Here is a 115,343-nt window from a genome sequence, read left to right as displayed (position 1 = left end):
CAAATTTAGATTGGGTAATAGCCAATTTAAAAGCTAAACTCCCGAATGACGTTCAAATTATTTCTAAACAGGAGTTCATGGCTAGGGAAAAAAGCTTTTGGAATACTAGTACACCTGTAGGATTTACCTTTACATTAGGTGCAATCATTGGCTTTATGGTTGGCGCGGTAATTGTGTATCAAATTCTCTATAGTGATGTTTCTGATCATTTACCAGAATATGCAACTTTGAAAGCAATAGGTTTTAAAAATAGCTATTTACTTGGTGTGGTATTTCAAGAAGCATTAATTCTAGCAGCTATTGGCTTTATTCCTGGAATTACTATTGCTCAATGTTTATATATGATTACTAAACAGGCAACTCTGTTACCAATCATGATGACTTTACAAAGAGCAGTTTTGATATTTATTCTGACGACATTGATGTGTTCTATTTCTGCATTGATAGCCATGCAAAAATTACAATCTGCTGATCCTGCTGATATTTTTTAGAAATAAAGACTTCGATTAATACTGTAATTTATTGAATTATCGCCACTCACCTTGTAACATAAATGCAGCCCAATAAAATGGGGAATTCCATTTTTGTTCTTGCCACATTTCAATTTGTGATTGACGTAATGCCGAAGCAGGTTTTAAATTTTCTTTTAACATCTTTTGGTAAAATTTCTGCATTAATATGGAAGTTCCTTCATCATCTACACTCCATAAACTCATGATTACGCGGGGACTACCTGCATACATAAATGCTGTTGTTAATCCCACTAATCCTTCTCCGCGAATATTTTCACCCCAGCCTGTTTGACAAGCACTGAGTACAACTAATTCCACGGGTAGATAGAGGTTATAAAAATCAAGTAGTCGCAAAAAGCCATTTTGGGGTTTACCTTGTTCGTCAAACAGTGATAAGACTACCCCAGATAATTCTGGCCTTTGATTATTGATGATTCCGTGAGTTGCAAAATGAACAATTTGATATTGACTGAGTTGGTTACTGGTAACGAAATCACGGTTAGCAGCAAAACCTAAAACTTGCAACCGCTGATCTTCAGGTACTAATTCTAAAATCTTGTCTGCTTCCTTGCGGGTAAAGCGCAGACGATCAAATTTAACACTATAATTATTGACGGATCTGTTTAAAGCTAGGGTATTTATATTATTAGTTGGTGATAGTTGGGAAAGTGGAGTTTTTTTAACTGTGAGGCGTTCGTCAGATTGACTAAATACGGGATCTGCAATTACAGCTAGTTTTTTGGGAGGTAATTTACGTCCTTGGTGTTCACGTCGAATGATGGCTAGTGTGGAAGCTGAGGGGAGAGAGATAATTTCGTGTTTGAGTAGTAATGGTTCATAGTTGCTGCTTGTGGTTAGCGCCCCAAATGGTAGATACTGTAATGCACCATCGCTAACGATGACTAAGCGTTTGTGTTGTGATATTGTCGCAGCCGGGGGTAGAAGCATTTGCGTTAATGGTGTTGCTGCTTTCGCTATTTGGACAAAGTTATTTCTCTGACTGGGTGCGGTTAAAGCTACGGAAAATTTTTGGGCTGCGGCTTCAATTTGAGTACGGTTGGGTAGTTCATAACTGGAGATATTGGTTTTGCTAATTACCCAAAGATAACTGCGTTTTTCTCCTAGAAAGTATTGCAATAGCAAAGTATCTTTGTCTAATACTTGCTGCTGAATTTCTGTGAGTTTCAGGGGTTGGGGCTGAGTTAAGGCGGCATAACGCGGACTGCTAGTGCGGATTTTTGCTTTCAGTTCTCTGTATTGATCTATAAGTGCAGCAATTTCTGTTTCTATGAGTTGGATTTGTTTTTGGGTGTGTTGACTATTGAGTAAATCTAGCCGCTGTTGTTCGACAGCATCAAATTTTTTTCGTAGGTTGCTTTCTGCTGCGAGTAAGTTTGGATCTACGCCTTGGCGGATATCGACTTTGGCTTCTGCCAGCAATTCTAATAGACTGCGGGCGCGGGTGCTTTCACTGGCTTGGAGTGCGATCGCATCATAACCCTTTGCTGGTTGCTGTTTGTGCAGTTGCATCAATAAGTCAATATAGAAGGCATAAACCTTGTGCTGTGTGGCAAAGTAGAAAGCACGTAAAAGTTTACTGGCGATGTTGGTACGTAAATCTTCAATAATTTGGATTGCGGCTTCAATTTGGATCAGTGCTGCTTGCAAGTTCCCGCGATCGCGTTCTAAATCTGCAATATTAAAAAGAGTATTAGCCTCACCCTCTTTATCTCCTACTGCTTGTCTCAAGGGTAGCGCCTGTTGATAGTACGCCATTGCCTTGTTGTCATCTCCTAAATTGGCGTAAACTTTACCCATGCCAGTCAAGGTGATCGCTTTGCCACTGATATCGCTTACTGCCTCTCTTAAGAACAATGCCTGCTGATAGTATTCTAGTGCTTTGCTGTTATTTCCTAAATTTGAGTAAGTTAAGGCAATATTATTCAGAGTAGCGGCTTCGCTGCCTCTGTTACCTGTTTGTTTGGTGAGAGGTAATGCTTTTTCAAAAAAAGCTAATGCCTTCTGTTTTTCTCCTAAATAACTGTAAACCCTACCAATGTAATTGAGAGTAGCAGCTTCACCATCTTGATTATTTGTCTGCTGCATAAGAGGTAATGCCTGGTGATAGTATTCCAGTGCTTTCTTTTTCTCTCCCAAGTAAGAATAAACTAAACCAATATTATTAATAGTTATGGCTTCGCCTCTTTTATCACCCGCAGCCCTTCTGAGAGGTAATGCCTGATGGTAGTATTCTAATGCTTTTTGTTTATCTCCTAAATGAGAGTAGATTTTACCAATATTATTGAGGGCAGTGGCTTCATCTTTTTTATTATTTATTTTCTGGATGAGAATTAGTGCTTGATTTAAAAATGTCAGTGCCTCATATTCTTCTCCTAATAAATTGTAAACTCTGCCAATTTGACTGAAGATTCTAGCTTCACCTTCTTTATTACCTACCTTTTGCATCAGAGGTAGCGCCTGTTTTAACAATTCAAGTGCTTTGTGCTTTTCTCCTAAATCAGAATAAACTAAGCCGATATTGTAGAGGGTTTTAGCTTCGTTGTTAGTGTCACCTATTTGTTGCCATAACTTTAAGACTGTTTGCCATTTATCAATTGCCTGTCGCCGTGATTCTGCTGTGCCTTGCCGTTCAAGTTGCAACCCTTCCTGATCAGCTTTTTTAGCCGCAGCACGTTTTGCATCTAGGGATAGTGTTTCTGCTATGGGCTGATATCCAGCAATTGCTAATCCAGGGTAGGAAAAGAAAAGTATGCCCATTAAGAATGCGAGAGTGCAATGATCGCTAAAAAATGAGAGAACTAGTTTTGGCATTGAATTATACTAAATCTCTAATAATTTTGCATACTCAATCTTTCAGCTTCTTGGGGTGATTTTCCAGATTACAAATTATGACGTAAGGAGTCAGGAGTCAGGAGTCAGGAGAAAGAAGGAAGAATATTTTTCTCTTCTGTTAAGAGTTCCCTACTATCTCAAAAATTCTGTATCCTGAATCCTTACATCAATCATGACTATTATTACCTCCATTCACCCTGTAAGGTAAAAGCTGCCCAATAATCAGGTTTAGAAAAACGTTCATCCTGCAACATCTCAATCTGCGCTTGTCTCAATGCCGCAGGGGGTTTCAAGCCATCTTTGAGCATTTTTTGATAAAATTTCCGCATTAGTAATGCTGTGGCTTGATCATCGACATTCCACAAACTGACTACAACTCTAGGACTACCTGCATACATAAATCCCCTTGTTAATCCTACCAATCCTTCTCCTTTGATTTGCTGTCCTAAACCTGTTTGACAAGCACTCAAAACTACCAAATCTGCTGATAGGTTCAGGTTGAATATATCATGAAGGCGTAAAAAACCATTTTGCGGTTTTCCTTGATCATCAAATAGAGATAAAACTATTCCTGATAATTCTGGTTGTTCGCTGTTAAGAATCCCGTGAGTTGCAAAGTGTAAAATCCGATATTGGCTTAGTTGTGTATTGGTAACAAATTCTCGATTAGCCGCAAAATCATAAGCTTGTAATTTTTGATTTTCTGGAACTAATTCTAAAATTTCTTGGGCTTCTTGGCGGGTAAAAGGTAATCTTTGAAATTTAATAGCTGTATTGAGTGTGGCTCTTTTTAATGCTAGGGTATTTAAGTTGTTATTTTCCTGGCTTTTGGGTAATTGTCTATCAATATTGAGCCTTTCATCATCTTTTGTAAATACTGGATCGGCTAAGAGTGCTAAGGTTTTGGTTGCAGTTTTCTTTGTTTGTTGTTCCCGTCTCAGTAGTGCAACTGTAGAAGCTGATGGTAAAGTGATAATTTCGTGATTAAGAATTAATGGTTGGTATGTTTGGGTATTTGGGATTGTTAAAGCTGCGAACGGGACATATTGCAATGCACCATCACCAACTATAACTAAGCGTTTTTTTCCTAATTGTTGGGCTATGGGTGTTAACAATATTTGGGTTAAAGATGCAGCTGCTTTAGTTATTGTTTTTTTATTTGATGTAGGTTTGACAATTTCGTTACGGAAGTTTTTAATTAGGGTTTCTATTTCTGCACTTTCAGGAAGTTCATAACTAGAAATACTTGTTTTTGTAATTGCCCAAAGATAACTGCGTTCTTCACCAAGGGAGTATTCTAAAAGCAAGGTGTTTTCATCTAATACTTGCTGTTGAATTTCTTTGAGTGTTAATGGCTGGGGTTGGGTGAGGGCTGCGTAACGAGGGCTGATGGCGCGAATTTTTGCTTGGATTTGGCGATATTGTTCTAATAGATTGGTTGTTTCTTGTTGGAATGCTTGTTCTTGTTTGGTGCTGTCAGGTTTGCTGGATATTTCAATGCGGCGTTTTTCTAAAGCATCAAGTTGTTGTTGGAGGTTGCGTTCTTGGCTGAAGAGTTGAGGATCTACACCTTGGCGGATGTCTGCATTGGCTTCGTTGAGGATTTCTAATAAACTCCGGGCGCGGGCGCGTTCGCTGGCTTGGAGTGCGATCGCATTATAACCTTTTGCTGGTTGTTGTTTGTGCAGTTGCATCAACAGGTCGATGTAGAATTGGTAATATTTCTGGACTGTGGCAAAGTAGGATGTGCGTAAGTCTTGGCTGGTGACTTTGGTGCGGATGCTTTCGACTATTTGAATGGTTTTTTCAATGGGGGTAATAGCAGCTGCTAAATTGCCTCGATTGCGCTCTGTGAGGGCGATATAGTAAAGTGTATCAGCTTCTCCGGTGCGATCGCCTAATTTTTGCCTGAGTTGCAATTCCTGATGATAAGTCTCAATCGCTGGTTGATACTGTTTTAATGAATTGTATGTTTTAGCGATATTACCAAATATATTAGCTGCTGCCGCAGGATAACCCAATTTTTCAAATCCAGATAAAGCCTGACGCGAAGCTTCTAGGGCTTTTTGTTCATCTCCTGACGCTAAATAAATTCTTCCTAAATAAGCTAAGGCTGTGGCTTCACTAAAGCTATTTTTGCGTTGACGTGACGCAATTAAGATTTTGTTAGCAGCATCTAAGGCTTGGGGATAATTTTTTAATTCTTCATATACTCTAATTATCCCTGTTGTTATCGCTAATTCTTGGTTAATATCTTCCAATTTTCGGGATATTTCTAATCCTTGATTATAATACTTCAGCGCTGAATCATAATCTTTTGATTCTTTATAAACATCTCCAATACTATTCATTGTTTGAGCTAAACCACTAAAATCTTCCATTTTTTGAAACTTCGTCAATGCTTGATTTAAAGTTTCAATACTCAATTGATAATTGCCTAAATATTGATATATTTTAGCAAGATATCTCAGAGTTTTTGCTTCTTCTATAAAATTTTGCGTTTGTCGCTGAATTGTCAATGATTGGTTATAAAAATCTATTGCTTTTTGATATTCACCCGTTGATTGATAAACATCTGCAAGAGATGTCAGAGTTCCGGCTTCTTCAGGATTTTTATTTTTACGTTGTAGTTCTAATGCTTGATTTAGTACATCAAGTGCTTTTTGTTTTTGACCAGTTTGTCGGTAAATCAGACTAATATTATATAAAATTTTGGCTTCAAAAGATTCTGGTTGTAAAATAGGGTTGGTAATTTGTTTAAGTAGAGAACGTGCATTTTCAAACGCATTTAAAGATTTGCTGTATTCATAAAAAGTTAGATAAGTTCCAGCTACACTAGAAAGAATAGTTGATTGTTGTAATAAATTCAATTGTAAATCTAGCCCAGAAAGGTTTTTCTGTGTCGTTTTCTGTATTTCTAAAGCTTGATTTAAGGAATTAACACTTAGTTCTGTTTGACCAGCATAACCATATAATAAACCCAACATTCCCAGATTTTTGGCTTGTCCAGATAAGTCTTTTAGTTGACGACGAATTTCTAAAGACTGATTTAAATAGTTAATGCTTTGTTTGATTTTTCCTAAATTTGCATAGTCCGTAGCAATACTTTCTAATGTATCTGCTTCTCCAGATTGATCATTATTAGCCCGCTGAATCTCTAATTGTTGATTATAATAATCTAAGGCTTTATTTGTGTCTCCAATACTTGCATAAGTTTTAGCAATAGCATCAAGTACAAAAATAATATAGTCTTGATTTTTCTCAGTTTTCAGAATAGATAGAGATTGCTGATAAAATTCAATAGCTTTTTGTTTTTCACCTAATTTAACGTAGGCATTACCAATAAACAAAAGAATAGTTGATTGTCCTTTTGTATCTTGTATATTTCGTCTAATAGCTAATGCTTGGGTATAATATTCTAAGGATTTAGGAATTTGGTTTAAATCAAGATAAATTCCACCTAGTCCTACAAGTGTAGCTGCTTCAGAAGAACTGACTCCCAATTTGCGCCAAATTTTGAGTGCGGCTTCATATTTGGTGATTGCTTGCTGAAATGATTCTGCGGTTCCTTGTTGTTGCAGTTTTCCAGCTTCTGCAAATAATTGTTTTGCTTCAGCAATTGCTTCTTCTTGTGCTGGAGTGAAAGTTTGCTGCTGGGCTATTAATGGTGCAGGATTAATTTTGAGATTTTTGACAGATGCAATCGCTGTCAGAGGATGAGATAATAAGAGAGCGATCGCTAAAACTTGACCACATTTTCTCCCCTGCACCATTACACCACCTTTGTTCGGTAATATCGGCCGTCAGTGGTCAATGCTAAATGGAGTCAAGCTTTTTGTCAATATCCTCTAAGAGGTTGTTTGAATACTTTTTCGTGTGGGATCTAACACCCGCAGATCCCCCTAAATCCCCCTTACAAATGGGGACTTTGAAGAATTTAGCCCCTTAAAAAGGGGGGATCTCGATCAATTCTGATACTTTTCAAACATCCTCTAAGATACTCCCACCAATTGTCTAACTTGCAATTTCACAGTTTCCACAATGGCATCGGCATCAATTTTAGCGGCATGGAGTAGTTCTTCTGGTGTACCGGAAGTGGGCATATCTCGAACTGCGAGTTTAATAATTTGCAGTTGCGAACCTTTGTAAGGATGAGTACTACTATTACCGGCAAAGGCATCCAACACAGCATCACCTAAACCACCTTCTAGCCAATGGTCTTCCACAACTATTAAGTTACCGTTAGTATCTTTTGCAGCTTGACGTAATGTTTGTACATCAATGGGTTTAACGGAATAGGCATCAATAACGCGGACTTTGATCCCCTCATTTTTCAATCTTTCGTAGGCTTTGAGGGCTTCGTGGAGGGTAATACCTGCACCAATAACGGTGGCTTGATCTTCATGGGAACGGTGGAGAGTTTTGCTACCACCAATGGGAAATATTTCTTCACTGCTATAAATTACAGGCGTGCTTTCTCTGGTGGTGCGAAGATAAACTATGCCAGTGCGATCGCTTTGCTTGCCGTAGGCATCGCTCATCTGTGCTACTAGTTTAGCAGTTTGATTAGCATCACTAGGATACAACACAGTGCTATTCCACACAGCGCGAAAAGCCGCTAAATCTTCTAATCCCATTTGGGAAGCACCATCTTGACCAATAGAGACACCAGCATGAGAACCAACTAACTTAATGTTGGCACGAGATACAGCCGCCATGCGAACAAAATCATAAGCACGAGTTAAAAACGCTGCGAAGGTGGAAGCAAAAGGCTTGTATTTTCTTACCTGCAAGCCTACCGCTGCTGCTATCATTTGCTGTTCAGCAATGTACATTTCAAAGTAGCGTTCAGGAAAGGCTTCGGCGAAATCTTCAGCATATGTAGAATTACTCACCTCAGCATCAAGGACAATTACATCAGGTTGTGATGTTCCCAAAGCTAATAAAGCATCACCGTAAGCGCGACGGGTAGCAACTTTCTGATCTTTTTTATATGTGGGCAGTTGTAGGGGTTGAGGTACTCCTAGTACAGCAGGTTGGCTTTGTGATTCTGGTTTATCAACTGCGATCGTAATGTGACGTTCTCCACCCAATTCGGCAATAGCTTGTTGTTCCTGTTCTGCTTTCAAAGCTTTACCATGCCAACCACCTATATCTTCTAAAGTCTTTACTCCTTTACCTTTTTTTGTCTTAGCAATAATCACTGTGGGTCGGTCATTTACAGCCACAGCAGCACTAAACGCTTGATCAATTTCTGTTAAATTATGACCATCAATTTCTATAGCTTGCCAGCCAAAAGCCTTGGCACGATTAGCATAAGCTTGTGTATTCCAGCCTAATTCAGTTTGACCACGTTGACCGAGGCGATTGACATCAATAATGGCAATTAAATTATCTAAACTATAGTGAGAGGCATGATCAAAAGCTTCCCAAATTGAACCTTCAGCCGTTTCACTATCCCCCAATAATACCCAAATGTTGTATGGTAATTGGTCTAAATATTTACCTGCTAAAGCCACTCCCACACCAATGGGTAAGCCTTGTCCTAGAGAACCTGTAGCTACATCTACCCAAGGGAAAACAGGTGTAGGATGACCTTCTAAGCGACTACCAAGCTGGCGTAGAGATAGTAATTCTTGGTCAGAAATCACGCCTGCTGCTTTATACATCGAATACAGCAACGGTGCAGCGTGTCCTTTAGAGAGAATAAAGCGATCGTTATTAGGATTATCTGGATGATCGAAATCGTAGTGGAGATATTTAGATAATAAAACTGCCATTAAATCAGCAGAAGACATAGAAGAAGTAGGATGACCAGAACCGGCGACAGTCGTAGCGCGAATACTATCAATACGCAACTGTTGAGCTAATTCCTGCCATTGATTTAGCTGTTCTTGGGTGGTCATAATAGTAGTTTCCTAAATAGAAATTGAAGTTATAGCCTTTCCCACTCTAGTTAGATACAAAATTACCTCTCCCCAACCCTCCCCTTGGTAAGGGGAGGGTGCGCGACAGCGCGGGTGGGGTGTATTTCATGAGCTTGGTAATTGCTATATTGACAATGATTAAACAGTAATTTTGTAGATAAAATATAGAAAAAGATAAATTCTATATTTATTATTTGTTTGGATTTACTATATATATTTAAGCTTACAAAAGCTTCTTGCTAATGGAATAAACAATTGCTATGTCTTTAGTAAGATGACAATTAATTTATACAAAATTTTACATATTATGATGTTTTCTATTAGAGTGTTCCCAGAAAGAAAATACCCAGTCATGTTGTATCTCACTCAACTGATAACCGCTATATTTTATTTCTCAATTGAATGATTCAATAGTTTTTTCCATCACAAAATTAATAAATAACTGTCCTCGACATTCTACTTCTTGTTCTTTGACTACAATAAAGTTTTTACTAATAAAAAAAGGCTTGGCTGTGATACTAGCTTCTGTAAATAACTTGGTTATTCCTAAAAATTTAGCCTGTAACTCGATACTATCTAAGATTTTTGTGCCAACTCCTTGCCTTTGAAAAGCATGATGACAATAGAAACAATCAATATGTCCATTTTTTTCTAAATTACTAAACCCAATAATTTGGTTATTTTCTTCTGCAACATAAGTAAAACTATTACTCAAACGATTAATCCACATTTCGATATCTAACTTAGCTGAAGCCCAAGCCTCTACTTGTTCTTTGCTATAATCACGAACATTTATATTATGAATAGTGTCATTAAACAAATTTATAATTTCTGGTGTATCTTCTATTCGATAACTTCTCAATTTCATAAAATATCTCCATCAAAAGGTAATTAATTATGACAAAAAGTAATAATAAAAATATTCAAGAACTACCCTCTGAACAAACACCAGGTCAAGACTTATTAATAGCGAGAGGTTTGCAAAAAGAGCAATATATAGGTATTACAATTCTTTTTATAGCAATTCCCAATCTCATGAAATACACCCCACCTGCGCTGTCGCGCACCCTCCCTTTACCAAGGGGAGGGTTGGGGAGGGGTAATTTTGTATCTAACTAGAGTGGGAAAGGCTATATATGCTTAATTTCCCTAGTTGGATTTTTTAGTCGTAGAGTTGAATATGCTTTAATCTTTGCTTTGACTCTGAGCATCATTTTAATTGTTTTCTTCCTCAGTGTTTAAAATTTTAGTACAGCATAGAGAAAATAAACGAACCGCAGAGACGCAGAGGACGCAGAGGCAGACAAAAAAGGGGTGTTCACATCTTATTTTAGGATCGCTATAGATACTCAATAGGCATAGGAGTGAAAAAGATTGTAGATCCGATAATCCCTACCCAGGTCACTTCTCTACAAGGGTTTCAAGTCACGCACATTTAATTCTCGAAGATGTCTATTGAATTTTAATAAATTTTAATTTTCTCATCTTCTTCAGATTAACTCTAGGTGCTGCCATTCCAGAAATATATTTTTGTAAAGCTTTCAGTAAATTTAACTTGTCTTTAATACTACTTTCATATATTATACAGGTTTGTTTGTGAAAATAACTCCTCATCAGGCAAAAATTCATTTGCAAATTGCCTGTATGTCTAAATCTGTTTTTTTAGTCAGGTGAAAAAATGTTGTTGTTCTTAAAGCTGATTGATTATCTATTAGCAGCTGTTTTTATTAGTGCGGCAATTATTCTTTATTTCGATTCTAGCAATCAACAATATGTCATAGTTGGAGCCGGAGCTTTAGCTGTTGCAATTTTTCTGTTTCTACTCAACAGAAACTCTGTAAACAATGCTCGTAAGGAAGCGCAAAAGACTGAACTGGAAAAAAAAGCTGAAATTTACACCTCTTTATTAACTCATGGTAATTCCTTGGAAAACAATACAATTATTCCCGCTAGAGCTAAAGCTTTGGAGTATTGTCAAGACTTGATTAATGATTACAGAGGCACTAGAAATTGGGCAAGAAATCTTTACTATATCTTGCAAATATCTACTGTTATTTTGTCTGGTGTCACACCAATTCTAGTTTTGGTAGATAAATTAGAAGCTGGACAATCTTGGCTGAAGTGGCTACCAGTAATTTGTCCGGCTCTTGCTTCTATTGTTGCTAGTATTGTCACCTCTTTTCCTTTCCAAAAGAATGCGGTTGCTGCTAACACAATTGTTGAGTTATTAGAAGCAGAACAAGAGAAATTTATCTTGGGAATTACCCCAGCTTATCGTTGTTATGATGTCACTGATGAAGCTGAACAACAACAACGGATTAGTCAATCTGTAGAGCAATTTATTACCCAAGTAAATAACATTCACCTACAACAAGTACAACAAACTGAACAGCAGGATAAAAAGAAAGAGGCAACTACAACTGAAGTTTCTAATTCTGAACCAACTAGAAACGAACAGCCTGCTTAAACCGAGTCTGATTTGGGTAATATCATAATTGTAAGCATATTGCCGTTAGGCTTATGCTTACCAAAATAAAATAGAGTTATTATATACAGCAGAAGTCAGGAGTCAGGAGTCAGAAAGAAGGAAGAAAAATATTTTTCTCTTATGTTAAGAGTTTCTTGCTATATCAAACATTCTCAGAACTTACGCAAAACATCACGAAAGTAGGGGTAATTCATGAATTACCCCTACGAAAGAATCAGGTTTTTGATTACTTCGTGCGTAAGTCCTAATTCTTTATCCTGAATCCTTACATAGATAAAATTAGGACTTATGCAAAAACTCTCCTTTTCTTTGTTTCTGACTCCTGACTCCTGAAGTCTTAGGATTCAATTATTAGCAGATCCAGTTTCTGCTATTCTAAAAATTATCTCTTCCAGTGTTCTCAATAAATCTTGTTCATTATAAGGTTTAGAAAAATAAGCTCGCGCTCCTAATTGCATTGCTAATTGGCGATGTTTGTTACTACTACGAGAAGTTAACATGGCCACAGGAAGACTTTTTAAATCATCATGAGATTTGACTCGTTCTAGAAAGCTATAACCATCTAAACGTGGCATTTCAATATCACAAATTACAGCTTGTACTTTTAAACCACTTTCTAATTTTTCCCAAGCGTCTTGACCATCTTTAGCTTGTTCGACTTGATACCCTCCTTTTTCTAAAGTTAGAGCTAAATAACGACGGACATTAATTGAATCATCAACAATTAAAATCATGCCCTTTTGGTGGCTAGGTCTGACTAGAGGTTGATTTTTTTGTGGTTTGAGAAAAGCTGTTTTTAATTTAGTGGTAGGTAATTTATTACTTCTATGAGGACGTTGATTGCTAGTAATCCAAGATACTAATTCACTTGTATTTACTAGTGGCACTACCCGACCATCACCGAGAATTGTACAGTTACTAAAACCATCTGGTAAAGGTATGTTGCCTTCAACTTGGCGAATTGCGACTTCTTGTTCACCCCAGCAACGATCTATTTGTACGGCTACTGGTTGATGATCATTTTTAATGATTAACACGCTACTGGCATTGATTCCCGTGGGACTTTCTATTTCTAAATTATTGTAATGGGAACAATTAAACTCAAAGTAATTACCAAGACGCATTAAGGGTAGCATGGTATCTTGCCATTTGAGAAATTCTCTACCATCCATTGAAAAAACTTGATCATTTTCTAATAAAAATATTTCTGCAACCACATCTGTAGGAAATGCCAAAACCATCCGGTGGTTGATACCGCTACCTGTATCACTCTCTACTAATAAAACTCGTGCTACAGACAGTGTAAATGGTACTGATAATGTAAAAGTTGTACCAATTCCTGGCTGTGTATCCACTGTAATATCACCCCGCACAAGTTTGAGGTTATTTTGAACTATATCCATGCCCACACCACGGCCAGATAAAGCTGTGACTTGATCAGAAGTGGTAAAACCTGGCTCAAAAATCAGTGTTAGTAGTTCTTCTTCACTGGCAGTAGCTATTAATGCTGTATCTAAGCCCATAGCTAGAGCGCGCTGGCGAATTTTTTCTAGAGAAATGCCTCTACCATCATCGCTCATGGTAATGATTGTGCGATCGCTCCGATGATATCCTTTAATCTCTATCAATCCTTGTTCTGGCTTCCCTTGAGCGTGACGGGTAGCCGGATCTTCAATCCCATGATCGAATGCATTACGTAACAAGTGCATTAGCGGCTCATTCAAAGCCTCTAAAATGGTGCGTTCAATTAAGGTTTTACCACCTTCAATTTTTAACTGCACATTTTTACCATATTCAATATTTAAATCACGAATTGCTCTCGGAAAACGCTCTACTAAATCAGATAAAGGACGCATTCGCACTTGCGTTAATTTTCTCTGCGCTTGCTTAGATGTTTTATTCAACTTCCGGGCAATTTGATCTGTATCATCAACACTGAGTTGAATATCACTCGTGACTTCTGCTACCTGAACAATTGTTTCCATCACATCCTGAGATAGCAGGTTTAATTTTTGATAGCGATCTATTTCTAAACCTTTTACCCCAGAATCTTGTACCTCTTCCCCTGAAGTTAATACTCCAGAAGAGACACTTTGGGCAATAATTTTCTCATATGCCGAACGCACTTCTTGATGTTCTTGATCAAGAATTTGCACTCGTTGGCTCAGTCCTAATACCAGTTTGCGTAATCTTTCTAATTGGGAATTTAATCCATTCCGCTGAATAATTATTTCTCCAAATAAATCATTAATTTCTTCTAATTGTTTACTCGGAACTCGGACTGTATTCTCATGAATTTCCTTATCTTTAGAAATACCAATTATTTCGCTTTTGCGTTCGAGATGTTTATAATCTATAGAGGCAATTTCTTGAGTAAATGCTATATTAGGTTCAGGAAACTCAACAGCGTTAATTTCTGGTGGTAATTCTACTTTTAAAGATGTTAAATCAGGAATTAACGCCTCTGTAATCAGATAATTTTCGTGTATTGTTACTTGTACGGGCGCAATAATCTGTTCTTGAATATCGCTAACAACTACTTCATTTAACTTAATTTCTGTTGGTAAGCTATGGCGTTGGTTTGTCAGCACTAAAGCTTGGGATCTTCTCCATGCTTGCAATGCTAATTGAGCAATTTCTACAAAACGCTGAGGCTGAGTTTCTAAATAATTGGTAACTGACTCACAAAGTTGAGTAAAGGCAGGTAACTGAAGCATTTCTCCCAACCCACCCAATTCAGCAGCCATCACTCCTACTTCTGACTGTAAATTAGTTGTTGAACTATTTGCCAATAAAGATTCTAAATTCTGCAAACACTCTTCGACTTCGGTTTCAAACAGTAGCGGAATAATTTCTTGTCCATCTTCTGGTGATAGCATAGTGGTGATATCTTCTGGAGAAGGATCACCTAAACGTTCATGCAGTTCATCAAAAATTGGATAACAAAAAGTTCTTAACCATTTATCCTCTGGAGCTTTTTTTTCTGACAACAACTCCACAATCTGCCGTAGCCAGTCAACTCCAGATAATAACAAACTTTGCAAATGAGTATCAATTTCTAGAGATTTCTTGCGAGTTTTGAGAACCTTGAAAGAATCTTCTAATCGGTGCGCTAAATTACTCAACAATCTAAACCCCATCATCGCTGCACCACCTTTAATAGAATGGGCAGCCCGCATGGCAGCATTAATTTTATCTAAATCAATATGTTTACTAGTGTCAATTTCCAGCAAAATACTTTCTAATGTATTTAAATAATCAGTTGCTTCCTCTAAAAATTGCATCTGAATTTCAAGCTCTTTATCATTAGTCATAAATCATTAGTCCTTAGTCGTTGGTTATTAATTATTAGCCAAGAACAAATTACTTAATCAATTGAGTTTAAAATTCTCAATATTCTTTTGTAAATGCTGAAAAATTTCTATATTTCTTTGCAAGGATTCACCAATTTGCTGGGTATAATCACCCCTAAGTTGTGAAGTTTCAGCGATATCTTGCATTAATTGTCTCACAATTTGCGATGTCTCTAACTGCAAACCAGAAGCCATAGAAATTGATTTTACTAAAATATCCACTTGTTGGGAAACATCTAAAATCTCACTCAAACTTTGCTTGGCATCCGCGACAATTTGTGTACTCTCAATTACTTGATTATTTCCTACCTCCATGGCTTGCATAACTTCATTGGTATCTCGTTTAATTTTCTCGACAATTTGCTCAATTTCTTGGGTTGCAGCCGCACTGCGAGCTGCTAATTCTCCTACTTCTTCAGCTACAACAGCAAAACCTTGACCTTCTTCTCCAGCACGCGCAGCTTCAATTCCTGCATTAATTGCTAATAAGTTAGTTTGCATGGCAATTTGATTAATTAAAGAAACCACGCGGGAAATTTGTTGAGAAGATTCTCCCAAATGCCGGACTTTTTTAGCAGTTTCACCTACTGTTTCTTGTAAAGACAGAATATTTTGTACTGTCGAATCCATTGCTTTTCCACTTTTGGTAGCGGTGTGGTGAGCATGATTGGCAATATTAGTAACTTCTTGAGCGCCATCTACTAAAGCTTGCATAGAACTGGTCATTTGGTCAACAGCTACTAAGGTGCGGTTGATATCATCAGCTTGTGTAATTGCTGCTTGTGTTAAGTCCCGAATAGCATTTTGATTTGAGCCAAGGGAAGTATCTACTTGACTAGCTGCCTGTTGTACTTGGGTAACAATATCGCGGAGGTTTTCTAAAATCAAATTGAAAACATTGGCAATAGTCCCAACTTCTCCAGTTATTACATCAGCTTGTGCTGTCAAATCTCCTTTAGCGGCACTTTCCACTTGGCTGAGTAAATTGAGAAGTTGCAAATGTAGTGTGTCTTGTTGTTGCCATTCCTGCTCATTTGTAGATTCTTCACTCACATTGATATCTTGTTCTTTCGTTGGAGCTGCTAATTCATTATTTTGTTGATTTGCCAACCCAATTTTGATTTCATTTTCATTTTCAATTACAGTTTCTACTCCTGCTGATGCTTGGGAATTTGGCTTTGTTATACTCTGAGCTAACCAAACTGCAAGCAATGCGAACAATAATGCTACTAGTGCAGTTCTCTGAGCAACAAGCATCAAAAATTGTCTTTGCGGCTCGAAAGCGATCGCAGCATTTTGAGCCAAAATTAACTGCCAATTCAGATTAGGTAAACCTGCTAGTTTTTTTAATGGCACATAACTGACTAGTTCTGGCTGTTGTTTAATAGTCTGAATTCCTGTAAAACTATCAACATTTTGGATATCCAGGGGGTTGGCTAAACCAGGATATATTACTGTAGCTGCTTGACCTAATAAATCCGGCTTGAGACTTAGAAAAAACTTGCCTGTCGCATCGACTAAATAATAGTCATCACTATCAGCTACATAGTTTTTGATTGTTTCTACTAATAATTTTATGGGTATACGTGTGCGGACTACAGCAATAGTTTTTCGTGTTGCTAGATCTTGAATCGGTGCAGCAACATAAATAACCACTTCTTTATTTTTTAATGTTTCTGGTTGACTAATAACAGGAGAATTATTTTGGATAACCTCTTGAAAATATTGCAAATTTTTTTCCTGAGTACTAGTTCCACCTTTAGATTGAATAATCACTTTTCCATTCAGGTCAAAAACCGCTAGATGGTCATAGGCTTTATAAGCTGTAATAAAGCGGTTTAGTACTGCTTGCTGTTCAGGAATACTCGTACTTTTACTAACTTGAGCGTTGGTTAAAAATGGTAGAGTTGAGAGAACTTGAATATCTCCATATTTTGCCAACATAAAACGGTTAATTGTGTCACTTAATCTCAGGGCTTGAGCTTCCTGATTGCTGACAATTTGCTTACTAATGGATTTACTACCGAAATTATAAGCCATCATGCCCAGTCCGAATACTGGTAATGTGCCGAGTGCGATCGCTAAAATTACCGCTTTCGTTCTTAATGTCAGTCGCTGTAAATACCTCACTGCATGGTTTCCAGGGTAATTTCTGGTCGTGTTGACATGAGACTGGCTAACCATTTCTATTCTATGATCAGTAACTTTCGATGATGCTCTCAGAGATGCTTTTTTTTGAGTATCACCACTCTGAGCAGTATCAGTTTTATTAAACATAAAATTAATTTCCCTAAATTTATGTAACAATATCAGCAAAGACTGATTTTTATTACCTTATTCAATTAATCACTCCGAGCATTAGCATAATTTACAATATTCTGTGCATCTAAGACCAGCAATATTTCTTCTTTTTGCTCGACGCAGCCACACAAATAAGGCACTAAACTAGTGGCCACTTGTCCCACAGGAGAGTGAATATCATCAGCCCTGAATTTAGCTGTACCTTTTATTTCTTGGACAACTAAACCCAAAAGCATTGATTCTACCTTAACGACAATAATATTGTACTGTCGAAGATGATAATCTATTCCTTCTAAATTAAACATTTTTGGCAGATCAATTACCCAAATAATCCGACTACGCCAATTCATTAATCCTAAGATAAATGTAGGCATATTAGGCATAGAAGTCACAGACTCTACAGGGATAATAATCGCTTCTTGGGTATGATCAATTGATAAAACAGCAGTAGTTTGTTGATTGAGTTGAAATTTAAGATAGCTATCTGCTAAAGAATTTTTACCAGGTTGATAATAAAGGGTTAATTTGGAATTTGTCATTGATTTAATTCAACAAAAATTATCATTTTTTTCTGCGGTGGTAATTGCTAAATTAACCGATATGTTTAGATACCATTTTCAACAAATCTTCTCTAGTAAAAGGCTTGGTTAAGTAGCCTGATGCTCTGACAATTTTAGCCTTTGCTTTATCAACAAACCCTGTTCTCCCAGTCACCATAATAATGGGGGTATTTTTAAAATTTGAATGTCTCCTTAATAATGAACATAGTTCGTAACCATCTAAATTTGGCATTTCTACATCTAGCAAAATCAAGTCTGGTTTACTTCTAATAATTTGCATTAAAGCTTTAATCGGATCATTAATCATTACTACGGAAAATCTCTGTTCATCTAAAAAATGTTGAATAGAATTTAACACCGTTTGACTATCATCAATACAAGCAATTGTATATAACTTCTCCTGAGAATTTAATTGTAAATCATTGTTTAATTTATCTTCATGCAGAGGTGATTTTGCAAATTTTTCTCCTAGTTGTTTTTTCTGTTTAATTTTAGTCCCAGAAATGCTAACAGATGAAATTGTGTTGGGAGTATTTTGGCGATATTTTAAAGGTTTTTGACAGTGTTCAACTATTAATTGCAAATCCAAGTGACAGAACTTTGGTAATTCATTTAAGTAATTATCGGCATTCAGTTGATAGTTACCTTCTTTTAAGCCAAGAAATGATTCCAGCACTTCTTTAGCCAATTCTTCAATCAATATTCCTGCTTGTGCAGAGGTAATATAGTTCTGTTCTACTAACCAGCAAATAGCATGATAATCAGCGTTTGCTATCAATTTATTTTTGCTCTTGGGTGTTGACATCAATCCCATCTGTTCATAAGTTACACTGTTAAAACTAGGAATTTGCTGATTTAAGTGTTGTAAATGAATCTCAAGGCGCTCAAATAATTGATCCGAATAAGTAGCATAAGTTAGTTTACCTCCTTCTAAGTATATTGACCAGGACACTATATCCGTGAATACACTTAAGCATCCCGTTACTTTTCTAGTACTTAATTGTGCTAACAGGGACAAGGGATGTAATTTCTGAAACAACCTGTAACTACCTAGAGGTGCTGTCATCATTTTGCTTTTACTTCAGCTAAATTCAATACTTGTGATTTTAATTTGCATCATACATCACAATTAAAATCAAGTATAAAACATCAAATAGTTTGTAGTCCTCAATACAAGGTCTGATATCCTGGTTTGTAGTAAAACTCAACAATAACAGTGTTAATTTAAAGATGACAAAATTTTCAATAAGTTATAAGTTGTCATTAATTTACTTACTAATACTGTGATTATCCGGTATTTTTGAGTAATTACGCAAAAAGTGTCAATACTATATTATATGAAGTTCGTTTAAATACTTATTTTTGTCCCAAATTTATAGATGGGAAAGCTGTTGATTAAGTCTTCTGTTCTAGCTTAGGACTAAAGCTGCGTTTCACACTAAAAATCTGTTTTAGGGTGCGTCAGGTATCAACAATCTGTTTATTTACAGGATTTATGCAGTCTGACGCACCCTACCAATGTGCCGGTTGTGTAAGTTTTTTAAATAATCAAACTTTTAAATGGTGCTTGGTTGTAATTCGTTAAAACGTAAATAGGGCTTGCTGTTCGCGGAGTGTGCCGTTAGGCATATAAACTTAAAAACAATAACAGATAAGGGTTTGCTGGGTTTTGGATGCTCATACAAGCACCCTATGAATAAGCGGGTAGTCTATGATGATATTAGTTAAACTCCTCACACCATATCGAAAGCCGTGAAACCATTGGGTACACGGTTTTTTTATTTTTCGTCGAGGAATGTGAGCAATTTATCCCCCGCTTTATCAATTTCCTGATTAATTCAACCCTAACTACCCAATTAAGCTAAAGTTGCAAAAGACGTGCATTTTTAACCAGGAGAAAAGCTGTGAAAGCAGTCTTAATGACAGCAGCAGGAAACCCCGAAGTTCTACAACTGCAAGATATACCCAAACCCACACCGGGAAATAGAGAACTTTTAGTCCGCTTAGTAGCAGCAGGTGTTAATCCCTTAGATACGAAACTGCGAAAACGAGGCACATTTTATCCTGAACAAATGCCTGCTACACTGGGATGCGATGGTGCAGGTATTGTTGAAGCTGTCGGTACAGAAGTCCAGAAATTTGTCCCTGGAGATGAAGTCTATTTTTGCTATGGTGGTTTAGGTGCAAAGCAGGGTAATTACGCAGAATATACCACCGTTGATGAGCGATTTGTAGCGAATAAACCCAAATCTGCATCCTTCGCAGCAGCAGCAGCAGCACCTCTAGTATTAATCACCGCTTGGGAAGCTTTATATGAACGAGGAAGACTACAACCAGGAGACAAAGTTTTAATTCATGGGGGTGCAGGTGGTGTTGGTCATGTAGCAATTCAACTAGCTAAACTCAAAGGTGCAGATGTCGTCACTACCGTTAGTTCTCCAGAAAAGGCGAATTTAGTTACCCAATTTGGTGCTGATAAAGTAATTTTTTACAAACAAACCGACTTTGTTCAAGCTACCTTAGATTGGACAAACGGTGAAGGTGTAGACTTAGCTTTTGATACTATTGGTGGTGAAATTTTTGATCAAACTTTTCCCGCTGTGCGAATTTATGGTGATATCGTCACCATTCTCGAACCTAACTCCAACACAGTTTGGAAAGTGGCCAGAAATAGAAATCTTCGCATTAGCTTAGAATTAATGTTAACACCAATGATCTTAGGCAATGTCGAAAGTCTGCAACATCATGGTGAAATTCTTCAACAATGTGCTAATTGGATAGATGAAAATAAGTTAAAAATTGAAGTTACCCATCAATTTCCCTTAGAAGAAGCAGCAAAAGCTCATCAATTATTAGAAAATGGCGCTATAACAGGTAAAATTGTCTTACTAATTAGCGATAACTAGAAAACTTGCATAATTCGTTTTTTAAACGCAGCATCTCACAAATATTAAACGCAGGAATCCAGAAATTTTCTCTGTGTTACTCTGCGCTTACCTTAGCGTTACTCTGCGTTTTACTCCTTTTCCCTTTCCCAACCTTCGCAGCACAACCAGAACGCACCCCTTTAACTCTAGAACTATTACAAGAACGACTGAAGACACCAACACTCCACGAAGGTAATTTAACAGTAGATTTACGGGAAATGGTAATTGATTTACGACCAGAAAATGCTATCTTCCGGGATAATTTTTATAAATTGGTGCGAAAAGAACTACAAAAGACTGGTACAAAACCGCTGGGTTTAGATTTAAGTTATTCTTTAGTACAAGGGGATTTTATCGGTAGCGATTTAGGTTTAAGAACACCTCTCTACGCACAAGCCATAGCACCAATTTTTACAGCAATAGAACAAGAACAATTAGAACGTCTCCGTTTGGTATGTTTGCAATCGTTATCAATAGCTTTCCCTAATTCTAAGGACTGTAAGTCGCTTTTAGGCACTCTATCAGCTACTTCCAGCGAAATTACCGTTTTTCGTGGTGCTTTGACTTTGGTAGAAACTCGCTTCAATGGTGAAGTACAATTTCCTCATACATTTTTTCTTCAGTCTATAAATGCTGGAGGTGCAACTTTTTTCAAAGCCACCAACTGGAATGAAACTAGATTTAGCCGTCCTGTGAGTTTTGATGCTGCTGCTTTTATTCAACCTAGTAGTTTTCAAGGTAGTATTTTTTTTGATAAAGCTAATTTCAGGAAAGCTAAATTTCAGGAATCTGTAGATTTTCAAGGTGAGTTTTTTGTTAAAAATGCTAATTTTAACCAAGCAAAGTTTAAACAATTAGTGAAATTTAATAATAGTTTATGGCAAGAAGATGCTGATTTTTCTGGTGTTAGTTTCGTAAATTCAGCACAATTTAATCAAGCCGATTTTAATCAGGTTGTAATTTTTACAGAGGCGAATTTTGAAAAAAATATTATTTTTAGAGAAGCCCAATTTAACAAATCTGTTAATTTTAATGGTGCCAGCATTCTTAATCAAGCTGATTTTAGTGATGCGAGGTTTGGTAAAGGAGCATTTTTAAATATACCTGGCTTAAATTTCAATTCTAATCAAGCAAAAATTTTAGGAAATCCTGGTGAAATTGGTAATAAATTTGCTGTTCCGACGTTGCAAGGTAATCAAAATATTTTGCGAAATTTGGGGCAAAATTTCCGTCAACAGCAACAAGTTGCTGATGCCAATCAGTTAGAATATTTAAAACAACGACTAAAATTAATAGAATTAACTCATGTTTTAGTAGCTACAAATATTAATAATGCTTCTGTGTCTAGTTTAATTAACTTGGGTTTTTCCCCCACTCAAGCACAAGCAATTAGAGAACAACGGCAGATAAAACCGTTTCGCAATAGTAGTGAATTATTAACTTTAGCAGATATTGATTTGGAAAGCTATGATAAACTAAGAGATCGCTTGGTTGCCAGTGAACCACTCTCCCTGAGTATGTGGTTAATTCAAGCTTTTAACTGGTTGTTATTGAGTGTACTGTTATTGCTGAGTGGCTATGGGACAAACTTTTGGCTGGTATTTGGTGTGGGAGGAGTTGCGATCGCATATTTTGGTTTACTATTTTGGTTAATAGACCGTTACCGTCGGCTGCGTCCTGTACCCATTATTCCTTCATATTACGAAACTATTTCCATACTGACTAGTTTTAGCTGTTTAATGTCCTTAAGCTTATTAGCAGTCTTTCGTAATACCCAACAACCTTGGCTGACATTAGGATGTCTTTTGATGATTATTGTTCCTGTTCCATTAACTTTAATATGGCGACTTTATCAACAGGGGCGTTATCACGATTTAATGAATTTTTCCTATTTTACAGAAGATGGAACTTTACGACAGTTAAGATTATTAATTGGACGATTACCAGTCATACCAAGAAATCCGACATTTCGAGAAAGATATATGCCTTTATTATGGAATCGGCGTTGGAATTGGCTTAACTACTATGACTTTAGTCTGAATAATCTAGTGCGATTAGGATTTAACGACATTCGCCTCAGAGATGAACACCTTCCGGGAATTATTGCCTCACTAGCTTGGTATCAATGGAGTTTAGGTTTACTTTACATTACCTTAGTTTTGTGGACTCTCTCCCGCACAATTCCGGGATTAAATTTGCTAATTTATTTAAAATAATTTCTCAAATAATTTCTGCAACAAGACGCAAAGACATAAAAACCTTTACGCCTTTGCGTGAGGCTTATTGTCGCATTGACAGCTAAACCTTTGCTTCCAAAGATTTAAGCAATTCAGTATTGACACCCGATTCACGAGGTAGAGAAATTTTACCAGTACGGGCTATTTCTCTCAGACCAAATTTTTGCAACACTTGGACGATCGCTACCATCTTACCAGGATCTCCCACAACTTCCAAAGTCAGAGAATCTTCTGCCACATCCACAACCCTAGCTCGGAAAATCTGAGATATTTCAATTACTTCGGCGCGAATGCTGCTAGTGGCATTCACTTTCAAAAGCATCAATTCTCTTTCTACACAAGGAGTTTCGGTAATATCCTGTACTTTGAGGACATTAACTAACTTGTATAATTGTTTGGTGAGTTGCTCAATTACGCGATCGTCTCCAGGTACAACCATTGTAATTCGGGAAACACCTCCCTGTTCAGCAGGGCCAACAGCAAGGCTTTCAATATTAAAGCCACGACGAGCAAATAAACTGGAAATACGGGAGAGAACACCCGCTTCATCTTCTACAAGAACGGAAAGAGTATGTTTCATTTCGCCAACACAGGCTAGGGGAGCATAAGATTAACGCAGACCTGAACTCATGGCTGCGCTAGACTTACTACCACACTGAATTTTCGGTCTAATCTCCGATTGTAACGTATTTTTTGCATCCTGAGATAAAAGTTAGGCAGAAATCATACTCTTAACTCAAAATTGTCTTGAGTACATATCTTATCAACGGTAGATGCAATTTTTTTCTTAAACTTCTATACTCTGCTAATATAAAACCCTCAACAAAATAGGAGAAAAGTGTTTATGAGTTGGTTAAAAAGACTTTTTGGCATGGAAAAGCCGGAAAATGCACAAGTAAATCCCACTCCGCAACCAGTACCACAAGCTGCGGCTACTGCAACTCAAACCATCCCTCCAGAACGTTTAGGATTAAGCGGAGAATACGACCAAAGCGGTTTAGCCAAAAGGGTAGCATTGGCTTTTGATCAAGATCCCCAACTTGATGACGTTGATACCCTTTGGGTGGCTCAGACAGGAAGTAATGTGGTACTAAAAGGCAAAGTTCCCGATCAAAATATCCTGAATAAGATGACGGCTGTGGCTAATTCTGTAAATGGCGCTACATCTGTAGATACTACTCAAGTAGAAGTCGGCTAGTTCAAAAAGCTAAACAAGACGGGTGAAAGCTGAGGTTTTTGCCAACACTCCAAACTCAGCACTCAATCCAGCTTCGCCCAATCCAATCCAAAATTAATTGGTTCACTTGTTCTGGAGATTCATCTTGTGGACAGTGACCTACATTTTCTAGATGTAACAGTTCTAATTTCTCGTTATAGCGAGCAAATTCACCAGCCAGTACCGGGGGAACAAATAGATCTTTTTTTCCCCAAATCAATAACATCGGAATTGTCAAGTTTGGTAATATTTTCTTGACACTAGTACTGAAATTCACACCAATTGAAGCTTTGAAGAGGGCGATAAAAGCACGGGTAGAACCCCTGTCTTGAGGAGGCCCCGCCAAAATATCTATAAGTTCGTCCGTAATAGCTTCTGGATTAGCATAAGCAAGACCAGCCCAGCGCCGCAGCACACTTGGCCGCCGTATCAAGTTAAAAAGAGGTTTGAGGAATAGAGGAGAAGCAATAATACTTTTAATTCCTCTCACAACTGGGTGTAAAAAAACGGGAAGGAGTTCTAATTCCAAAGTTGGATCTGGCAAACTCATCATCACTACACCCTTTACCATATCAGGATGGGCTGCCGCTGCAAATAAGGCAATTAGCGAACCGATCGAATTGCCTATTAATATTACTGGTTGGCGGATAAATGATTTCCAAAAATCATAAACCTGTTCTACCCAAAGTTCGACGCTGTAATTAACAGGGGCTTTTTCTGAAGCGCCAAAACCCAGCATATCTAAAGCGTAAACGGTATGATATGCTCCCAAAACTTCTAAATTATGTCGCCAATGACCAATGGAAGCTCCAAAGCCGTGTAACAAAATTAGAGGTGTGATTTGATGGTTTTGACTAAGAATATGGTTTGTTGCAGATAAGCCTTCTTTCTCTTTAACTGCCTGACCGAAACTAGATTGAGCGCGTATGTAAGTATAGCGGATTTGCCAACCTCGCCAAACCCAATCCCTTTGATTACCAACTCGTTGCTGCCAAGATGCTGTAGTCGTCACATATACCTCCAAGTTATTTTTATGTGTTACATTAGTTAGAACTACTTGTATATTTAATTTACCTGTGACAAATATGTGTTAATCGCTTCAAATGTCAAGACATTGACGAATGATTGTAATAATAGTTAATATTAGCCAAAATTGTGTAATTTAGATTAACTATTGTAGGGAATTTATATCAAAGTGAGTAGAATAACAAATACAACAGAATATGCAACTATTGTATGGATTAGCTACCATAAATATAGAGACTCATTTTTTCAGTTTTGAGTCATTCCCGAACCTTACCTATTTGGGCATACTAAATAAAACTAAGTAAATCAAGACCAATCCAAATCCTTAACTAAAGAGCTCCCAAAAATCATAATGCCTGTGATTGAGAAAAAAAGAACTCGCGATCTGCCCCAAATTAACGAACGGATTCGCTTCCCGAAAATTCGGGTCATTGACACCGATGGAGCCCAACTGGGTATTATGCCACCGCAGGAAGCGCTGCAACTAGCAGAAGACAAAGAGCTAGATTTGGTGCTACTCAGTGACAAAGCTGATCCGCCTGTATGTCGAATCATGGACTATGGGAAATATAAATTTGAGCAGGAAAAAAAGGCGCGAGAAGCCCGGAAGAAGCAGCACACGGCTGACGTGAAGGAAGTGAAGATGCGCTACAAGATAGAAGAACACGACTATCTGGTGCGCGTCAAGCAAGCAGAACGCTTTCTCAAAGATGGTGATAAAGTCAAAGCCACTGTGATGTTCCGGGGTCGAGAAATTCAACACAGTGACTTAGCGGAGACTTTACTTAAGCGTATGGCAACTGACCTGGATGCCTTGGGTGAAGTACAGCAAGCGCCAAAAAAAGAAGGGCGAAATATGATGATGCTGATCTCACCCAAGAAATAAGCTCAAGATTGGATAGAGGGAATGGGGGTTCTAATAGATACCAAGATGGGGGAAGATAGGGTAAGTTGAACCAGTCCCCAATCCCCCAGTCCCCAATTCCCGCCCTGTAAATTTATATAGAAACGATAGTCCTGGCAGCTGAGTGGGAAAGATAATACTCAGATGTTCAGGACTTTTGCTATTCAGTAACTGTTATCCTGATTACTTGGCTCTTGCGCTGTGATTACCCCAGAAATTAAAACTGCATGGAAGTTAAAAATCATTGGTTGACTACCAATAAAGGCGCTCTGGCAAGATTGCTGAAGTGGGTAAATCTCCGACCTGAGGAAGTTGAACGCACTTGGATGATGTTTGCCTTCTACACCATTGTATCTGTAGGATTGCGATGGGCTGAAGATAGCACTGTGGCAATGTTTTTAGATAAATATGGTGCGGGAAAACTCCCATGGATTTATATCGCTAGTGCAGTCACAGGGGCTGGCCTGGTGGTTTTATATTCTTGGTTACAAAAGGTTTTCCCATTGCGGGCGGTGATTGTGGCGATCGCACCGGGCATGGTCGTGCCTTTATTCTTACTAGTCATCCTGTATTGGGGCATACATATTCCTTACTTGGCAGTAATTATTATCTTTTTGCTCAGGTTATGGGTAGATGCCTGTTACGTAGTCAATGACCTCAACACCTCTATTGTTGCTAATCAACTATTCAACATTCGGGAAATTAAGCGGACTTACCCATTAGTTAGTAGTGGCATACTAGTGGCCGATGTGATTAGTGGCTTTAGTTTACCTTGGTTACTCAAATTCGCCGATCTCAATACAGTGATTCTCATCGCTTGTATTGTCATTCTCTTAGGCTCAGGAATTTTATTTTATTTAACTTATAAATATCCCACCTCTTTCCCCTATACCCCACAACGGCATATCACCGAAGAACAAGCCTCTCGACACCGCCGCCTAGAAACTCCTCTGAAACGCTATGTTTGGCAGTTATTTGCCTTTTTTGCACTGTTGCAAGTCATTGGCTTGTTAATAGATTTTCAGTATCTGCGCGAACTCAATTCTAGTTTAAGTCAACAAGAACTTGCTGGCTTCTTGGGTGTGTTTGGTGGCATTGTGGGACTATGTGAATTAGTCACCCAATGGTTTATTTCTAGCCGATTGATTGAAAAAGTGGGTGTGTTTTTCACAGCTGCACTCTTACCAATTACCGTTGGCTTTTTATTACCAGGGATCATCTCTCTGCTGAATTTATTTCCGGCTATTGAACAGCCTGGATTTTTCTGGGGTTTAATTAGTCTCAAATTCTGTGATGAACTGCTGCGTTATACCTTTGTAATTAGTAGCGGACCAGCACTTTACCAACCGATTCCTGAGCGGATTCGGAGCCGAATGCAGGCCTTATCAAGTGGCACAGCTGAAGCGATCGCATCTGGTGCCACAGGATTAGTAATTTTTGGAACCATCTTTATCTCGCAAAAATATATCCCTGAACCACTACAAAAGTGGGTATTAATCGGCGAAACAGTGATTGTCGCTGCCACCTGTTTAAAAGTAGTCTGGGAATTGCGATCGCGCTATGTTGACGTATTAGTCTTAAGCGCAGAACGAGGCGGACTAAGTGCCTCAACCGTGGGCTTGCGAGCTTTCAAACAAGGAATAGTCAAAGCTTTAGTCGAAACAGGTAGTACAGCCGATAAAACTTCTTGTTTGGAACTTTTAACCCAAATTGATCTGCCAGGATCAGGAGAAGTTCTAGCACCCTTACTAATTAAGTTACCCCCAGATTTACAAGCCCAAAGTCTAGAAATCATGCTTCTTGCAGGTGCAAATCCTCTTTATGTCCCTGATGTCCGTTTCTTGTTAGACCAACCCCAAGCAACAGTTGATCCTGAAGTGTTCGCTCTAGCAATGCGTTACGTTTGGCTAGCTGGAGTCAATCCCGATTTAACCCTATTAGAAGATTACCTGCAACCAAAACACCACCCACTTATCCGCGCCACAGCCGCAGCTTTGCTATTGCGTCAAGGAAACCCTATGCAAAAGCTGGCAGCTACCAAAACTATGCGCCTGATGTTGACCCATAAAGAAGAAAGAGAGCGGGTGAATGGAGTTCGAGCGCTCAGAGAAGCCATCTATTTACAGGCTCTGCGAATTCATATTCCCAATTTATTGCAGGATGATTCATTACGGGTACGCTGTGCAGTATTAGAAATGATTACTGCTACTCGTTTAGAAGAGTACTATCCCACACTCTTAGCAGCACTTTACTACAAATCAACTCGGACTACTGCCATGCAGTGCTTAGTGAGCATGGAAAATGAAGCTATCCCGATGTTGTTGAAACTAGCTACCAATATTTACAAACCGGAAGTAGTGCGAATGTACGCTTGGCGTACCATTGCTCAAATCGGCACCCTCGAAGCAATAGAAACTTTATGGTTACATTTGGAAACATCCTGGGGTACTAATAGGGATTATATCCTCCGCAGCTTACTGAAAATTCACCAACAACCAGGAAAAATCAGTGCCATAGATCAGTTCTATGAAAGTCGCGTCGAAGCTTTAGTTGAGCAAGAAATACGATTGCTTGGGGATATCTATGCCGCTTATCTAGACTTCCAAACACTAGACTCTCTAGAAAATTATCAAGGAAATGAACGGCTATTGACTATCGGTAAGTTGTTGCAACGCGCACTTTTAGAATTAGAATTAGATGTCAAAGATAGATTATTGCTGTTATTAAAGCTGCTTTACCCCGCAGAAAAGATGCAAGCCGCAGCTTTCAACCTCCAATCTCAGTCATTGGTCAATTTAGCACGGGGTTTAGAAATCTTAGATCACACTATCAATTTGCCTTGTAAGTCATTGTTGTTGAACATTTTAGATCGACGACCAGAAGCAGAAAAGCTGAAGTATCTTGTTGATGCGGGATTTTGGCAATATGAAAATATTTCAGTCTCTGAACGTCTTTGTAAGCTGTTAACCAATGCTCATTTGCTCTCTGACTGGTGTTTAGCTTGCTGTTTTCATTTTTCCCAAGCGGCTTATATCCGACTCACAACTACGGTAATTTTGGCAAATTTGCGCCATCCTACAGGCTTTGTCAGAGAAGCGGTAATTTCATACTTGAGCGTAGTTTCCCGACGTGTTCTTCAAGAAATTCTCCCCCACTTGCAAACAGATCCGCACCCACTTGTGATGACTCAAGTGAAAGAGTTGATAGCAAAATATCAAGATGGAGTTCAGGAGTAGGCAGGAGTCAGTGCAGAACTTTACCATATTTTTTTATGATGATTGAATCAGAAATCGGTGAGCAGATTATTGCAACCAATCTCAAGCAATTTCTTTTGGTACTTTCAGTTTCATTAAGTGTGGCGACTTTACCGCAGATATTTAGTTGGTTTCGCCAAATACCTTATACATTACTATTGGTAATTGTTGGGTTGGGTTTAGCGATCGCTGATGTCCGTCTTGTCACCCTTTCCCCCGGCTTGATTTTGTTCATTTTCTTACCACCACTTTTATTTGAAGCCGCTTGGAATTTGCACTGGAAGGAACTAAAGGAAGATTTTTTCCCAATTTGTTTATATGCAGTCTTCGGAGTAGTAATTTCTATTCTTGGTGTAGCTATCGGCCTCAATCAACTCGCCGGACTTTCCCTCACCACAGCTTTGCTAATCGGTGCTAGTTTATCAGCTACTGATCCAGTATCTGTAACTGCATTATTTCGAGAACTAGGTGTAGGTAAGCGTCTTGTCACCCTTATGGAAGGGGAAAGCCTATTTAATGATGGCATGGCTGTAGTCGCTTTTGGTTTTTTGGTAGCCCTGCCACTAGGAAAAGTCCAATTGGGATTGCAACCGATTTTAATCGAGTTGCTTACAGTCGTCGGTATTGGTGTCGCAGTTGGTAGTTTAATTGGCTTTGGTATCTCCTACCTTACCCAACGCTTCGATTTACCAATGGTGGAACAGTCGTTAACATTAGTTTCCGCTTATGGAACTTACTTAATTATTGAAGATTTAGGTGGTTCTGGGGTAATTGGAGTTGTTACCACAGGTTTAATTTTAGGTAACTTTGGTTCTCGTATCGGCATGAATCCCCGGACTCGGATTATTGTTTCCGAATTTTGGGAATTTTTGGCTTTCTTTGTCAACTCAATTGTCTTTTTATTGATTGGTGATCAAATTCGCTTTGCTAGTTTGGGAGAAAACTTAGGCATCATTTTTGTCACCGTCATAGCCATGATTGTCATGCGAGCATTAGCGATTTATATTCTGAGCTTTGTTAGCACTAATATTACTAAATCAGAAATTTCCTTACCTGAGCAAACAATCCTTTGGTGGGGTGGTTTACGTGGTTCTGTTTCCATTGCCCTGGCTTTGAGTGTACCGACAATCCTGCCAGAACGAGATAAAATTATCGCTACTGTATTTGGCGTAGTTTTGTTTACTTTACTAGTACAGGGATTAACCATCAAACCTTTATTAGAAAAGTTGAATTTATTGGGTGATGCTGGCTTACGTGAGCAATATTTAGAGTTATCCGCTCGGAATGTAGCCTTAGAGCGAGTTTTGCAACACCTCCAAGCAGATCAACGTCTGGGAATTGACCATGAATTTTACCGTTATCAAGAAGCACTAATCAAAGGCGAAATTCATGATTTACAAAGGCAAATAGATCAGTTACAAAATGAATATCCTCATCTCAAGGAATTCTCTACTGAACAATTTCGGGGAGAATTACTGGCGATAGAGGCAGATACTTATGCAGAATTTGTACGATCTGGACGGTTAAACAAAGAACTTGCACCTATGCTACAAAACCTTTTACAGTCCGGGAACCAGAAGGAAGTCTAAACCCATAAACAATATTATTTGTAAACTTGGTATAATTTGGACAGGAAAATAATAACCAATCGGACTTACGCATTAACAGAACACAGCAAATAAAAAGTATGGTTTCAGTCTCTTGTAGGGTGAGTCAGACTCGATAATTATTTGGCACAATTAACAGATTTTCTACATCTGACTCACCTTGCTAATATGCTGTCTCAAAATTCTACAATCGCCAATTCTTGTTGATTTATATCATGTCTAATTTGTATAGCACGTAAATACTAACTAAATTAGCCAAAGAATTTATTGGTAGGAAACTTACCTTTTTTAGGGCAGTATTCAGAACAATTTATTGCCTCTTCCGTAAGAACGATATCAGGCTTTACAGCACATTTAAGATAATGGTTATTGGCGAAAAACTTACAATTTTTACAAGGGACTTGATGTACAGTATTAACACTAAAAGCTATTTTGTTATCTAAATTAGAGCGAATTTTCTGTAAAATAAACAAAAAAATAGCCCAAACAAAAACAAAACTCAGGGGAGTTAAAGCTATTGCTAAATCGGATATATTTAGAGGTTGCTGTTGTGTGTATTCCTGTTTACTTTCACTGCGTGTTAACTGATGTAAGATTCTTCTATCCGCAACTTTTTGTTGTAATATTGGTTCAACATACATATTACTTACCTTCTCTATAATATGTTTTTCTCAGTAATTTGTGAAAATTAAACTATTTGCTAGATTTCAATTATAGGTTTAACAAAACAAAAGTTCAGCCATCTCTGTCGATAGTTTTGCTTGCCATGATTTGAATGTATATCTAAAGGAATAAATTTAATCAATAAATGCCGGATTAATGAACTTCAGAGATCCAGAGTGTTAAAATTGCTCTAAAGATAGATGAATAATTTCAAAACTTGTTTATTAAGAAGTGGATAAATATAGCCTTTCCCACTCTAGTTAGATACAAAATTACCCCTCCCCAAGCCTCCCCTTGGTAAGGGGAGGATGCGCGACAGCGCGGGTGGGGTGTATTTCATGAAATGGGGAATTGCTATAACATTAATTTTTATCAATTAAATGTGTTAATTGCAAGACTATCAGAGGTCTGGGAAATATGAATACAGTATTTTTCCACAAAATTCCTGTCAAGGCGCTGGTATTACTTTGGTTAGCTTACAATTTCTTGGGTTGGTATCTTGCTGCTCACCAAATTGCTTGGTTAGTGGGAGCTTTTGTCGCAGTACTTGCAATAGCTATAGTCAGAAAAAGTAACTCTTGGTTAGAAAGTCTATTAGTCTTTGGCTCTCAAACATTAATTGTAGTCTTATTTCTAAGCGCATCCATCGCTTTAATCGCAATTTGGTCAATCTTGTTTAGTATATTTCTTATACCTCTGGCAACTACGCTGTTGGCTGATTTAGAAATGCGTTTTTCTGGGTTTAACAAAACAGATTCATTTTGGATACTAACAGTCATTGCTGGCTTAGGTTTAGCTGTTGGTGAGATGATAGATATCTGGATTTTTCCGAGCATTAAATACTAATTTAACTGTGCTTAATCTGACTTTTTACGAAGAGGTTGTTTTAAAAATCTTTTTATTAATATCAAAACCTCTCTCCCTATGACAAGCCACTCCGCATTGAGATATGAACAATTTGTATGGCAACACTTGTGTCTTGCTATACAAGTAGCACTTGTTATTTCGCCTATATTGTAATATTTATTTTATCCAATTAAGTAGTGAGGATGATAATCTTGGGTTTCATCCCACCAAGCTTATCACTAATAAATAGCAAATTTAATTTCAGTAATCTAGATAGCAAAATAAATTTATTCTCTAGCAATATAAATATAATCCTTGTTAATAAAGGCTTTCAGCTATTTCTAGCCTATGCTTTACAAAAATTCATCATTATTAGATGATAAATTATCTCAATAATCCTGGTAGTATATCCTCAGAACTTATTGAATATAACTCTCAATAAGTAAAATAAGCCTCGCAACTATTTATAACAATTCACTCACAGGAAATTACACCATGACAAGCATGGCTGTGCAAAACCCGGAGTCCATACCTTGGTGGTCAGGGAACGCCCGTTTAACAAACCTTTCAGGACGACTTTTAGGCGCTCATGTTGCCCATGCAGGATTAATCGTGTTCTGGACTGGTGCAACAACCTTATTTGAACTTGCTCATTTCCAGCCCTCACAACCAATGTATGAGCAAGGCTTAATTCTCTTACCCCACCTAGCAACCTTGGGTTGGGGTGTAGGTAATGGTGGTCAAATTGTAGATACCTATCCCTACTTCGTCATTGGAGCATTGCACCTAATTAGCTCTGCTTTTCTAGGACTGGGAGGAATATTCCATGCTTTATGGGGTCCAGCTATCCTAGAAGAAAAATTTTCCTTCTTTGGCTATCGTTGGCAAGATGCCAATCAAATGACAAATATTCTCGGTATTCATCTAGTTTTACTGGGTTTAGGGGCGGGTTTACTCGTTGCCAAAGCTATCTTCTTCGGAGGTTTGTACGACTCCAACCTTGGAGAAGTACGAGTCATTAATCACCCCACCTGGAACTTTACGGTTATCTTCAGCTACCTAATAGGCAGTCATAAATACTGGATTGCCGGAGTGAACAACCTAGAAGACTTGGTTGGTGGTCATATCTGGGTCAGTATTATCTGCATAGCGGGGGGTATCTGGCACATTACCACTGAGCCTTCTGCCTTTGTAAAACGGCTGTTTGTTTGGTCAGGAGAAGCATACCTGTCCTACAGCTTAGGAGCTTTAAGCTTAATGAGTTTTATAGCTGCCTATTTCGTCTCCGTGAACACACTAGCTTACCCTGTAGAATTTTACGGTACATCTTTGAGCATTGGCTTTGACCGTTTCCCCTATTTCCACAATGGAGATTTATTATCTTCTCGTGTGTGGTTGGCTAATAGTCATTTTTGGCTAGGCTTTTTCTTTCTCCAAGGACATCTTTGGCACGCCTTACGGGCTGCGGGTTCTCGATTTTCGCACCGGTGAAGTTTTACGTCCAACTCGTGGTGAGGTAATGTAACTATGACTACTGCAACTATTAACCCACCTGAATATGGATGGTGGGCAGGTAATGCTCGGTTTATTAACCAATCTGGTCGAATTTTAGGCGCTCATGTTGCCCATGCTGGGTTAATTGTACTTTGGGCTGGGGCAATGACCCTATTTGAAATCAGTAAATACGACCCTTCCCGACCAATATATGAACAAGGGTTAATTTTACTACCTCATTTGGCAACCTTAGGATTTGGGATTGGTGATGGTGGCAAAATTATTGATATCTATCCCTATTTTGTTATTGGTGTACTGCATTTGGTCAGTTCGGCTGTACTTGGTGCTGGGGGGATTTATCACGCTCTTTTAGGACCCAAGGTATTAGCAGAAAACAAAAATTTTCCTGGTTCCTTTGGCTACAACTGGGAAGATGAAGACAAAATGACCACCATTATTGGTATTCATCTGGTTTTGTTGGGTTTAGGAGCATTTTTACTAGTGCTAAAAGCCACAATTTGGGGAGGAATTTATGACCCTAGTGTGGCATCTGTGAGAATAATTACCTCACCCAATCTCAATCCTGTGCGGATATTTGGTTATTTGTTTGGTGGTCAAGGTATGGCTGCTGTCAATAATTTAGAAGATGTTATTGGTGGTCATGTCTGGGTAGGACTCCTCTGTATTGGTGGCGGAATTTGGCACATTTTCACTACTCCTTTTACCTGGGCAAAAAAGATATTGTTTTGGTCTGGTGAGGCTTATTTATCTTACAGTCTTGCTGCTTTGGCATACATGGGTTTATTAGCAGCATATTTTGTGACTGTTAATGATACCGTTTATCCGACTGAGTTCTATGGACCTTTGGGATTTAGCAGTACATCAGAAGTAATTTCGGTTCGTACTTGGTTAGCAACTAGCCATTTTGCCTTAGCTGTTGTCTTTTTATTGGGTCATATTTGGCACGCTTTAAGAGTGCGTGTAATTGCGGCTGGGTTAGATTTTCAGGAAGGGGTTGTCAATTATTTGGATTCTCCAGAATTAGGCAATTTACAAACTCCTGTCAATGCTTCTGATTTAACACTGAAGTTTTTAGGCAATCTTCCTATTTACCGTCCGGGGTTGCCTCCTTTTTATCGCGGTTTAGAAATTGGCATGGCTCATGGTTATTTTCTGCTTGGCCCTTTTGTAAAATTGGGTCCGTTGCGGAATACGGAGTTAGCAAATCAAGCTGGGTTAGTAGCTACTATTGGGTTGCTGTTGATTTTATCAATTTGTTTGTGGCTGTATGGTAAGGCAACTTTCCAAAAACGTAAATCTCCTCAAGGAGAACTACCGGATAATTTAACCACAACTAAGTCTTGGGGTCAGTTTAATATTGGTTGGATGGTTGGTGGTTCTGGGGGAGCTTTGTTTGCTTTCTTGCTGTTAACTAATAGCAGTTTATTTTCCTAAGTTGATTTTTATTAAAGGGGTTTGAAAATGTCAAAGAAAGTTGGTTTGTTCTACGGTACTCAAACTGGTAAAACTGAATCTGCTGCGGAAATGATTCGGGATGAGTTTGGTGATGGTGTGGTGATGCTCCAGGATATTTCCCAAGCTGATGCTACTGATTTAGAGGAGTATCAGTGTCTGATTATCGGCTGTCCTACATGGAATATTGGTGAACTCCAAAGTGATTGGGAAGGCTTTTTCCCGGAGTTGGATACTATCAATTTTTCCGGTAAATTAGTTGCCTATTTTGGTACTGGGGATCAGCTTGGTTATGGGGATAATTTTCAAGATGCTATGGGCATTTTAGAAGAAAAAATTTCCGAGCGTGGTGGTAAAACTGTGGGTTATTGGCCAAAGGATGGTTATGATTTTAATGAATCTAAGGCATTCAAAAATGGTAAGTTTGTCGGTTTGGCACTTGATGACGATAATCAATCTGATTTAACTGATCAACGTATTAAGGCTTGGGTGGCTCAGTTAAAGACAGAATTTGGTTTGTAAAAATTCTGTTTTTGCCATTATTTAGTAGTCATTTGTCAGTTATCAAGGTGTGGATAATTTGATTAACTACACCTTTCTTAGCATCCTCTATTCTATTTTGTGAGAATATCTATGTCTGATATTTTTGATGTTTTGTGGTTAAGTTCTAGCCCTGTTTTAGGAAGGTTTGATCAACCGTTACTCAAATATTTGTGTAAGTATATGAAGGTTGCCCAGTGGGAGTACCATCAAGGAAAGGATGAAGGTAGTTCTATAGATGAAGCGGTGGATTTAGTCTATGAGTTTTTGACCCCTTGTGCTAATTCTATACATTTAGCTGGCCATGGTGCTGGTGGTGCGATCGCTTTAAATTTTGCTCGTCGCTATCCTGAAAAGGTGCGATCGCTCACTTTATTAGCTGTGGCTTCTCAACCTGCCCATACCTGGCACACTCACTATTATGTTCAAAGAGAACTCTTTACAGTTAGTCGTGAACAAGTCCTAGCGAATAACGTCCGCAATCTCTTTGGCAAACAACCTGCTCACACTACTAAAAAGTTAATGGCAGCTTTAGACCAAGATTTGGATCAAACTCCATTATTACACTCTCTCTTCAAGTTGGTTGATTTGCCTAAAGGTGGAGTTTCTATGCCGATGATGGTATGTGGTAGCAAAAATGATCCCATTGCTGCTCCACCTGCATTAAAGGATTGGTTAAAATTTTTTAAACCTGAAGACCATCTCTGGGAATGCCCCCAAGGATATCATTTTTTTCATTACTTTTATCCTCAAGATGTTGGGGAGCAAATATTGAGTTTTTGGCGACTTTATCATCTACAACCAATGCTAATATCTCAACTAATTTCTCAAAATTTAACAAATTAGCAAGTATTTAATAGGGGCATATTATCACCCCTATTAATAATTTATTTTAACCTTTGACAGCGATAAAATCACCTATTATCGCTCATTTTGCGTTGCTGAATTAAACTTAATTGATAATTGTTAAGCTTTATTACAGACTCAACTAAATAGGAATTTTTATCAATAAACTATATTTGTAATCACCGAATCAGCAATTAACTTCAAGGATTTAAATGACTTTAGTCATGTTATCAACTTTTATCCGTTGAGGTTAAACAGCTTATTACTTGAGTATTTCTAGCAACAAGTCATAAATTAGTAAGCAATGCAGACATACGATAATCCCAAGGTCAAATTTGATTGGTGGGTTGGTAATGCCCGCTTCGCCAACCTCTCTGGCTTATTTATTGGCGCTCACGTAGCACAAGCAGCACTAACAACCCTTTGGGCTGGGGCATTTACATGGTTTGAAATCTCTCGCTATAACCCGAATATCCCTATGGGTGAACAGGGATTAATTTTACTGCCCCATTTAGCTACTTTAGGTTTTGGTGTGGGTGCAGGTGGTCAAGTTGTAGATACTTATCCCTACTTCGTCATTGGAGCTTTGCATTTAATCTCCTCTGCCGTTTTGGGAGCAGGTGCGCTCTTTCATACCTTTAAAGCACCACGAAATTTAAAAGAAAGCACTGGTTTTGCTCGGAAATTTCACTTTGAATGGAATGATCACAAACAACTAGGATTGATTTTGGGTCATCACCTCCTATTTTTAGGCATAGCAGCCTTATTATTGGTGGGAAAAGCGATGTTTTGGGGAGGAATATATGACTCAACAATTCATGATGTCAGAGTTGTCACAAATCCCACTCTCAATCCCTTTATTATCTATGGCTATCAAACTCATTTCGCCACTGTTAACAATTTAGAAGATTTAATTGGTGGTCATATTTATGTAGGTCTAACCCTCATTGGTGGAGGTATTTGGCACATTCTGATAGAGCCATTACCTTGGGCAAAAAAGCTGTTGATTTTTTCTGGTGAAGCTATTCTTTCCTATTCATTAGGTGGTATTGCTTTAGCTGGATTTGTTGCCGCTTATTTTTGTTCAGTCAATACTCTTGCTTACCCAGTAGAATTTTATGGTTCTATATTGGAACTAAAACTGGGTGTGAGTCCCTATTTTGCCGATACCATCAAGTTAGCAAATGGTGGATATAGTGCCAGAGCATGGTTAGCCAATGCCCATTTTTTCTTAGCATTCTTCTTTTTGCAAGGTCATTTGTGGCACGCACTCAGAGCAATTGGTGTTGATTTCAAACAGATTGAAAAATCATTAAATGCCATTAGCAGCGAGTCATAAATTATCATTAGTGCCGAGTTAATTAAGGACTTGGCACTTTCCTCAAAGATAGCCTTTTTACAGCAGGAGTCAGGAGTCAGAAGTCAGAATTAAAAATGGCTTGGTGTATAGGTTTCAATCTAGATTCTGTACCTCATTGATCTGCAATTTGCTGTATTTGGCTTAATCAATCTAAAATCCACAATACACAATCTAAAATCCCAAATTGTATGACTGTGACAACTTCTACTGATAGAACCTTTGCAGCCAATACAAAATTACCTTGGTTGATTGGTAATGCCCGTTTAACAGATTTATCAGGGCAATTATTAGGCGCTCATATTGCCCATGCTGGTTTGATTATATTTTGGGTAGGAACTACTACTATTTCCGAAGTGCTTCGCTATGTTCCTAACGTCCCAATGTATAAACAGGGGTTGATTTTATTACCTCATTTAGCAACTTTAGGTTGGGGTGTGGGTACTGGTGGTCAAATTGTAGATACTTATCCCTATTTTGTCATTGGCACTTTACACTTAATTGCCTCTGCTGTCTTGGGTGCTGGTGGATTATTTCATGTGTTTCGTAGTCCAGCAATTTTATATACTGTTGGTGGGAGAGTAGCGAGATTTCACTATGAATGGAATGATCCCAAACAATTAGGTTTAATTTTGGGACACCACTTGATTATTTTAGGTTTAGGTGCATTTTTGTTAGTGCTAAAAGCCATGTTTTTGGGTGGAATTTATGATACCCATTTACAAGATGTGCGCCTTATTTCTCACCCTACTCTGAATCCAGAAATAATTTTTAGCTACTTAGTCGGGATGAAAAATGGTAGCTGGAATATTTTAGGACTTGCCAGTGTAGACAATTTAGAGGATGTCATTGGTGGTCATATTTGGATTGGTTGCATTTTGATTATTGGTGGTATTTGGCATATTGTCGTCACACCTTTTAGTTGGGTCAGGAAAATTTTACCCATAGAAAATGGGGAAGAAATACTCTCTTATAGTTTGCTTGGTTTGGCTTTAATGTCTTGGATTTCTGCCACTTTTGTAGGTTACAACAGTACAGTTTTTCCACCAGAATTTTACGGTTCAGAACGTTTAGGTATGGCAAATACTCAATTTTTTTTGGGAATAGTAGCTTTCTTAGGTTATGTTTGGCACGCTTGGCGTTCCCGTAGTATTTCCTCATAACGTCAAGTTTGCTCAACATCAGCTAGTCACAATTTCAGCCTGTGGTTAATAGCAGTTGACTGTGGGCTATTTCTTACAATTTTTTTGGGAGTAATAAATATATGGCTATGATTTTTTGCGCCTTATGTGCTTGGATAATGACGATTTTACTGCTTTGCAGTGTTTGGTTAACGGTAAAGAAAGGAGTCAACTATTTATACAAATTACATCAAATTCCTTGTCATAATTGTGAATATTTTACTAATGATTATCGTCTTAAATGTACTGTACATCCTCAGAAAGCTTGTTGTGAACACGCCATTGGCTGTGTTGATTTTGAGCCAAAAACTGCTGCTTGCAATGCTTGTCAAAAGGGTAGAACATGGAAAATAGGAAAAGGTGATTTACAATATGATTGAAATTAACAGATGTAATATAGCAATTCCCAAGCTCATGAAATACACCCCACCCGCGCTGTCGCGCACCCTCCCCTTAGCAAGGGGAGGGTTGGGGAGGGGTAATTTTGTATCTAACTAGAGTGGGAAAGGCTATAACTAAATACAGTTATTGCCTCTGATCAGATTTTCTTAACCATCAATATTCATCTTGAATAAGTACTTAAACTTATGAATACAAGCTCTGATTTTTTATCTGAATTATCTGATTTTCTTTATCCTCGTAGTCCATATAATGGAGAATTAAAAACGGAGTATTTAAAATTTAATTTACATCTGCAAGAATTTTCTCAACGAGTAAATTATATTTGTAGTTTACAAACTGGCGGTAAAATTGCTCCAGAGGAAGCTTACAAACAAATTCAACTTCTCTGGAGACAATTAAAGTCTGTCAAAAAAACACTATAAGTTAGCTAACTGATCTGCAATCAACGAATTTTCAAGTCAGGTTATTATACTAAAAACGGTTTAAAAATGTCATTCTGAACGAAGTGAAGAATCTCCGAGATACTTCCCTGCACTACGTTACGTATGGCTAACGCTCCCGTCAGGGATACAGTATGACATAAGTTCAGATTTCACCCGTTTGCAGTATATATTTTTGTCTACTTTTCTTTTTTCTCTAACCTAGCTTTGATATCTACTGCAAAGTCTTCATATCTTCTCAAAGGAGTTACTTCTACTTGCACATTTTGACCAATTTTTTTCATTATAGGTAAATCCAAGAGAATTTGATCAAGAGTGTCAGGTGTGGGAACATCTACAATTGCAATTACTCGACGAGTTCCTACACATTTCCACAAATCTACAACAATTCCTGCTTGTTTTGCTTGCAATGCTGCATCAGCTTCTTCATTCCAAATTGTAAATAGTTCTTGCTGTGTCATGTTGTCGGGGTATTCGACATGAAAATCTAAGTGATATAGCATGGGTAATTTTCCTAAGAGTGTTTTGTTAATTACAAATAATAAAATACTACAGATGAATGTTTCGCGCAAAGTATGATGATAATTTCAATTCACAGAAGTTCTAAAAGATTCTAAATAATCTACTAGACAATCTGGTGTGTCCGCATATTGGGACAAATCAGAAATTAGTGTTGTTTCTCTCAAATTTAAAGTAACTTTTATTTTTTTAGTAAAATACTTGGGATTTCCTTTATTTGCTTCTTCAATTAGTTTTTGAATAAATTTACACAAAAAAACAATCTCAAATTTACCTCGAAAACTTTTTTGACGCTCTTGTAAACATAGATCACTTTGCTTTAAGTCTATTTCTTCTTGAGTAACAGTAATTGCTTTGGGAAATTGAGTATGTAGCTCATTAATTGTGTAGTTGCTGGTGATATTATCTAAATCTATCTGTACTAACTTTGAGATATCAAAGCCAGATAACTTTAAATCTGCTCTTTTTTCTCTTTGACAAGCTATCCAAATATTTAACAGTTCAACTGCATCATGAAATTCTTTCTGGAGGTTTATATAAAGGTTTTTACAGTTATTAAAATCAATATCTAATTCAGCAAGTTTAAATTCAGTTCTGAGAATTTCACAAAAACTATTAATAGCTGTATATAAATTTTCAATTGAGTAACAAGGAGTTTCATATATTCCTGTGATTTCTGTATTTTTTATTGATACATCAAAATCTCTGTCTATAAAGTATGCTGCTCTAACTTGAGAGTAACTTTTGCGATTAGTAATAATTCTATGAATGTCTAAAACTCCTTTTTTTCCGTCACAACTAAAGTAAGAATATTTTATTGGTCTAGCTATATTTCTGATTCTAATTCCATAATACTTCTTATCATCTTCACCTTCAAAGAAGCAGTATAGAGCAGATTCATCTTGTTTATATTGTCGGGAAAATTCGGTAAATGCAACTGCTGGTCTATTACGAAATTCTCTAAGTGTAGCTACTGACATCTATTTTTCGGTGATAAAATCATCTAAGTCTATTGCATTTGTATCTAATTCATTATCAAAAATGAATGGTGAATGAGTCACAGCTAAAAGTAGTTTACACTTACCAGATTTCAAAATATCAGGAAGTAAGAATCTTTGCCATTCTAGAGAAAGAGAAAGCTCTGGTTCATCAAACAAAATTATGTATTCATCATCTGAGTCAAGATAAATTTTAGAAAACAAGGAGATAATCTGTTTTTCGCCAGAAGATAAATTTCTAATATCTATCGGTTGATTATTTCTTTCTTGCACTATAGAAATTTTTACACTTGTTTCATCATAGACAATACGCTTTTTATGTAAATATTTATTACAAACTTCAGCAAACTTTTTGATAGAATTATCTTTTTCTTTTTGTGGTTCATATAAGCCAAGCAGTTTAGATAGATAATAAACGAGTTGATCATATTGAGGAGATTTTATTTTTCCTGAATTCACAAGTTCTTCTATTTTGTTTTTATCATTTTCAGGGATATTATTTCCTATTCTGCTTAATACTATATTTAAGGTTTCAGGTTGAATACTATTCCTCATTTCTTGAGTTGGTGTCGTAACTTCAACAAACTGAGTTAACATTTCACCATTCACTTTTGGTAATAATTCTAAAGTTGCATCTTTTATATTTTTTTGAATCTCATCAAATTTTGCAATTACATCGTCCATTCCAAACTGAATTAATTGATCATCAGTTTTACCCCTTTTACGAAAATGTAATTCTTTATGACCTAAATTTTTTAGCTCTTCTTCAATCCTTCTGTAAGTTGGAAAATACAATACTGACGCATTTATATTATTGTTAATAGTGCTTGTCATTTCTTGATCTTCGTCTTCATCAAATACAGCACTGCTCGAATCATTTTCATTTATCCAATGTAACAATATTCTATGCTTATCTTCATCTTCTTTTTTGATTGAAGCTTTGTTACTTCTAAATTTAATTAAATCACTTTTTTTAATTTCAACACTTACTTCAGATACGAATTCAAGAACTATTGATTCAAAATCTATACTTATTAATCTACTAAATTTACAAGAAATTGCATAGTAAAGTGCATTCAAAATGGTAGTTTTACCAGAGCCATTTTCTGCAATAAGAATAACGGCTTCTTTATCAAAAGGAATTTTTACATCTTTGTATCCGAATAAGCCGTTGATAGAAAATGATTTTAAATTACTAGAATTAAGATGTTCACTTAACAACATATTTATTAATTTTGACAATTGATAACTGTGACGTTTAGACTAACTCTCGTTTAATCTCCATATTAACTCATCTCAAGCATATTCAATCTATTCAACGATAAATACTCTCTCGACTAATCGCTGCATCTGAAAGTGGGGGTGCTAAAGTAAAAGCAGGACTATTTATCAAATCTGTCAGTGCTGCTTCCCAGTCTTCCTGACTAGCCAAACTGTTTTCAATTAAAGATTCAAGATAAACTTCTACTGATACACCTTTTGCAGCAGCTTCAGCAAAAAGACGAGCTTCGATTTCTGGTTTTAATTGTAGTTGTATGGTCATTTTTATTTTCCAATTTTGAATTACGAATTATTCCGATGGTATTCCTTCCTCTTCCAGAGGACGAATAATTGGCGGTGCTGGTGTTTCTTCTGGTTGAAAAATTCCCTGCAAGGCTTGTTCTAAAGTTTGTGCCATGACAATGCGATTTTCATAAGCAACAACTACCCTGACTAAAGTTGGTAAACTATTCTGTGTTGCTTCTAAATAAATTGGTTCAACGTACAATAAAGATTGTTCAATGGGAATAATTAAAAGATTACCTTGAATTGCTCTTGAACCTTGACGATTCCATAGAGAAATTTGTTGAGAAATAACGGGATCTTGGTTAATTCTGGCTTCGATTTGTTCTGTCCCATAAATTAAACGTTCTTTAGGAAAGTTATAAAGCAGTAATTTACCGTAATTTTCACCATCTGAACGTGCTGCTAACCAAGCAATTAAATTTGTTCTTTCTTTGGGTGTGTAGGGAAGCAGTAAAATAAATTCTTCAAAGGGAACACCAGGAAGACTGGTAATTAAATAGTAAGGTTCAACTTGACGGGTTTCAGCACCGTAGATTTCATTAGGGATTTGCCATTGGTCCTCCCTGTTATAAAATACTTGAGGGTTAGTGATATGATAGGTCATTAACCTCTCAGATTGAATTTTGAAAAAGTCTACTGGATAGCGAATATGACTGCGGAGATTAACAGGCATATTTGCCAACGGTTGGAACATTTGGGGGAAGATTTTTGACCAGGCATTAATTAGAGGATCTTTTGGTTCAGCAATGTAAAATCTGACTGTGCCGTTGTAAGCATCAATTACGACTTTAACGGAGTTACGAATATAGTTAATACCTTCATCATTTTGATCTGAGTAGGGATAACGATCGCTTGTTGTATAAGCATCCACTATCCAATAAAGATAATTATTAGCTCCTGGAAATTGCCCTTTTTTATTGCCTGCATAGGCATCAGCAGCTACTAAATAAGGCTCTCCATCAAATTTTAGAAATGGTGCGATCGCTCGAATGCGTTGGTTAATATTGCGTCGGAATAATACTTTCGTTTCAGGTAGAAAATTCCGCGTAAATATCATTTGCCAGTCTTTTAAATAGGTAGCAAATAGCCATCTTCTCCACGGTGAACCAATTCTAATTCCACCTGCACCATCATAACTGGTGTAAACGTTATCGCTGCCGCTGGGATAATCTAATTCTCTAACTTTTGTGCCGGTCATGACATGAGTATTAGAAATTTCGCCGTAATAAATTCGCGGTTTACCTATGGGAATACTTTCACGGATAGCTGCACTAGAAGTAGTTAGCGCACTATCATTACCGCTAATATCTTTGACAAAATATTCTGGTAAACCACCAGGAACAACTGTATTTACAGGACTCATGGTAAAGCCATAACCGTGGGTGTAAATTAAATTGCGGTTTACCCATGTCTGAGCTTGTTGTGGGACGGAAGTATAGTCTAATTCTCTGGCAGCAATTAGTACCTGACGTTTTTCTGTTGATGCTGTTGCTTCTTGGTTAGGTTCGGTTTTGATGATATAACGATCAATATCGGCATCAGGAAATTGATAATAAGGACGAATTTGTTGTAGTTGTCTGTTAGTTTTTAATAATGGCTCTTGATCCCATAGCCGAATGTTGCGAATTGTGAGATCATTAGCTTGAAGATCAGCTTCAGTTAATTTTCCTTGGGGGTTGAAGGTTTGAGAATCAATTGATTCTAAATCAAATGCTTGACGAGTGAGAGCTATAGTTCGTTGAATATAAGGTTGCTCTCGCTGCAATTCATTGGGTTGAACTATTAAAGATTGAACAACAGCAGGAACTAAAATATCTCCTAAAATTATCAAACTGAGATACGCACCCAAGCTGTAAAATACCCATTGATGATGCCCAGATTTTGGTTTCCAGAATATAGTTTGCCATAATAGGTAAAATGCGATCGCAACAGCTAGAACACATAACATGGTGTCCGCTGGCAATTGTACCTTAGCATCGGTGTAACTAGCGCCGAAACTCACCCCACGGGGAGAATAAACGAGTTCATAACGACTTAGCCAATAACTTAAAGCTACCACCAACATCAAACAGCCACCCAAGCCGAATAAATGACGTTTCTGTGGTGGGGAGAAGCCAGGGAAAATACCTTGACTGAGACTGTCTCCTGATAAAAGATAGGTGAGAGTGACGGAGATAAAGCCGTATAAACATAATCCTATTAGCCAAAAAGCCAACAGTTCCCAGACGGGTAGAGAAAATATATAAAAGCTGAGATCCTTGCCAAATAAAGGTTCTGTGCTGTTGAAAGGGTTGTCATGAAAGTAGAGGAGAATTTTAGACCAATTTTGAGATAATATCCAGCCAAAACCGAGACTAAAGACAAGTGCGATCGCACTGAGCAAAAACTGAGAATATACTAAAAGAGCGATCGCAAAGCCGACTAAAGGCATCACCATGGCCACAGCCAAACCAAAATCCCAAGTTTGAGAAACAATCCTGTTACTCAACTGCAAAACTATCTCTGGTCTAAATAAAATAGTAAAAGGCGAGTTAACGTGATCAATTTCTCCATGCCAGTAACTCAAAGCCACTTTTCCATAATGCGTCACCATTAACCCCACCAACAAACTCAAGCTTAATGTCAGGGGTAACAGCCAGCGCAATCTCATTTGTCTGTTTCCTGCCTCAACTGGGAGAGTTTCATAGACTCTACCATATTGGGAATTCGGAAAGTTTATCAGTTCCCTACCCAGTCTTTTTTCTCCACTTCTAATCGGCTCACTTTTAAAAGACTGGGGATATCTCCAACGTTTGGCTACAGTAAGATTTCCCCACAGATAGATAACACTGAGACTAACAACACTTACCCATAAAGCACCCTGAGTTATTAACCGCAGCACAAATGTTTGCAAATAGCCAATTTCTTGAAACCAAAAAATCTCAGCCCCTAAATGGGAACCTAAATCCAAAATTATCCACAACCCCAGGCAGAGGATAATAAATCTAAAGCACCATTTCCAGAACATTCCTTTTACACTGCTAAATTGTGATCAAAATCAAGCTGAATTGTAAGAATTGAGGAGTCAGGAGAAAGAAGGAAAGAGAATATTTTTCTCTTCTGTTAGGAGTTCCCTGCTATATCAAACATTCTGTATCCTGAATCCTTACACTGAATTTAATTAACTGACTACGGTTAATTCCAGTTACCAATTATTGTAAAAGCAGACCAATAGTATGGATGGGATAAGTTGATCTTACCTAAATTAACCAGTTCTGGTGGTAGAGCAATAGGCTTTTCTGGTGATAGATATAATTCTTTATCTGTTATCCGTACTTCCCCCTTCAGCATAGCTAACTGAGCTTGCCTAAGAGATTCAGATCTTAAGGAAGTAGTGCTTAACTGATCATAAAACTTAGTCATCAATGCCAGAGAGCCTTGATCACTCACATACCAAAGACTACCTAAAACTGATTTTACCCCTGCTTGTACAGCTAAACCAGAAAATCCAAATTCTGCCTCCTGGCTACCCAAAGCAGTTCTACAAGCACTCAAAACTAGCATTTCTACCTTTGGATCTTTACTCCATCCTAATTTCTGAGATATATTCCTCAACTTATCTATGTGAATTTTTTGATCCCAAAATTGAAGGTAAGAGTTACTAATTTTCCCCGATTTAAAATCCCCATGTGTTGCTAAATGCAGGATTCCAAAATGATTTTTAAGACTTAGAGATTCGAGATTTTCTAGTGTTGAGTCTTCATCTAATAATATCTGACTTTGACTGCGCCAAATATTTTTACTCACCGTGTTGATTTCTAATGGTACAGATGGTAAAGGGTCTTGCCCTTCTGTGCTTTTTGATATTCCCAGTGCCAAAATATCAGAATTAACTATCGGAATATAACGGGTATCTGTGAGGCTAAAACTGGGGATGACACCCACACTATATTTTTCAATCAGAAACTGATTCCCATCATATAAAGCAGCTACAGGAAGGGAGCGTAAACCGCTATCCATTGAAAATATTACAGTACTTATTTTATTTACTTCTAAGGCTGTTTCTATGGGAGCAATTATCCATGTATATAACTTTTCAGCACTCACAAAGTAATCTTTATCTCTAAAATTAGTAACTTTAGAGCGAAACTCTTGAGCAACTTTTTGAATATTGCTACTATTAGCTTCTACAACATATTTACGGACAATTTCACCAACTTTTACTGAAGTTTCTTGTGATAGCAGCAAAGAACTATCTTTCAAGCTTTTGGTATTATTTAATAAATCTTTCTCCTGTGGTTTTGGAGGAATGAGAATTAAGCTGAGTTTATCTTTGAGCGAAGTTACATAAAGAACTGCTGCATTTCTTCCTGTTAATTTAGCCAGCTTACTCAAATTATCAGCAATTTCTTCAGAGGAACTAATTTCGCCAAAAAAATCAGTCCCAAGATATGCCCCATATTCTACTGCATTCAGTTCTTCAAGCTGTGCAATCGCTTCATCGGGTGTTGTATTATCAAAATTATTATCAAAAAATTCACGATCAATGATTGGGTTATCTGTCGGATTATTAGAATTAACAATTTCTTGAGGATCAGGATTAGTAATATCTGACTGATTTCCTGATGGCTCATTAGGATTAACAATTTCTTGAGGATCAGGATTAGTAATATCTGACTGATTTCCTACTTGAGCTTGAACAGATTTAAAGAAAAATAGAACTAAAATAACTGATAGAAAAATAGAGAAAAATGAACGAGTAAATTTCATCTTTGTTATCCTCATCTTGGGTGATAAATTAATTTAAAAAGAAATGCTATAACCAATTCCTAATATAAATCGTATACCATCACCAGCATTGCCAGTAATATCGCTAATACCTGGAGTTATAACTAAAGGAATTTTCTTAAATGGGGCTACAGATATACCTAAACCTAAATCTTGTCCACTCCATTCAACAATTGTCGTTACCGGTTGAGCCACTTTCAAAGCCACACTACCAAAAACACCGACAGAATCAATATTATTTCTAACATCTGATTCTGAACGAAACTGTCCCCCACCAACACCAGCAGAGACATAAAGCCTACTGAATTGCTTGCTGTCGCTATCTTGGAGACGGAACATTTTTGTAATCACACCATAAGCCGATGTACCACCATCAGTATTACCAAAAGTCACTAAATTCTTAACACCAACGGCTACAGCTAAATCGTATGGAAGTTGGCGATGTAATTTTAAACTAATGTTTCCATCTTCAAAAGAACTTATGTCAACAATGCCTATATTGACATCTAAACCAACTAATTTTTTCCCATCACCAAAACCAAAACCAACCCCTAAAACTCCATCGGCTGTGTCAGTAAAGCGAGCGCGAGATTGTAATCCCACCCCAAGAGAAGCTCTCCCCCAGGATTTTCCATAAGCTGATGGCGTGAGCATAGTAATACCCGGAGATGGCAGCGGTTGCGCTTTTTTCTTTTCTAAAATTAAGGGCAGTTTTTGTGGTTTAAACGGTTTTTGTTCCGGGTATATAGGCTCTGTTTGTAAGCTATTTTTACGAATTAGATCAACACTTTTATCTATATCTGTCCCAGGTAATTGACTTAAGGAATTAGCCGACTTTGTTATTTCTGTTGGTGTGATTTGATTTATAGATTCTCGGCTCAGTTCTGTGGAAAAAAACTCATTGAGAGGGTTTGGATTTGAAAACTGGCTGGTAGTTAATTGATGATCATAGATAATTTCACTGTGCAGATAATTGTAAATTTCTATGTAAGAATAATTTTCCATGAAGTACATAATTATACCCTTAAAAAAAGATATGTAAATCAATAAATGTCAATTAGCTGTATCATATAGTGTGGATGAAAATTTACCACTCTATCTATGCTGCCAAGATATAGCCTTTCCCACTCTAGATTAGATACAAAATTACCCCTTACCAAGGGGAGGGGAGGGTGCGCGACAGCGCGGGTGGGGTGTATTTCATGAGCTTGGGAATTGCTATAAAACAATTATTTATACCTGGTAGTGGTAGTTATTATATCAATAGTCCTGGTAATTTTTTGACTTTTGTGAGAATAAATTTACTTATGATTGAGGCGTTCAGTAACTGTTTTAATTTTATGGTGAAGACTTAAAAAAATTGATAGAAAACTCCTATTTGATTTTTGATAGCTTGCGTGGCGTAGCCATTCTGTCTTTCCTGTTCCCTGTTAAGAGTTCCTTGACTACACAAGCCAATATGCCTACGGCACGCTACCGCGAACAGGAATCAAACCGGATTACTATAGTTTTGATGATGATCAACCATTAGCTCATTTACTGGTATAAAATAAATAGATTATCATCTGAGTTGCCCGTTTCCCTCACAGGTTTTGTAACAACTGATTAAAAATCTGGTTAAATCTAGATGTACGCAGAGCGTTCCCGCAGGGTAAGCTGATTACGGTTTGATACTTGTACTGGTGTTCTATTTATAATTTGTAATTATGCTCACTAGCGTTGATCGTTTGTTATTTGTCCGGCGTGTTCCCATTTTTAATGAATTACGAGATGATTTTGTGGTCAGGCTGGCTTCTGTGATGAATGAGTTATCATATCCTGCTAATTACAGTATCTTTAAACAAGGGGAAGAAGGACGATCGCTCTATATTGTGGTATCAGGTAAGGTCAAAGTCCATATTGGGGACACAAAATTAGCAGAGGTGGAACAGGGAAAATACTTTGGGGAAATGGCAGTATTTGATACTCAACCCCGTTCAGCCACCGCCACAACGCTGGAATCTTGTGAATGTTTGGAACTCACCCAAGAACAACTCTATGATGCTATTGAAGAAACTCCAGAAATTGCAGTAAATATTATTCGTGAACTATCTCGTATAATTCGGCGACTGAATGAAAGTATTAGTCATTAGTCCTACTAAATTTTAGGCATTGTTGCAGAAACTTTTGGGGAATTTTTGCACTTTCTCCCCAATGTTGATGAATATATGAAGCATGAACATTAGGTAAATTCCAACCTTCAAATCCTGTATTTTCTTCACAATCATAACGATGAGTATCAAATAATGGTTGTTGAGGATTAGTAATTAAATGGGAACGATGAAACTCATGTCCATAAATATTTGTTCCGACATCAAATAAGAAACTATTTTGTAAAGCTACTGCGCGACGATATCCTAAAGTTAACCTTTTATCCATTTGTGCAGATGTCGGTAATATTCCCAACATTGGCCAAAATTTACCTTCAAAATCAATAATGTTTTCACATAAATACATTAATCCCCCACATTCAGCAATTGTAGGCATTCCTGCTAAAATAGCTGTTTTTACTTCTTTGATTACGCTGGTATTTGCAGCTAATTCTTGTGCAAATACTTCAGGAAAACCACCACCAAAATACATTCCTTGGATATCTTGTGGTAATTCAGTATCTTCTAAAGGACTCCAAAAAACTAGTTCTGCACCTAAATTTTTCAATAAATCTAAATTGTCTTGATAGTAGAAATTAAAAGCCTTATCTCGTGCGATCGCAATCTTTAGGGAAGATGGGGAGATAGGACGATGGGGAGATGGGGATTTGAGGGTTTGGGGAGATTGCAAAAGGGGTAGTAGCTGATTCCAGTCAAAGCAATTATCACCTAAATCTGCCAAGCGATTGATGATATTATTTAATTCGGGAAGTTCTGCTGTGGGGACTAAACCTAAATGACGGTCGGGTATAGTGATGTTATCTTGTCTTCGTAAAACGCCGAGAATAGGTAATTTTAGGGGTTTTAGCGAATCTTTGAGCAAGGATAAATGGCGATCGCTTCCCACCCGATTCAGCACTAACCCAGCAATCTTAATTCTATTATCCAAAAAACAATAACCATGTGCGATCGCAGCCACGGAACCAGACAACCGGCTACAATCAATCACCAAAATCACAGGGATATCTAATAAACGTGCTACGTGTGCCGTACTTGCAAAATCAGTTGGTAATTTTTCTTCTCCTTCCCCAGTCCCCTTAATCCCATCAAATAAACCCATTACCCCCTCAACCAAAGCATATTCACACCCAGGGGAATGACGATGAAAACATTCTTGGACATAACTTTCCGAAGTCAGCACAGGGTCTAAATTTCGACAAGGAAGACCAGTCACATACTGATGAAACATCGGGTCAATATAATCCGGCCCTACCTTAAAAGATTGCACCTTTGCACCACGACGACACAAAGACGCTAAAAGGGTAAGTGTCACAGTTGTCTTACCTACCCCGCTACGTTCTCCAGCAATAATTACAGACATTGATAATTAAAATTATTTTTACTATAGCAATTCCCAAGCTCATGAAATACACCCCACCCGCGCTATCGCGCACCCTCCCCTTGGTAACTACGGTGTACACACAAGTCCTATTTAAGATTAAATCGGCGGTTAGAAACCGCAACTACACAGGCAAAACTCCTTCGGATTCGCCAGTTCCCTACGGCGGGAGACCCGCCTACAGGACTGGTCTCACCACCTCCGTGGGTTGAATTTGTGAGTGCGTTGGGATATCACATTGCGCTATTACCCAAGGATTAACAATAAAAAATACCCCCTTACATTATAGAAAGAGGGTAAAAAAGTAATAAATAAATTAGCAATTACCGATTTTCCAACTTCAAAGTTTGTGCTATCACCGCCAAACTTTCTTCAAAAAGTGCCTCACGACCCCAGCGTTGTACCTGTTGACTTAACAACACTTCAGCTTTCTGTTCCGAAAGTGAACTTACCTGTTGAAACAAACCAGCAGATTGAGCGCCACCGTGAGTTTCCATACGCATACAACCACCAGTTTCCGAGCAAATCACAGTACCACAATTTGCTTGGGGATTAGTAGAACTCAGACGCAAAGCGATCAAATCACCGACAATCTCACCAATATCAGCAATGGGAACACCTGCTAATTCTGCTTCTATTTGTTTTTGGTCTTGAGCCAAAAAGCGAATGCGAGTGATATCATAATCGCCACTTTCCTTAGAATAGGAAACAGCCTGCCATACCAAACGACTTGCCAACCAACCTAAAAATAGCAACGCTTGAGCAGAGTTGCCCTTTTCATAATCAATAGTTACGCGATCGATTTCTTTCAGAGCCGCCATACGATTTGGTGCATCATAAGCCTCAGCAGTCAGTTCCTGCCATGCAGCCAAACGCCGCCAGTTCAAATCAGCTAAAGGAACACCAGTTTCTACTAAATCTTGCAAGCTGAGTAAATCATCTTCTGGAGTATTAAAGTTGCAAGAATCTACAATCACATTATTGCAGACCGCCGCCAAGCGTTTAAAAAGAGGATTACCAGAATCTGGTGTTGCCTTCCACCACAGAAACTTGGGTAAACCACCAATTAACAAAGCCGGAATCATACCCCCAATTCGTTCCAAAGCAGCCGCTGTACCAGTGAGAGTAATATATTCACAGCAAATCAGTGTACTAGATGATTGCTTTTGAATTGGGCAATAAGCGGAAACTTGCGCTTTTACCCCTTCATCTTCCCCAGCAATGGGACATAAAGCAATAATCCGGCAAGGATTACGGAGAGCAATTTCATCAGCAATAGTAGGACTGGTAGCGCTGAAAGTATAGCCTACAGCAGCACCATGACTATCTCCCTTTGGTCCACTGTGCTGATTTTTGAAGTATTCTTCCCGTAATGTAGTTAGGGTTTCTGGTGTACCAATACCAGTTTCTGGGAGTCCATGTTTTTTCTGCACTTCCCGTAATGCTGTTTCAGTTTGTGGCCCTAAAATTCCATCAATAGGGCCATTGTAAAAGCCTGTTGCCGCTAATAAGTATTGGGTTTCTTCTGGTTCATAGACTACCAAAGTGAACGTTGTGGCGCGGGTAGCAGCAGGTAACGCCCCATCTTCGCCGGTAATACCGTAACTTTGCCAAATTTGAGTCAATTCCGCTTCTATTTCTGTGAGCGAAACATCCTTAGGTGCTTGCAGTGAATAAATCGTAGGAGCTTGAGTCGCCATAGTCTATTTTGGATTAGGGATTGGTAATTGGTGATTTGGGGAAGAGGTAATTGGTAATTGGATAAGAATTATTTGGCTATTACCCATTACCCATTACCTAAATACTTAGAGTCTGCGCCAACGGCGACCATCTTGGTTAATTAAGAATTCTGCTTCCGCTGGTTCCCAAGTACCGGCCTCGTATTGAGGAACAGTGATAGGATCTGCGGGTGCGTCCCAAACAGAAAGTGCTGGTGTGACTACTTGCCAAGCTGCTTCCACTTCGTCTGCCCGTGTGAAGAGTGTTTGGTCGCCCATCATGCAATCGAGGAATAGGCGGTCATAGGCATCAGAAGTAGCTTGGATACCAAAGGAACCATAACTAAAGTCCATGTCAACGGCACGGGTACGAAATTCTGCCCCTGGCATTTTCACATCAAAACGCAGGGAAATTCCTTCATTGGGCTGAATTCGCATTGTCAGAATGTTGGCGTTTGCCTGTTGAGCCGCAGAGGTAAACATTCTGGAAGGAACTTCACGGAAATGAATGGAAATTTCACTGACTTTTTTCGGCATCCGCTTTCCAGTCCTGAGGTAGAAAGGAACACCTTTCCAGCGCCAGTTGTCTACTAAAAACTTCATGGCTACAAAGGTGGGTGTAGTAGAGTTAGGATTAACTCCTGGCTCTACGCGATATCCTGGTACTGGTTGTCCTTTCATCCAGCCAGCACTATATTGACCACGAATTGCCGAACGTGACAGATTATGAATATCAGCTAGACGAGTAGCCTGTAGTACTTTAACTTTTTCCGTGCGAATACTATCAGCATCCATAGCGTTGGGTGCTTCCATTGCTGTCAAGCAGTAAAGTTGCATTAAGTGATTTTGCAACATATCCCGCAGTGCGCCGGCGCTTTCATAATAACCAGCCCGGTCTTCTACGCCGACGGTTTCGGCTACAGTAATTTGTACATGGTCAACAAATTGGCGATTCCACAAAGGTTCAAAAATGGCATTAGCAAAACGGAACACCAGCAAGTTTTGAACGGTTTCTTTACCTAAGTAGTGGTCGATGCGGTAGACTTGGTTTTCTTTGCAATATTTCTGCACGATTTGGTTCAGACTTTGGGCAGTTGCCAAATCTCGACCAAAGGGTTTTTCAATTACCAAACGATGTTTGTAGGGATCTTCTAGCATCCCTCCACTTCCTAGCTGTTTAATAGCTTCTGGGAAGAAGTTGGGTGCAACGGAAAGGTAGAACATCCGGTTGCCCCGTGTTCCCCGTTTTTCGTCTAATTCGGATAATAAGGTTTTCAGTTTTTGGTAGCTTTCCGGGTCGTCTATGTTACCAGGACAGTAAAACAGACCTTGGGAGAAGTCTTGCCAGAGTTCCCCTAGTTCGACACTGCTATGAGCTTCTTCCATGCCCTTCTGCATTTGTTCACGGAAGTATTCATGACTCCATTCTCGACGTGCTACACCGACAATGGTGGTTTCTGGAGGAATGCGTCTTTCTCTACGTAATTTGTACAGTGCTGGTACTAGTTTGCGCCAGGTAAGATCCCCGGAAGCACCAAAGATAACTATAATTTGGGGTTCGGGCATCCCTTGCTGTTGTAGACCAACGCGTAGGGGATTTTCTAGCAGACTGACCATAACAATTTAGGATTTTGGATTTTGGATTTTGGATTTAGGGAAGGGGTATTGGGTGTAGGGAATAGGGTAAGAGTTTTTCCCTATTCCCCATTCCCTATTCCCTATTCCCTATACTGGTGACAATAGCTTGATTTTGCCTTCTAAAGAGTTCATTAGTGACTGGAAGGGCTGGACAAATTTGTCAATACCTTCAACGAGTAGTTCGTCCATTACGGTATTGATGTTTATGTTAATGTCCTGCGCTTCCAAGCTTTCGAGGAGATTGTAAGCTTCGTCTACGCCTGTTTCCAAGCGATCGCTCACATGACAATGATCAGCACAAGCTTTAATTGTGGCTGGTGGTAAGGTGTTAACGGTGTCTTTGCCAATCAGTTCGTTGACATACATGACATCGTTGTAACTGGGGTCTTTGGTGCTGGTGCTGGCCCACAGTAACCGCTGTACTTTTGCGCCTTTTGCTGCTAATGCTTGCCAAGCATCAGTGCTGGTGATTTTCTTGTATTCTTGGTAAGCTATCTTGGCATTAGCGATCGCTATTTTCCCTCTTACCGCTCGCAGCACTGCTTCATGGTTAATGTCATCAACACCCCTCTGCAATTTCGCATCTATCTTAGCGTCGATGTTGTTATCAATCCGACTCAAGAAGAAGCTGGCTACAGAGGCAATTTGGCTAATATCCCTACCTTCACTCACCCGTTTTTCTAAGCCACGAATATACGCCCAAGCTGCATTAATGTAACTTTGGACTGCAAACAACAGTGTCACGTTGACGTTAATTCCTTCAGCTATTGCTTGTTCTACAGCAGGTAAACCTGCCTGGGTTCCAGGAATTTTTATCATCACATTTTCTCGCCCAATTTCTTGGAAATAGCGACGAGCTTCAGCTATTGTGGCTTGGGTATCATGAGCTATAGTTGGTGGAACTTCAATACTCACATAACCATCTAAACCATTCGTGGCATCATAAACAGGACGCAAAATATCGCAAGCATTGCGGATATCTGCAAAAATTAGAGATTCATAGATGTTATATGTTGGTAAACCCTCACGAATTCCCGCTTCAATATCAGCATCATAAATGGCATTACCAGTAATTGCCTTTCCAAAGATGGCCGGATTGGAAGTAATACCAGAGATTCCTTGATTTTTCATCAAGTTTTCGAGTTCCCCTGATTCAATAATGTCACGGCTCAAATTATCCATCCAGATACTTTGACCGTATTGTTTAATCTCTAATAAATGATTGGTTGCCATAACTATTTTTTAACTCCTAAGTTAACAGTGTTTTTTTGTGAACTTGAGAAAATCCCTCAGTTGATGGCAGCTTTTATTTTTGGCATCAACCAACTGAGATGAATCTTTAAATTCACTAACGAACATTGCTAGTCCTGCATTCCAATCCCACATTGCCAATCTTCAAATTCATTACTGGCATTAGTTAGCCGCTTTTTTCAAATTCGTCTAATGACCATTTTGAATAAAAGACTCAACCTTAGCCACATCTTTTTTACTACCAATAATTAGAGGAGTGCGTTGATGTAGTTTTTTCGGAACTACGTCCACAATCTCCACTAATCCTGTAGTTGCTCTACCTCCAGCTTGTTCAATCACAAATGCTAAAGGCGCAGATTCATAAAGTAGGCGCAACTTACCTTCTGGTTTTTGCAGTGTGCCTGGATACAGAAACACACCACCTTGAACTAAAATTCTATGGATATCACTCACCATCGCGCCACTATAACGAGCGGTATAACCTTCGGTGCGATGAACATAGCGAATGTATTCCCTAATGGATTCATCCCACTGCCAGAAGTTCCCCTCATTAACGCTGTAAACAGAACCGTGGTCAGGAATTTTGATATTTTCTTCTGTGAGAATAAACTCCCCTAAACTGGGATCAAGGGTAAAGGAATGAACCCCCTTACCTATAGTATAGACCAGCATCGTACTTGGCCCGTATAGTATGTATCCGGCGGCAATTTGCTTGTGTCCGTTGGTCAGCAGGTCAGTGGCTTTACCATCGCTATCGTTTCCTTCCTGTTGACGGATGGAAAAAATAGAACCTAAGCTAAGATTAGTATCAGTGTTAGATGATCCGTCAATTGGGTCATACAGCAAGGTATAACGACCAATAGGACAGTTTTCTGGAATATAGTAGGGATTTTCCATTTCCTCGGAAGCGAGGCGACAAACTAAGCCGCTTTGCTTAAACACTGAGATAAATACGTCGTTGGCGTAGACATCCAATTTTTTAACAGATTCTCCCTGGACGTTAACTTCCCCAGTAAATCCCAGAACACCTTCCATTAAGCCAGCATTGCTCATGCGACGCGCCACCAGTTTACCAGCCAACGCAATACGATTCATTAGCGCACTTAAATCTTGTGCGTCTGCCGAAAAACTCTGCAATTGTTGAAGGACGTGACGGGATAAGGTTGTACAATCACGATCTAGGGCTTTGTCTGTAGCGTAGCTGATAGACAAATCTAAAGATTCAGAGGCTTGAGCCATTTTTGTTACTCCCTAGCGTTTTGCTTTTGGGTTGGTTTTCTCAATGGCGATTTTTAGTCGCTACCTCTATCTTAGAAAGGTATTTTGATAACTAAAGATTGATTTTAGATAAACTAAAGAATTGATATTTTGGGTTACTCCTTCAAGAAGTCAGTGATCAGGAATATTCAGTAATTTGTCTAGCTAATAAATATTTTTTTTGGTAATTTAAAGACACTGCCTAAAAACCATCATCCTTTATACTTGACACTCTCAGGGCTAAAGCCGCTGAGTTTTACGTTTACCGAATATTTCTATAAAAAAATAGAAAGCCCCGACGAGTCTGGAGATTTATCGGCTGTTCATAACTAGTCGGGTATATTTTTGTTGTTTCTAGTAAATTTCAAGTTATGATAGTCGGCTTTTTAAAACACTGATCTGATCAGGTAATGGCAACCGCTATATTAACCGTTAACGTTTAACAGTTAACGGTTAAGAACAGGTTAATCAATTGAAATTTGTTGAGGGCCAGAGGTTTTACCATTCTGAAGCCCGGAAGTAGTGGAACCACTTGAACCAATATGTTGGTCTAGCCAAGTTTTAACAGGATCATCCGTGAGGTTAAGTCGCAGCACTCCAGAGAATAACCCACCAAAAAATGAGACTGGGTGCTGAGTAGCTTGTTTAAAGATGGGGGACAATTCATCTATGAACATTTAAATGTCTCCTGGTATTGCTGTAAAAATTACTATTTCTTAATCAATCGTAACTTGGAAAATGATTTCGTAGGTAAGGAGATCAGGGAGATGATTTTTCTTCCCTATCTTCCCAGTCTCCACTCCTTATAAATTTGGTTGCTGTTCAGGAAACATACATTTATCAGAGTCGCAACCGCTGGGGCCTGCGTCTGTTAGTTCACCTAAATCGTAACGACTTAAAGCGCCACAGAAATCATCTGTTTTCCGTCTAATTTTGACTTCTTGAGACAAGCGTTCATAGGTAGCTTTGTCTATGGGTTCAAAGGGTAAACGGGGGAATGATTGCAAATCGTCGAACCGCGCTAATAAAGCAGCAGAAATGTAACCTTCATCGTTGTGAATGGCTTCATAGATGCGTGTTCCCAAGGGTTCAACTTCCTCGGAACGCAGTTCTATGGTGGCACTTGTGTTATGGGCTGTGTAAAATTTCTGTACTTGCATGACGAAATCTAATTGGGCTAAGGCTGAGAACTTAGACACATCAATTACATCAGCACCGGGTAAATCTGCCCAAGATACAGCAACGGGTATTTCTACTAACCATTCTGTACAACGATAATCAAATGGGTCATTTAGTAAGTTGCCGTTTTCGTCTTTGTCAGATTGGGAAGGTATGACGTTGTAACCGTAGTCTATACAAGCTAGGGCTACGGGGTCATTTTTACCGAAGGTGATCCGACGAATGAATCTTTGGGCTTTGGGGGGATGCCAACCAGAACTAGCACCTGTTAAAAGAGATTTCGTGCCACTGGGTTGAACTGTGGTGCAACGATTGGGGCGTTTGATATTATGGCGATCGCAATATTCCCACACTACTTTATGGACTACATCTTTCCAAAAGTTGAGATATTTTTGCTCACCACGTTTGAAAACCAGTCCTTCGGGGGTTTCTGGTCTTCCTGCTTCCCACCAGCGTAGCCAGTCCACACCAAAAGCATGAACAAAGAAGTCAAATAAACCGGTGAAAGAAACACCAACAATGGGATCTAATTCCCGGCTGTATTGATAGCGTGGTTCAAGGAATTGGTGATTTAACAATGCGGCCACTGACAAGGCACCTGCTGTAAATGCTTCTTCTTGTTCTTTGTAGTTGTCGGGATCGAGTTGGTTTAAGTGTACCTCAGATAAGTTGCAGTTTCCGGTTAATGTATTACCAAAAACACCTTTATGATATTCCGGCTCATTAAAGCAGTAAGTATCATGTAATCCTGGTAATTGTTCAACACTTTTCACAACTTGCCATTTACCTTTATATTTGGCATTTGTGCCTTTGCTTACATCCAAACGCTGGCAGGGAATTTCGCCACAGTCAGTTATTTCCAAGTAGTATAAATCTCTACTTCTGATTCCATAGTTAGTGACTGCCCCTTTATGAGCGCAAAGATTTACAGATGAACGAATACCGCATTTTGTTAGTAGTAACTGAACTCGGTATGCTCGATCATAGTCAGAGATATATATTCTGATGCCGTTGCTGTGTGTATTTGATCCGTCTGTATCTGCTAAACCAGCGATAAAATGCAAAATTGCTTGACGGTTCCAACTAGCAATAACGTTCAGTGCTTCTGAATTTGTTTTTAGGCTTTTGAGAAATTCTCCAGAAAAACCTAAATCTGTAACATTTGTAAAAGTGGGTAAGTAGTCATAGTCTCTGAGAGGAGATTTATTTCCTGAGAGATTTAAAACGGCTTTCTTTTCATACAACCTAACTTTGGCATTATCTTTTTGATCTGTTGTTCCATCTCCAACAGCTACCCCTAAAGTGTAGGCATAACTTAGATCGATATTTAATCCATCTTCGTACTGAATCGTAAAGGGTTCAGTATGGATCGCATATCGACTGGTATCCATCAAATCTTTTGTTTGTACTTCTTTGTAACTCTTGCCAAATCTATCTTTGACAAAGAAGCGGTGATACTCAGTTGCATCTAAATATGAACCATCTCCAAAGCGCACGCGATAGAGAACGCGAGAACTACCAGTTTTTAATGGTTGAACTTGACTCCAGTTTTTACCGTTCCAAATTTCAATTTCAGAATCGACAATATCCTGAATTTTGTGCATTCCATCTTTAGTGATGAGTAAGGTATCACCACTGACACAATGGAAGTCAGCGCCAATAATTTCCAGTTTTGTTACCCTAAAGGCTCTTTATCCTCTAGTTCTAGTGTTTCTTATTCACACTAGCTCGGAGTACATTTTCTACAGTTTCCTGTAGTCCGGCACTCGTGGAAGTTTTGTATTCTCATAAGAGGTTCAACTTCTACTCTCTACGGTGTTACAGGCTCTTTATTTCCTGCAATTACCTCGGTATTAGCATCCCAGCCTTCACCGATTTTGCCAGATTTTTAACGTGAAGCAAGTATATTTAAATACCACACGGGTTTAAGCCATATCTACCCAAACGATGTTCTAATTCTTGAGCATCAATATCTGGGTGGCGTTCCTGTATCCATTCTTTAGCTTTTCCTTGTTCGTAAGCTTGCAAGAAGTCTTTTTTTAGTTCTGGGGTGTTGAGTAAATCAATATTAGCCCTAGCTACTGCTTCACCAGCCCATTGAATTGCCCCTTCACCACTGTAATATTGTTTACGTACAGCAGCAATGGATTCTTCTAAGGTTGGCTTGCGGTGAAATACTCTGGTATGGTTGGCCATTCTCAGAGAATCTCGCTCTGGATCTATGCGCCAGTTGCCTTCTGCGTCCTGTTGCCATAAGTTATCTTTGGCAGTTGCACCTTGTTCATCCTCAGAAACAAATTGACGCATCCCCGCGCTTCTACGTATATTGCCTGCAACAATTGTTACAGCAGCTTCATCGATCAATAAGCAGCATTCAACTGAATTTAATTGTCTACCTAAAGCCTTATTGAGAATAGAGGCACAACGCTGATACAATCCAGGTAATTTTACAGGATTAGCCATACCGCCAAAGCCTTTGAGGGTTTCCCCAGATTGGCGCACATCGCTAATATCTACAAATACTTGAACGTCACCTGTAAAGCGTTCATCGGTGGAGAGTTCTAAAAGGGTTTGATAGGATTTTACCCAACCTTCCCTACTGTCTCCAACGTGGATAGTAGCGGTGTTAGCTTCTATATGGGTTTGTGTATATTCACGACGCTGTTCTTTAGGAGTGCTGCCAATTTCACCTATGACGGTAATATTTAGGCGATTACGGATAGGAGGCAGTTGATTAATATATTGTGGTTCAATGATGGCTCCTGTGCCACAGCCCATCATGGCTAGATCCATCATTAAGCCAAAAGCACTCCAGTCTACAAGGTTGGTGGAAGTGCAGTTATAAGCGCCGGAGAAGTTTTTGGGTTTAGTTAACCAATCTGTACCACCAACCCACATCCAGCGCCCACTGGGGAGGGCTTTCATGTTGCGCTGCATCTTGTCTAAAATGGTAGCTTCTTCACGGGTGAGTTTTCCCAGTTCGACTAAGCCTTTGAGAGTGCGATCGCACACCTGATCATAACTTTCCCTTAAACCTGCGGCTGTCCTACGGCTGTAAGTTCTAAAAAACACAGGATTGGCTGCTGGAGCAGATTCGGGAAAAGATGCACTCTGGCGTTTACGTTCCAGTTCTTGAACCATAATAAGGTCTTGTTGCTGACTAACAAATTAAGACTATAACGCCAAGTCGTTAGAGGATGGAAGATTGATAAATTTACCATTTTGCGCTATGTCTTATTTAGTATTAATGGTAACTATATTTTAGTTCCAGCGAAAAACCCTGACTGTGTGCCAGGGTTACGGATGTATTCTTCTTTATCTATCATTTTTATCAAAAAAGCTTATACATCATACTACTAAGCATTTATAGCTAGTAAATATTCTAATTCATTGATATCTGTTACAACTTTACGTAATTGCTCACTGAAATATATAACTTCATAATTAGGTGCCAGTTCTTTTTGCAGTTGTTTCCATAAACTCATACCTTCTTGTTCAAAAGCTGCTTTAGCTTCTAAACTAGGAAAACCTGATGAATTAGGATCTTCCCAGTTCAACTTTGCATCATAAATATCTGCCCATTTCGCCAAACGGCTGATAGTTTCTTCACTTAATGGCATAGTTTCTGGATCAATATCTCCAGCTTTATCAGAACTAACCCACCATAGTGGATAGCATCCGTAATCAGCCATGAGTTTGATGTTTTCTGCCATAGTCACTTTACCAAGTTATGGGGAAGTTCTGGGATTAGCTCCTACTATATACCCATTCTCGCTTACAGTGACAGAGATGTAGTGAGTTTTGCTATTAAAATTAACTTCATAAATAGTGCGAGTTTTTTTTCTTCCTTGATACCCAATTATTCTCCCTTCCGTTAGTGCAGTAATAATTGCATCCGGTATCTGGTCTGGTTCTATGCCCTGATCTGCAAATTGTGAAGAATGTTCTTCTAATATATGCTGGAGTCCTGCTTCAGTGTTTCCTTCTTCTACAAATACGATTTTGCCATCTGCTTGTTTAGCAATCTTGACTATTTTCTCAGGGGTATGCTTAACGTCGTCAAGTTGGGCAATTAAGGCTAATTTTTCATCATTGTTCATTTACATATATCCTTCAATTGGGGATAAGTTGTTTCTATATAAATAGTGTCAAGTGCGATTCCTACGGAGCGCTATCGCAAACCTCACACTAGTAGTTTGTCAAATTTATTTTGACGGGTTGCGAAAATTTGCCAAGTTCGACTAAACAGCGTAATGTGCGATTCCTACGGAGCGCTTCGCTATCGCACACCTGATCATAACTTTCCTTTAAAAGAGCCTCTGTACGACGGCTGCAAGTCATAAAAAGTACAGGATTAGTCGCTGGAGCAGATTCGGGAAAAGATGGACTCTGGCGTTTACGTTCCAGTTCTTGAACCATAATAAGGTCTTGTTGCTGACTAACAAGTTAAGACTATAACGTCAAGTAGTTAGAGGATGGAAGATTGATAAATTTACCGCTTTGCGCTATGTCTTATTTTGTATTAAATGTAACTATATTTTAATTTCAGTACAAAACCCTGACTATATGCCAGGGTTGTAAAGTCTCGAAGTTTTATCGTTCAGTTTTTCTGAAATAGCTTATATGTGTAATCTAGAAATTCCCATTCAAGTGAGGTACAAAAATTCATAATTAAACGCAGATAAACGCAGATAAAATATTTTGTATAATGATATAATATGCAACAGTTTTATATTTAATTGTTACCAAAACGGAATCCTGCCTTCGTTAACAAAACAAATCGGGAATTTAATTAATGCGTAGAGACTCTATTTTTTATAAACTCTTCCAACAATATCCATTTGTGTTATTTCAATTATTGGAAAACCCACCCCAAAATGCAGAATTATATAAATTTGATTCTGTAGCCGTGAAAGAACCAAAATTTGAAATTGACGGCGTGTTTTTACCTCCAGAAAGTGAAACCAAAGGTACAGTTTATTTTAGTGAAGTGCAATTTCAAAAGGATGAACAACTGTATGAGAGATTATTTGCCGAATCTCACTTATATTTCTACCGTAACCGTGATAGATTTACTGACTGGCAAGCGGTTATAATATATCCATCTCGGAATATAGAACAAAGTGATATTTCTCCTCATCGTTCTTTGCTTAATGGCGATCAAGTGCATAGAATATATTTAGATGAGTTGGGAGATATTCAACAATTACCTGTATGGGTAGGATTAATGGTACTGACGACTTTAAAAGAAAGTCAAGCACCAGCAGCAGCTAGGTATTTATTAACAAAAAGTAATCAAGAATCATCACCCAATGAGATGATTTTAGAAATGATTACTACAATCATGATGTACAGGTTTGAAAATCTGACTTTGCGGGAGGTTCAAGTCATGTTAGGAATTTCATTAGAAAGAAGTCGCGCTTATCAAGAAATTAAACAAGAAGGAAGACAAGAAGGACTCAAAGAGAGTGCTTTAAATTTAGTCATGCGACTGCTAAATAAACGTTTGGGAGAGCTACCTGAGGAAGAAAACAATAATATTACTCAGTTATCTTTGAGCAATTTAGAAAATCTTGGAGAAGCGTTGTTAGACTTTACCAGTTTACAAGATTTACAAAGTTGGTTAAGTCAAGTCCAAGATTAATTGATTACTGTTTACTGTTCAGATCCCCGCATTTTCAACATCACTCAATGATTGATGGTATATTGTTAGAATTCGGGGATCTCAAAAATAGTAGAGGTAAAATAAATTTTTAAACTATTTTAAAACAACCTTTGAAATTTTATTCAATTACTAAAATATCAATTATCAGCTTAAAAAACTCTTGTTATATCTTTTAAAGTAATTTTCTCGTTCCCATACATTTTATTGCATTACCCTGGCTTCTGAACAAAGCTAGGGAATTTTTTTGTGTATCGTTGGGGAAGTCTTTGAGACTAGGTTTAGTTGCACTGCATTTTGTCGGAAATGGCAGCTTCTTCACGGGTGAGTTTTCCCAGTTCGACTAAGCCCTTAAGAGTGCGATTCCTACGGAGCGCTTCTCTACGAGACGCTACACGAACGCTATCGCACACCTGATCATAACTTTCCCTTAAACCGTCCTCTGTACGGCGGCTGTAAGTTCTAAAAAACACAGGATTTGCTGCTGGTGCAGATTCTGGAAACGTTGCACCCTGACGTTTCCGTTCAAGTTCTTGAACCATAATAAAATGACAAAGTTAGCATAAATTCCGAATTGTACCATTTGTAACGAAATTTTACCCAGGAATTCCATATAAAATTTAGTATAAAAAATCACTACTAAGGAAAATTGGTTAGTTAGATTGGTAACAACCGTTTGAAAATTTGTTATGCTTTATAGCAATATTAAATCAGATATAAAATTGTTACTTATATTTTTACTCTTCCTTTTTCTCTTTGTATTTTTCTAAGTTCGTTAAAAAATAATTCATTTGCTGAAAATTAGGGAGTTTATTTTCATGAGAGAAATATTCGATATGATTTTTGGAACATCACCATCGTGGCGAAGAGGTGACCAAAAGTTAAAACAGGGAGACTATACAGGCGCAATCAAAGACTTTAGTCAAGCAATAGCTACTAATCCAAATGATAGTTTTTCTTATTGTCATAGGGGTTCTGCTTATGCAGCATTAGGAGACCACAAAAAAGCAATCGAAGACTACACTCAAGCAATTCGTTTATCTCCATCAGAACCAGGTTTCTATAACAACAGAGGTATATCTTATTGTGCAGTAGGAGATATTGAAAGAGGTATTGAAGATTACAAGAGAGTTATACATATAGATTCTTCGATACCTCAAGGTCATCGTTATCTTGGCATAGCTTACATAAAAATCAATAAATATGATTATGCTGTGAGATGTTTAACTCGTGCTATACAAATAGATTCAAAATATCCTAGTGCATATGCTTATAGAGGTTTAGCATATACAGGGTTAAAGAAATATGCTGAAGCCTTGAAGGATTTCGATCATGCTCTTGAAATTTATCCTCAATATTCAGAAGCTTATAAATTTAGAGGAATGCTGTATATAGAAATTGGAGAAACTTCAAGTGCTATAGAAGATTTAAAAAAAGCAGCAGGATTATTTTTCAACCAAAATAATATGTTAGAACAGCAAAATGTATTGTCTCTCATCAAGGAAATAGAGGGTAGATAATCAGAAAGGCGGTTGCAGTATAAATTACTGAACCGCATGAAATGAGCAAAAACTTAGGTTTTATATTTCCCTATTCGCCAGAAGAATATTTTTTTTTAAAATTTTCCCTAAGTTCTTCCAGCGTTTTGCTTGATTTTTGCGCGATTTGACTACAGTATGTAGTTGATAGTAGTCCTGTAGCAGTAGTAACGCTTCCTTCGTTAGCTTTTCCAGAAATTAAAAGAAAAGCACCAACTACACTGATGCAGATAGAAGCAGCACTCGAAACTAAACTTAGATTGAACGTTTGTCTGGCTTGCCGAAGATGTTCTTGAGCAATATCCAGCCGTATCATCCGATATGGATCTTTATCATTCATAATTAATTGAATCCTTATTTTTGATTCCCCTAGTTCTTGATTTGAACTAGGGAATTTTTTCAAGCCAAGTAGAGGTGAAGTTATAACAATCGAAAAGGTTCGACTTCTTCACGGCTCAGTTTGCCTAATTCGACTAAACAGCATAATTTGCGATCGCTTCTTGTCCCACCAGTTCAACAAATGTAAGTTCTAAAAAACACAGGATTCGCTGCTGGGGCAGTTTCGGGGAAAGATGCACTCTGACGTTTATGTTCCAGTTCTTGAACCATAATAAAGATCCATTTATTTTTGGATGAAATAAGAATATAACGCCAAATAGTTTGGTTTCAGGGTGGTAAATTATAATTAATTTACCAATTTGTACTATTTATACAAAAGTATAAATTACAACCACAATAAAAATGTCTCTAGCACCCTGGCGCAGTCTGATCACTCGCGCACTACATCAAAATCGCAGTCTTGTTTATTCCCGTTATTTACAACTTGCAACCGTGCGAGAAAATGGTTTACCTGCAAACCGCACTGTAGTATTTCGTGACTTTCTCGACGATACCAATCAGCTAAAATTTATTACAGATATTCGTAGTGCAAAAGCTGAACAAATACAGCAACAATCTTGGGGGGAAGTTTGCTGGTATTTTCCTAAAACCAGAGAACAATTTCGGATTACTGGAAAATTAATTTTAGTTACTGCTAATTCTCATCCACATTTACAACCTGCGAGAATTAAAATGTGGCAAGAATTGAGTGATGCGGCTAGAGTACAATTTGCTTGGCCTGATCCGGGTGAGATGAGAGTAAGAATTCCAGAAGCGTTTACACCACCAGCACCAGATCCTATTCAACCATTAGAAACTTTTTGTTTGTTATTACTTGAAGCTACACAAGTAGACCATTTGGAATTGCGAGGGGAACCACAAAATAGAACTTTTTATCAACTTGATGAAAATGAAAATTGGTATTGCCAAGAAATCAATCCTTAAACATTAAGGATTAATTTCCACAACTGTACCTTTCTGTACTAATTGATATATCTCATCTACATCTTTATTTTTTAAAGAAGGACAGCCTAAAGTCCAATTTTTGCGGATATCAATCATTTCATCTGCACCCGCAGGTACACCATGAATACCAACTTCACCACCAATAGGAATATACCAAGCTAATTCACCATTAATTTTAGCTTGAAAATGCTTGCGCCAAGATTGAGGATGAGGGTAATTCAACCACATAAATTTTGACCATTGGGGGTGCGGATAAAGGTCTTGAATTTGTAAATATTCCTTCTGGTGTTTTTTTGTCACCTTCTCTTTGTTTATCACCTGTCGGGTTAGCACCAAAAACTACAGGATAGGATTTGATGGGACTGAGGTTATAATAAAGCGTTAATCTGTGTTGGGATTTCTCAATTAAAATAGATATTTTCTGTTTATTGATAGGTTTTGTAATTAATTTTTCTATTGGTTGGTCATAATTTAATAATTCATCTCCAATTATAGGTTTATGTATTTTTTGTTCTAATTTGCAATTGTAAATACATAAAATCTCAGGAATTTCTGTAACTGGAAATATTAAACCTATTCGTAGTAACAACCAATAAAATACAGAACCAGCAACAATAAACAAGGGAATACTTAATATTATTCCATGTCGTTTGACATTTTTTGTTAGTGCTTCTGTATTGATGATTGGCATATTTTTTAATTATCCAAAAATCTAAATTAATGAATGGGCGGGAAAAACCCAAACCTACTTTTTTAAATTCCCGCACCATCAAAAAATTCTTGGATGTTTTTATCTCTAATATTACAAAAGTTGTGTTCTTTTGGTAATTCATTCTCTTGAATAAAGTTACCTGCTAAAACTGGAGTTTTTGCCGGAGTTTGGAGAGCTTGAATTTGTTCTTCAAGTGCTTCAATGCGGTCAACTAAGGTGCGAATTACTTGAGCTTCTGAATCTGGTAAGTTGTTGTGTTCTAGAGGGGAAACTCGAACTCCAGCACGATAGATAATGCGACCTGGTACGCCTACAACTGTGCAACTAGAAGGAACATCTCTCAAAACAACTGAACCTGCACCAATGCGGACATTATTCCCAATTTGAATATTTCCTAAAACTTTTGCACCAGCACCAACGACGACATTTTCGCCTAATGTGGGGTGGCGTTTGCCGCTTTCTTTACCAGTACCCCCAAGGGTGACACCTTGATAAATTAAGGCATAGTCTCCGATGATGGCTGTTTCACCAATGACGACTCCCATTCCGTGGTCAATGAATACGCCTTGACCAATTACAGCCCCTGGGTGAATTTCAATGCCGGTGAAGAATCGAGCTATGTGAGAAATCAAGCGGGGGAAAAAGGGAATACCAATACTATGCAGCCAGTGAGCTAACCGATGGAAGATTAAGGCTTGCAAACCCGGATAGCAAAACAGAACTTCCAACCAACTCCGGGCTGCGGGGTCACGTTCAAAGATAATGCGAAAATCGGCACTTAGTGTAGATAGCACGAGATAGTACCCTTGGAGAGCAAGACAAGCTACTCTCCCATATTATCGTTACTTGGTCATTGGGGACTTCCAGGAAATAAATTATCCAATCTTGTGGGATGGGCTTCTAGCCCGTCCGGTTTTAAGGGTAGGCTTTTCGGCCTACCCCACAAGAATTAATTGAATATTTTTTATTTGGAAGTCTCTTGATGATTGATGATTGGGGACTGGGTAGTAATTGATAATTACGAATTACGAATTACGAATTACGAATTACGAATTACGAATTACGAATTACGAATTACGAATTATTGTTCTACAGTCAAAGTGTAGTTATGCTTGAATCCACGATTAAATGTACCTACCCAAATACGATATTTGCCACGTTTCCATTGACGATCGCTCACATTAGCATCTTTGTTCCTACCTGTATCATCACCGCAACGAATTGTCTGATCGTCTGGGCCTTGGATAAATAATGTGGTGTCATAACCACTCTTCACCTGTATTTTCATCTGATCGAAGTCTTTTTCTAAGACGAGAATGTGATCAGGATTGGGATCACCAAAGCCGATGCAAATATTTTTATCGCGATCGCGGTTGCTCATGGCAGATAATGAATAAGATCCGCCTGTATAACCAGTCACAGTTCCTTGTCCTGGTTCAAAACCTGGTGATAACTTCAGAGTTCCAAAATTTGCTGTCTCTGCGGCTACAGGTGTAGCTATCATGGCGATAATTGTAGCTAACAGCCAGCCACCTCGAAAGTGAAGCCAGAAGCGACGGTCTCTCATGTTAGCTCTCCCAGATGTTGATTTTTGTGACTATCTATACTAATTTTATGTAAAAAAAGAGCCAATTGCTAGTGCTTGTGTCACATTTCCAGGTGACACAGATAGCACTTTTCTATTGATATTTATTTAGTCAAGCTATTAAGCTGCAAGAACACGCCACCTTTGAGGGTTTCTGGCTGACTACCATAACTACTGACTGTAAGCGATCGCAGATTATCAAAAAGTGGTTTTCCTAAAACTTCCACAAATTTGAGAATCGGTAGCTGACTTTCAAGAATGTTTTTACTCTTTTTCCAATCAATATATATGTATCCTTGGTTGGATTGAGGGAAGGTAGAAATACTATTTTGAAAATTGCGATTATCAACAAGAGAACTTTCTTGATGTGTAAGAATTTTCTCCATCGTTGCTAGGTCTGAGGTGAAAATTTCATAATTATCAATGGTTGTATGTACTCCTCCGATTTTGGCTTCGACGTTGACGGCTGTTTTGTCTTCAGTAGTAGCGGTTAACTCTGTCCACGCAGAGACTTTTTGCTTGTTGAGAATCAGAGAACTAACATTAAAACCATTGTTGATAGCGATGTTATCTAACCTAGCTATACCTGTTTCTAATTGCGGCGTTTTTGCCACCACAAACATCCAATTTGCTTGATTGGCTAAAAGTGGGTTATCTTCAGTTAGGGATGCGATCGCATATTCTCCTGTTACCCAACTAAAAATATTCTCACTCAAGTTGAGATTCCAGCGTTTTTGGAAGTCTACCAAAGGTTTAACCCAGCGAGAAATAGCTTGTTCCTCAGAACCGTAGATTGTTGTTGTTCCTTGTTTCCACAGTTTTGCTAAATCGCTTGCACCTAAATTACTTAAATTCACCCCAGCAACAGCCAAACCTGCCGATTCGGGAATATAGTGCAATGCACCCACAGGTTTAGACAATAATGGAGATGGAGGAGCAACTTTTGTAGTTGCTAAAAATGTGCTTTCCGCCAGCAATCCTTGGGGATTTAATACTAAAGAAACAATTTGGCTATTATAGATTGATTCTACTAATTCCCATCCTTGCCACTTAGCAACTACGGGCAGATTCAAAAAAGCTACAGCTACAGCATCTTTGGGCAACTCTTGAACAGCTTTTTGATATTCGGGAGAATCACTCAAATTCAATTGCGGTGCTTGGACATTATTAATTGCTTCTCGTAATACCTTAGCGTCATTAGCAAACAAAACAAAATCATCAACAACCGCACCAGCTAAACGATTTTGAATTTTTGCAGGTGTTGTTACTTCTGGGGTATCAGAAAGCAATGTCACCCCTTTGTATTGTTCGACCGCCAAATTTGCTCCAGCTAAAGCCCGTTTAGAGAATAATAACTCTACAAACTCACGGCTTTTTTCTGGCTTTTCAGTGGCAAGCGCCATCAGATACCCTGGTTGCAGTCCGTTTTCTGGGTCGCGGTCTATATCTTCACTAGTAACAGCCAGGCTAATTTCATTACTTAGCCAAGGTTTGATATCATCTCGGAAGTCTATGTTACTCTTTGCCAGTAAACTGTTTTTGAGCTTAGAAATCTCCCCTTTTTGCTCTATTGCTTGCAAACGGTCGGGATTTATTAATAATGACACCATCACAGGTGACATTTTTGACACAAATATAGCAGCCCCAGGTTCAGATTTAGGGACACCGAGATTGAATGGACTTTTACCAAAAAACCAATAAAAGCCAGCAATACCAATTAGTAGCAAGACGATGACACCAGCTACCAGGAAACCAAAAAATGAGCGTTGACTGTTCACTTAAACCTATTTTCCAGCTTTTCTGCCAACATAAATAGTATAGGATCGTTTAGAAAAACTGCATGACAGGTACATCGTTTGATCAACCCTTTTCCCCAATTAGCGTAGAAGAACTAGCACAACGTCTTGCCGCCGGTGATTCTGGTTTGCAACTAATGGATGTGCGCGAACCTCAAGAAGTCGAAATAGCAAGCCTTGAAGGGTTTGTAAACCTGCCCCTGAGTGAATTTGCTGAATGGGGCGAGCAAGTCCCCACCCGCTTTGATCCCCATGCAGAAACCCTTGTCTTGTGTCATCACGGTATACGTTCTGCCCAGATGTGTCAATGGTTAGTTGCTCAAGGATTTACAAATGTTAAAAATATTACGGGTGGTATTTCTGCTTATTCGATATTAGTTGATTCTTCAGTTCCTCAGTATTAACATTGGTAGACAGGGGGCAGGAGGCAGAAGTTTAATATTTTTAACTTGATTTGTCCTCCTCATTTCCATTCCCTGTCTATCAAATAAATAAATCAGTATCGAAAAATACAGCTTTGCTGAGAGGCTTATGAAAGAATGTAGAAAAAGATGAAAATCCTATCTTAATTAACACAGCTTTTGGTGCTATGGTCGAGCTGTATTAGGTAATACGCTATGATGATGGGTTAAAGGTAACTTTTGCGTGAATACCCATCACACGAGTATATAATTTGCTATCTTAATTAAATAATTATTAACCTTTTTTTGCTTTGTGGTTCCAGCCACAATATTTTTTTCAAACTTTGATTAAAATTTGCCTTCAGTAAAATATCACCTATGCAAGTCCAGCTGACAAATCGACAACAGCATATACTTTGGGCAACTGTACGCCACTACATTGCTACGGCAGAGCCGGTTGGCTCTAAAGCTCTAATTGAGGAGTTTGACCTTGGTGTTAGTTCTGCAACTATTCGCAATGTCATGGGTGTTTTAGAAAAATCTGGGTTACTTTACCAACCACACACTTCAGCAGGGAGGATACCTTCTGATTCTGGTTATCGCACTTATGTTGATCAACTAATTACACCTTCTTTTCGAGATGGTACACGAACAGAAGCTTTAACTAAAGAGGTAGAAGCAGCATTACAACAACTTCGACCTTGGGAAGATTGGAGTTTGGAAGCTTTATTGCAAGGTGCTGCACAAATTTTAGCAACTTTGAGTGGCTGCATTACTTTGATTACCATGCCACAACCGACTACTGCACAGTTACGACATTTGCAATTAGTGCAGATTGAACCTGGCACAGTCATGCTGATTGTAGTGACAGATGGTTATGAAACGCATTCTAAGGTGATGGATTTATTCACAGCGTCGTCAGAAACTAAACCTGATCCTGAGGTAATTGATCATGAGTTGCAAATTGTATCCAATTTTCTAAATAGCCACTTACGCGGACGTAGTTTGTTGGAGTTAGCCAAACTTGACTGGAGTGAGTTAGATCAAGAGTTCCAACGCTATGGTGAATTCTTGAAAAATTCAATTGCAGAGTTGACGCGTCGCACTTTAGCACCAACTGCAACACAAATTATGGTGCGTGGGGTAGGGGAAGTTTTGCGTCAGCCAGAATTTTCTCAATTACAGCAAGTGCAAACTATTATCCATCTTTTGGAAGAAGAACAAGAACAGTTGTGGCGTTTAATCTGTGAGGAACCAGAAACTAAGGAAATTGGTAAGTCAAGGGTGACAATTCGTATTGGTGCAGAAAACCCACTAGAACCAATTCGTGGTTGCACTTTAATTTCTTCTACCTATCGTCGGGGTTCTGTACCAGTGGGGAGTGTGGGAGTTTTGGGGCCAACTCGTTTAGACTATGAAAGTGCGATCGCAGTTGTAGCCGCAGCAGCAGATTACCTGTCAGAAGCTTTTAGTTAAATTGCCTAAATCGTCTTGAGAAAAATTTCTTTTGCTTTGTTATGGCTAGGATGTGTTTCCTATGCCTTTTTCGTTGTCTCTATGTGAGATAAAAAAATATTTAACTTTCTACCGAAAAAATTAATCACAGGTAAGATGACAGTGAGTCAGCCAACCAATACACTGACACCAATCGTGCAAATACCTTTCTGGAGTTTAAAATGACCATTACCAGCACTCCACAAATAAAGCCATTATCAGATACAGAATTACAGAAAATCAACGCCTATTGGCGTGCAGCCAATTATCTTTCTGTTGGGCAAATATACCTCCTCGACAATCCCCTACTGAGAGAACCACTCAAACAAGAACACGTCAAACCCCGGCTGTTAGGACACTGGGGAACCACACCAGGACTCAACTTTATTTATGCCCACCTCAACAGAGTCATTAAAAAGTACGATTTAAGTACAATTTACATAGCAGGCCCCGGTCATGGTGGACCCGGACTTGTTGCTAACACTTACTTAGAAGGAACTTACAGCGAATATTACCCCAACATCTCCCAAGATGCTGGAGGGATGCAAAAACTATTCAAGCAATTCTCATTTCCTGGTGGTATTCCTAGCCACGTTGCGCCAGAAACTCCGGGTTCTATTCATGAAGGGGGAGAACTGGGTTATGCGTTAGTTCACGCCTTTGGTGCTGCTTTTGATAACCCTGATTTAATCGTCGCTGCGGTTGTTGGTGATGGTGAAGCAGAAACAGGCGCTTTAGCTACTAGCTGGCATTCTAACAAATTCCTCAACCCCGTTACTGATGGTGCAGTTTTACCAATTCTGCATTTGAATGGATATAAAATTGCGAATCCCACAGTATTGGCACGGATACCTCATGATGAACTAGAAAGCCTATTTATCGGCTATGGTTATAAACCTTACTTTGTGGAAGGTGCTGATCCTGCGGAAGTTCATCAAAAAATGGCAGCAGTATTAGATATTATTATTCCCGAAATTCAAGGTATCCAAAGAGAAGCACGGGTACATGGATTTAAGGAACGACCGCAATGGCCAATGATTATTTTGCGAACTCCTAAAGGTTGGACTGGTCCGAAGGAAGTTGACGGCAAAAAAACAGAAGATTATTGGCGATCGCACCAAGTGCCTTTTGGTGATATAGCTGGTAAACCGGAACATCTGCAACTTCTAGAAGATTGGATGAAGAGTTACAAACCAGAAGAACTCTTTGATGTTAACGGTACACTACTTCCTGAACTCGCAGAACTAGCACCCCAAGGTCAACGCCGCATGGGAGATAACCCCCACGCCAACGGCGGTATTGTGCTGCGTGACTTGATTATGCCCGAATTTGAAGATTATGCTGTATCTGTTCCTTCTCCTGGTAAGGCGATCGCAGAAGCTACTAAAGTTAGTGGTAAATTCCTGCGGGATATCATGAAACTCAACCAGGAAAGCCGCAACTTCCGCGTCTTTGGCCCTGATGAAACCGCATCAAATCGTCTTGATCCAATATTAGAAGTCACAAACCGTACTTGGGTAGCCGAAATTCTCCCAGAAGATGACCACCTATCAGCCAACGGTCGAATCATGGAAATGCTTAGTGAAACCAACTGTCAAGGCTGGTTAGAAGGTTATCTTCTCACAGGTCGTCATGGTTTCTTCTCCTGTTATGAAGCATTTATTCACATCATTGATTCCATGTTCAACCAACACGCCAAATGGTTGAAAACAACTCTGGACATTCCCTGGAGAAGACCGATAGCATCTCTTAACTATCTGCTAACTTCTCATGTTTGGCGACAAGACCACAATGGTTTTTCACACCAAGACCCAGGTTTTATTGACCACGTAATTAATAAAAAAGCCGAAATTGTTCGCGTCTATTTACCACCTGATGCAAATACTTTGCTATCAGTTACCGACCATTGTTTAAGAAGTCGTCATTATGTCAATGTCATCGTTGCCGGAAAGCAGCCAGCATTACAATATTTAGACATGGATTCGGCAATTAAACATTGCACCAAAGGCTTAGGTATTTGGGAATGGGCTAGTAGTGATTTAGATGGGGAAACAGATGTAGTTATGGCCTGTGCTGGAGATATTCCTACCTTGGAAACTCTAGCAGCAGTAGACATCCTGCGTCAAAATTTCCCAGATTTAAAAGTACGGGTAGTGAATGTAGTTAATTTGATGAAACTACAGCCACAAAGTGAACATCCCCACGGTTTAAGCAGCAAAGATTTTGATATTATTTTCACAACCGATAAACCAATTATCTTTGCTTTTCATGGTTATCCTTGGTTAATTCATCGCCTTACTTATCGTCATACTAACCACAAAAATATTCATGTCCGTGGTTATAAGGAAGAGGGAACAACAACGACACCTTTTGATATGGTGGTGATGAATGATTTAGATAGATTCCATTTGGTTATGGATGTTATTGACCGTGTACCAAAATTAGCTTCTAAAGCTGCTTATGTGAAGCAAAAACTGCAAGATAAGTTGATTGAACATAAGCATTATATCGAGACTCACGGTGAAGATATGCCAGAAATCCGCGATTGGAAGTGGCTTTATTAGAGGATGTCTGAGAAGTATCAGAATTGATTGAGATCTCCCCAACCCCCTTTTTAAAGGGGGATTTAAGGGGATATGCGGGTGTCCTATCCCACACGAAAAAGTTTTCAAACAACCTTTAAGGAGGATCTATGCTAATTCTATGTTTCCAAGATTTGGTTACTTATTTAAAATAGATGGGTAATAGAACTGAAATACACCCCACCCGCGCTGTCGCGCACCCTCCCCTTACCAAGGGGAGGGTTGGGGAGGGGTAATTTTGTATCTAACTAGAGTGGGAAAGGCTATATTTAAAATAGATGGGTAATAGAACTATATAATCGCTCTAAGGCTTGAAATATATGGTGCTTAACCCAGATTTCTCACAAATCCTGCGATATCACTCCCTATAATTCTTATCTCCAATATGTTTCTGGCATTTTTAATTTGACAGACTAATAGCTTCTTTCTTCATACGCTTAAAATGACTATTATTTTCCTGTAAGTTTAACTAAACCAACACCACCAAAATAAAGACCTAAAACAGCCCCTGCTAAAAGACTTTGAGTGAGAGGATCAGTAGAAGGTGTGAGAACTGCTCCTAAAACTACTGCTCCCATAATTACAAAACGCCAACCAGCCACCATTTTTTCAGAAGAAACAATCCCTAAATTACCTAATAATAATTGAATAATTGGTATTTGAAATGCTAACCCAGTACTGAACAAAAGCAACAGTACAAATTCAAAATATTTTTCAATCGACCACAATTGTTCTACAACATCTGCACCGTAGCTAATAAAAAATTGCAACGCTGCGGGAATAAGTAATAAATAAGCAAATACTAACCCACCTACAAACAACACACTAGACCCTAAAACTACAGGCCCCAACAAACGGCGTTCACGGCGTGTCAGTCCGGGAAGCACAAACTGCATAATTTGGTAAAGAATAAAGGGACTAGCAAGCACCACACCACTGTAACCAGCAACTTTGATAGACACAAAAAAATATTCTCCCGGTGCTAGTTGGAGAAATTTAATCCCATGGGCGGGGACTTCTAGCAACTGAACCAGGGGTTTAACAGCAACAAAACAACCGATAACAGCCACTACAACAACAATTAAAGAATAGAAAATCCGTTGCCGCAACTCCTCAAGATGGTCAAAAAAGGACATTTCGACCTCATCTGGCAACTCATCAAGGGGATTATCGTCAGAGTTTTCGTATCCTTCCATGTCCATGTCAGGGGAATTGATAGTATCCACATCTGATAAAGGTGTCATAAGTCCATTAATAGCAAACATTCCTTCATTATTTTATCTGCCAGAGCGACGAGCAATGGAGGATTTTAGAGTTTGGGGAATTTTTCCGGTTGTTTAGCATTACATCTGCATAAGTAAGTAGGCATTTGTGGGGAATGTCTACTACACACAAGTACGGAAACGTTAATTTGTCAATTACCTCTGGAGTAACTACTACCGCTGTGCTGTGGTATTAACTCTAGTTGGTCAAAATAATGTTTCCGATAACCCAATCATCATTAGTAAAAGAGGTTTGGGATGAAAAGAAAAATTTATCTGCGATTGATGATATTGCCAGTATGTCTGTCCAATTCTACTTCAGGTATTGCCAGTAGTAATTTTTCGCTTTTCCAGTATATGTTGCCGATGACAACTGCTCAAAATACAATAGTTGCTGATGCTAATTTTCAGCCGGAATTTAAAAAAAATATCCACGCCAGAGATGATCAAACCGAAGATTGTTTAAGATCAGGTATCTGTAAGGATTAATGTTTGTTTAAGACTACTAGCCTAGATGGCAATTACCCATTACCCTTTACCTACACAATTACTTTTTTAAAATTTAATTGTGTTGTTGTGTTACATAAAATTATTTGTCGTCCTATAAAATAATGAGACTAGACGAAAAATATATAGTTTATCAAACAGAATTCAGGAGTCAGGAGTCAGAATTCAGTTGGGTATTCTGTGCGAGTGGTGGATGAATAACCGGGTTTAAGACCCCCACCAAATCGTAGTTTTGGTGGTCTACAAACAGTTGCGGGTCTGTAGCTTGCTTCCCGCAGGATATCCCCGACTGATAGCGCAGCGTTAGCGAGGAACGAGAGTCTTGATTCTGACTCCTGGCTACTGACTCCTGACTCCTTCTTCAATTTTATCCTCCCCGTTCTTGAGTGAAGTAGATTAAATTATGCTCCTAGATTTAGAAAGATTTTATCAGGCTTGTAATCCGAGCAGACCATTAATGATTGAAAATGCTGCGGATCGCCTGTACTATATTGATTTTGCCTCGGTACGGGGAGGTAAAATTATTGAAGCTTTGCTACGAACTATTAGTAAAATTTCTCCGAATACACCCACCTGCCAATTATTCACCGGACACTTAGGTTGTGGGAAATCTACGGAGTTGTTACGGTTGAAAGCAGAGTTAGAGGAGCAGAAGTTTCATGTAGTATATTTTGAATCTACTCGTGTGCTAGAAATGGCGGATGTGGATGTGACTGATATTCTCTTGGCTGTTGCTGGTCAAGTGAGTGAAAGTCTAGAAGCGATGAAAATCAGCCTCAAACCTCGCTACTTTGCTAAATTGTTTACTGAAATAGTGGATTTTTTGCAAACACCGATAGATTTGGGGGTAGAAGCTGAATTATCGGTAGGAATTGCCAAAATTACTGCTAAAACCAAAGAAAGTCCACAGTTACGACGGCGGTTAAGAGACTACCTAGAACCACGCACAGAAAATATTTTACTCTCAATTAATCAAGAATTGCTAGAACGTGCCAATACTGAACTCAAAGCCAAGGGTAAAAAAGGTTTGGTAGTAATTGTTGATAATTTAGATCGAGTATCATCATTCCGACCGATACCATCTGGAAAATCTCTTCCAGAATACTTGTTTATTGAACGGGGTGAGCAGTTACGTAAACTTAATTGTCATCTTGTTTACACTATTCCTTTGTCCTTAACTTTCTCCAACGATAGCGCTGAATTACAACATCGTTTAGGTGGTGGAGTTGCACCAAAAGTCTTACCAATGATACCTGTGTTACTGCGTTCAGGGGAAATTTACAGAGAAGGATTAGAATTAATGCAGCAAATGGTATTAGCTAGAGCCTTTCCTGACATTTTGTCAAGCAATCGCTTAAACTTAATTACAGAAGTGTTTGATAGCCAGGAAACATTAGACCGTTTGTGTCTCATTAGTGGTGGTCATGTACGTGACTTATTAGGACTACTGTTTGACTGTCTGCGGGAACAAGACCCACCATTTGACCGGGAATGTTTGGAATTAGTCATCCAAAGACAAAGAGATTATCGCGCTAACGCTATTGACCCCCATGAGTGGGAACTAATCTTTCAAGTGATGCGCGAGCAAAGAGTAAAAGGTGACACAGAATACCATGCATTATTACGCAGTTTGTTCGTTTTTGAATATCGCGATCGCCAGGGAGCTTGGTTTGGTGTTAACCCAGTCTTAGCAGAAACCCAAAAATTTAAATCATGGTTGAACGAAACACATCAATAGATATCAACAGTGCTAATGATCGTTCTTTACGCAGTTTAGCCAGGGCAATTTCACTTTCTCAAGGTCAATTTTCTGTTGTATTGGTGTGTTGTAATTATGGAATTTTGCGGGATTTAATACTGCAAAGACTTTCAGAAATAGACGGTAGTTTTAATAAAATCCAAAAGGTGGTTTTAACCCAAAACTCCCTCAGCCTATATTCGACTATTCATTTACAGCAACAAATTAATCAACCTACAGCATTAATAGTTTTGGGTTTAGAGTCAGTAGAGGGACTTGATGAACTGCTAATTTCTATTAATCAAATTCGTGATGAATTTCGTAAACGCCACCCGTTTCCAATGGTAATATGGGTGAATGATGAAGTTTTACAAAAAGTAGTAAAATTAGCTCCAGATTTTGCTAGTTGGGCAGCAACACCAATTAGATTTGAAATGACTTCTATAGCGTTGCTAGAATTTCTGACACAGGAAACAAACTCTTTATTTGCTAAAGCTTTACATAGAGATAATACCCAAAACCAGCAAATACAAAAGTATGATACTACCATAGAACAAGTATGGATGCGGAGCTATGAACTGCAAGTTGCCATTAAAGATTTAGAAAATCGTGGGATTGGGTTGGAAGCCCAATTAAATGCTAGTTTACAATTCGTTTTTGGTTTAGATGATTATGTCAGTGACCGCATAAATTCAGCTTTAAACCATTTTCGACAAAGCTTATTATTTTGGTATCAAAATCAGGACACAGAGGAAAAAGAACAAATTACCAGAGAATGGGAAAAAGGCAGAATTATCGAATGGGATAATCTTTCTCCTTCACCTCAGATCCCTATTTCCCCATCTCCTCATCTTCTCAAACAAGGCGTTTTATTGCTTTACATCGGTCTATGTCATTGTCGCCTCACGGAACAAAATCAAACAACAAGTCACCACCACTTACAAGCAGCAGAAAATTATTTTCAACAGTGCTTACATACTTTTGAAGTAGCTGGACGTACAGATTTAGTTGCTGAATTTATTGGACAACTTGCGGATGTTTTACAAAGTTTACAAGCATGGTCTGAATTACAAATTGTTGCCGAAAAATCTCTAGAATTACACCAAAATTATGGCAGTCAAATTCAACTAGCTAGTGACTATGGTATTTTAGCCCAGGTCGCTTTACAACAGTCACGCTGGATGCAAGCAAGCATTTTAGCACACATAGCATTATTGAAATTAGGGGAAGCTCAAAAGCATCGTCACCTCCAACCTTGTTTATTTCCTTTGCTGTTGGCACAAATTTATTATTTAACCTTAGCCAAAGCACAGCAACAACTAGGTGAGCAAAAAGTAGCCCAGGAATACTTAGATAAGGCAACAACAGAACTACCAGCATCTTTAGAAAGCAGTGAACACCAATATGATGCCCATCGTTATATTCGCTTATTGCGGACATTGCGATCGCTCTATTTTGAAGCTGGTTGCTATCTCCAAGCCTATCTAATTAGACAAAAACGCCGTTCCGTTGAACAACAGTACGGTTTTCGTGCCTTTATCGGTGCTGGACGTTTACAACCCCAAAGGAAAGTTACTAACCCCGCTTTGATGTCTGCGTCGGGAAATAGCAGTGTAGCTTTAGAAATAGCCGCTTCCGGTCGAGAAGGTGATATTGATAACTTAATTGGCAGACTTAGCCGTGCTGACTACAAGCTGATAGTAATTCATGGACCTTCCGGTGTAGGTAAAAGTTCTACCGTCACCGCTGGTTTAATTCCCGCATTGCAAAATCGTGCCATAGGTGATCAAAATGCCATTCCAGTTGTCCTCCAAATTTATACCGATTGGGTGCGAGAATTAGGCAAATCTTTAACCGCAGCAATGCTGCAACATCAAGAAACAAACATTGCATCAGGAATCACCCCTAATTTAATCCCCCTCAACAGCATTAATGGTATATTACAACAACTCAGAGAAAATGCCGATCATCATCTCATTACAGTTTTAATTTTCGACCAATTTGAAGAATTTTTCTTCGGTCATACTGATCGCTATCAAAAACAAGAATTTGATAGATTTATCAGTGACTGTTTAAATATATCTTTCGTAAAAGTGATTTTATCTTTGCGAGAAGATTATTTACACCGATTACTAGATTTTCAACATCTAGTCTCACTAGAAGCAATTAATCATAATATTCTTGACAAAAATATCCGCTATCAATTAAATAACTTTTCTCCTGAATACGCCAAAGTAATTATTCATAAATTAACCGAACGTTCCCAACTACATTTAGAACCGGCTTTAATTGATGCTGTTGTTCAAGATTTATCAGCAGAATTGGGAGAAGTCCGCCCCATTGAATTGCAAGTAGTCGGAGCACAACTTCAAGATGAACGCATCACTAGTCTTTCTCAATATCAGCCTTATAGACCAAATAAACTCATTGAAAGATATATCAAAGAATTAATTAAAGAATGCGGCACAGAAAATGAACGGGCTGCTTTAATAGTTTTATATTTATTAACAGATGAAAGTAATCAAAGACCATTTAAAACCCAGGCAGAATTATCAGCAGAATTATCAGAATTAGAAGATTCTAGTCAATTAGAATTAATTCTATCTATTTTAGTCAGTTCTGGGTTAGTCGTATTATTTCCCGACATTCCCGAACGCTATCAACTTATTCATGATTATTTAGTAGATTTAATTCGCTACCTGCAACAACAAGAATCAAGCTTACAAGCACAACTCAATCAATTACGTTATAAAGTCGAAAATAGTCAACAAGAAATTGAACGTCTTAAAAGTGAACTGAGACAAAAAAAACAGCAAGCTACATTAGTCGATACCCAACGCCAACAAGGAGTAGATTTATTAACAGAACTCCGAGAACTACGCAAGCGAGAAGAATTAAGTCAATTAGAAATTGAACATCTGCGTGGAGAACTCAAAGAAAAAGCATTAATCGCACAACTAGCAGAAAGTCAAGAAAAACAACGACTAAGTGAAGCACGATTAAATCGGACATTAAAAATTGCTCTGACGGCTTCCGTTGTCGCTATATTTGGTTTAACTATTTCTGTAATTACTGCCATAGATAGTGAAATTAAAACTCTCAGTACTTCTAGCGAGGCCTTGTTTGCTTCTCAAAAAGGTCTTGATGCACTCAAAGACAGTTTAAAAGCCGGGAAAAAATTGCAACAGACAATCTGGGTAAGTTCTTCTACCAGAGAACAAGTACTAACAGCTTTATACCAAGCGGTTTATGGAGTCAAAGAACGTAACCGCTTAGAAGGTCATTTATCTGGAGTTAATAACGCCACATTTAGCCCGGATAACTCCTTAATTGCTTCAGCTAGTGCAGATTACACAATTAACCTCTGGCTTCCTAATGGTAGTTTTGTCAGAACTTTATCAGGACATGAAGATGTGGTCAATAGTGTTAATTTTAGTCCTGATAGTCAAACTATTATTTCTGCAAGTCAGGACAAAACAGTAAAATTGTGGAACCAAGAAGGTAAGCTATTGAACACTTTAATTGGTCATAAATCTGTAGTCAATAGCGCTAATTTTAGCCCTGATGGTCAAATAATAGCTTCGGCAAGTACAGATAAAACTGTTAAATTATGGAGTGCTGAGGGTAAATTTATCCAAAATTTGACAGGTCATAATGGTGCGGTTTTGGCTGTGGCTTGGTCACTGGATGGTCAAATAATTGCTTCAGCTAGTGCTGATAAAACTATCAAATTGTGGAGTCGGGAAGGTAAATTTCTCAAAACTTTGATAGGTCATGAAGATGCGGTTAAAAGTCTAGCTTGGTCATCTGATAGTCAAATTCTTGCCTCTGGTAGTTTGGATTTAGACAAAACTATTAAATTGTGGAGTCGAGAAGGAAATTTACGGAAAACTCTCTCAGGTCATACTTCTGGCGTTACCAGCGTTAGTTTTAGCCATGATGGTCAAACGATCGCATCTGCTAGTACCGACGAAACAGTGAAACTCTGGAGTTTGGATGGTGTATTGCTGGGAACTATCAGAGGACATAATAATTGGGTGAATAGCGTTAATTTTAGCCCTGATGGTGGTACTTTAATTTCTGCGGGGAGGGATAAAACGATTAAAATATGGCGTTGGGATGATGTGCTGTTGCGAAATGGCAAAACTGATATTGATTGGGTGACTAGTATTAGTTTTAGTCCTGATGGCCGCATTTTGGCGGCAGCTAGTCGAGATAGAACCGTTAAACTTTGGAGTCGGAATCGTCAATTAATCAGAACATTAACAGGACATCAAGGCTCGGTTTGGGGTGTAGCTTGGTCGCCGGATGGTCAGAATATTGCTTCTGCTAGTAAGGATACGAAAGTTAAGCTTTGGAGTCGGGAAGGGCTATTAATTAATACTTTGCACGGCCATAAAGATACTGTTTTAGCTGTAGCTTGGTCGCCGAATGGTCAGAATATTGCCTCTGCTAGTAAAGATGCTACGGTTAAGCTTTGGAGTCGGGAAGGTAAATTGATCACAACCTTGTTGGGTCATGGCAGTGCGGTCAATTGGGTCAGTTTCAGCCCTGATGGTAAGTTGTTAGCGTCAGCGAGTGATGATAATTTAGTCAAGATTTGGAGAAATGATGGTAAATTTCTCTACGACTTAACTGGCCACACCCGACGGGTAAATGGTGTGGCTTGGTCGCCGGATGGTCAGACTATCGCCTCTGTTAGTATTGATAGTACGGTAAGGCTTTGGAATCGGGATGGTAGTTTACTAAGGGCGTTGCCAGGTAATGGTGATAGTTTTATCAGTGTTATTTTTAGTCCAGACGGTAAAACCTTGGCTGTTAGTAGTGATGATAAGATCAGGCTTTGGAGCCGAAACGGAACTTTGCTGATAGCTTTAAAGAGTGATCAGCAGGAGTTAACTAGTCTGAGTTTTAGTCCTGACGGTAAGACTCTGGCTGCTGGTAGCGGTAATGGAACTGTAATTTTACGCAGCTTATCAGATATGAAGTTAGATGTTTTATTAAAACGTGGCTGTGGATTAATACAAGATTATTTGCAGAATAATTCTAAGGTTATGGAGAGCGATCGCATTCGCGGAGTGTCTACCACAGCAGAAACCCTTAACAGGAATCGCTCTTTGTGCAGTCGCTAAGAATGTGAAAACCTTACCTACTTATCAAGTGTTTAGCTGCTTCTTCTAAGGTTTGAATCAGATTTTCTAGCGTATAGATATGAGATTTATCCTGATGAGAATTGCGAGTATCGGTAGAAATTTGTCTGACCTTCTGAATAGAATTAGAATTGATCAGTTGCATTGATTTTGACCCTGAGTGACTGACATTGTTAAATGTTATGCAGTCACTATAAAATAATCTGCTCTGAATAATACTGAGTTTCTCCAAGTTTTCATGTAATTTTTAACTGGTAGCACAACTCTTCATTTGCACTTTATAAAATATGTAATAGTAGAGACTCAGTAAACGGCGTTCTTTTCAGTTCGGAAGTTGACGATATACAGCAGAATTCAGGAGTCAGGAGTCAGGAGTAAAACTGGCTTTATGTATAGGTTTCAATTTAGATTTTGTACCTCCTAACTACGCAAACTGCTGTATCTGGATTTTAATTCACAAAAAAAAACCCCTGTCATCTGTAACAACAACGGGAGTTTTGTTCAATTGATATGTCTTGTTGCAAATTATCTTGAGGCTACTTGGGGTTCTGCCCAAACTGATCTATCACTTGCACCAAAAGTAACAGCCTGATCCCCATCTGTGGAGATATTGATACTTTTACCATCACTAGCAACTTGCACCAAAGGCCAATTTTCTTCCCCTATTTCACCTGCACGGAACAGCGCATAATCTGGTTGTTGTTTACTCCAACCTAACAAGATTGCTATTTTTTCATGCTCATTTGCCTCTTGGGGAGGAGCAACTGTTTTGGTATGATTTTGTTGCTGATCCCAAATCACCGCATGATCTGTAACGTCTGCTGTATTGAATATGCCTATAAACTTGCGGGCTAAAAAGCGATCGCCTTTTTGTGACCAGCTAACCGGAACTAACACCCCAATTTTTCCTTCTGTATCACTTGCTTCTGTCGCCACAGTCTGTTGTAATAGCGGGTCGCTGATTGCAGATGTTTTAGCTATCACCTTTAATTTCTTAGTTTGTCTATCTTCTATAAACAACAAACTAGTGACTCGGCTATTGTACATTTCAGGTTTCACTTCTAGCTGTACCCGGCTATAAACAGCATATCTGCCATCTGGAGAAACCACCGGTATGCTGCGATAGTGCCGCACTCCAGAATTCCCTTTACCACCAATAGCTTCCTGAGTCATCATGATCCATTTCCAGGGAATAGGATGAGGACTGCCCATCGGATCATCTGGTAATTCATCAGACTGATTGGGGGGACTATCTATAGGTATTTCCCTCATTAATGAGTCTCTAACACCTGGTGTGTTAACTGTTGCTACTTGTTCTGTTGCCGATCTCTTGCTGGTTTGAGGATTAATTTCACCTTGCAAAGCCGCTATTTTAGCTTCTTTTAATTTTTGTACTAAATCAGTTTGACTAACAGGTATTTCTTTACTTCCTGTCACAGGAACACTTGTATCACCCCTAGACTGATAATTCTCTTTTTTAACCCCTGAATCCAGCTTATCTGCCAGTAATACTTGCCTTTCTCCACTAAGAGGCGTATTTAATGGTACAACAGTCCCCAATTGTCCATTCAATGAGTTTAACTGACCTATTTTTAAATTAGATTCCCCAGAAATAGCACTTTTTGGCGATTTTAAATCAGATTTGTTAACTTCTACACCAATCTTGGCTATCTTTAATTGTGATTGTTTTGCCAAAGTAGAGTGAATAGATACACCTAAAAAGGGAGCAATTACTATAACAACGACAACGTACTTGATAAATGGTTGTACGCGGAACCATCCTGACAGCAAAAGGGATTTCAACATGAGTGGACTCTCTAAGGGGGGGTGGCTATTTCGAGGAGCAATGTCTATACAGGAAGGGCAAAAGCTATGATTATTTATGTATAACAACAAAGTAGAAGCTCTAACGAGATGATCTCGCCAAATTTTGCATCACTTTACAAAAGTTTTAGTATCATTGTCCACATCTTTACAATCTTTAAATTCTGTAATATTTTCGGGCAGTAAGACCAGCATTCATGCATTACCGTGTTGGTAGATACCATGAGTTTTTATGTAATCCATATACTCAAGTCATACCTTTACTCAAGAAATACTACAATACAGTCCAGTAGTACTGAGTAAACCCATGGATAAATCTAGTGGATTAAAAAAAGACCCGTGATCAGCTTTTAAACTTTTTTCACTGGATAGTTATTTTTGCCATGCTGCACTAGTGACTAAATCAAGGTATGCTTTAGGAACAGTAATAGCAAGAGCTAGTCAATGACATCTAAAACACTACCTAATTAGAGACTTTTGTAACAGTACCAATCCTGTTAAAAGCAAAGCTGATGCGTATACAAACAATTAAGTAAGCAAAAAATCGTCTACTTTCAGAGAAGAATTACTAAAATCCTCATCTTTAACCTATTCAACTCCATAAATCCGTTCGCAAATCAATAATATATCTATTGATATCGTCTTGCCTGTGAGTGCTATCACACAAATCTAAAGAAGCTGATTTTAGTAAACTACCAAATTAAGTGATTTTAGTAGATGCTTAATTGTCTAGCTATAAGACATAACCAAATATTGATGCCTGCATAACAGCAAATACAATGATTGATTATAGCTTTCCTGCTTGCCAAGACCTTCTAATTAATAAGGAAGTTTTTATTGCACCAATAATCAACACTTTACCATTAAATCACTAAAATTGAATGCCCTCATCACAAAATTGCTCTGCGTTTTTTCTATCATGATCGTAATTTAGTGAGTTGTGGACAATCAGTTGTCAGTGATTCATGACGCACCTAATATTGACTAAATGACTAATAACGAATAAATAATGAAAATCGTATTTTTTGGTACTCCCCAATTTGCCGTCCCCACGCTGGAAAAACTACTGGCTCACCCAGATGTGCAAATTTTAGCAGTTGTCACCCAACCGGATAAACGTCGGGAACGAGGGAATAAATTAACACCATCACCAGTGAAAACACTTGCTATTGCTCACAATCTCCCCGTATGGCAACCAGAGAGAATTAAAAAAGATATTGAAACTTTAAACCAACTTAAACAATTAGATGCAGATGTGTTTGTCGTGATTGCTTATGGGCAAATTTTGTCTAAGAAAATCTTAAATATGCCAAAATTGGGTTGCATTAATGTGCATGGTTCAATTTTACCCCAATATCGTGGCGCGGCTCCCATTCAATGGTGTCTATATAACGGTGAGCAAGAAACCGGGATCACAACTATGTTAATGGATGTGGGCATGGATACAGGTGATATGCTGCTAAAAGCCATTAAACCCATTGAATTACTAGATAATGCCCAAAATTTAGCTGATAAGTTAGCCGTCACGGGTGCAGATTTATTAATAGAAACATTGTTTAAGCTGGAACGTCAGGAAATTGAACCAATTCCCCAAGATAATTCTGTTGCCACTTATGCATCTTTGATTCAAAAACAAGATTATAATTTGGACTGGTCAAAGACAGCTATTCAATTGCACAACCAAATTAGAGGTTTTTACCCCAACTGTCTGACGAATTTTCGTAATCAACCACTGAAAATAACTGCTGCTGTTCCTCTAAATTCTGCTTATATCCAAGAGTTACCAGAGCAAATAACAGAAAAAATCCACAAAATACCTGATTTGTCAACTGTATCAGGGCAACCAGGAGAAGTCGTCAGTATCATCAAAGGCTTAGGAGCAATTGTACAAACTGGGGAAGGTTTGTTGCTGTTGAGAGAAGTTCAGCTAACCGGTAAACGTCCCCAATCAGGATGGGATTTTGTGAATGGTACTCGTTTGACTTTGGGAGAAGTGTTAGGTAATTCGTAATTGTGCCTCTTCATCTCCCCCGCTTCCTAGTTACTTATCACCTGATTTTCATAGAAACGGCAGGATTTACAAGGGCCTTCTGGGTTAACTGCACAGCGAATGATTTCTGAATGAGCATTGTAGTCGCAGGTAGCATCCCCAATTACCCACCGTCCCCCAATCAAGGTTTTTTCGTCTGGTCTTTTAGCAGACTGTACATAAATAGTTATATTATGCAAGCGGTAGCGTCCTGATTTTAATTGATATTTATGACGACGCTCTAAAACTGCATAGGTTTTACCTTCAAGATCAAGATAATTCCCCGGTTGGGGTGTCCAATCAAGTTTTAATATACCCAGAGATTGACGTGGATTTGTTAAAATTACCTCAGTTGGTAACGAGTCTGGCTCCATAATAAGTTTATGTTATGAAATTTACGTTATAAAGATAATACCGCAACAACCAAAAATATATTTATGGGTACGAGTTGATAGAGGTTTACCGTATTTTTACATATTTATTAATTTTCAACAACCCTAAATGTTACAATATTTTAAAGTAATGTTTTCACATTAAATAAGTATTTAAAATAAAGATACATTCTAAATAAGTGAAATTTAGGTTATGGCTATGGCAAACAACAATATAGAAGTTGTTTTTAGCTTTGATACGACAGGTAGTATGTATCCTTGTCTGACTCAGGTACGGCGAAAAATTAAAAATACTGTCACCAGACTAATGGATGAATTACCTTTAATTAGGATTGGAATTATTGCTCATGGGGATTATTGTGACGCAGGTTCAACTTATGTAACTAAAACCTTTAACCTTTCTGGTGATGTTGATAAAATTTGTGATTTTGTCCAAAATGTAGAACCTACTGGTGGGGGAGATGCGCCAGAATGTTATGAGTTAGTATTACATGAATCCCAATCTCTATCTTGGTCAAAATCAGCATCGAAATCTCTAGTTTTAATTGGTGATGATATTCCCCACGCACCAGCACACAATCCCCAAAAGTTAAATTGGCGTAAAGAGATAGAGAAGTTAGCCGAATTGGGAATTTCAGTTTATGGAGTGCAAGCACTTAATCGCCATCATGCTACGCCTTTTTATCAAGAATTAGCTGAAAAATCTGGTGGTTTTCATATTAATTTAGACCAATTTTCTTATATTACTGACTTGTTTTTAGCAGTTTGCTACCAGCAATCATCCGATGAACAGTTACAAGCTTATGAAAAAGAAGTAATTAACCAAGGTAGGATGAGTCGTGGGTTAAATAAAATATTTGACACCATGATGAAACGAGAAGGAACATCTTATTATGAATCAACTGATTTAAGAGCGGTTGTTCCAGGAAGATTCCAGGTGTTAGAGGTGGATTTAGATATTTCTATTAAAGCGTTTGTGTTAGAAAATGGGTTAACATTTAAAGTAGGGCGTGGATTTTATGAATTTACGAAAACAGAAACTATCCAAGCGACTAAAGAAATTATCTTGATGGATAGAACTACAGGTGATTTATTTGAAGGCAGTGCTGCACGAGAAATGTTAGGTCTACCGATGGATGCGACAATTAGAATTAAACCTAGTAATCTAGAAAAGTATGTTGTGTTTGTTCAAAGTACTTCTGCTAATCGTAAGTTAATTGGCAAAACTAGATTTTTATATGAAGTCGCAGACTGGGATCATTCATCGTAAGAATTCAGGAGTCAGGAGTCAGGAGTTAAAATGCTTGTGACATCAGGAATAAAGAGAAGAGAGATTTCGAGCAAAATCATCAACTTGACGCGAAAAGCCTTATGATTCTGTAGGCGTAGCCGTGCCGTAGACTATTGTGTATCCTTACCATTAATCTATAATTTTGCTAAAATCTTTCGTGGGTTTTCAGCCTGCTTCTAGTAGTCTGTCAAGAACTAATTGACGGAGAAATAAATCTTCCTTCTTCCTTTGCTACGCAACGCGAACGCGAACGCGCTCTTCTCTTCGAGACACTTCGTGAACGCGTCTTTGCGGTTTGTTACTTCTTGATCCGTCAAAATATATTTGACAGACCACTAGCAGGTTTTCTAGTCTTTAAATTCTATTTTCTAAGTATTATCTTGTAAATTTTATGATACCAACTCAAGCCGAAGTAAAGCGTATAGAAGAAATCCGGCGGTTATTACAACAAGCCAGCTATGCTTATTATGTCCTGGATGCACCAATCATGGAGGATACTGTCTATGATCGGTTTTATCGGGAATTACAAGAATTAGAAACTCAGTATCCAGAATTAATCACTCCTGATAGTCCTACTCAACGGGTGGGTGAGCGGCCTGCAACGCATTTTACTTCGGTACGGCATAATATCCCTTTGTATAGTTTGGAAAATGCTTTTAATGTTGAGGAGTTACAAAGCTGGGAACAACGTTGGCGAAGACACTTGCCATCTCAGTATTCTCCGGGTGATATAGAATATGTGGCAGAATTGAAAATTGATGGTGCGGCTTTAGCGTTAACTTATGAAAATGGTGTTTTAACTAGAGGTGTGAGTCGGGGTGATGGGGTGATGGGTGAAGATATTACCCAAAATGTGCGGACTATTCGCTCAATTCCCCTGCGTTTGAATTTTGACGGGTTAGCAAATATCGAAAAGGTAGAAGTGCGGGGTGAGGTTTTTTTACCTTTAGATGTATTTCAACAAATCAATGAGAAAAGGCAAAAAGCAGGTGAACAGGTGTTTGCTAATCCCCGCAATGCTGCTGCTGGTACACTTAGACAGTTAGATCCCCGGATTGTAGCACAGCGACAGCTAGATTTCTTTGCTTATACGCTACATATTACAGGGTTGGATGATTCTAGTATTGCTAATACTCAATGGGAAGCTTTGGAGTTGTTGCAAAAAATGGGTTTTCGGGTTGATGCCAATCATAAGCTGTGCCATACATTAGAGGAAGTTGCTGAATATTATCAATATTGGGATACGGAAAGGCTAAATTCGGCTTATATGACTGATGGGGTGGTGGTAAAGCTAAATTCGTTTAGGCTACAAGAACAGTTAGGTTTTACGCAGAAATGCCCCCGGTGGGCGATCGCTCTCAAGTATGCAGCAGAAGAAGCTCCAACCCGTGTGGAACGGATTACAGTGAATGTGGGGAGAACGGGAGCGTTAACTCCTTTAGCGGAAATGTTGCCTGTACAATTAGCGGGGACTACTGTTTCTAGGGCTACTTTACATAATAGCGATCGCATCACCCTATTAGATATCCGCATTGGTGATACTGTCATTGTTCGCAAAGCTGGGGAAATTATCCCGGAAGTGGTGCGGGTAATTAAAGAATTGCGCCCCGCTGATACTCAACCTTTTATTATGCCTACCCATTGTCCCGTCTGTGGTCAACCTGTAGTGCGGGAATCGGGGGAAGCGGTGACACGATGTGTAAATGCTTCCTGTGCGGCAATTCTCAAAGGTGAAATTGAACATTGGGTAAGTCGTGATGCTTTGGATATTAAAGGTGTCGGTGAAAAACTGGTACATCAACTGGTAGATAAGGGGTTGGTGCATTCTGTTGGTGACTTATATGACTTGACACCAGAAAAATTATGTGCATTGGAACGGATGGGGCAGAAGTCAGCGGAAAAATTGGTGAGTGCGATCGCTAAATCAAAAAATAAACCTTGGTCAAGGGTATTATATGGTTTAGGTATTCGTCATGTTGGTAGTGTCAACGCCCAATTATTAACGGAAAAATTTTACCACAGTTGAACAGTTAACAGCAGCTAGACAATCGGATATTGAAGGCGTTTATGGTATTGGTGCAGAAATTGCCCAATCAGTTTATCAATGGTTTCGCATCAGCGCTAATCAAACCTTGATTTCTCGTCTCCAAGCAATCGGTTTGCAATTCATTTCCACCGAAGAACCGAAAGCAGCGGGTGATATTAATGAAAAATTTGCTGGTAAAACCTTTGTAGTTACAGGTACTTTACCAACCTTAAAACGCGATGAAGCAAAAGCACTAATTCAAAAAGCTGGTGGTAAAGTCACAGATTCTGTCAGTAAAAAAACTGACTTTTTAGTTGTGGGTGAAGATGCCGGTTCTAAATTAGAAAAAGCGCAGGCTTTGGAAATTACTCAGTTAAGTGAAGCACAATTATTAGAGATGTTAAAGATTTAAACAATCAGTTTGACAGATGTCTTAACATTTGCTGGATTTTCCTGGTCTTCTGCCCAACTTATCGGATTGGTAACTATGTACTGACGAATATTATTTAATGCTTCTTCATTGCGGATAATATGTTCATAATAATTACGTTGCCAAATAACATTTCCTTTATCCTTATTAATGCGATTAATTTGGCGTGTAGAAACAGATTTATAATTTTGAATTATTGCCGCCAAAGATTGTGGTTTTGTCCCATTAATTTTAATTTTTTCACCTGTAGGGGCGAAGCATTGGCTCGATAAATTTGGTTGTTGTTGATCATTTAAATTCGCCAATGCTTCGCCCTCCGCCGCAGAAAACGATTGCGAGAAATCTTGCTTTGCCAATGCTTCGCCCACTGCTTCAGAAAAAGATTGTGAAAAATCTTGCTTTGCCAATGCTGCACTTTTAACTAGAATAATAATTCCATGTAAATGATTGGGCATGATCACAAATTCATCTAACTCTACATTTTGAAAATGCCGAGGAAGAGATAACCAACAACCCTTTGCTATCTCGCCATTTGTATTTAATTTCATTTCGCCATCTACAATTTCACCAAATAAACAATTACGTTGATAGGTGCAAATGGTGACAAAATAAGCTCCTATTTGAGTATAGTTATATTCTTTTAAGCGGATAGAACGCCGGTGGTGAATTTCGGGATTATAAGGCATGAATTAAATTCCTTTTCATAGCGTCAGGGTGACGTGAGGAAGGGTGAAGCATTCGCCAATATAGGTTATCTGTTTGTTCCATATTTTTCTGGTGGGGAAGGGTGACGTGGGGGAGGGTGAAGCATTCGCCAATATAGGTTATCCGTTTGTTCCATATTTTTCTGGTGGGGAAGGGTGACGTGGGGGAGGGTGAAGCATTCGCCAATATAGGTTATCCGTTTGTTCCATATTTTTCTGGTGGGGAAGGGTGACGTGGGGGAGGGTGAAGCATTCGCCAATATAGGTTATCCGTTTGTTCCATATTTTTCTGGTGGGGAAGGGTGACGTGTGGTAGGGTGAAGCATTCGCCAATATAGGTTATCCGTTTGTTCCATATTTTTCTGGTGGGGAAGGGTGACGTGGGGGAGGGTGAAGCATTCGCCAATATAGGTTATCCGTTTGTTCCATATTTTTCTGGTGGGGAAGTGACGTGGGGGAGGGTGAAGCATTCGCCAATATAGGTTATCCGTTTGTTCCATATTTTTCTGGTGGGGAAGTGACGTGGGGGAGGGTGAAGCATTCGCCAATATAGGTTATCTGTTTGTTCCATATTTTTCTGGTGCGAATGCTTCACCCCTACTACCTTTTGAGCGATTACAATATCATAGTAATCCTCAATCATTCGTCAAAAACAAGATCCTCAATTTATCCAGTATTTCTTTTGGAATGACCGCTTTTAGAAACTTACCCGGAGCAAATAGTCAATAGTACGAAGTAATAAAGTATTCTTGATACTTGACTCCTGGATATAAATGATTTTTTACCCATCAACTTACTATTAATTATGCATCAAAGTTCCGGTCGCTGGCGTTTAGGACTTGGTTTATCGTTAGTGACTGTTTTTCTATGGGGTATTCTACCAATCGCTTTAAAGGTAACGCTACAAGCCTTAGATGTTTATACTATCATTTGGTTTCGCTTTTCCATGTCCTTTGTATTATTAGCAATTTATTTGTCTGTACAAGGAAAATTACCAATTATAGAAGAATTACGTTCTAGTTCTGGAAAGTTATTAGCAGTAGTCACAATATTTTTAGCCACAAATTACTTCTTTTTCATGCAAGGTTTAGCATTAACAGCACCCGCTAATGCTGAAGTGATAATCCAGTTAGCTACTGTGTTGTTAGGTTTTGGTGGCTTAGTAATTTTTAAAGAACATTATACGTTACGGCAATGGATTGGAGTTAGTGTCTTAACTTTAGGTTTTGCACTATTTTTTAATGCCCAATTAACAAATTTAATTACAGCCCAGGGGCAATATCTTTTAGGTAGTGGATTGGTTGTATTAGGAGCAGTTGCCTGGGCTATTTATGCTTTGGCACAAAAGCAGCTATTGCAATCTTTATCATCTTCTAAGATTATGCTGATAATTTATGGTGGATGTGCTTTATTATTCACTCCTTTGGCTAAAATTAATACAGTTTTTAGTCTCAATCCTTTACATTTAGGAATGTTGCTATTTTGTGGATTAAATACTTTAATTGCCTATGGTGCTTTTGCTGAATCATTAGCACATTGGGAAGCCTCAAGAGTAAGCGCAGTCTTAGCATTAGCTCCAATTGTAACTTTAATATCAGTTTGGATAGTTTCTAGTATTTTCCCGACGCTAATTCCCTCAGAACACATCACTATAATAGGAATTATCGGGGCATTATTAGTTGTTATTGGTTCGGTAGCTATCGCTTTAGGTAAATCTGAATAAAATAAATTATTAGCATAATTCGATTAGGTTTTTTAACTCAAAAAATTGTTTTTATATTTAAAGCTACACCATAAATACTGAAGCAAACTATTATTTTGGCTGTTATGATTTTAAGAGCATCTAATCAAATAGAGTCAAAATCTGATCGAAGGGATATTTGTTTGATCCTAATTGACTCTATCTCAATGAACCTCTAAATTTTGTCTTCACGAAAAAAAAGCTCAAAAATATCCAGAAGACTGAGGCAAATAAGAGTATATAAATCTATTCACAGGGTGTCTGAATAACTACCAAATTTAACGCCTCGCGAAAAAACATCACTGAAATATTTGAGCGATGAATAGTTTGTTTGGTAATTGGGCCAGCAGCCTGAAAAAAAGTTTCCTCTTGCTGGTAATTTCAATATTGCTGCCAACATTTGGAATTAATAATTCTGTGATGGCAGCAGAGAAAATATCCGCTTCTTATTCGTTATTAGAAATTTCCGTTCCTGTAATTAGTTTAGAAACCTACGCCAAAACTGGATTAATTGATAATGAATTGTCAATGTATCAGCAGTATATTTCACTTCAAAAACTGCAAGAACTACGACAAATTTTACTCAGAACTATCAAAATTAGTCCCGCAGTAGCTTCACAATTTCTCCATACACAACAAGGAGAATTTCTACTGCGACGGTTGGCAGAATTAATTAAAACTAAATCTCGTCAACCAGAATCAGGATTTCATGCTTTACGCACAGCAATAATTTTAGCATCGGGGGAAGCAGACGGTTTAACATTATTAAATTTGCTACGGAAGTATCCTACAAATAATATTCATATTAATTTAGCTGATAGTCTAGAAATAATTGGTGAATTGGAGAAATTAATTGATGAAACGAAGATAGCGATCGCAGCAATTCAGCAAAAAGCCAGTCTAGAGGCTGGTATCATCCAAAAGGCAAGTTTATATCAGCTGCCAAACTTAAAAACTGAAGGCAGTGTAAAATCAAAGAAATATCAGCTAGAGTTCTTTGATGTCACCCGTAATCGGCGGTTACTGACTGATGTTTATGTTCCTAATGTTCAACATCCCACTTCAGTAATTGTCATCTCTCACGGTTTAGGCTTAGATAGCAGCAACTTTCGTTATTTAGCTGCTCATTTAGCTTCCCACGGATTAGCTGTGGTGGTTCCTAATCATCCGGTTGCGAATGCTCCAAAATTGCACCCTCAGCAATCTCTTGGTAAAAGTCATACAACTAGATTGATAGAGTCAGGTGAATTTATAGATAGACCTTTAGATATCAAATTTATATTAAATCAACTAGAAAAAGTTAACAAATCTGATGGCAAATTTCAAGGTCGGTTAAATCTGCAACAAGTGGGAGTAGTTGGCCAATCCTTTGGTGGTTATACTGCTTTAGCTTTAGTAGGGGCAAAAATTAACTTTGAGCAGCTAAAACGAGATTGTCAACCAGATACGCTGCGGGATACCTGGAATATGTCTTTATTCCTGCAATGTCGGGCTTTGGAATTGCAAAGTGAGTCAAAACTAGTATATAATTTGCGAGATGAGAGAGTTAAAGCTGCGATCGCAGTTAACCCCATCACTAGCTCTATTTTCGGACAAGCTGGTTTAAATCAAATTCAAACTCCTGTCATGCTGGTTGGTAGCAGTGAAGATACTGTCGCACCAGCTTTATACGAACAAATTCTCCCTTTCTCTTGGTTGACTAATCCCCATAAATATCTAGTCATGTTTGTTGGTGGTACTCATTTTTCCAGCATTGGTAATAGTAACCCAGACAGCAAGCAAGTAGCATTACCAGCAGAAATGGTTGGTGATGCTTCCCAAGCGCGTGCTTACATCAATGCTTTGAGTTTGCCTTTTTTGCAAACTTATGTAGCCAAAATGCCACAATATATACCCTATCTTAATGCCAATTACGCTCAAACTATTTCTCATCAATCTTTGGGTTTGAGTCTGGTTCAATCCTTGAGTAATCAAGAATTAGCATCGGTACTAGGTAATAATTTTCAGGAAGCTTTCCCCGCAAAAAAAAACTTTCCCACACCATAATCGGGTTTGGATTTTGGATGTTGAATGTTGGTGTATCCTTGCTTCATGTCTTGATATTCTTGTAAATCTAAATAATTGGACTTCGCCAAAAAAATCAAATAGTATTCCTATATATAGCCTTTCCCACTCTAGTTAGATACAAAATTACCCCTCCCCAACCCTCCCCTTACCAAGGTGAGGGTGCGCAACAGCGCGGGTGGGGTGTATTTCATGAGCTTGGAAATTGCTATAATTACTTACGAATTACGAATTACAAATTATTCTGTGCAAGGATTTCTCAACCTCAACAAACCATTAGACTGGACTTCTCACGACTGTGTAGCGCGAGTTAGAAGACTTTTACGTCTGAAACGAGTGGGACACGCAGGAACATTAGATCCTAAAGCTACGGGAGTATTGCCTATCGCTCTAGGTAAAGCTACTAGATTATTACAATATTTACCTGGTGAAAAAGCTTATCAAGCTACGATCCGCCTTGGTATACGTACAACTACTGATGATTTGGAAGGGGAAGTTATTACTTCTCAACCTTGTCCTGGGTTAAATTTGGCAACAATAAAAACAGCACTTGGGCAATTTATCGGCACAATTGAGCAAATTCCCCCCAGTTACAGCGCCATTCAAGTGGATGGAAAACGTCTGTATGATTTGGCACGTAAAGGGGAAATTGTGCAAGCACCAGTGAGGACTATAGAAGTGTTTGATATAGAAGTTATGGCCTGGCATGATGGTGATTTTCCAGAGTTGGAAATAGCGATCGCTTGTGGTGCAGGAACATATATTAGAGCGATCGCTCGTGATTTAGGTATAGTCTTAAACACAGGTGGAACTCTGGCCGCTTTAACACGAACACAAAGCAGCAGTTTTCACTTAAAAAATAGTCTCACCCTCACCGACCTAGAAACCCAAATCCAAGCAGGGACATTTCAACCCATTCTCCCAGATGCAGCCTTACAAAAGTTACCATCTGTAAATTTACCAGGAACATTTGCCAAAAAATGGTGTCAAGGTCAACAAGTTCCTGTAAATCTGGATATTTTGGGAATAGTGCGAGTCTATGAACAAGAAACCCGCTTTTTAGGTATTGCCCAATTAGAAGACAATATGTTGATTCCCCAAATGGTTTTTGAACCGATTTCTTGATTAAATTTTTCTCCAAAGCCCTTTTCCCTCATACATTGGAGCCTCCTGCCTCTGACCTTACTCTCAAGCTAAATATTCACAACTACCTACTGAGATACTCCTCAAAATCTTCACAATATCCTCGTTGATCTACGGAATTTAGTTTTCTGAATGTGAATTTTAATAAAGTAGCAAACAAAATCTCACTATCATGAATTTACAAAAGTATATTAATTCTTTGACTTTAGGAAAAATTGCTGTCGGAATTTCTCCAGCGCTGATAACTTTATCTACCTTTTCTTTACCCTCATCAGCACAACTTTCTCCAAGCCTTCAATTACCAACAACACCTAACAGCAAATTATTAGCACAGTTGCAATTTCCATCCGCACCCGACCGGGGTAAACCTCAAAGAACAGGTGCAGGAGGAAGACGAGGAAATTCTTGTATTATTAGCCAAAATGACCAACCATCTTTAACTGCTTTAATGCCTACATGGGATAATAATGGGCAAACAGTTTCTAATAATCCAGAATTGTATGTGTATGTTCCCCAAATTAATACAAAATCTGGAGAATTTGTATTAATAGACGAGGAGGGAAATGAAGTTTACCAAACTAATTTTATCCCACCTGATCAACCAGGAATAGTCAAATTAACTATCCCATCCAATGCTGACCTAAAAGTAGGCAAAAAATATCAATGGTTTTTTACAATTGTTTGTAATTCTGAAGATAGAAGTCAGGATGAATATGTATCAGGTTCACTAGAACGGACTACCCTAGGTTCGTTATTAAATAATTACCTTCAGCAAGTAGCACCTCTCAAACAAGCAGAGATTTATGCCAAGAATAGAATTTGGCATGATACTATTAGTAACGCTGCTGACTTGCGTACTGAAAATCCAGATGTATGGTTACAACTGTTAAAATCAGTTGGTTTAGAGGAGTTAGAAAAAGAGCCTTTTGTTGATTTCGGTACACCGAAACCCTAATGTTTTGATGACTTCATTCCCAAGTAGCCACATCCCGCAACACATGAGGAATTTCTCCCTGTGATAAGGGAAACTCTAAAAAGGTTTCCCTATACCCCAAATATCCAGACTCAGTAAAAGACATTAGCATTCGTGCTAGTGCTAACCACACTTCTGATTCATATTCCCAATCACTATAACGTCTAGCGCGACCAGCTATGGAACGTAGCGCCCAAAAGTAAGAATTTCTCACCACAGACCCGCCTTTTTTAAATTCGGGTACATCTTCTTTATGGATAAATAAAACATTATTTTCGATTCTGGTTCTCATATATTTTAGATTTTAGCTGAGTATTCAGGATAGAGAATACTCCAAGTCAGGAGAATAAAGCCTTTTTTAGTTAAATTCGATGATTTTGATAAAATCTTACTTGTCTCTATTCTTCATTTCATAAGCATTCTGAACTCCGAACTCCTGACTCCTGCCCTCCGAACTCCGAACTCCGAACTCCGAACTCCGAACTCCGAACTCCGAACTCCGAACTCCTGACTCCTGACGATTTCAGACCATCGGAAAAATCCTCTTTCCAGTGCTTGTGTCAAACACAAATAACTGATTTAAATCTAATTGTAAATTCAGATGTTCACCTGGATGTAAACGCACACCTCCACCCAACTGCACATTTATAAACCCAGAAGAACCGAGTAAACTTGCACGAATTAAAGTTTCCCTTCCCAAAGGTTCCACCACCTTAACCTCTGCAACTAAACTTTCCAAATCTTCCTCACTGTGTTCACTGTGTCTCTGCGGTTTGTTAATATAAATATGTTCAGGACGGATACCCAAATTACAAATTTGTTCTGGGTGCAAATTTAAACCTGATTTGATATCTTGAGGAATGGCTAATAATTGCCCACTAATATCAAAATGATCACCTTTATAAATAGCTGGTAAAATATTCATTGGTGGATTACCCAAAAAACTTGCTACCATCTCATTGGCAGGAAGGGCATAGATACTTTGAGGATCACCAATTTGTTGAATTTTACCACGATTTAAAACCACGATTTTATCAGCTAAAGTCATCGCTTCAACTTGATCATGGGTGACATAAATTGTCGTAATTCCTAATTGTTGATGTAGCTGTTTTAATTCGGCTCTGGTATCATCTCGTAATTGAGCATCTAAATTAGATAAAGGTTCATCGAGTAAAAATAGTTGTGGTTGACGTGCGATCGCTCTCCCTAATGCTACCCGTTGTTGCTGTCCCCCCGATAGCTGCTGGGGTTTACGATTTAACAGATGTTCTAGAGAAAGCGATCGCGCTACCGTAGTTACTCGTTCTTGAATCGTCTTCGGATCAACTTTCCGCATCTCCATCCCAAAGGAGATATTCTGCGCTACTGTCATGTGAGGATACAGGGCATAGTTTTGGAATACCATTGCCACATCACGCGCTCTAGCTGGGATATCATTAACCAAACGATCGCCTATAAACAGATTACCAGATGTAGCAGTTTCTAATCCAGCAATAGTTCGCAAAATCGTAGATTTACCACATCCAGAAGGGCCAACAAACACCCAAAACTCGCCATCAGGAATTTCAAAGCTAATATTCTCGATAGCAGTGATGTTGTTAAATTTACGCTTAATATTTTCTAGGACGACTTTTGCCATTATGAAATTAATTCGTTGTATTTGGCAGTTTTATACAATTATAAGGGAATAGTAACTATAAACTCCGCGCTGCTTTTAGATGCGCTCATTTTACTCTTATTATATTTTAGGAGGTTAACGGCATTTTCAAAGCTGTAGTTGACGGGTTAGTTGCTATGTATATTTTGATCCTATATATAGCAATTTCCAAGCTCATGAAATACACCCCACCCGCGCTGTCGCGCACCCTCCCCTTACCAAGGGGAGGGTTGGGGAGGGATAATTTTGTATCTAACTAGAGTGGGAAAGGCTATAATTCATCTTCATATCATGATTTATGTCAATAATTGTGAAAATCATCTTCTAGAATAATTAAACTCATTAGTTTACATTAGATTCACGGAATTTAAATAAATGGATTTTAGTCAAGTGCTGGCTGATAAAAATGATATTATTCTAGATAAATGGGTGATAGCTGTTCGCCAAGATAAACAGATAGAAAGTGCTGACAATCTGTCCTTCAGTGCGATTAAAAATCACATTCCATATATATTGAAAGCAATAGTAACAGTTCTCTCAACATATGAGAGTAATGATTTTAAGTCAATCGTTACTGCTAGTTGGGAACATGGAGTAATTAGAGCCACACAAGGCTTTAATTCAGAAGAAATTGCTAGGGAATATCATCATTTAAGAACAGTAATATGTGATGTAATACAAGAAGACTTGTTGCAGGGAAATCCTAGAGATATCATTCGGGCTTTTCGGTTAATTAACACTGTACTTGATGAAGCCATTGCTCGCTGTTTTAATAGTTATGTTGATGAACGATTAAGAGAATTAGACCATCTTTATAAGACTTTAAGGTTGCACAATCAGGAACTAACTCGATTAGTTAATGCTAATCGAGAAAATCTCTCTTTACTAACTCATGATTTAAAACAGCCTCTAGCTTCGATTATTGGTTACTCTGATTTATTTTTACGTCAATATCAAAAAACTGATGAAAAAGAAGCTTCTCACAATATTGAACATATTGAACGAGTATTACGTAATGGCAGACAATTGCTGCGTTTAATTAATGATTTACTAGAAGTATCTCGATATGAATCTGGCAAAATCAAACTTGAACTGACATCAACGGATGTCTGCCAAATCATTACTAATGTATGTGAAATGCTTGAGCCTTTAGCTGCCGAGAAAAAATTAGACCTCATAGTTAATTGTGAACAACAAAACCAAGAAATCATCACAGACGCATTTCAATTACAACAAATTATCATAAATCTTGTTAGTAATGCAATTCGTTATACAGAGTCGGGAACTATTAATATTACTTTTCATATATCAGATCATCAAAAATGGGAATTTATTGTTGAAGATACAGGTATTGGCATTACACCAGAAAACCAAAAGCAGATTTTTGAACCCTATTTCCGTTGCGCTAGTAAAAAGTCTCACCTACCTGATAGTAGTGGTTTAGGTCTAACAATAGTTTCGCACTTAGTAAAACTATTACAAGGTGAAATTAAGCTAGTTTCTCAAGTAGGAGTAGGTTCTAGTTTTACTGTAATTTTGCCTTTGCAAATAGAAATGCAAGAAAGTTGATTTCGATCAGAGACGCAAAAAGGCTAAAAATATCTTTGCGTCTTTGTGTGAAATCAATATTTTTCAATCAATTTAATTCATTACCTGTGTCCCGGCCAACTACCTGAGTAAATAGGCAGAATAAAAGTAAACTGTATAGAAGAAAAGTCAACAAAGCTAAAACCCTTTTTCTACCTTTTTCCTGCCTTATGGCAACGAATATCTTTAACGCCAACCTAGGTATTCCAAGCAGGATGATTGAGAAGCGAAGACATCACCCGCACACCCCGCAGTTGATTAGAGAGGGGTAGATGACCTCTAGGGGCGCTTAAATCCCATGTGAACTCATGGGGGTAGCGTGTCCAGTTATTACCGCTTTTCCAGCCGATTTTTGTCCATAGGTTGATCCAGTTTTTACCCAACCCCAGCCAAATTTCTCGCTGTACAGAAAAACCAAACTTTCCTTCCGAGTGGACTAACCACAAATGATTAATAGTTCGTAAGTCCTGAATAGGGAAATTATCTACATCAGTGAAATACAACCATTTTCTCTGTACAGTTGTGGGGCCTGCCACTTCACACATTTTTTGGATAGTCAGAAGGTCAGCAGCTTGGAACTCTTGACGAGTTAGTAGCTGTTGCAAAGAATTGTAACTGATCCCACAGTCTGATTTTAGAGGTACAATTCCTTCAGGAAAGTTAGTTTCTAGAAATTCTTTGGCTGTGGGTGCATCAGAGTTGTAGACTACTTGGTAGGCGTTACCATCAATCCAAGTTGCTGGGGTGTCACGACGTTTCAGTAAAAATTCCTGCAACACTTCCAATCCCTCATTACCCAAGTTAGCTAACTGTGGGATGATTTGTTGTTGGACTTTTTGGGACCCAGCGATTAAATTTTGGCGCAGGGAGTCGATGTTATTAGCAGTGCCTGATAAAATCATTGGGTCTGTCATGCCATTACTCGTGTTAGCGGTGAGCGTGAATAAACGATTCAGCTATTGGGCATTCTACAAAATGAAGCACAGATAGCGAAATGTAGTTTACTATTTTTGACCGTACAAAATAGCGATCGCTTAACTGAAACCTACACCTGAGCTATCAATACTGTATCAGTTAAAGCTGGGGATAATCTGCGCCTCAGGCATAAAGAGTGAGTTGCAGGAGTTCAGAATACAGGAGTATGGCTATAGTTTGCGTGACAAATTAGGAGTCATACTGCCAAGATACTCCCTATCACAATGGAGGAGTTTTGAAGATAAATGTATTCCATAAACTTCTGAACTTCTGAACTCCTAAACTCCTGGAAATTCTTCTATTTGGAGTGTGTTAACTATGTACGACAAGATTACCCCCCCGACAACTGGAGCAAAAATTACCTTCAAAAATGGTGAACCAGTTGTCCCTGAAAATCCTATTATCCCTTTTATTCAAGGTGATGGGACGGGTATAGATATTTGGCCAGCAACCGAAAAAGTGCTTGATGCTGCGGTAGCCAAGGCATACAAAGGCCAACGAAAAATTAGCTGGTTTAGGGTTTATGCTGGTGATGAAGCTTGTGATTTATACGGGACTTACCAGTATTTACCCCAAGATACATTAACAGCTATTGAAGAATATGGCGTTGCTATCAAAGGCCCTTTAACTACTCCGGTAGGTGGGGGGATTCGTTCTTTAAATGTGGCACTACGACAAATTTTTGACCTTTATACTTGCGTGCGTCCTTGCCGATATTACGCTGGTACTCCATCTCCACACAAAACCCCGGAAAAACTGGATGTAATCATATATCGGGAAAATACGGAAGATATTTATTTGGGGATAGAATGGAAGCAGGGCAGTGAAATAGGCGATCGCTTGATCAAGTTCCTAAATGAGGAATTGATACCCGCTACCCCAGAACATGGTAAAAAGCAAATTCCCCTGGATGCGGGAATTGGCATCAAACCCATCAGCAAAACCGGTTCTCAGCGTCTTGTCCGTCGTGCCATCAAACACGCTTTGTTATTGCCCAAAAACAAGCAACAAGTGACCTTGGTGCATAAAGGCAATATTATGAAATACACCGAAGGCGCTTTTCGTGATTGGGGTTATGAATTAGCCACCAGCGAATTCCGGAACGAAACGGTGACAGAACGGGAATCTTGGATTTTAGGTAACAAGGAGAAAAACGCCAATCTCTCCTTAGAAGAAAATGCCAGAATGATTGATCCTGGCTTTGATTCCCTGACTCCAGAGAAGAAAGCGCAAATTGTCAAGGAAGTGGAAACAACTCTTAACACCATTTGGGAAAGCCACGGAAACGGCAAATGGAAAGAGAAAATCATGGTCAATGACCGGATTGCTGATAGTATTTTCCAACAAATCCAAACCCGTCCAGATGAGTATTCTATTCTGGCGACAATGAACCTCAATGGTGATTATTTGTCCGATGCTGCTGCGGCTATCGTTGGCGGTTTAGGCATGGGGCCAGGGGCGAATATTGGCGACTCCTGCGCCATTTTTGAAGCTACCCACGGTACTGCACCCAAACACGCGGGGTTAGACAGAATTAATCCCGGTTCTGTAATACTTTCCGGTGTGATGATGCTGGAATTTATGGGTTGGCAAGAAGCCGCAGATTTGGTTAAAAAAGGATTGGGGGATGCGATCGCAAATTCTCAAGTCACCTACGACCTAGCGCGGTTAATGGAACCACCTGTAGAACCATTAAAGTGTTCTGAATTTGCCGACGCAATCATCAAACATTTCGGTTAACCGTAGGGGCGGGGAAACCCCGCCCTATACTCCCTATAGCCTATTTTCTAACCCCAATTTTCCCCTCCTGGTAACTGATAACAGTTTTGTATAATTACTGTTGGTAATTGTTTCGCTGAATGAGAATAAGTGAGGTGCAAGAATTTTAAAGCATTTGTAATTAATGCTGTTCTATCTATTAACTCAGATAATTGAAACTGACTATATTTACCATTCATTACTTCTAAACTAGCATCAGCGATCGCATCTTCAATTACTTCCTCTTCTATTAAATTTTCCCATTCATCTTGATTGATGTAATAAGATTTTTTATTTTCTTTAAGATTGATTTCTTGAATTTCTCTAATTGAGTTACGGATAGAAGCAGCCCAGAAATTTGTTAATCTTTGTTCTATTTGATTTTTAATTAAATGAATTAGTAAAATTTTCAAAAATGCTTTAATTTGTCTGAAGTTCGCTTTTTTACTCATTCCCTCTAATTCATCGACAATCGCCAAAGCATCAGCGTAATTTCCTTGTAAAATGCTATTTCTTAGATCAATTAATTCCTGTGTCATTTGTATTAACCTCAACTTGCATAGAATTATCTGGATTGATTTGCTACTTGGAAATTAAATTGTTATATTTATAATAGTGCTGAAAACTCCATTTCTCAAGTAGTGGATAGAATTGATCATGATTGAGCAACTTTTGAAACTAAACTTAAACACAGTTGATTTTACCGATGAACAGTTTTATCAACTATGTCAAAAAAACAGCGATTTAAAATTTGAACGTACATCGAACGGAGAATTAATTATTATGCCCCCAGTGGGAGGAGAAAGCGGTAATAGAGAAGCTAATTTAATTATTGATTTAGGTGTTTGGAATCGTCAAACAGGACTCGGTTATACTTTTAGTTCTTCCACTATATTTAAACTACCAAATAGTGGCGACCGTTCTCCCGATGCAGCTTGGATTAAAAAAGAACGTTGGGAAGCACTTACTCCTGAACAAAAACGCAAATTTCCCCCCATTGCACCAGATTTTGTCATTGAATTAAGGTCAGCAACAGATGATTTAAAAACTCTGCATCAGAAAATGCAAGAATATATGGATGCAGGAGTAAAACTGGGATGGTTGATAAATCCTCAACAGCAACAAGTAGAAATTTATCGTTTAGGACAAGATGTAGAATTGCGAAATTTGCCTACAGAATTATTAGGTGAAGAGATATTACCAGGGTTTAGTTTAAGTTTAGATTGTTATTAAAGTCTCATCTAAAGTGTTATAATCTCCATATCTCAACTAGTGGATACAATCATGATTGAGCAACTTCTAATCAATAGTGAAATTGATAATTGTGATGTACCAGATGCCAACCTGCTAGTCACTGAAGATGATACACCTGTAGATAATCTTGCATCTGCCAAACAACAACGCCTTTTAGTCGGTTCTCTTTACAGTTCTTTACAAAATCAAGTTTTTTTAGCTGAAGCTAATGTTGGTGTTTATCATACTTATGGTGAACCTGCGATAGTTCCTGATGTATTTGTTAGTTTTGATGTGCAAACTCCTGAAAACTGGTGGGAAAAACAAAATCGTTGTTATCTAGTTTGGAAATTTGGTAAATCACCAGAAGTTGTTATTGAAATTGTATCAAATCGAGAAGGTGCAGAACTAGATAAAAAGTTGCAAATTTATGAAAAAATGCGAGTTTCTTACTATATTGTCTATGACCCACATCAAAATTTAGGAGAAGAGACTCTCAGAATTTATTCTATCCAGGGTAGACGTTATATAGAAACTACAAATAACTGGTTAGAAGATATTGGTTTAGGAGTAACTTTATGGACTGGAGAATTTGAAGGTAGAAATGATTCTTGGTTGCGTTGGTGTGATCAAAATGGTAATGTTTTACTAACTGGTGATGAACGTGCAAAAATAGCAGAAGAACGCGCTCAATTATTGGCAGAAAAGTTAAAGGCTTTGGGTGTAGATCCTGATAGTATTTAAATGTTATTTTAGGATTTTTAGAGATGATTCATACTCAAAATGGCTTATCTGTTTGCTTACCACCCGCCCAGAAATGAATTTCAGGGCTAACAGCCAAAGTTTACTAAAGTAAACTATAGATTTATGGGGATTTTTAGTCATCTTCAGATGACTTTTGCTATTAGACTGGGAATTCATTCCCAGGCGGGCTATGGGTTTTCTGTAATGTTATAAAGGTCAATAATTCTATCCGCTACTACTTGATTATCAGTAGCAATATACAACCATATTTGAATTAAGTCCTCACATATTAACAACCCAACGCCGAAATAGTTCTACAATTATTCTCCAGCGTCCTTGATTTTCTACAATCACATCATGACGTTTTAAAACTTCTAAAGCATTCTGTAAATCAGTTTCATCTATTCCCGTCAACTCAATTAATTCATTTAGAGTTAATCCTCTGCTATGTTTTGCCAGATGAGATAAAATTACTTGTTGAGTATTATCATTATTTTCCCCAGATTGACCCCAAACACCATTAAAGTAATTACTACCTCTTTGGAAAAACTCTGGTTTATTGACAATTGTTTCTACATCTTCCAGTGTAAAAACAGATTCGCGGGGTTTTCCTTGTTCAAAAACAAAATCATTATAGAGTCGGACTAAATGAAAACCTACCAACTGCACTAAATAAGGTTGACCATGAGTTAAATCATAAATTTTATCTAGTGCTTCTGGTGTGTAGTCTAATAAAAAATCTTCAATAGCTGGGTTAGCAAGAATTTGACCGGTTGCACCACGACTTAAAAAACCGACACGAATAGGCAGAACACTAGCAAAAAAAGGTTGAAAATAATCTGCTGTCATTTCATCTAAGGTATGCAAACCAGCAAAAGCAAAAGCAATTTGAGAATTTGCTTGTACTAAACTACGCAAGAAACCCATAAAATCTGGGCTAATTTTTCCGGCTTTAATTAAATCTTCTATTTTCTCAAATTCATCTATAGCAATAACTAACCCACTAGATAAATTTGTAATTACTTTTTCAAAATAGCGGTTAAAAGTCCGTTCGGGAAGTTTTAATAAATCATCATCATGGGGAGGTTCAATATTCACAACTTGGGAAATTTCATCACTAATGGCCATTAATACTTCACCTACTCCTTGGGTGACATCTCCTAATTTTAGTAAATTCACATAAACAACTTTAATATTTGCATCTAAAGAGTTAGCAGCATTGAGTAAAATCGAAGTTTTCCCCATGCGTCTATGTCCATAAATTACTACAGATTGGAGTTGAATACCTCTAAGCCAAAGTTCCTCTAATTGTCTGATAATATCTTCTCTACCAATAAATAAATTACCCATTACAGGGTCGCCGATAACATAAGGATTATTTACAGGTTTATTAAGAACAACTTCCCCAACTTCTCCAGCAATTTGTAATAGTTGTTGTTGCCAATTTCTGGCAATATCTATAATTAATTCTTGTTCTGCTTTAGGTAAGGTATTGGCTGTATTTAAAATAGTTGTCAGTTCACCTAATGCACGATTTAAAGCGGAAGAACGAGATACACGGGAGACACTAAGGTTAATGATTTTTATATCTTCAATTACTTTGACAAATCTATCTAATGTTTGCCAAGTGTGAGGACGTAATAAACCTGATGTGGGGAATGTAGATATTTGTAGATTAGCAATAGATTTTAATTCCTGAGCGCCTTTAAATGCTGCTAGAGTTAGAGCAAGGATATACATTTCTTCCCCATATAGAAGAGAACGAACAACAGCAAAAGCTTGTTCTGCCTTAAATGGTCGTTTTTTATGAAGATACCAAAAGCCAGCCGCAACAGCACGGGAAGGAGTATCTATTCGGGTATCTGTATTCAAATTATTCTGTAATCTTGTTTTCCAAGATGAAGGTAAGAAAAATAAACCGTCTATCGCTCTTGATTTGAGTTCTTCATTTAAAGCGGCAGATGCAAAATGTATTAATTTCCAATCATAGGTAGTTTCAGATAACTGAGAAATTGACCAAATTATTTGTTCTGGTGGTTTTGTGTTCAGTACCTCATTCACCGCTTTAACGACAGGAATAAATTGCATAGTATATGCCAATAGTTGATTAACATTATGTATGCCATTGTCCCAATCATGTAATAACCATTTTTTTAAGCGAGAATCTAAATTAGGTAAAGGGAGAATAGTAATTTTGGGTAGTAAAAAACTCCCATTCCTGAGATAGTACAGGTAAAAAGGTAAACCAAATAACCAGTGTTCTGGATGTAAAGTCGCCACACCCCCCGCCACAGCTACTGCCACACCGAACGCCACACCGAACGCCACACCTCTTACCATACCGAACGCCACACCTATCACCACACCGAACGCCACACCTCTTACCATACCGAACGCCACACATCCCCACGCACTTCCCTCCACATCTTCTGCCAGACCGAACGCCACAAATCCCGCCACAACAAATGCCGCAACAAATGCCACAGCTACCGCTACACCTCCCACCACACCTCCCACCACACCGAACGCCACACCGAACGCCACACTTCCTGCCACAGCTACTACCACTCTTTCCGCCACACCGAACGCCACAGCTATCGCCACACTGAACGTCACAGCTACCGCCACACCGAACGCCACACCAGACCAGTCAACACGCAAGCCTAATTCTTGCAGAAATAAAGAAATCAATATGGGTGTAATAATTGTTAAAACCACACCTTGTAATAGCAATTGACGCTGAACAAAATTTTGGACTAATATATCTAGTCCTTTACTCAAATTAATTTTTAGAGGAATATAACCCCCGCCAAAAGTATCAACATACCACCGCAAAGCCTGGGGAAAGAAAAACACCCAATACAGCAACAGCAGATAATCTAAAGGATTCCATAAAGACAGAGGACGACGTAATTTAGGCGCTAAATCTAAACGAGGTACGGGAGATTTTGTGGTCATAATATATTTTTAAATATTGTTTTTTTGAGAATATTTTTTATACAAATCATAACAAATTTGGGTTAATTTTTGCGGATGTCCACCGCTTGATTGAATCAGTTCTTGGATATCTGCTTCTGTAAAATCAATTGTGGTTGATTGTAATCGCTTGGTAATAAAATTACGGATAATTATTTCATTCCAAGGGAAAATATCTATTTGTTGACAAATATCTGCTAACGGGGATATTTGATAACTATCATTAAATAATGTTTTTAAAGATTCATTGGCGGCTAAAACTAATTTTAAACAAGCATTTTCACCCTCAGATAAACCCCGTAAATGATCTCTCACATCCCTTGTAAATCCTTCTCCATTCAATTTACCAACATTATCTAAAATTAATAATACTCTTTTATCTTGTGAATTTCTAGTAAATCTATAACCTGTACTATCTGGTATATCAATTTTTTCACATATAGCAAAATAAAAATCTTCTTGATTATGAATATTATTCATATCTATAAAAACGTTTTGACGTGGAGATTTTAAAATATTTATTGATTGTTGATAAACTGCATATAATAAAGATGATTTACCAATTGCTTGTTCACCAATAATGGCAACACTACTGGAATTATTGATAAGTTCAAATATCTGCTTTATTTCTTTTTCTCTACCAAAAAACTTTTCTATTTTCTCTATTCTTCCCGTTGTGGGAACAAAGGGATTTTGATTATCTTCAGGACTATCTATAATTTTATTATCATTGCTTGAAAATCTTTCTGTTTCATCATTATTTCTCAAAAATATTTCTATTTCTTCTTTAAAATTATATTTATCAATATCGTCATTATTTAAAAGTGTTCTAATTTTCGGAAATATTCTTTTGTTAGCTACTTCAAGAAAATACACTTCCGAATATGGCTTATCGTTAGATTTATATATAATACCTAACATTTCAGCATAAGTTTTGCCTTTCCAAATTTGGATAAAAACTTTTGATTCTATGCTATTAAATGCTTTTCTTTTTACTTGTAATATTTTTTGTTGAATAGATTCTAATGCTTTTTCTGCTTCCATTTGCACCTGCGTGAGTTGCTAGGGTAGGTTTTTATTTTACACCAAAACCCACATTATCCTAGATTTACCTAGAAATTTTTGAACCTTATCCAGATAATCCTATATTTACCTAGATCCTAGCTATTCAGTATAGACGAAGGGTGATGATAGAGACATGAAAAAAAACACACACTTGAGGAATGTAAACCTATGTCTCAACAACCAACAGAAAAAGAAAATCTTCCTACTCAGTCTAACAAGACAACGAAACTTTTAGACACTGCGGAAAAAATCATGAGTAACATCACAAAATCAGAAATAGTGGAAATAGTTAAAGTCGGAACTAAAACCACAGAAACCATTTTTAAAGATTTATTGAAGTCTGGAGGTAAACCCGTCTCTATTATCTTAGCTATTGCTGTTTTGATTGTAGCGACTGCAATACCTATTGTTGCTTTGAAACTATCTCCAAACCGGATAAATCAACCTGCAAAAAATTCTCTAGTCAAATGATAACTTTAGGGTGGGTTACAGGTTTGCTAACTCACCTTATACTAATGATCCATTTTTGCAGTTATGATCTAAAACAGTGAAAACTGTGATTAAATTTATAAAAACTTAGCTCAAAAAAGCTTATGAGTTTAAATCGTCGTCATTTCTTGGTTTTACTGGGTGCTTGTGCGGGTGTTTTTATTCTAGATGGTTATGCTACCGCAGAAACATTTACCTCTCCAAAACCAGCTATTCAAATATCCTCTTTACCCCAAATAAACTATTTAGGTATAGTGCAGTTGGGTTTTATATGGAAGTTAATCTTATCAGTTTTTGCTGGTTTAATAGGGTTAATAATTGGCGGAATTTTGGCAATACTTTTGACTCTAATACTTGAATGGCAGAGTAACCGAAATTCCCCACCAAGTGAATCAGGTTCAATGGGTGGAGTCGCATGGTTAGGTATTGGAATGTTTTTGATATGTATAATTAGTCCTTTGATGGCAGCAATTGCTATCTTTTTAACTACTTTATATTTATAAATTTAGGCTCTACAGTACTTGTTATGCTAAATTACCAGTCGATATAGCCTTTCCCACTCTAGTTAGATACAAAATTACCCCTCCCCAACCCTCCCCTTGGTAAGGGGAGGGTGCGCGACAGCGCGGGTGGGGTGTATTTCATGAGCTTGGGAATTGCTATAAGAGGGAATTCTTAACAGGGCAAAGAGAAAAATTTTTACCATAATATTCAAAAATATGACTTATCTCTTTTACACAGCAAGCCTTATGAGATTTCTTTGTTCAGATTTTGCATATTATTTACTCAAGAGCCTAAATTTAATAGATCGAAATTCTATCAGGTTTAAGAGGATGTTTGAAAAGTATCAGAATTAATCGAGATTCCCAACTTTTTAAGGGGGGCTAAATTCTTCAAAGTCCCCCTTTTTAAGGGGGATTTAGGGGGATCTGCGGGTGTCAAATCCCACACGAAAAAGTTTTCAAACAACCTCTAATGAACAATTTATCAAAATGGGCTTCAAATAGCAATCCTATTTGATTTATGGACGGAATTTTTAAAACGTTCGCGCAGCGTGGCGTTAGCCATACCGCAGAGACGCAGAGAGCGCAGAGGTAGAGAAAAAGAGGTGTTCATATCTTATTTAGGATTGCCATAGTTGTTTCTCTGTGAGAAAATGCTATTGCTAAAGTATCAAAAGTATTGATTTATTTAAAAAATATGCCTAGTCATACGATCAGGTTTGATGACGGAAAATACGACTATATCATGACGATTACTCTCGCCGATTGTACAGTCAGCATCACAACTGACGGTGTTGGTTTCAATGCACGCACTTTTGAAACCCATGAATTGGCTACTGAAGCCGAAGCGCTGGAATTTTACGAAACAACTATTCGCAGGGAAAACCCTAGTTATCAGCCGCCAACAGATTCATTATCTACTGAGGTAGAGGAAGAAGAAGAGGAAGAGGAATTTGAGCCGTTAACATTTGATTTCGATTTGAATGAACAGAATTTAGCAACAGATGAATTAGTAAATCGTTTAGCAGTAGTGCTACCCGGTTTAGAAATTTATGAGAGTGAATCTAGCGGTTATCCTTTTAAAACATTTGTTTGTAAAGTAGAAGATCAAGGAGAATTTACTATAGATAAGCTGCTTTTAGCAGAGGGATTTATGCAGCCGATTGCATGGGATAATTTTTTGGCAGATGTCATTACTAATAGCAGTAATCTCACCAGCAATTTGGCTTTAGAAGCAAATCTGAACCCTGAAGAAATTGCTCATAAATGTCGAATGTTAGAAACTACATTGCAATCGCAATGTAAAAACATTGCTGTTTATAAAATCATGCATTTTGATCCGTTATTAGCTGGAGAAAAAATTGATGAATTTCATATTATTGTAGGTGAAACTCATGATGGGAATTGGGTGGGAATTTCACCACAAATTGGTTCTATTGAGGATATTAGAACTGACACGGAGAGATTGCCAATTTATACAGACTTTACTCCTTCATCCAGCACTCAAACATTAATTAATACCTTGCCAACCATAGTAAATGGCTTGGAGTTTGCTACCACTCCAAACACCACTAATAGAGAATTTTATTTAACATCTGCTAATTCTCAAGAACAAACAATTTATCAGTTAGTTGATGCAATTGATTTTGTTATTACCTGCAATTTTGCTCCCTTTGGTTCAGTAGCAGAATATGAAGATCGTGAATTTTTCCGTTACATCCATCCCTTAGATCAACTGTTACAGTTAAATCTCACAAATTTACGCGAATATGTGATTGGTTCCTATTCTCTTTATCACTTATACAGTATTGGTAATACAAATAGTGGTGATGCGGTAGGAGTTTCAACTGTTGCTGTCTGGACTTGAAAACCTCCTTAACCTTTTAAGGAAGCAAAGAAAAGAGGTGCAGGTTTTATTTACAAAGGCTTTTGTTTGGGTATACCTACAGGACGAGGAAAATGAACTGGGGTGTGTGCTACTTTCCGCAAATATAAACAATGACGAATGCTTTGAGTTAAAGGAGTTGTAAATTCTTCAATTAATTCAATTACTCCACCTAGTTGATTAGCCGCATTTTGTAGACTTGCGGTTTCTTCTTTAGTCCAACTACCCCGATAAATGACAGCTAAACCGCCTTTTTTTACTAAAGGTAAACTATACTCAGCACAGGCTGAAGCTGTTCCCACGGCACGAATTAGAGCTAAGTCATAGCTTTGACGATGCTTAGGTTCTTGACCAATTTCTTCTGCTCTGCTAACAATAGTTTTAGCATTAATTAAAGAGAGATTACTTAATATAATATCAATAAAATTAATTTTTTTGCGAGTTGAATCTAATAAGGTGACTTGAGAATTTGGGAAAATAATAGAAATTGGTATACCTGGAAAACCTGCACCTGTACCAATATCAATAACAGATGCATCTTGATGAAGGGAATCAATAAAATGCTGTTTTGGTGCAATTCCTCTGAAAGAGTCCCAAAGATGTTTTTCCCAAAATTCTTCAGGTTCGGTAATACGAGTTAAATTAAGTTGGCGATTTCCTTCTAAAATTAATTCATACAACTGCTGAAATTGATTTTGCTGTTGAGTTGTTGGTTGCCAATTAAGTGTTTGCTGCCAGATTTCTGCCATTTCTGGTAAACTGGATACAGGTAAAGATTCTAAATTCATTTTCAGATTTTAATATTGGAGATTACCCAGGAACTGGAAAAGATTAGGAATTACGAATTACTACTTCTTTCACTTTATTTTCTAATGTTGCGGGGTCAACTGCTGTTAATACACCATGATTTAGTGTCCAACAACGGTCAGCTATTGGTAACAGATCGCCAGCATCGTGTGTTACAACTAATAAAGTCCAATCTTTTTTGAGTTTCGCTAATAAGTTTACTAGTTGACGACGCATTGACCAATCTAAACCGGCGGTGGGTTCATCTAATAATAATAAATTTGGTTGGCGAATCAATTGCACGGATAAGGCTAAACGTCTTTGTTGTCCACCGCTTAAAGCATGGGGTGGTGTAGATAAGGATAAATGCTCTAATCCCACTTCGCTTAATGCCTGTTGAACTCGCTCTGAACCTAATTCAGGATGCCCTAAACGTAATTCTTCTAAGATTGTACCACCGCAAAAGTGC

The 115,343-nt window shown here is 38.2% G+C and carries 86 protein-coding genes and 6 pseudogenes (2 of these 92 running past the window's edge); 42 read left to right on the top strand and 50 right to left on the bottom strand.

Annotated elements, in window-relative coordinates:
* On the top strand, positions 1–491 hold the 3' end of the coding sequence (gene devC, locus ACOWPH_RS27480) for an ABC transporter permease DevC (RefSeq protein ID WP_015213288.1). 670 nt of this gene lie to the left of the window's left edge; 491 of the gene's 1,161 nt are visible here — the last part of the coding sequence; its start codon lies beyond the left edge, outside the window; the stop codon is at positions 489–491.
* 36 nt (positions 492–527) lie between these two features.
* Here devC and ACOWPH_RS27475 read toward each other — a convergent pair whose 3' ends face one another.
* The 4 genes from ACOWPH_RS27475 to ACOWPH_RS27460 all read right to left on the bottom strand — a co-directional run bounded on the left by ACOWPH_RS27475 (position 528) and on the right by ACOWPH_RS27460 (position 10,160).
* Complete coding sequence (locus ACOWPH_RS27475) at positions 528–3,344, bottom strand: CHAT domain-containing tetratricopeptide repeat protein (protein ID WP_015213287.1); 2,817 nt, start codon at positions 3,342–3,344, stop codon at positions 528–530.
* A 203-nt stretch (positions 3,345–3,547) separates the two neighbouring features.
* Positions 3,548–7,138 (bottom strand): CHAT domain-containing protein, encoded by a 3,591-nt coding sequence (locus ACOWPH_RS27470; RefSeq protein ID WP_015213286.1) that lies wholly within the window; start codon positions 7,136–7,138, stop codon positions 3,548–3,550.
* 219 nt (positions 7,139–7,357) lie between these two features.
* Positions 7,358–9,271 carry a transketolase gene (locus ACOWPH_RS27465; RefSeq protein WP_015213285.1) on the bottom strand — a complete coding sequence of 638 codons (1,914 nt, stop codon included), beginning with the start codon at positions 9,269–9,271 and terminating at the stop codon, positions 7,358–7,360.
* Positions 9,272–9,686: 415 nt separating this feature from the next.
* Positions 9,687–10,160: a GNAT family N-acetyltransferase gene (locus ACOWPH_RS27460; RefSeq protein ID WP_015213284.1), complete on the bottom strand. Its 474-nt coding sequence runs from the start codon at positions 10,158–10,160 to the stop codon at positions 9,687–9,689.
* Between the two features lie 29 nt (positions 10,161–10,189).
* On the opposite strand from ACOWPH_RS27460, the gene ACOWPH_RS27455 reads away from it, so the two are divergent.
* Together ACOWPH_RS27455 and ACOWPH_RS27450 are read left to right on the top strand one after the other, a co-directional pair.
* The gene (locus tag ACOWPH_RS27455; protein ID WP_042464623.1) at positions 10,190–10,411 is read left to right on the top strand and encodes a hypothetical protein; all 222 of its coding nucleotides are present in this window, start codon (positions 10,190–10,192) and stop codon (positions 10,409–10,411) included.
* A 559-nt stretch (positions 10,412–10,970) separates the two neighbouring features.
* Positions 10,971–11,759, top strand: coding sequence for a DUF4231 domain-containing protein (locus ACOWPH_RS27450; protein WP_015213282.1), 789 nt, complete (start codon positions 10,971–10,973; stop codon positions 11,757–11,759).
* A 365-nt stretch (positions 11,760–12,124) separates the two neighbouring features.
* Here ACOWPH_RS27450 and ACOWPH_RS27445 read toward each other — a convergent pair whose 3' ends face one another.
* The 4 genes from ACOWPH_RS27445 to ACOWPH_RS27430 all read right to left on the bottom strand — a co-directional run bounded on the left by ACOWPH_RS27445 (position 12,125) and on the right by ACOWPH_RS27430 (position 19,063).
* Positions 12,125–15,094, bottom strand: a complete 2,970-nt coding sequence (locus tag ACOWPH_RS27445; RefSeq protein ID WP_015213281.1) for a hybrid sensor histidine kinase/response regulator — start codon at positions 15,092–15,094, stop codon at positions 12,125–12,127.
* A 57-nt stretch (positions 15,095–15,151) separates the two neighbouring features.
* Positions 15,152–17,410 carry a methyl-accepting chemotaxis protein gene (locus ACOWPH_RS27440; protein WP_015213280.1) on the bottom strand — a complete coding sequence of 753 codons (2,259 nt, stop codon included), beginning with the start codon at positions 17,408–17,410 and terminating at the stop codon, positions 15,152–15,154.
* 65 nt (positions 17,411–17,475) lie between these two features.
* A complete protein-coding gene (locus ACOWPH_RS27435) occupies positions 17,476–17,973 on the bottom strand; it encodes a chemotaxis protein CheW (RefSeq protein WP_015213279.1) in 498 nt (165 codons plus the stop codon).
* A 52-nt stretch (positions 17,974–18,025) separates the two neighbouring features.
* The gene (locus ACOWPH_RS27430) at positions 18,026–19,063 is read right to left on the bottom strand and encodes a response regulator (protein ID WP_015213278.1); all 1,038 of its coding nucleotides are present in this window, start codon (positions 19,061–19,063) and stop codon (positions 18,026–18,028) included.
* An 835-nt stretch (positions 19,064–19,898) separates the two neighbouring features.
* On the opposite strand from ACOWPH_RS27430, the gene ACOWPH_RS27425 reads away from it, so the two are divergent.
* Together ACOWPH_RS27425 and ACOWPH_RS27420 are read left to right on the top strand one after the other, a co-directional pair.
* Complete coding sequence (locus ACOWPH_RS27425; RefSeq protein ID WP_015213277.1) at positions 19,899–20,900, top strand: zinc-dependent alcohol dehydrogenase family protein; 1,002 nt, start codon at positions 19,899–19,901, stop codon at positions 20,898–20,900.
* 41 nt (positions 20,901–20,941) lie between these two features.
* Entirely contained in the window at positions 20,942–23,137 is a 2,196-nt protein-coding gene (locus tag ACOWPH_RS27420) for a pentapeptide repeat-containing protein (protein WP_042465701.1), read from the top strand.
* Positions 23,138–23,219: 82 nt separating this feature from the next.
* On the opposite strand, the gene ilvN is transcribed toward ACOWPH_RS27420, so the two are convergent.
* Positions 23,220–23,738 carry an acetolactate synthase small subunit gene (gene ilvN / locus ACOWPH_RS27415; RefSeq protein ID WP_015213275.1) on the bottom strand — a complete coding sequence of 173 codons (519 nt, stop codon included), beginning with the start codon at positions 23,736–23,738 and terminating at the stop codon, positions 23,220–23,222.
* A 264-nt stretch (positions 23,739–24,002) separates the two neighbouring features.
* Here ilvN and ACOWPH_RS27410 point away from each other — a divergent pair, with 264 nt between their 5' ends.
* Positions 24,003–24,356, top strand: a complete 354-nt coding sequence (locus tag ACOWPH_RS27410) for a hypothetical protein (RefSeq protein ID WP_015213274.1) — start codon at positions 24,003–24,005, stop codon at positions 24,354–24,356.
* Between the two features lie 55 nt (positions 24,357–24,411).
* On the opposite strand, the gene ACOWPH_RS27405 is transcribed toward ACOWPH_RS27410, so the two are convergent.
* Positions 24,412–25,386, bottom strand: coding sequence for an alpha/beta fold hydrolase (locus ACOWPH_RS27405; protein WP_015213273.1), 975 nt, complete (start codon positions 25,384–25,386; stop codon positions 24,412–24,414).
* A 366-nt stretch (positions 25,387–25,752) separates the two neighbouring features.
* Between ACOWPH_RS27405 and infC the strand changes: the two genes are divergently transcribed.
* The 3 genes from infC (at position 25,753) to ACOWPH_RS27390 (ending at position 31,147) form a co-directional block, all read left to right on the top strand.
* Positions 25,753–26,286: a translation initiation factor IF-3 gene (gene infC / locus ACOWPH_RS27400; RefSeq protein WP_015213272.1), complete on the top strand. Its 534-nt coding sequence runs from the start codon at positions 25,753–25,755 to the stop codon at positions 26,284–26,286.
* A gap of 245 nt (positions 26,287–26,531) precedes the next feature.
* Positions 26,532–29,540 (top strand): hypothetical protein, encoded by a 3,009-nt coding sequence (locus tag ACOWPH_RS27395; RefSeq protein WP_015213271.1) that lies wholly within the window; start codon positions 26,532–26,534, stop codon positions 29,538–29,540.
* A 35-nt stretch (positions 29,541–29,575) separates the two neighbouring features.
* On the top strand, positions 29,576–31,147 hold the full coding sequence (locus ACOWPH_RS27390; RefSeq protein WP_015213270.1) for a cation:proton antiporter: 1,572 nt from the start codon (positions 29,576–29,578) through the stop codon (positions 31,145–31,147).
* Between the two features lie 269 nt (positions 31,148–31,416).
* Here ACOWPH_RS27390 and ACOWPH_RS27385 read toward each other — a convergent pair whose 3' ends face one another.
* Positions 31,417–31,806 (bottom strand): hypothetical protein, encoded by a 390-nt coding sequence (locus ACOWPH_RS27385; protein ID WP_015213269.1) that lies wholly within the window; start codon positions 31,804–31,806, stop codon positions 31,417–31,419.
* Between the two features lie 439 nt (positions 31,807–32,245).
* On the opposite strand from ACOWPH_RS27385, the gene ACOWPH_RS27380 reads away from it, so the two are divergent.
* From ACOWPH_RS27380 to ACOWPH_RS27340, 9 genes and pseudogenes are all read left to right on the top strand, one after another.
* The gene (locus tag ACOWPH_RS27380) at positions 32,246–32,674 is read left to right on the top strand and encodes a hypothetical protein (RefSeq protein ID WP_015213268.1); all 429 of its coding nucleotides are present in this window, start codon (positions 32,246–32,248) and stop codon (positions 32,672–32,674) included.
* 504 nt (positions 32,675–33,178) lie between these two features.
* A pseudogene (locus ACOWPH_RS27375) lies at positions 33,179–34,199 on the top strand (chlorophyll a/b binding light-harvesting protein).
* Positions 34,200–34,201: 2 nt separating this feature from the next.
* Positions 34,202–35,623 (top strand): chlorophyll a/b binding light-harvesting protein, encoded by a 1,422-nt coding sequence (locus ACOWPH_RS27370; protein ID WP_015213266.1) that lies wholly within the window; start codon positions 34,202–34,204, stop codon positions 35,621–35,623.
* A 27-nt stretch (positions 35,624–35,650) separates the two neighbouring features.
* Entirely contained in the window at positions 35,651–36,163 is a 513-nt protein-coding gene (gene fldA / locus ACOWPH_RS27365) for a flavodoxin FldA (protein WP_015213265.1), read from the top strand.
* Between the two features lie 111 nt (positions 36,164–36,274).
* On the top strand, positions 36,275–37,027 hold the full coding sequence (locus ACOWPH_RS27360) for an alpha/beta fold hydrolase (protein ID WP_015213264.1): 753 nt from the start codon (positions 36,275–36,277) through the stop codon (positions 37,025–37,027).
* 304 nt (positions 37,028–37,331) lie between these two features.
* Positions 37,332–38,366: a chlorophyll a/b binding light-harvesting protein gene (locus ACOWPH_RS27355; protein ID WP_015213263.1), complete on the top strand. Its 1,035-nt coding sequence runs from the start codon at positions 37,332–37,334 to the stop codon at positions 38,364–38,366.
* A 215-nt stretch (positions 38,367–38,581) separates the two neighbouring features.
* Positions 38,582–39,547, top strand: a complete 966-nt coding sequence (locus tag ACOWPH_RS27350; protein WP_042465699.1) for a chlorophyll a/b light-harvesting protein pcb — start codon at positions 38,582–38,584, stop codon at positions 39,545–39,547.
* A 101-nt stretch (positions 39,548–39,648) separates the two neighbouring features.
* A complete protein-coding gene (locus ACOWPH_RS27345) occupies positions 39,649–39,945 on the top strand; it encodes a hypothetical protein (protein ID WP_015213261.1) in 297 nt (98 codons plus the stop codon).
* Between the two features lie 207 nt (positions 39,946–40,152).
* Positions 40,153–40,389, top strand: a complete 237-nt coding sequence (locus ACOWPH_RS27340) for a DUF7219 family protein (RefSeq protein WP_015213260.1) — start codon at positions 40,153–40,155, stop codon at positions 40,387–40,389.
* A 197-nt stretch (positions 40,390–40,586) separates the two neighbouring features.
* Here ACOWPH_RS27340 and ACOWPH_RS27335 read toward each other — a convergent pair whose 3' ends face one another.
* The 7 genes from ACOWPH_RS27335 to ACOWPH_RS27305 form a co-directional block, all read right to left on the bottom strand.
* Positions 40,587–40,910, bottom strand: coding sequence for a muconolactone Delta-isomerase (locus ACOWPH_RS27335; RefSeq protein WP_015213259.1), 324 nt, complete (start codon positions 40,908–40,910; stop codon positions 40,587–40,589).
* 84 nt (positions 40,911–40,994) lie between these two features.
* A complete protein-coding gene (locus ACOWPH_RS27330) occupies positions 40,995–41,906 on the bottom strand; it encodes a DUF4435 domain-containing protein (protein ID WP_015213258.1) in 912 nt (303 codons plus the stop codon).
* Positions 41,907–43,148, bottom strand: coding sequence for an AAA family ATPase (locus tag ACOWPH_RS27325; RefSeq protein WP_015213257.1), 1,242 nt, complete (start codon positions 43,146–43,148; stop codon positions 41,907–41,909).
* 91 nt (positions 43,149–43,239) lie between these two features.
* Positions 43,240–43,467 (bottom strand): hypothetical protein, encoded by a 228-nt coding sequence (locus ACOWPH_RS27320; protein WP_015213256.1) that lies wholly within the window; start codon positions 43,465–43,467, stop codon positions 43,240–43,242.
* A 27-nt stretch (positions 43,468–43,494) separates the two neighbouring features.
* On the bottom strand, positions 43,495–46,497 hold the full coding sequence (locus ACOWPH_RS27315) for a UPF0182 family protein (protein WP_015213255.1): 3,003 nt from the start codon (positions 46,495–46,497) through the stop codon (positions 43,495–43,497).
* A 167-nt stretch (positions 46,498–46,664) separates the two neighbouring features.
* On the bottom strand, positions 46,665–48,239 hold the full coding sequence (locus ACOWPH_RS27310; RefSeq protein ID WP_015213254.1) for a CHAT domain-containing protein: 1,575 nt from the start codon (positions 48,237–48,239) through the stop codon (positions 46,665–46,667).
* Between the two features lie 33 nt (positions 48,240–48,272).
* Complete coding sequence (locus ACOWPH_RS27305; RefSeq protein WP_015213253.1) at positions 48,273–49,271, bottom strand: hypothetical protein; 999 nt, start codon at positions 49,269–49,271, stop codon at positions 48,273–48,275.
* Positions 49,272–49,963: 692 nt separating this feature from the next.
* On the opposite strand from ACOWPH_RS27305, the gene ACOWPH_RS27300 reads away from it, so the two are divergent.
* Positions 49,964–50,389, top strand: a complete 426-nt coding sequence (locus tag ACOWPH_RS27300; RefSeq protein WP_015213252.1) for a cyclic nucleotide-binding domain-containing protein — start codon at positions 49,964–49,966, stop codon at positions 50,387–50,389.
* Here the strand turns inward: ACOWPH_RS27300 and ACOWPH_RS27295 are convergent.
* The 11 genes and pseudogenes from ACOWPH_RS27295 to ACOWPH_RS27245 all read right to left on the bottom strand — a co-directional run.
* A complete protein-coding gene (locus tag ACOWPH_RS27295) occupies positions 50,379–51,767 on the bottom strand; it encodes a cobyrinate a,c-diamide synthase (protein ID WP_015213251.1) in 1,389 nt (462 codons plus the stop codon). The genes ACOWPH_RS27300 and ACOWPH_RS27295 overlap by 11 nt on opposite strands.
* A gap of 341 nt (positions 51,768–52,108) precedes the next feature.
* The gene (gene opcA / locus ACOWPH_RS27290) at positions 52,109–53,485 is read right to left on the bottom strand and encodes a glucose-6-phosphate dehydrogenase assembly protein OpcA (protein ID WP_015213250.1); all 1,377 of its coding nucleotides are present in this window, start codon (positions 53,483–53,485) and stop codon (positions 52,109–52,111) included.
* Between the two features lie 105 nt (positions 53,486–53,590).
* Positions 53,591–55,120 carry a glucose-6-phosphate dehydrogenase gene (gene zwf, locus ACOWPH_RS27285; RefSeq protein ID WP_015213249.1) on the bottom strand — a complete coding sequence of 510 codons (1,530 nt, stop codon included), beginning with the start codon at positions 55,118–55,120 and terminating at the stop codon, positions 53,591–53,593.
* A gap of 108 nt (positions 55,121–55,228) precedes the next feature.
* Positions 55,229–56,374 carry a transaldolase gene (gene tal / locus ACOWPH_RS27280; protein WP_015213248.1) on the bottom strand — a complete coding sequence of 382 codons (1,146 nt, stop codon included), beginning with the start codon at positions 56,372–56,374 and terminating at the stop codon, positions 55,229–55,231.
* Between the two features lie 207 nt (positions 56,375–56,581).
* Positions 56,582–57,631 carry a class 1 fructose-bisphosphatase gene (gene fbp / locus ACOWPH_RS27275; protein WP_015213247.1) on the bottom strand — a complete coding sequence of 350 codons (1,050 nt, stop codon included), beginning with the start codon at positions 57,629–57,631 and terminating at the stop codon, positions 56,582–56,584.
* Between the two features lie 482 nt (positions 57,632–58,113).
* Positions 58,114–58,326: a hypothetical protein gene (locus tag ACOWPH_RS27270; protein ID WP_015213246.1), complete on the bottom strand. Its 213-nt coding sequence runs from the start codon at positions 58,324–58,326 to the stop codon at positions 58,114–58,116.
* A 126-nt stretch (positions 58,327–58,452) separates the two neighbouring features.
* A pseudogene (gene nrdJ, locus ACOWPH_RS27265) lies at positions 58,453–60,495 on the bottom strand (ribonucleoside-triphosphate reductase, adenosylcobalamin-dependent); the annotation flags it as partial.
* A 247-nt stretch (positions 60,496–60,742) separates the two neighbouring features.
* A pseudogene (nrdJ, locus tag ACOWPH_RS27260) lies at positions 60,743–61,969 on the bottom strand (ribonucleoside-triphosphate reductase, adenosylcobalamin-dependent); the annotation flags it as partial.
* 215 nt (positions 61,970–62,184) lie between these two features.
* Positions 62,185–62,541: a hypothetical protein gene (locus tag ACOWPH_RS27255; protein WP_015213245.1), complete on the bottom strand. Its 357-nt coding sequence runs from the start codon at positions 62,539–62,541 to the stop codon at positions 62,185–62,187.
* A 15-nt stretch (positions 62,542–62,556) separates the two neighbouring features.
* Positions 62,557–62,928, bottom strand: a complete 372-nt coding sequence (locus ACOWPH_RS27250) for a hypothetical protein (RefSeq protein ID WP_015213244.1) — start codon at positions 62,926–62,928, stop codon at positions 62,557–62,559.
* A 121-nt stretch (positions 62,929–63,049) separates the two neighbouring features.
* Positions 63,050–63,247, bottom strand: a pseudogene (locus ACOWPH_RS27245) (hypothetical protein); the annotation flags it as partial.
* 376 nt (positions 63,248–63,623) lie between these two features.
* On the opposite strand from ACOWPH_RS27245, the gene ACOWPH_RS27240 reads away from it, so the two are divergent.
* Positions 63,624–64,472, top strand: coding sequence for an Rpn family recombination-promoting nuclease/putative transposase (locus tag ACOWPH_RS27240; protein ID WP_015213242.1), 849 nt, complete (start codon positions 63,624–63,626; stop codon positions 64,470–64,472).
* A gap of 302 nt (positions 64,473–64,774) precedes the next feature.
* On the opposite strand, the pseudogene ACOWPH_RS27235 reads toward ACOWPH_RS27240, so the two are convergent.
* Positions 64,775–65,032, bottom strand: a pseudogene (locus tag ACOWPH_RS27235) (hypothetical protein); the annotation flags it as partial.
* A 276-nt stretch (positions 65,033–65,308) separates the two neighbouring features.
* On the opposite strand from ACOWPH_RS27235, the gene ACOWPH_RS27230 reads away from it, so the two are divergent.
* The gene (locus ACOWPH_RS27230) at positions 65,309–66,010 is read left to right on the top strand and encodes a tetratricopeptide repeat protein (RefSeq protein WP_015213240.1); all 702 of its coding nucleotides are present in this window, start codon (positions 65,309–65,311) and stop codon (positions 66,008–66,010) included.
* 70 nt (positions 66,011–66,080) lie between these two features.
* Here the strand turns inward: ACOWPH_RS27230 and ACOWPH_RS27225 are convergent, their stop codons facing one another.
* A complete protein-coding gene (locus ACOWPH_RS27225; RefSeq protein WP_096713091.1) occupies positions 66,081–66,368 on the bottom strand; it encodes a TRADD-N-associated membrane domain-containing protein in 288 nt (95 codons plus the stop codon).
* A gap of 401 nt (positions 66,369–66,769) precedes the next feature.
* Between ACOWPH_RS27225 and ACOWPH_RS27220 the strand changes: the two genes are divergently transcribed.
* Complete coding sequence (locus ACOWPH_RS27220; RefSeq protein WP_015213237.1) at positions 66,770–67,351, top strand: Npun_F5749 family FMN-dependent PPOX-type flavoprotein; 582 nt, start codon at positions 66,770–66,772, stop codon at positions 67,349–67,351.
* A gap of 3 nt (positions 67,352–67,354) precedes the next feature.
* Here the strand turns inward: ACOWPH_RS27220 and ACOWPH_RS27215 are convergent, their stop codons facing one another.
* From ACOWPH_RS27215 to ACOWPH_RS27195, 5 genes are all read right to left on the bottom strand, one after another.
* Positions 67,355–67,600, bottom strand: a complete 246-nt coding sequence (locus ACOWPH_RS27215; RefSeq protein ID WP_422665639.1) for a L,D-transpeptidase family protein — start codon at positions 67,598–67,600, stop codon at positions 67,355–67,357.
* Complete coding sequence (locus ACOWPH_RS27210; RefSeq protein WP_422665638.1) at positions 67,548–68,063, bottom strand: L,D-transpeptidase family protein; 516 nt, start codon at positions 68,061–68,063, stop codon at positions 67,548–67,550. Before ACOWPH_RS27210 ends, ACOWPH_RS27215 begins: the two co-directional genes overlap by 53 nt.
* 62 nt (positions 68,064–68,125) lie before the next feature.
* Complete coding sequence (gene cysE, locus ACOWPH_RS27205; RefSeq protein ID WP_015213235.1) at positions 68,126–68,878, bottom strand: serine O-acetyltransferase; 753 nt, start codon at positions 68,876–68,878, stop codon at positions 68,126–68,128.
* 287 nt (positions 68,879–69,165) lie between these two features.
* Positions 69,166–69,651: a hypothetical protein gene (locus tag ACOWPH_RS27200; protein ID WP_015213234.1), complete on the bottom strand. Its 486-nt coding sequence runs from the start codon at positions 69,649–69,651 to the stop codon at positions 69,166–69,168.
* Positions 69,652–69,773: 122 nt separating this feature from the next.
* The gene (locus ACOWPH_RS27195; protein ID WP_015213233.1) at positions 69,774–71,447 is read right to left on the bottom strand and encodes a DUF3352 domain-containing protein; all 1,674 of its coding nucleotides are present in this window, start codon (positions 71,445–71,447) and stop codon (positions 69,774–69,776) included.
* Between the two features lie 62 nt (positions 71,448–71,509).
* On the opposite strand from ACOWPH_RS27195, the gene ACOWPH_RS27190 reads away from it, so the two are divergent.
* The 3 genes from ACOWPH_RS27190 (at position 71,510) to ACOWPH_RS27180 (ending at position 75,924) form a co-directional block, all read left to right on the top strand.
* Entirely contained in the window at positions 71,510–71,869 is a 360-nt protein-coding gene (locus ACOWPH_RS27190; protein ID WP_015213232.1) for a rhodanese-like domain-containing protein, read from the top strand.
* A gap of 375 nt (positions 71,870–72,244) precedes the next feature.
* The gene (gene hrcA, locus ACOWPH_RS27185; RefSeq protein ID WP_015213231.1) at positions 72,245–73,342 is read left to right on the top strand and encodes a heat-inducible transcriptional repressor HrcA; all 1,098 of its coding nucleotides are present in this window, start codon (positions 72,245–72,247) and stop codon (positions 73,340–73,342) included.
* A 200-nt stretch (positions 73,343–73,542) separates the two neighbouring features.
* Positions 73,543–75,924, top strand: coding sequence for a phosphoketolase family protein (locus ACOWPH_RS27180; protein ID WP_015213230.1), 2,382 nt, complete (start codon positions 73,543–73,545; stop codon positions 75,922–75,924).
* Between the two features lie 467 nt (positions 75,925–76,391).
* Here ACOWPH_RS27180 and tatC read toward each other — a convergent pair whose 3' ends face one another.
* A complete protein-coding gene (gene tatC / locus ACOWPH_RS27175) occupies positions 76,392–77,186 on the bottom strand; it encodes a twin-arginine translocase subunit TatC (RefSeq protein ID WP_015213229.1) in 795 nt (264 codons plus the stop codon).
* Positions 77,187–77,462: 276 nt separating this feature from the next.
* Here tatC and ACOWPH_RS27170 point away from each other — a divergent pair, with 276 nt between their 5' ends.
* The 3 genes from ACOWPH_RS27170 (at position 77,463) to ACOWPH_RS27160 (ending at position 84,581) form a co-directional block, all read left to right on the top strand.
* Positions 77,463–77,693 (top strand): hypothetical protein, encoded by a 231-nt coding sequence (locus ACOWPH_RS27170; protein WP_015213228.1) that lies wholly within the window; start codon positions 77,463–77,465, stop codon positions 77,691–77,693.
* A gap of 421 nt (positions 77,694–78,114) precedes the next feature.
* Positions 78,115–79,449 carry a P-loop NTPase fold protein gene (locus ACOWPH_RS27165; protein WP_015213227.1) on the top strand — a complete coding sequence of 445 codons (1,335 nt, stop codon included), beginning with the start codon at positions 78,115–78,117 and terminating at the stop codon, positions 79,447–79,449.
* The gene (locus ACOWPH_RS27160) at positions 79,425–84,581 is read left to right on the top strand and encodes an eIF2A-related protein (RefSeq protein WP_015213226.1); all 5,157 of its coding nucleotides are present in this window, start codon (positions 79,425–79,427) and stop codon (positions 84,579–84,581) included. Before ACOWPH_RS27165 ends, ACOWPH_RS27160 begins: the two co-directional genes overlap by 25 nt.
* Positions 84,582–84,594: 13 nt before the next feature.
* Here the strand turns inward: ACOWPH_RS27160 and ACOWPH_RS27155 are convergent, their stop codons facing one another.
* Both ACOWPH_RS27155 and ACOWPH_RS27150 read right to left on the bottom strand, forming a co-directional pair.
* Positions 84,595–84,744 (bottom strand): hypothetical protein, encoded by a 150-nt coding sequence (locus tag ACOWPH_RS27155; RefSeq protein ID WP_015213225.1) that lies wholly within the window; start codon positions 84,742–84,744, stop codon positions 84,595–84,597.
* A gap of 380 nt (positions 84,745–85,124) precedes the next feature.
* Positions 85,125–86,405, bottom strand: a complete 1,281-nt coding sequence (locus ACOWPH_RS27150; protein ID WP_015213224.1) for a hypothetical protein — start codon at positions 86,403–86,405, stop codon at positions 85,125–85,127.
* A 1,027-nt stretch (positions 86,406–87,432) separates the two neighbouring features.
* On the opposite strand from ACOWPH_RS27150, the gene fmt reads away from it, so the two are divergent.
* Positions 87,433–88,434, top strand: coding sequence for a methionyl-tRNA formyltransferase (gene fmt / locus ACOWPH_RS27145; RefSeq protein WP_015213223.1), 1,002 nt, complete (start codon positions 87,433–87,435; stop codon positions 88,432–88,434).
* Between the two features lie 26 nt (positions 88,435–88,460).
* Here fmt and ACOWPH_RS27140 read toward each other — a convergent pair whose 3' ends face one another.
* Entirely contained in the window at positions 88,461–88,826 is a 366-nt protein-coding gene (locus ACOWPH_RS27140) for a DUF6464 family protein (protein WP_015213222.1), read from the bottom strand.
* 217 nt (positions 88,827–89,043) lie between these two features.
* On the opposite strand from ACOWPH_RS27140, the gene ACOWPH_RS27135 reads away from it, so the two are divergent.
* Positions 89,044–90,114 (top strand): vWA domain-containing protein, encoded by a 1,071-nt coding sequence (locus ACOWPH_RS27135; RefSeq protein WP_015213221.1) that lies wholly within the window; start codon positions 89,044–89,046, stop codon positions 90,112–90,114.
* 412 nt (positions 90,115–90,526) lie between these two features.
* Positions 90,527–92,573, top strand: a pseudogene (gene ligA, locus ACOWPH_RS27130) (NAD-dependent DNA ligase LigA).
* Here the strand turns inward: ligA and ACOWPH_RS27125 are convergent.
* Complete coding sequence (locus tag ACOWPH_RS27125; RefSeq protein ID WP_015213219.1) at positions 92,570–93,277, bottom strand: transposase; 708 nt, start codon at positions 93,275–93,277, stop codon at positions 92,570–92,572. The pseudogene ligA and the gene ACOWPH_RS27125 sit on opposite strands and share 4 nt — an antisense overlap.
* Positions 93,278–93,561: 284 nt before the next feature.
* Positions 93,562–93,795, bottom strand: coding sequence for a hypothetical protein (locus tag ACOWPH_RS27120; RefSeq protein ID WP_422665637.1), 234 nt, complete (start codon positions 93,793–93,795; stop codon positions 93,562–93,564).
* A 305-nt stretch (positions 93,796–94,100) separates the two neighbouring features.
* Between ACOWPH_RS27120 and ACOWPH_RS27115 the strand changes: the two genes are divergently transcribed.
* The 4 genes from ACOWPH_RS27115 to ACOWPH_RS27100 all read left to right on the top strand — a co-directional run bounded on the left by ACOWPH_RS27115 (position 94,101) and on the right by ACOWPH_RS27100 (position 99,198).
* Positions 94,101–95,018 (top strand): DMT family transporter, encoded by a 918-nt coding sequence (locus ACOWPH_RS27115; RefSeq protein WP_015213218.1) that lies wholly within the window; start codon positions 94,101–94,103, stop codon positions 95,016–95,018.
* 405 nt (positions 95,019–95,423) lie between these two features.
* Entirely contained in the window at positions 95,424–97,082 is a 1,659-nt protein-coding gene (locus tag ACOWPH_RS27110) for an alpha/beta hydrolase (RefSeq protein WP_242043197.1), read from the top strand.
* A 210-nt stretch (positions 97,083–97,292) separates the two neighbouring features.
* Positions 97,293–98,225 carry a tRNA pseudouridine(55) synthase TruB gene (gene truB, locus ACOWPH_RS27105; RefSeq protein WP_015213216.1) on the top strand — a complete coding sequence of 311 codons (933 nt, stop codon included), beginning with the start codon at positions 97,293–97,295 and terminating at the stop codon, positions 98,223–98,225.
* Positions 98,226–98,415: 190 nt separating this feature from the next.
* On the top strand, positions 98,416–99,198 hold the full coding sequence (locus ACOWPH_RS27100; protein WP_015213215.1) for a DUF928 domain-containing protein: 783 nt from the start codon (positions 98,416–98,418) through the stop codon (positions 99,196–99,198).
* 13 nt (positions 99,199–99,211) lie between these two features.
* Here ACOWPH_RS27100 and ACOWPH_RS27095 read toward each other — a convergent pair whose 3' ends face one another.
* Together ACOWPH_RS27095 and ACOWPH_RS27090 are read right to left on the bottom strand one after the other, a co-directional pair.
* A complete protein-coding gene (locus ACOWPH_RS27095; RefSeq protein ID WP_015213214.1) occupies positions 99,212–99,508 on the bottom strand; it encodes a hypothetical protein in 297 nt (98 codons plus the stop codon).
* 231 nt (positions 99,509–99,739) lie between these two features.
* Entirely contained in the window at positions 99,740–100,855 is a 1,116-nt protein-coding gene (locus tag ACOWPH_RS27090; RefSeq protein WP_015213213.1) for an ABC transporter ATP-binding protein, read from the bottom strand.
* 393 nt (positions 100,856–101,248) lie between these two features.
* Between ACOWPH_RS27090 and ACOWPH_RS27085 the strand changes: the two genes are divergently transcribed.
* On the top strand, positions 101,249–102,442 hold the full coding sequence (locus ACOWPH_RS27085) for a sensor histidine kinase (RefSeq protein WP_015213212.1): 1,194 nt from the start codon (positions 101,249–101,251) through the stop codon (positions 102,440–102,442).
* 215 nt (positions 102,443–102,657) lie between these two features.
* On the opposite strand, the gene ACOWPH_RS27080 is transcribed toward ACOWPH_RS27085, so the two are convergent.
* Complete coding sequence (locus tag ACOWPH_RS27080) at positions 102,658–103,374, bottom strand: GUN4 domain-containing protein (RefSeq protein WP_015213211.1); 717 nt, start codon at positions 103,372–103,374, stop codon at positions 102,658–102,660.
* Positions 103,375–103,753: 379 nt separating this feature from the next.
* Here ACOWPH_RS27080 and ACOWPH_RS27075 point away from each other — a divergent pair, with 379 nt between their 5' ends.
* On the top strand, positions 103,754–105,175 hold the full coding sequence (locus ACOWPH_RS27075) for an NADP-dependent isocitrate dehydrogenase (protein ID WP_015213210.1): 1,422 nt from the start codon (positions 103,754–103,756) through the stop codon (positions 105,173–105,175).
* Between the two features lie 47 nt (positions 105,176–105,222).
* On the opposite strand, the gene ACOWPH_RS27070 is transcribed toward ACOWPH_RS27075, so the two are convergent.
* A complete protein-coding gene (locus tag ACOWPH_RS27070; protein WP_015213209.1) occupies positions 105,223–105,732 on the bottom strand; it encodes a DUF29 family protein in 510 nt (169 codons plus the stop codon).
* A gap of 118 nt (positions 105,733–105,850) precedes the next feature.
* Between ACOWPH_RS27070 and ACOWPH_RS27065 the strand changes: the two genes are divergently transcribed.
* Positions 105,851–106,426, top strand: a complete 576-nt coding sequence (locus ACOWPH_RS27065) for a Uma2 family endonuclease (RefSeq protein ID WP_015213208.1) — start codon at positions 105,851–105,853, stop codon at positions 106,424–106,426.
* 51 nt (positions 106,427–106,477) lie between these two features.
* Positions 106,478–107,170, top strand: coding sequence for a Uma2 family endonuclease (locus ACOWPH_RS27060; protein ID WP_015213207.1), 693 nt, complete (start codon positions 106,478–106,480; stop codon positions 107,168–107,170).
* Between the two features lie 282 nt (positions 107,171–107,452).
* Here ACOWPH_RS27060 and ACOWPH_RS27055 read toward each other — a convergent pair whose 3' ends face one another.
* Both ACOWPH_RS27055 and ACOWPH_RS27050 read right to left on the bottom strand, forming a co-directional pair.
* Positions 107,453–110,128, bottom strand: coding sequence for an AAA family ATPase (locus ACOWPH_RS27055; RefSeq protein WP_015213206.1), 2,676 nt, complete (start codon positions 110,126–110,128; stop codon positions 107,453–107,455).
* A 9-nt stretch (positions 110,129–110,137) separates the two neighbouring features.
* Positions 110,138–111,190, bottom strand: a complete 1,053-nt coding sequence (locus ACOWPH_RS27050) for an ATP-binding protein (protein WP_015213205.1) — start codon at positions 111,188–111,190, stop codon at positions 110,138–110,140.
* Positions 111,191–111,379: 189 nt separating this feature from the next.
* Here ACOWPH_RS27050 and ACOWPH_RS27045 point away from each other — a divergent pair, with 189 nt between their 5' ends.
* The 3 genes from ACOWPH_RS27045 to ACOWPH_RS27035 all read left to right on the top strand — a co-directional run bounded on the left by ACOWPH_RS27045 (position 111,380) and on the right by ACOWPH_RS27035 (position 114,070).
* Positions 111,380–111,682, top strand: a complete 303-nt coding sequence (locus ACOWPH_RS27045; RefSeq protein ID WP_015213204.1) for a hypothetical protein — start codon at positions 111,380–111,382, stop codon at positions 111,680–111,682.
* A 122-nt stretch (positions 111,683–111,804) separates the two neighbouring features.
* Positions 111,805–112,203, top strand: coding sequence for a hypothetical protein (locus tag ACOWPH_RS27040; RefSeq protein WP_015213203.1), 399 nt, complete (start codon positions 111,805–111,807; stop codon positions 112,201–112,203).
* A 697-nt stretch (positions 112,204–112,900) separates the two neighbouring features.
* The gene (locus tag ACOWPH_RS27035) at positions 112,901–114,070 is read left to right on the top strand and encodes a nuclease A inhibitor family protein (protein ID WP_015213202.1); all 1,170 of its coding nucleotides are present in this window, start codon (positions 112,901–112,903) and stop codon (positions 114,068–114,070) included.
* A gap of 50 nt (positions 114,071–114,120) precedes the next feature.
* Here the strand turns inward: ACOWPH_RS27035 and rsmG are convergent, their stop codons facing one another.
* Positions 114,121–114,876 (bottom strand): 16S rRNA (guanine(527)-N(7))-methyltransferase RsmG, encoded by a 756-nt coding sequence (rsmG, locus tag ACOWPH_RS27030; protein ID WP_015213201.1) that lies wholly within the window; start codon positions 114,874–114,876, stop codon positions 114,121–114,123.
* A gap of 43 nt (positions 114,877–114,919) precedes the next feature.
* On the bottom strand, positions 114,920–115,343 hold the 3' portion of the coding sequence (locus ACOWPH_RS27025; protein ID WP_015213200.1) for an ABC transporter ATP-binding protein. Its footprint extends 254 nt past the window's final position; only the last 424 of its 678 coding nucleotides appear in the window; its start codon lies beyond the right edge, outside the window; its stop codon occupies positions 114,920–114,922.

The sequence above is a fragment of the Anabaena sp. PCC 7938 genome, from assembly GCF_049315035.1.
In the GTDB taxonomy this organism is placed as follows: domain Bacteria; phylum Cyanobacteriota; class Cyanobacteriia; order Cyanobacteriales; family Nostocaceae; genus Anabaena; species Anabaena cylindrica.
The sequence above is the reverse complement of the archived record's forward strand: the minus strand, read 5'-3'. Positions and strand labels throughout refer to the sequence as shown.

Bases quoted from the DNA above. Each gene is read 5' to 3' on its own strand.
- ACOWPH_RS27470 (WP_015213286.1), bottom strand. From the start codon at position 7,138: ATGGTGCAGGGGAGAAAATGTGGTCAAGTTTTAGCGATCGCTCTCTTA.
- ACOWPH_RS27240 (WP_015213242.1), top strand. From the start codon at position 63,624: ATGCGTAGAGACTCTATTTTTTATAAACTCTTCCAACAATATCCATTT.
- ACOWPH_RS27250 (WP_015213244.1), bottom strand. From the start codon at position 62,928: ATGAACAATGATGAAAAATTAGCCTTAATTGCCCAACTTGACGACGTT.
- ACOWPH_RS27180 (WP_015213230.1), top strand. From the start codon at position 73,543: ATGACCATTACCAGCACTCCACAAATAAAGCCATTATCAGATACAGAA.
- ACOWPH_RS27460 (WP_015213284.1), bottom strand. From the start codon at position 10,160: ATGAAATTGAGAAGTTATCGAATAGAAGATACACCAGAAATTATAAAT.
- ACOWPH_RS27370 (WP_015213266.1), top strand. From the start codon at position 34,202: ATGACTACTGCAACTATTAACCCACCTGAATATGGATGGTGGGCAGGT.
- ACOWPH_RS27070 (WP_015213209.1), bottom strand. From the start codon at position 105,732: ATGACACAGGAATTAATTGATCTAAGAAATAGCATTTTACAAGGAAAT.
- hrcA (WP_015213231.1), top strand. From the start codon at position 72,245: ATGCAAGTCCAGCTGACAAATCGACAACAGCATATACTTTGGGCAACT.
- zwf (WP_015213249.1), bottom strand. From the start codon at position 55,120: ATGGTCAGTCTGCTAGAAAATCCCCTACGCGTTGGTCTACAACAGCAA.
- ACOWPH_RS27095 (WP_015213214.1), bottom strand. From the start codon at position 99,508: ATGAGAACCAGAATCGAAAATAATGTTTTATTTATCCATAAAGAAGAT.
- ACOWPH_RS27060 (WP_015213207.1), top strand. From the start codon at position 106,478: ATGATTGAGCAACTTCTAATCAATAGTGAAATTGATAATTGTGATGTA.
- ilvN (WP_015213275.1), bottom strand. From the start codon at position 23,738: ATGAAACATACTCTTTCCGTTCTTGTAGAAGATGAAGCGGGTGTTCTC.
- ACOWPH_RS27210 (WP_422665638.1), bottom strand. From the start codon at position 68,063: ATGCCAATCATCAATACAGAAGCACTAACAAAAAATGTCAAACGACAT.
- ACOWPH_RS27475 (WP_015213287.1), bottom strand. From the start codon at position 3,344: ATGCCAAAACTAGTTCTCTCATTTTTTAGCGATCATTGCACTCTCGCA.
- fldA (WP_015213265.1), top strand. From the start codon at position 35,651: ATGTCAAAGAAAGTTGGTTTGTTCTACGGTACTCAAACTGGTAAAACT.
- ACOWPH_RS27380 (WP_015213268.1), top strand. From the start codon at position 32,246: ATGAATACAGTATTTTTCCACAAAATTCCTGTCAAGGCGCTGGTATTA.
- ACOWPH_RS27385 (WP_015213269.1), bottom strand. From the start codon at position 31,806: ATGTATGTTGAACCAATATTACAACAAAAAGTTGCGGATAGAAGAATC.
- ACOWPH_RS27135 (WP_015213221.1), top strand. From the start codon at position 89,044: ATGGCAAACAACAATATAGAAGTTGTTTTTAGCTTTGATACGACAGGT.
- ACOWPH_RS27325 (WP_015213257.1), bottom strand. From the start codon at position 43,148: ATGTTGTTAAGTGAACATCTTAATTCTAGTAATTTAAAATCATTTTCT.
- ACOWPH_RS27120 (WP_422665637.1), bottom strand. From the start codon at position 93,795: ATGGAACAAACGGATAACCTATATTGGCGAATGCTTCACCCTCCCCCA.
- ACOWPH_RS27100 (WP_015213215.1), top strand. From the start codon at position 98,416: ATGAATTTACAAAAGTATATTAATTCTTTGACTTTAGGAAAAATTGCT.
- infC (WP_015213272.1), top strand. From the start codon at position 25,753: ATGCCTGTGATTGAGAAAAAAAGAACTCGCGATCTGCCCCAAATTAAC.
- tal (WP_015213248.1), bottom strand. From the start codon at position 56,374: ATGGCAACCAATCATTTATTAGAGATTAAACAATACGGTCAAAGTATC.
- ACOWPH_RS27055 (WP_015213206.1), bottom strand. From the start codon at position 110,128: ATGACCACAAAATCTCCCGTACCTCGTTTAGATTTAGCGCCTAAATTA.
- ACOWPH_RS27150 (WP_015213224.1), bottom strand. From the start codon at position 86,405: ATGTTGAAATCCCTTTTGCTGTCAGGATGGTTCCGCGTACAACCATTT.
- ACOWPH_RS27315 (WP_015213255.1), bottom strand. From the start codon at position 46,497: ATGTTCTGGAAATGGTGCTTTAGATTTATTATCCTCTGCCTGGGGTTG.
- fmt (WP_015213223.1), top strand. From the start codon at position 87,433: ATGAAAATCGTATTTTTTGGTACTCCCCAATTTGCCGTCCCCACGCTG.
- ACOWPH_RS27160 (WP_015213226.1), top strand. From the start codon at position 79,425: ATGGTTGAACGAAACACATCAATAGATATCAACAGTGCTAATGATCGT.
- ACOWPH_RS27230 (WP_015213240.1), top strand. From the start codon at position 65,309: ATGAGAGAAATATTCGATATGATTTTTGGAACATCACCATCGTGGCGA.
- ACOWPH_RS27335 (WP_015213259.1), bottom strand. From the start codon at position 40,910: ATGCTATATCACTTAGATTTTCATGTCGAATACCCCGACAACATGACA.
- ACOWPH_RS27345 (WP_015213261.1), top strand. From the start codon at position 39,649: ATGGCTATGATTTTTTGCGCCTTATGTGCTTGGATAATGACGATTTTA.
- ACOWPH_RS27455 (WP_042464623.1), top strand. From the start codon at position 10,190: ATGACAAAAAGTAATAATAAAAATATTCAAGAACTACCCTCTGAACAA.
- ACOWPH_RS27410 (WP_015213274.1), top strand. From the start codon at position 24,003: ATGAGTTGGTTAAAAAGACTTTTTGGCATGGAAAAGCCGGAAAATGCA.
- ACOWPH_RS27045 (WP_015213204.1), top strand. From the start codon at position 111,380: ATGTCTCAACAACCAACAGAAAAAGAAAATCTTCCTACTCAGTCTAAC.
- ACOWPH_RS27310 (WP_015213254.1), bottom strand. From the start codon at position 48,239: ATGAAATTTACTCGTTCATTTTTCTCTATTTTTCTATCAGTTATTTTA.
- ACOWPH_RS27085 (WP_015213212.1), top strand. From the start codon at position 101,249: ATGGATTTTAGTCAAGTGCTGGCTGATAAAAATGATATTATTCTAGAT.
- truB (WP_015213216.1), top strand. From the start codon at position 97,293: ATGAGCTTGGAAATTGCTATAATTACTTACGAATTACGAATTACAAAT.
- ACOWPH_RS27170 (WP_015213228.1), top strand. From the start codon at position 77,463: ATGAAAAGAAAAATTTATCTGCGATTGATGATATTGCCAGTATGTCTG.
- ACOWPH_RS27190 (WP_015213232.1), top strand. From the start codon at position 71,510: ATGACAGGTACATCGTTTGATCAACCCTTTTCCCCAATTAGCGTAGAA.
- ACOWPH_RS27115 (WP_015213218.1), top strand. From the start codon at position 94,101: ATGCATCAAAGTTCCGGTCGCTGGCGTTTAGGACTTGGTTTATCGTTA.
- ACOWPH_RS27065 (WP_015213208.1), top strand. From the start codon at position 105,851: ATGATTGAGCAACTTTTGAAACTAAACTTAAACACAGTTGATTTTACC.
- ACOWPH_RS27305 (WP_015213253.1), bottom strand. From the start codon at position 49,271: ATGTACTTCATGGAAAATTATTCTTACATAGAAATTTACAATTATCTG.
- ACOWPH_RS27040 (WP_015213203.1), top strand. From the start codon at position 111,805: ATGAGTTTAAATCGTCGTCATTTCTTGGTTTTACTGGGTGCTTGTGCG.
- opcA (WP_015213250.1), bottom strand. From the start codon at position 53,485: ATGGCGACTCAAGCTCCTACGATTTATTCACTGCAAGCACCTAAGGAT.
- ACOWPH_RS27340 (WP_015213260.1), top strand. From the start codon at position 40,153: ATGAATACAAGCTCTGATTTTTTATCTGAATTATCTGATTTTCTTTAT.
- ACOWPH_RS27075 (WP_015213210.1), top strand. From the start codon at position 103,754: ATGTACGACAAGATTACCCCCCCGACAACTGGAGCAAAAATTACCTTC.
- ACOWPH_RS27295 (WP_015213251.1), bottom strand. From the start codon at position 51,767: ATGTCTGTAATTATTGCTGGAGAACGTAGCGGGGTAGGTAAGACAACT.
- ACOWPH_RS27330 (WP_015213258.1), bottom strand. From the start codon at position 41,906: ATGTCAGTAGCTACACTTAGAGAATTTCGTAATAGACCAGCAGTTGCA.
- rsmG (WP_015213201.1), bottom strand. From the start codon at position 114,876: ATGAATTTAGAATCTTTACCTGTATCCAGTTTACCAGAAATGGCAGAA.
- ACOWPH_RS27430 (WP_015213278.1), bottom strand. From the start codon at position 19,063: ATGATGACAGCACCTCTAGGTAGTTACAGGTTGTTTCAGAAATTACAT.
- ACOWPH_RS27445 (WP_015213281.1), bottom strand. From the start codon at position 15,094: ATGACTAATGATAAAGAGCTTGAAATTCAGATGCAATTTTTAGAGGAA.
- ACOWPH_RS27125 (WP_015213219.1), bottom strand. From the start codon at position 93,277: ATGCCTTATAATCCCGAAATTCACCACCGGCGTTCTATCCGCTTAAAA.
- ACOWPH_RS27440 (WP_015213280.1), bottom strand. From the start codon at position 17,410: ATGTTTAATAAAACTGATACTGCTCAGAGTGGTGATACTCAAAAAAAA.
- ACOWPH_RS27165 (WP_015213227.1), top strand. From the start codon at position 78,115: ATGCTCCTAGATTTAGAAAGATTTTATCAGGCTTGTAATCCGAGCAGA.
- ACOWPH_RS27450 (WP_015213282.1), top strand. From the start codon at position 10,971: ATGTTGTTGTTCTTAAAGCTGATTGATTATCTATTAGCAGCTGTTTTT.
- fbp (WP_015213247.1), bottom strand. From the start codon at position 57,631: ATGGCTCAAGCCTCTGAATCTTTAGATTTGTCTATCAGCTACGCTACA.
- ACOWPH_RS27300 (WP_015213252.1), top strand. From the start codon at position 49,964: ATGCTCACTAGCGTTGATCGTTTGTTATTTGTCCGGCGTGTTCCCATT.
- ACOWPH_RS27215 (WP_422665639.1), bottom strand. From the start codon at position 67,600: ATGTGGTTGAATTACCCTCATCCTCAATCTTGGCGCAAGCATTTTCAA.
- ACOWPH_RS27355 (WP_015213263.1), top strand. From the start codon at position 37,332: ATGCAGACATACGATAATCCCAAGGTCAAATTTGATTGGTGGGTTGGT.
- ACOWPH_RS27395 (WP_015213271.1), top strand. From the start codon at position 26,532: ATGGAAGTTAAAAATCATTGGTTGACTACCAATAAAGGCGCTCTGGCA.
- tatC (WP_015213229.1), bottom strand. From the start codon at position 77,186: ATGACACCTTTATCAGATGTGGATACTATCAATTCCCCTGACATGGAC.
- ACOWPH_RS27255 (WP_015213245.1), bottom strand. From the start codon at position 62,541: ATGGCAGAAAACATCAAACTCATGGCTGATTACGGATGCTATCCACTA.
- ACOWPH_RS27390 (WP_015213270.1), top strand. From the start codon at position 29,576: ATGATGATTGAATCAGAAATCGGTGAGCAGATTATTGCAACCAATCTC.
- ACOWPH_RS27360 (WP_015213264.1), top strand. From the start codon at position 36,275: ATGTCTGATATTTTTGATGTTTTGTGGTTAAGTTCTAGCCCTGTTTTA.
- ACOWPH_RS27200 (WP_015213234.1), bottom strand. From the start codon at position 69,651: ATGAGAGACCGTCGCTTCTGGCTTCACTTTCGAGGTGGCTGGCTGTTA.
- ACOWPH_RS27465 (WP_015213285.1), bottom strand. From the start codon at position 9,271: ATGACCACCCAAGAACAGCTAAATCAATGGCAGGAATTAGCTCAACAG.
- ACOWPH_RS27090 (WP_015213213.1), bottom strand. From the start codon at position 100,855: ATGGCAAAAGTCGTCCTAGAAAATATTAAGCGTAAATTTAACAACATC.
- ACOWPH_RS27320 (WP_015213256.1), bottom strand. From the start codon at position 43,467: ATGACCATACAACTACAATTAAAACCAGAAATCGAAGCTCGTCTTTTT.
- ACOWPH_RS27050 (WP_015213205.1), bottom strand. From the start codon at position 111,190: ATGGAAGCAGAAAAAGCATTAGAATCTATTCAACAAAAAATATTACAA.
- ACOWPH_RS27080 (WP_015213211.1), bottom strand. From the start codon at position 103,374: ATGACAGACCCAATGATTTTATCAGGCACTGCTAATAACATCGACTCC.
- ACOWPH_RS27225 (WP_096713091.1), bottom strand. From the start codon at position 66,368: ATGAATGATAAAGATCCATATCGGATGATACGGCTGGATATTGCTCAA.
- ACOWPH_RS27270 (WP_015213246.1), bottom strand. From the start codon at position 58,326: ATGTTCATAGATGAATTGTCCCCCATCTTTAAACAAGCTACTCAGCAC.
- ACOWPH_RS27035 (WP_015213202.1), top strand. From the start codon at position 112,901: ATGCCTAGTCATACGATCAGGTTTGATGACGGAAAATACGACTATATC.
- ACOWPH_RS27220 (WP_015213237.1), top strand. From the start codon at position 66,770: ATGTCTCTAGCACCCTGGCGCAGTCTGATCACTCGCGCACTACATCAA.
- ACOWPH_RS27140 (WP_015213222.1), bottom strand. From the start codon at position 88,826: ATGGAGCCAGACTCGTTACCAACTGAGGTAATTTTAACAAATCCACGT.
- ACOWPH_RS27435 (WP_015213279.1), bottom strand. From the start codon at position 17,973: ATGACAAATTCCAAATTAACCCTTTATTATCAACCTGGTAAAAATTCT.
- ACOWPH_RS27155 (WP_015213225.1), bottom strand. From the start codon at position 84,744: ATGCAACTGATCAATTCTAATTCTATTCAGAAGGTCAGACAAATTTCT.